General features: G+C 72.9%; 103 protein-coding genes and 2 pseudogenes (2 of these 105 only partly in view). 62 read left to right on the top strand and 43 right to left on the bottom strand.

Features of this window, described 5'->3' with window-relative positions:
- Positions 1–1,005, top strand: the 3' portion of a protein-coding gene (locus tag ACN9MM_RS24990) for an N-acyl-D-amino-acid deacylase family protein (RefSeq protein ID WP_426365843.1). Its footprint begins 603 nt before the window's first position; the window shows 1,005 of its 1,608 coding nt (coding positions 604–1,608); its start codon lies off the left edge, out of view; it ends in the stop codon at positions 1,003–1,005.
- Here the strand turns inward: ACN9MM_RS24990 and mptB are convergent.
- Positions 979–2,472, bottom strand: coding sequence for a polyprenol phosphomannose-dependent alpha 1,6 mannosyltransferase MptB (mptB, locus tag ACN9MM_RS24985; protein WP_426365842.1), 1,494 nt, complete (start codon positions 2,470–2,472; stop codon positions 979–981). The two genes, ACN9MM_RS24990 and mptB, sit on opposite strands and share 27 nt — an antisense overlap.
- 150 nt (positions 2,473–2,622) lie before the next feature.
- Entirely contained in the window at positions 2,623–3,105 is a 483-nt protein-coding gene (locus ACN9MM_RS24980) for a hypothetical protein (protein ID WP_426365841.1), read from the bottom strand.
- A gap of 126 nt (positions 3,106–3,231) precedes the next feature.
- Here ACN9MM_RS24980 and ACN9MM_RS24975 point away from each other — a divergent pair, with 126 nt between their 5' ends.
- From ACN9MM_RS24975 to ACN9MM_RS24945, 7 genes are all read left to right on the top strand, one after another.
- Positions 3,232–4,443: a pyridoxal phosphate-dependent aminotransferase gene (locus ACN9MM_RS24975; protein WP_426365840.1), complete on the top strand. Its 1,212-nt coding sequence runs from the start codon at positions 3,232–3,234 to the stop codon at positions 4,441–4,443.
- Between the two features lie 79 nt (positions 4,444–4,522).
- Entirely contained in the window at positions 4,523–4,924 is a 402-nt protein-coding gene (locus tag ACN9MM_RS24970; protein WP_426365839.1) for a hypothetical protein, read from the top strand.
- 152 nt (positions 4,925–5,076) lie between these two features.
- On the top strand, positions 5,077–6,213 hold the full coding sequence (locus ACN9MM_RS24965; RefSeq protein ID WP_426365838.1) for a hypothetical protein: 1,137 nt from the start codon (positions 5,077–5,079) through the stop codon (positions 6,211–6,213).
- Positions 6,210–7,424 carry a toxic anion resistance protein gene (locus tag ACN9MM_RS24960; protein WP_426365837.1) on the top strand — a complete coding sequence of 405 codons (1,215 nt, stop codon included), beginning with the start codon at positions 6,210–6,212 and terminating at the stop codon, positions 7,422–7,424. The genes ACN9MM_RS24965 and ACN9MM_RS24960 overlap by 4 nt, the downstream gene beginning before the upstream one ends.
- 116 nt (positions 7,425–7,540) lie before the next feature.
- The gene (locus ACN9MM_RS24955; protein ID WP_426365835.1) at positions 7,541–9,109 is read left to right on the top strand and encodes a substrate-binding and vWA domain-containing protein; all 1,569 of its coding nucleotides are present in this window, start codon (positions 7,541–7,543) and stop codon (positions 9,107–9,109) included.
- Entirely contained in the window at positions 9,096–9,680 is a 585-nt protein-coding gene (locus ACN9MM_RS24950; RefSeq protein WP_426365834.1) for a hypothetical protein, read from the top strand. Before ACN9MM_RS24955 ends, ACN9MM_RS24950 begins: the two co-directional genes overlap by 14 nt.
- 40 nt (positions 9,681–9,720) lie before the next feature.
- A complete protein-coding gene (locus tag ACN9MM_RS24945; protein ID WP_426365833.1) occupies positions 9,721–10,638 on the top strand; it encodes a poly-gamma-glutamate hydrolase family protein in 918 nt (305 codons plus the stop codon).
- Positions 10,639–10,762: 124 nt separating this feature from the next.
- Here ACN9MM_RS24945 and ACN9MM_RS24940 read toward each other — a convergent pair whose 3' ends face one another.
- On the bottom strand, positions 10,763–12,580 hold the full coding sequence (locus ACN9MM_RS24940) for a phosphoenolpyruvate carboxykinase (GTP) (protein ID WP_426365832.1): 1,818 nt from the start codon (positions 12,578–12,580) through the stop codon (positions 10,763–10,765).
- 196 nt (positions 12,581–12,776) lie between these two features.
- Here ACN9MM_RS24940 and trhA point away from each other — a divergent pair, with 196 nt between their 5' ends.
- Together trhA and ACN9MM_RS24930 are read left to right on the top strand one after the other, a co-directional pair.
- Positions 12,777–13,463: a PAQR family membrane homeostasis protein TrhA gene (trhA, locus tag ACN9MM_RS24935; RefSeq protein ID WP_426365831.1), complete on the top strand. Its 687-nt coding sequence runs from the start codon at positions 12,777–12,779 to the stop codon at positions 13,461–13,463.
- A 9-nt stretch (positions 13,464–13,472) separates the two neighbouring features.
- The gene (locus ACN9MM_RS24930; RefSeq protein ID WP_426365830.1) at positions 13,473–14,084 is read left to right on the top strand and encodes a TetR family transcriptional regulator; all 612 of its coding nucleotides are present in this window, start codon (positions 13,473–13,475) and stop codon (positions 14,082–14,084) included.
- Positions 14,085–14,127: 43 nt separating this feature from the next.
- Here the strand turns inward: ACN9MM_RS24930 and ACN9MM_RS24925 are convergent, their stop codons facing one another.
- The 3 genes from ACN9MM_RS24925 to ACN9MM_RS24915 are packed head-to-tail and all read right to left on the bottom strand — an operon-like array spanning position 14,128 to position 16,339.
- Positions 14,128–15,168, bottom strand: coding sequence for a glycoside hydrolase family 26 protein (locus ACN9MM_RS24925; RefSeq protein ID WP_426365829.1), 1,041 nt, complete (start codon positions 15,166–15,168; stop codon positions 14,128–14,130).
- 1 nt (position 15,169) lies between these two features.
- On the bottom strand, positions 15,170–15,817 hold the full coding sequence (locus ACN9MM_RS24920) for a vitamin K epoxide reductase family protein (protein WP_426365828.1): 648 nt from the start codon (positions 15,815–15,817) through the stop codon (positions 15,170–15,172).
- Between the two features lie 18 nt (positions 15,818–15,835).
- Positions 15,836–16,339 carry a DUF5949 family protein gene (locus tag ACN9MM_RS24915; RefSeq protein ID WP_426365827.1) on the bottom strand — a complete coding sequence of 168 codons (504 nt, stop codon included), beginning with the start codon at positions 16,337–16,339 and terminating at the stop codon, positions 15,836–15,838.
- A gap of 150 nt (positions 16,340–16,489) precedes the next feature.
- On the opposite strand from ACN9MM_RS24915, the gene ACN9MM_RS24910 reads away from it, so the two are divergent.
- Positions 16,490–16,906, top strand: a complete 417-nt coding sequence (locus ACN9MM_RS24910; RefSeq protein ID WP_426365826.1) for a tyrosinase family oxidase copper chaperone — start codon at positions 16,490–16,492, stop codon at positions 16,904–16,906.
- A complete protein-coding gene (locus ACN9MM_RS24905) occupies positions 16,890–17,756 on the top strand; it encodes a tyrosinase family protein (protein WP_426365825.1) in 867 nt (288 codons plus the stop codon). The genes ACN9MM_RS24910 and ACN9MM_RS24905 overlap by 17 nt, the downstream gene beginning before the upstream one ends.
- A gap of 63 nt (positions 17,757–17,819) precedes the next feature.
- Here ACN9MM_RS24905 and ACN9MM_RS24900 read toward each other — a convergent pair whose 3' ends face one another.
- The 6 genes from ACN9MM_RS24900 to ACN9MM_RS24875 form a co-directional block, all read right to left on the bottom strand.
- Positions 17,820–18,098: a chaplin gene (locus ACN9MM_RS24900; protein ID WP_041130985.1), complete on the bottom strand. Its 279-nt coding sequence runs from the start codon at positions 18,096–18,098 to the stop codon at positions 17,820–17,822.
- 297 nt (positions 18,099–18,395) lie between these two features.
- Positions 18,396–18,908, bottom strand: coding sequence for a hypothetical protein (locus ACN9MM_RS24895; RefSeq protein WP_426365824.1), 513 nt, complete (start codon positions 18,906–18,908; stop codon positions 18,396–18,398).
- Between the two features lie 117 nt (positions 18,909–19,025).
- Positions 19,026–19,904, bottom strand: a complete 879-nt coding sequence (locus tag ACN9MM_RS24890; protein ID WP_426365823.1) for a chaplin family protein — start codon at positions 19,902–19,904, stop codon at positions 19,026–19,028.
- A 233-nt stretch (positions 19,905–20,137) separates the two neighbouring features.
- The gene (locus ACN9MM_RS24885) at positions 20,138–20,419 is read right to left on the bottom strand and encodes a hypothetical protein (protein ID WP_382864910.1); all 282 of its coding nucleotides are present in this window, start codon (positions 20,417–20,419) and stop codon (positions 20,138–20,140) included.
- 223 nt (positions 20,420–20,642) lie between these two features.
- The gene (locus tag ACN9MM_RS24880; protein WP_426365822.1) at positions 20,643–21,608 is read right to left on the bottom strand and encodes a hypothetical protein; all 966 of its coding nucleotides are present in this window, start codon (positions 21,606–21,608) and stop codon (positions 20,643–20,645) included.
- A gap of 275 nt (positions 21,609–21,883) precedes the next feature.
- On the bottom strand, positions 21,884–22,123 hold the full coding sequence (locus ACN9MM_RS24875) for a chaplin (protein ID WP_364281513.1): 240 nt from the start codon (positions 22,121–22,123) through the stop codon (positions 21,884–21,886).
- A 382-nt stretch (positions 22,124–22,505) separates the two neighbouring features.
- Between ACN9MM_RS24875 and ACN9MM_RS24870 the strand changes: the two genes are divergently transcribed.
- From ACN9MM_RS24870 to ACN9MM_RS24830, 9 genes are all read left to right on the top strand, one after another.
- Positions 22,506–23,564, top strand: coding sequence for a DUF3344 domain-containing protein (locus ACN9MM_RS24870; RefSeq protein WP_426365820.1), 1,059 nt, complete (start codon positions 22,506–22,508; stop codon positions 23,562–23,564).
- Position 23,565: 1 nt separating this feature from the next.
- Positions 23,566–24,702, top strand: a complete 1,137-nt coding sequence (locus tag ACN9MM_RS24865; protein ID WP_426365819.1) for a glycosyltransferase — start codon at positions 23,566–23,568, stop codon at positions 24,700–24,702.
- A complete protein-coding gene (locus tag ACN9MM_RS24860) occupies positions 24,699–26,150 on the top strand; it encodes an exopolysaccharide biosynthesis polyprenyl glycosylphosphotransferase (RefSeq protein WP_426365818.1) in 1,452 nt (483 codons plus the stop codon). The genes ACN9MM_RS24865 and ACN9MM_RS24860 overlap by 4 nt, the downstream gene beginning before the upstream one ends.
- A gap of 2 nt (positions 26,151–26,152) precedes the next feature.
- Positions 26,153–27,469 carry an O-antigen ligase family protein gene (locus ACN9MM_RS24855; RefSeq protein WP_426365817.1) on the top strand — a complete coding sequence of 439 codons (1,317 nt, stop codon included), beginning with the start codon at positions 26,153–26,155 and terminating at the stop codon, positions 27,467–27,469.
- A 478-nt stretch (positions 27,470–27,947) separates the two neighbouring features.
- On the top strand, positions 27,948–29,618 hold the full coding sequence (locus ACN9MM_RS24850) for a lipid II flippase MurJ (RefSeq protein WP_426368821.1): 1,671 nt from the start codon (positions 27,948–27,950) through the stop codon (positions 29,616–29,618).
- Positions 29,518–30,318 (top strand): polysaccharide deacetylase family protein, encoded by an 801-nt coding sequence (locus ACN9MM_RS24845; RefSeq protein ID WP_426365816.1) that lies wholly within the window; start codon positions 29,518–29,520, stop codon positions 30,316–30,318. The genes ACN9MM_RS24850 and ACN9MM_RS24845 overlap by 101 nt, the downstream gene beginning before the upstream one ends.
- Positions 30,315–31,448 (top strand): glycosyltransferase, encoded by a 1,134-nt coding sequence (locus ACN9MM_RS24840; protein WP_426365814.1) that lies wholly within the window; start codon positions 30,315–30,317, stop codon positions 31,446–31,448. The genes ACN9MM_RS24845 and ACN9MM_RS24840 overlap by 4 nt, the downstream gene beginning before the upstream one ends.
- Before the next feature lie 13 nt (positions 31,449–31,461).
- Complete coding sequence (locus ACN9MM_RS24835) at positions 31,462–32,139, top strand: lipopolysaccharide biosynthesis protein (protein ID WP_426365813.1); 678 nt, start codon at positions 31,462–31,464, stop codon at positions 32,137–32,139.
- Positions 32,136–33,260 (top strand): GNAT family N-acetyltransferase, encoded by a 1,125-nt coding sequence (locus tag ACN9MM_RS24830; RefSeq protein WP_426365812.1) that lies wholly within the window; start codon positions 32,136–32,138, stop codon positions 33,258–33,260. The genes ACN9MM_RS24835 and ACN9MM_RS24830 overlap by 4 nt, the downstream gene beginning before the upstream one ends.
- A gap of 558 nt (positions 33,261–33,818) precedes the next feature.
- Here ACN9MM_RS24830 and ACN9MM_RS24825 read toward each other — a convergent pair.
- Positions 33,819–34,967 (bottom strand): annotated as a pseudogene (locus tag ACN9MM_RS24825) (glycoside hydrolase family 26 protein); the annotation flags it as partial.
- 157 nt (positions 34,968–35,124) lie between these two features.
- On the opposite strand from ACN9MM_RS24825, the gene ACN9MM_RS24820 reads away from it, so the two are divergent.
- Together ACN9MM_RS24820 and ACN9MM_RS24815 are read left to right on the top strand one after the other, a co-directional pair.
- Entirely contained in the window at positions 35,125–36,435 is a 1,311-nt protein-coding gene (locus tag ACN9MM_RS24820) for an ATP-grasp domain-containing protein (protein WP_426365811.1), read from the top strand.
- Between the two features lie 26 nt (positions 36,436–36,461).
- Positions 36,462–37,718, top strand: a complete 1,257-nt coding sequence (locus ACN9MM_RS24815) for an FAD-dependent oxidoreductase (protein WP_426368820.1) — start codon at positions 36,462–36,464, stop codon at positions 37,716–37,718.
- A 67-nt stretch (positions 37,719–37,785) separates the two neighbouring features.
- Here ACN9MM_RS24815 and ACN9MM_RS24810 read toward each other — a convergent pair whose 3' ends face one another.
- Together ACN9MM_RS24810 and ACN9MM_RS24805 are read right to left on the bottom strand one after the other, a co-directional pair.
- Positions 37,786–38,019: a chaplin gene (locus ACN9MM_RS24810; RefSeq protein ID WP_426365810.1), complete on the bottom strand. Its 234-nt coding sequence runs from the start codon at positions 38,017–38,019 to the stop codon at positions 37,786–37,788.
- Positions 38,020–38,195: 176 nt separating this feature from the next.
- On the bottom strand, positions 38,196–38,606 hold the full coding sequence (locus tag ACN9MM_RS24805; RefSeq protein WP_426365809.1) for a rodlin: 411 nt from the start codon (positions 38,604–38,606) through the stop codon (positions 38,196–38,198).
- 219 nt (positions 38,607–38,825) lie between these two features.
- On the opposite strand from ACN9MM_RS24805, the gene ACN9MM_RS24800 reads away from it, so the two are divergent.
- The 3 genes from ACN9MM_RS24800 to ACN9MM_RS24790 all read left to right on the top strand — a co-directional run bounded on the left by ACN9MM_RS24800 (position 38,826) and on the right by ACN9MM_RS24790 (position 41,185).
- Positions 38,826–39,236 carry a rodlin gene (locus tag ACN9MM_RS24800; RefSeq protein WP_426365808.1) on the top strand — a complete coding sequence of 137 codons (411 nt, stop codon included), beginning with the start codon at positions 38,826–38,828 and terminating at the stop codon, positions 39,234–39,236.
- Positions 39,237–39,642: 406 nt separating this feature from the next.
- Entirely contained in the window at positions 39,643–40,683 is a 1,041-nt protein-coding gene (locus tag ACN9MM_RS24795) for an LCP family protein (protein WP_426365807.1), read from the top strand.
- Positions 40,684–40,777: 94 nt separating this feature from the next.
- A complete protein-coding gene (locus ACN9MM_RS24790; protein WP_426365805.1) occupies positions 40,778–41,185 on the top strand; it encodes a rodlin in 408 nt (135 codons plus the stop codon).
- A gap of 79 nt (positions 41,186–41,264) precedes the next feature.
- On the opposite strand, the gene ACN9MM_RS24785 is transcribed toward ACN9MM_RS24790, so the two are convergent.
- Positions 41,265–43,283: a thioredoxin domain-containing protein gene (locus ACN9MM_RS24785; RefSeq protein ID WP_426365804.1), complete on the bottom strand. Its 2,019-nt coding sequence runs from the start codon at positions 43,281–43,283 to the stop codon at positions 41,265–41,267.
- Positions 43,284–43,469: 186 nt separating this feature from the next.
- On the opposite strand from ACN9MM_RS24785, the gene ACN9MM_RS24780 reads away from it, so the two are divergent.
- The 5 genes from ACN9MM_RS24780 (at position 43,470) to ACN9MM_RS24760 (ending at position 48,918) form a co-directional block, all read left to right on the top strand.
- Positions 43,470–44,036 (top strand): Uma2 family endonuclease, encoded by a 567-nt coding sequence (locus tag ACN9MM_RS24780; RefSeq protein ID WP_426365803.1) that lies wholly within the window; start codon positions 43,470–43,472, stop codon positions 44,034–44,036.
- Between the two features lie 435 nt (positions 44,037–44,471).
- Positions 44,472–45,215: an NUDIX hydrolase gene (locus ACN9MM_RS24775; RefSeq protein WP_426365802.1), complete on the top strand. Its 744-nt coding sequence runs from the start codon at positions 44,472–44,474 to the stop codon at positions 45,213–45,215.
- Positions 45,216–46,379, top strand: coding sequence for a purine phosphorylase (locus ACN9MM_RS24770; protein ID WP_426365800.1), 1,164 nt, complete (start codon positions 45,216–45,218; stop codon positions 46,377–46,379).
- Positions 46,376–48,358, top strand: a complete 1,983-nt coding sequence (locus ACN9MM_RS24765) for a hypothetical protein (RefSeq protein ID WP_426365798.1) — start codon at positions 46,376–46,378, stop codon at positions 48,356–48,358. Before ACN9MM_RS24770 ends, ACN9MM_RS24765 begins: the two co-directional genes overlap by 4 nt.
- Positions 48,359–48,384: 26 nt before the next feature.
- Positions 48,385–48,918 (top strand): hypothetical protein, encoded by a 534-nt coding sequence (locus ACN9MM_RS24760; protein ID WP_426365797.1) that lies wholly within the window; start codon positions 48,385–48,387, stop codon positions 48,916–48,918.
- 223 nt (positions 48,919–49,141) lie between these two features.
- Here the strand turns inward: ACN9MM_RS24760 and ACN9MM_RS24755 are convergent.
- Positions 49,142–49,294, bottom strand: a pseudogene (locus ACN9MM_RS24755) (DUF255 domain-containing protein); the annotation flags it as partial.
- Between the two features lie 110 nt (positions 49,295–49,404).
- Here ACN9MM_RS24755 and ACN9MM_RS24750 point away from each other — a divergent pair.
- Complete coding sequence (locus tag ACN9MM_RS24750; RefSeq protein WP_426365795.1) at positions 49,405–52,944, top strand: tetratricopeptide repeat protein; 3,540 nt, start codon at positions 49,405–49,407, stop codon at positions 52,942–52,944.
- Positions 52,945–53,039: 95 nt separating this feature from the next.
- Here the strand turns inward: ACN9MM_RS24750 and ACN9MM_RS24745 are convergent, their stop codons facing one another.
- Both ACN9MM_RS24745 and mca read right to left on the bottom strand, forming a co-directional pair.
- Positions 53,040–53,279 (bottom strand): hypothetical protein, encoded by a 240-nt coding sequence (locus ACN9MM_RS24745; RefSeq protein WP_426365794.1) that lies wholly within the window; start codon positions 53,277–53,279, stop codon positions 53,040–53,042.
- Between the two features lies 1 nt (position 53,280).
- Positions 53,281–54,162 carry a mycothiol conjugate amidase Mca gene (gene mca / locus ACN9MM_RS24740; RefSeq protein ID WP_426365792.1) on the bottom strand — a complete coding sequence of 294 codons (882 nt, stop codon included), beginning with the start codon at positions 54,160–54,162 and terminating at the stop codon, positions 53,281–53,283.
- 98 nt (positions 54,163–54,260) lie between these two features.
- On the opposite strand from mca, the gene ACN9MM_RS24735 reads away from it, so the two are divergent.
- The 4 genes from ACN9MM_RS24735 (at position 54,261) to ACN9MM_RS24720 (ending at position 60,204) form a co-directional block, all read left to right on the top strand.
- A complete protein-coding gene (locus ACN9MM_RS24735; protein ID WP_426365791.1) occupies positions 54,261–54,662 on the top strand; it encodes a DUF4307 domain-containing protein in 402 nt (133 codons plus the stop codon).
- A 190-nt stretch (positions 54,663–54,852) separates the two neighbouring features.
- Positions 54,853–55,350, top strand: coding sequence for a transcription elongation factor GreA (greA, locus tag ACN9MM_RS24730; protein ID WP_383791974.1), 498 nt, complete (start codon positions 54,853–54,855; stop codon positions 55,348–55,350).
- A gap of 107 nt (positions 55,351–55,457) precedes the next feature.
- Entirely contained in the window at positions 55,458–57,911 is a 2,454-nt protein-coding gene (locus tag ACN9MM_RS24725) for a protein kinase domain-containing protein (RefSeq protein WP_426365790.1), read from the top strand.
- A 4-nt stretch (positions 57,912–57,915) separates the two neighbouring features.
- Positions 57,916–60,204, top strand: a complete 2,289-nt coding sequence (locus ACN9MM_RS24720) for a protein kinase domain-containing protein (RefSeq protein WP_426365788.1) — start codon at positions 57,916–57,918, stop codon at positions 60,202–60,204.
- Between the two features lie 25 nt (positions 60,205–60,229).
- Here the strand turns inward: ACN9MM_RS24720 and ACN9MM_RS24715 are convergent, their stop codons facing one another.
- The 3 genes from ACN9MM_RS24715 to ACN9MM_RS24705 form a co-directional block, all read right to left on the bottom strand.
- Entirely contained in the window at positions 60,230–61,084 is an 855-nt protein-coding gene (locus ACN9MM_RS24715; protein WP_426365787.1) for an ABC transporter permease, read from the bottom strand.
- Positions 61,081–62,103 (bottom strand): ATP-binding cassette domain-containing protein, encoded by a 1,023-nt coding sequence (locus ACN9MM_RS24710; RefSeq protein ID WP_426365785.1) that lies wholly within the window; start codon positions 62,101–62,103, stop codon positions 61,081–61,083. Before ACN9MM_RS24710 ends, ACN9MM_RS24715 begins: the two co-directional genes overlap by 4 nt.
- Before the next feature lie 93 nt (positions 62,104–62,196).
- Positions 62,197–65,070: an AfsR/SARP family transcriptional regulator gene (locus ACN9MM_RS24705; protein WP_426365784.1), complete on the bottom strand. Its 2,874-nt coding sequence runs from the start codon at positions 65,068–65,070 to the stop codon at positions 62,197–62,199.
- A gap of 260 nt (positions 65,071–65,330) precedes the next feature.
- Between ACN9MM_RS24705 and ACN9MM_RS24700 the strand changes: the two genes are divergently transcribed.
- Positions 65,331–65,936, top strand: a complete 606-nt coding sequence (locus tag ACN9MM_RS24700) for a helix-turn-helix domain-containing protein (protein WP_426365783.1) — start codon at positions 65,331–65,333, stop codon at positions 65,934–65,936.
- 100 nt (positions 65,937–66,036) lie between these two features.
- On the opposite strand, the gene ilvA is transcribed toward ACN9MM_RS24700, so the two are convergent.
- On the bottom strand, positions 66,037–67,266 hold the full coding sequence (gene ilvA / locus ACN9MM_RS24695) for a threonine ammonia-lyase (protein ID WP_426365781.1): 1,230 nt from the start codon (positions 67,264–67,266) through the stop codon (positions 66,037–66,039).
- Between the two features lie 149 nt (positions 67,267–67,415).
- On the opposite strand from ilvA, the gene ACN9MM_RS24690 reads away from it, so the two are divergent.
- The 3 genes from ACN9MM_RS24690 (at position 67,416) to ACN9MM_RS24680 (ending at position 68,895) form a co-directional block, all read left to right on the top strand.
- On the top strand, positions 67,416–67,955 hold the full coding sequence (locus tag ACN9MM_RS24690; protein WP_426365780.1) for a MarR family winged helix-turn-helix transcriptional regulator: 540 nt from the start codon (positions 67,416–67,418) through the stop codon (positions 67,953–67,955).
- 78 nt (positions 67,956–68,033) lie between these two features.
- Positions 68,034–68,504, top strand: coding sequence for a sigma factor-like helix-turn-helix DNA-binding protein (locus ACN9MM_RS24685; protein ID WP_426365779.1), 471 nt, complete (start codon positions 68,034–68,036; stop codon positions 68,502–68,504).
- A 139-nt stretch (positions 68,505–68,643) separates the two neighbouring features.
- A complete protein-coding gene (locus ACN9MM_RS24680; RefSeq protein ID WP_426365778.1) occupies positions 68,644–68,895 on the top strand; it encodes a hypothetical protein in 252 nt (83 codons plus the stop codon).
- A gap of 34 nt (positions 68,896–68,929) precedes the next feature.
- On the opposite strand, the gene ACN9MM_RS24675 is transcribed toward ACN9MM_RS24680, so the two are convergent.
- Positions 68,930–70,084: a cystathionine gamma-synthase gene (locus tag ACN9MM_RS24675; protein WP_426365777.1), complete on the bottom strand. Its 1,155-nt coding sequence runs from the start codon at positions 70,082–70,084 to the stop codon at positions 68,930–68,932.
- Between the two features lie 72 nt (positions 70,085–70,156).
- On the opposite strand from ACN9MM_RS24675, the gene ACN9MM_RS24670 reads away from it, so the two are divergent.
- Together ACN9MM_RS24670 and msrA are read left to right on the top strand one after the other, a co-directional pair.
- Positions 70,157–71,266, top strand: a complete 1,110-nt coding sequence (locus ACN9MM_RS24670) for a hypothetical protein (RefSeq protein ID WP_426365776.1) — start codon at positions 70,157–70,159, stop codon at positions 71,264–71,266.
- A 171-nt stretch (positions 71,267–71,437) separates the two neighbouring features.
- Entirely contained in the window at positions 71,438–72,103 is a 666-nt protein-coding gene (gene msrA, locus ACN9MM_RS24665; protein ID WP_426365775.1) for a peptide-methionine (S)-S-oxide reductase MsrA, read from the top strand.
- A gap of 15 nt (positions 72,104–72,118) precedes the next feature.
- On the opposite strand, the gene ACN9MM_RS24660 is transcribed toward msrA, so the two are convergent.
- A complete protein-coding gene (locus tag ACN9MM_RS24660) occupies positions 72,119–72,466 on the bottom strand; it encodes a DUF1330 domain-containing protein (RefSeq protein WP_426365774.1) in 348 nt (115 codons plus the stop codon).
- Positions 72,467–72,538: 72 nt separating this feature from the next.
- A complete protein-coding gene (locus ACN9MM_RS24655) occupies positions 72,539–73,591 on the bottom strand; it encodes an NAD(P)-dependent alcohol dehydrogenase (protein WP_426365773.1) in 1,053 nt (350 codons plus the stop codon).
- A gap of 128 nt (positions 73,592–73,719) precedes the next feature.
- Here ACN9MM_RS24655 and ACN9MM_RS24650 point away from each other — a divergent pair, with 128 nt between their 5' ends.
- Positions 73,720–74,586: a helix-turn-helix domain-containing protein gene (locus ACN9MM_RS24650; RefSeq protein ID WP_426365772.1), complete on the top strand. Its 867-nt coding sequence runs from the start codon at positions 73,720–73,722 to the stop codon at positions 74,584–74,586.
- Between the two features lie 56 nt (positions 74,587–74,642).
- Here the strand turns inward: ACN9MM_RS24650 and ACN9MM_RS24645 are convergent, their stop codons facing one another.
- Both ACN9MM_RS24645 and ACN9MM_RS24640 read right to left on the bottom strand, forming a co-directional pair.
- A complete protein-coding gene (locus tag ACN9MM_RS24645) occupies positions 74,643–75,911 on the bottom strand; it encodes a L,D-transpeptidase (RefSeq protein WP_426365771.1) in 1,269 nt (422 codons plus the stop codon).
- Positions 75,912–76,105: 194 nt separating this feature from the next.
- Positions 76,106–76,444: a hypothetical protein gene (locus ACN9MM_RS24640; protein ID WP_426365770.1), complete on the bottom strand. Its 339-nt coding sequence runs from the start codon at positions 76,442–76,444 to the stop codon at positions 76,106–76,108.
- Positions 76,445–76,555: 111 nt separating this feature from the next.
- Between ACN9MM_RS24640 and ACN9MM_RS24635 the strand changes: the two genes are divergently transcribed.
- A complete protein-coding gene (locus tag ACN9MM_RS24635; protein ID WP_426365769.1) occupies positions 76,556–76,825 on the top strand; it encodes a hypothetical protein in 270 nt (89 codons plus the stop codon).
- Between the two features lie 109 nt (positions 76,826–76,934).
- On the opposite strand, the gene hutH is transcribed toward ACN9MM_RS24635, so the two are convergent.
- From hutH to ACN9MM_RS24610, 5 genes are all read right to left on the bottom strand, one after another.
- Positions 76,935–78,476, bottom strand: a complete 1,542-nt coding sequence (gene hutH / locus ACN9MM_RS24630; protein ID WP_426368819.1) for a histidine ammonia-lyase — start codon at positions 78,474–78,476, stop codon at positions 76,935–76,937.
- 228 nt (positions 78,477–78,704) lie between these two features.
- Positions 78,705–80,003 (bottom strand): diguanylate cyclase domain-containing protein, encoded by a 1,299-nt coding sequence (locus tag ACN9MM_RS24625; RefSeq protein ID WP_426365767.1) that lies wholly within the window; start codon positions 80,001–80,003, stop codon positions 78,705–78,707.
- An 80-nt stretch (positions 80,004–80,083) separates the two neighbouring features.
- Positions 80,084–80,872 carry an enoyl-CoA hydratase/isomerase family protein gene (locus ACN9MM_RS24620; RefSeq protein WP_383674943.1) on the bottom strand — a complete coding sequence of 263 codons (789 nt, stop codon included), beginning with the start codon at positions 80,870–80,872 and terminating at the stop codon, positions 80,084–80,086.
- 98 nt (positions 80,873–80,970) lie between these two features.
- A complete protein-coding gene (locus tag ACN9MM_RS24615; RefSeq protein WP_426365765.1) occupies positions 80,971–82,122 on the bottom strand; it encodes an adenylate/guanylate cyclase domain-containing protein in 1,152 nt (383 codons plus the stop codon).
- Between the two features lie 172 nt (positions 82,123–82,294).
- On the bottom strand, positions 82,295–83,140 hold the full coding sequence (locus tag ACN9MM_RS24610) for a biotin--[acetyl-CoA-carboxylase] ligase (RefSeq protein WP_426365764.1): 846 nt from the start codon (positions 83,138–83,140) through the stop codon (positions 82,295–82,297).
- Between the two features lie 134 nt (positions 83,141–83,274).
- Between ACN9MM_RS24610 and ACN9MM_RS24605 the strand changes: the two genes are divergently transcribed.
- Together ACN9MM_RS24605 and ACN9MM_RS24600 are read left to right on the top strand one after the other, a co-directional pair.
- Entirely contained in the window at positions 83,275–84,876 is a 1,602-nt protein-coding gene (locus tag ACN9MM_RS24605; RefSeq protein WP_426365763.1) for an acyl-CoA carboxylase subunit beta, read from the top strand.
- A 25-nt stretch (positions 84,877–84,901) separates the two neighbouring features.
- The gene (locus ACN9MM_RS24600; RefSeq protein ID WP_190101587.1) at positions 84,902–85,114 is read left to right on the top strand and encodes an acyl-CoA carboxylase epsilon subunit; all 213 of its coding nucleotides are present in this window, start codon (positions 84,902–84,904) and stop codon (positions 85,112–85,114) included.
- A 70-nt stretch (positions 85,115–85,184) separates the two neighbouring features.
- On the opposite strand, the gene ACN9MM_RS24595 is transcribed toward ACN9MM_RS24600, so the two are convergent.
- Positions 85,185–86,627: an MFS transporter gene (locus ACN9MM_RS24595; protein WP_426365761.1), complete on the bottom strand. Its 1,443-nt coding sequence runs from the start codon at positions 86,625–86,627 to the stop codon at positions 85,185–85,187.
- Between the two features lie 70 nt (positions 86,628–86,697).
- Between ACN9MM_RS24595 and ACN9MM_RS24590 the strand changes: the two genes are divergently transcribed.
- The 3 genes from ACN9MM_RS24590 to ACN9MM_RS24580 all read left to right on the top strand — a co-directional run bounded on the left by ACN9MM_RS24590 (position 86,698) and on the right by ACN9MM_RS24580 (position 88,306).
- Positions 86,698–87,333 (top strand): TetR/AcrR family transcriptional regulator, encoded by a 636-nt coding sequence (locus tag ACN9MM_RS24590; RefSeq protein WP_426365760.1) that lies wholly within the window; start codon positions 86,698–86,700, stop codon positions 87,331–87,333.
- A gap of 95 nt (positions 87,334–87,428) precedes the next feature.
- Positions 87,429–87,557: a morphogenic membrane protein MmpB gene (mmpB, locus tag ACN9MM_RS24585; protein ID WP_267258901.1), complete on the top strand. Its 129-nt coding sequence runs from the start codon at positions 87,429–87,431 to the stop codon at positions 87,555–87,557.
- Between the two features lie 143 nt (positions 87,558–87,700).
- The gene (locus ACN9MM_RS24580) at positions 87,701–88,306 is read left to right on the top strand and encodes a Maf family protein (protein WP_426365758.1); all 606 of its coding nucleotides are present in this window, start codon (positions 87,701–87,703) and stop codon (positions 88,304–88,306) included.
- A gap of 2 nt (positions 88,307–88,308) precedes the next feature.
- Here the strand turns inward: ACN9MM_RS24580 and ACN9MM_RS24575 are convergent, their stop codons facing one another.
- Positions 88,309–88,737, bottom strand: coding sequence for a hypothetical protein (locus tag ACN9MM_RS24575; RefSeq protein ID WP_382862926.1), 429 nt, complete (start codon positions 88,735–88,737; stop codon positions 88,309–88,311).
- Between the two features lie 373 nt (positions 88,738–89,110).
- Here ACN9MM_RS24575 and ACN9MM_RS24570 point away from each other — a divergent pair, with 373 nt between their 5' ends.
- A complete protein-coding gene (locus ACN9MM_RS24570) occupies positions 89,111–90,865 on the top strand; it encodes an acetyl/propionyl/methylcrotonyl-CoA carboxylase subunit alpha (protein WP_426365757.1) in 1,755 nt (584 codons plus the stop codon).
- 77 nt (positions 90,866–90,942) lie between these two features.
- Positions 90,943–91,488, top strand: coding sequence for a TetR/AcrR family transcriptional regulator (locus tag ACN9MM_RS24565; protein ID WP_426365756.1), 546 nt, complete (start codon positions 90,943–90,945; stop codon positions 91,486–91,488).
- Positions 91,489–91,599: 111 nt separating this feature from the next.
- Here the strand turns inward: ACN9MM_RS24565 and ACN9MM_RS24560 are convergent, their stop codons facing one another.
- Together ACN9MM_RS24560 and ACN9MM_RS24555 are read right to left on the bottom strand one after the other, a co-directional pair.
- Positions 91,600–92,526, bottom strand: coding sequence for a DeoR/GlpR family DNA-binding transcription regulator (locus tag ACN9MM_RS24560; protein ID WP_426368818.1), 927 nt, complete (start codon positions 92,524–92,526; stop codon positions 91,600–91,602).
- 225 nt (positions 92,527–92,751) lie between these two features.
- Positions 92,752–94,191 carry an NAD(P)H-quinone dehydrogenase gene (locus ACN9MM_RS24555; protein ID WP_426365755.1) on the bottom strand — a complete coding sequence of 480 codons (1,440 nt, stop codon included), beginning with the start codon at positions 94,189–94,191 and terminating at the stop codon, positions 92,752–92,754.
- A gap of 260 nt (positions 94,192–94,451) precedes the next feature.
- On the opposite strand from ACN9MM_RS24555, the gene ACN9MM_RS24550 reads away from it, so the two are divergent.
- The 3 genes from ACN9MM_RS24550 (at position 94,452) to ACN9MM_RS24540 (ending at position 97,812) form a co-directional block, all read left to right on the top strand.
- Entirely contained in the window at positions 94,452–94,889 is a 438-nt protein-coding gene (locus tag ACN9MM_RS24550; protein WP_352016873.1) for a gamma-glutamylcyclotransferase, read from the top strand.
- 182 nt (positions 94,890–95,071) lie between these two features.
- Positions 95,072–95,875, top strand: a complete 804-nt coding sequence (locus ACN9MM_RS24545; protein ID WP_426365753.1) for a purine-nucleoside phosphorylase — start codon at positions 95,072–95,074, stop codon at positions 95,873–95,875.
- A gap of 284 nt (positions 95,876–96,159) precedes the next feature.
- Complete coding sequence (locus ACN9MM_RS24540) at positions 96,160–97,812, top strand: phospho-sugar mutase (RefSeq protein WP_426365752.1); 1,653 nt, start codon at positions 96,160–96,162, stop codon at positions 97,810–97,812.
- Between the two features lie 88 nt (positions 97,813–97,900).
- Here ACN9MM_RS24540 and ACN9MM_RS24535 read toward each other — a convergent pair whose 3' ends face one another.
- The 3 genes from ACN9MM_RS24535 to ACN9MM_RS24525 form a co-directional block, all read right to left on the bottom strand.
- Positions 97,901–98,602: a PH domain-containing protein gene (locus ACN9MM_RS24535; protein WP_426365751.1), complete on the bottom strand. Its 702-nt coding sequence runs from the start codon at positions 98,600–98,602 to the stop codon at positions 97,901–97,903.
- A 34-nt stretch (positions 98,603–98,636) separates the two neighbouring features.
- Positions 98,637–99,278: a class F sortase gene (locus tag ACN9MM_RS24530; protein ID WP_426365750.1), complete on the bottom strand. Its 642-nt coding sequence runs from the start codon at positions 99,276–99,278 to the stop codon at positions 98,637–98,639.
- Positions 99,279–99,482: 204 nt separating this feature from the next.
- On the bottom strand, positions 99,483–100,895 hold the full coding sequence (locus ACN9MM_RS24525) for a hypothetical protein (RefSeq protein WP_426365749.1): 1,413 nt from the start codon (positions 100,893–100,895) through the stop codon (positions 99,483–99,485).
- Between the two features lie 251 nt (positions 100,896–101,146).
- Between ACN9MM_RS24525 and deoC the strand changes: the two genes are divergently transcribed.
- Genes deoC through ACN9MM_RS24510 form a run of 3 tightly spaced genes read left to right on the top strand, consistent with a single transcriptional unit; the run spans position 101,147 to position 104,437 of the window.
- The gene (gene deoC / locus ACN9MM_RS24520) at positions 101,147–102,106 is read left to right on the top strand and encodes a deoxyribose-phosphate aldolase (RefSeq protein ID WP_426365748.1); all 960 of its coding nucleotides are present in this window, start codon (positions 101,147–101,149) and stop codon (positions 102,104–102,106) included.
- 5 nt (positions 102,107–102,111) lie between these two features.
- Positions 102,112–103,548, top strand: a complete 1,437-nt coding sequence (locus ACN9MM_RS24515) for an aldehyde dehydrogenase family protein (protein WP_382862872.1) — start codon at positions 102,112–102,114, stop codon at positions 103,546–103,548.
- Positions 103,541–104,437 carry an aldehyde dehydrogenase family protein gene (locus ACN9MM_RS24510; protein ID WP_426365747.1) on the top strand — a complete coding sequence of 299 codons (897 nt, stop codon included), beginning with the start codon at positions 103,541–103,543 and terminating at the stop codon, positions 104,435–104,437. The genes ACN9MM_RS24515 and ACN9MM_RS24510 overlap by 8 nt, the downstream gene beginning before the upstream one ends.
- 45 nt (positions 104,438–104,482) lie before the next feature.
- On the opposite strand, the gene ACN9MM_RS24505 is transcribed toward ACN9MM_RS24510, so the two are convergent.
- Positions 104,483–105,217 (bottom strand): TetR/AcrR family transcriptional regulator, encoded by a 735-nt coding sequence (locus tag ACN9MM_RS24505; RefSeq protein WP_426365746.1) that lies wholly within the window; start codon positions 105,215–105,217, stop codon positions 104,483–104,485.
- Positions 105,218–105,331: 114 nt separating this feature from the next.
- Between ACN9MM_RS24505 and ACN9MM_RS24500 the strand changes: the two genes are divergently transcribed.
- Positions 105,332–105,922 (top strand): NADPH-dependent FMN reductase, encoded by a 591-nt coding sequence (locus ACN9MM_RS24500; RefSeq protein WP_426365744.1) that lies wholly within the window; start codon positions 105,332–105,334, stop codon positions 105,920–105,922.
- 50 nt (positions 105,923–105,972) lie between these two features.
- Positions 105,973–107,430: an MDR family MFS transporter gene (locus ACN9MM_RS24495; protein WP_426368817.1), complete on the top strand. Its 1,458-nt coding sequence runs from the start codon at positions 105,973–105,975 to the stop codon at positions 107,428–107,430.
- On the opposite strand, the gene ACN9MM_RS24490 is transcribed toward ACN9MM_RS24495, so the two are convergent.
- Positions 107,363–107,761, bottom strand: a complete 399-nt coding sequence (locus tag ACN9MM_RS24490) for a hypothetical protein (RefSeq protein ID WP_426365742.1) — start codon at positions 107,759–107,761, stop codon at positions 107,363–107,365. The two genes, ACN9MM_RS24495 and ACN9MM_RS24490, sit on opposite strands and share 68 nt — an antisense overlap.
- A 52-nt stretch (positions 107,762–107,813) precedes the next feature.
- Between ACN9MM_RS24490 and ACN9MM_RS24485 the strand changes: the two genes are divergently transcribed.
- Positions 107,814–108,509 (top strand): uridine kinase family protein, encoded by a 696-nt coding sequence (locus tag ACN9MM_RS24485; protein WP_426365741.1) that lies wholly within the window; start codon positions 107,814–107,816, stop codon positions 108,507–108,509.
- A gap of 175 nt (positions 108,510–108,684) precedes the next feature.
- On the opposite strand, the gene ACN9MM_RS24480 is transcribed toward ACN9MM_RS24485, so the two are convergent.
- Positions 108,685–109,404 carry a SigE family RNA polymerase sigma factor gene (locus ACN9MM_RS24480; RefSeq protein WP_329854227.1) on the bottom strand — a complete coding sequence of 240 codons (720 nt, stop codon included), beginning with the start codon at positions 109,402–109,404 and terminating at the stop codon, positions 108,685–108,687.
- 169 nt (positions 109,405–109,573) lie between these two features.
- On the opposite strand from ACN9MM_RS24480, the gene afsQ1 reads away from it, so the two are divergent.
- Positions 109,574–110,251 carry a two-component system response regulator AfsQ1 gene (afsQ1, locus tag ACN9MM_RS24475; protein WP_267045480.1) on the top strand — a complete coding sequence of 226 codons (678 nt, stop codon included), beginning with the start codon at positions 109,574–109,576 and terminating at the stop codon, positions 110,249–110,251.
- Positions 110,248–111,517: the 5' portion of an ATP-binding protein gene (locus ACN9MM_RS24470; RefSeq protein ID WP_426365738.1), read on the top strand. It continues 263 nt past the right edge of the window; 1,270 of the gene's 1,533 nt are visible here — the first part of the coding sequence; the start codon lies at positions 110,248–110,250; the stop codon falls past the right edge of the window. Before afsQ1 ends, ACN9MM_RS24470 begins: the two co-directional genes overlap by 4 nt.

Here is a 111,517-nt window from a genome sequence, read left to right as displayed (position 1 = left end):
CTGACCTACACCCCCGGGATGTACGCGCCGGACTCCGAGCTCACCGAGCTGTGCCGGGTGGTCGCGCGGTACGGCGGCTACTACTGCCCGCACCACCGCTCGTACGGGGCGGGGGCGCTCGGCGCGTACGAGGAGATGGTGGCGCTCACCCGGGAGGCGGGCTGCGCCCTGCACCTGGCCCACGCCACCATGAACTTCGGCGTGAACGAGGGCAGGGCCCCCGAGCTCCTGGCCCTCCTCGACGAGGCCCTCGACGCGGGCGCCGACATCACCCTCGACACCTACCCGTACACCCCGGGCAGTACGACGCTGCTCGCGCTGCTGCCGAGCTGGGCGAGCGAGGGCGGCCCGGAGGCCGCCCTGGCGCGGCTGCGCGACGGCACGACGGCGGAACGGATCCGGCACCACCTGGAGGAGCTCGGCTCGGACGGCTGCCACGGGGTGCCGGTCGACTGGGCGACGATCGAGATCTCGGGCGTGACCGACCCGGCCCTGGCGGACCACGTGGGCCGCCGGGTGGACGGCTGGGCGACGGCCCTCCGGCTCCTGGTCGAGGACCGGCTCGGCACGACGATCCTCCAGCACGTGGGCCACGAGGAGAACGTCCGGACGATCATGCGCCACCGGGTGCACACGGGAGGCTCGGACGGCATCCTCCAGGGGCTGAAGCCGCACCCGCGCGCGTACGGCACGTTCCCGGAGTACCTGGGGCGGTACGTGCGCGAGCTCGGCGTGCTGTCCCTGGAGGAGTGCGTCGCCCACCTCACCTCCCGGCCCGCGGCCCGCCTCCGCCTCCCGGACCGGGGCCTGGTGCGGGAGGGCTTCGTGGCGGACCTGGTCCTCTTCGACCCGGCGACGGTCGCGTCGGCGGCGACGTACGAGAACCCCCGCACCCTCCCGGTGGGCATCCCGCACGTGCTGGTCGACGGCAGGTTCGTCATGGAGGACGGCCGGAGGACGGACGTCCTGGCGGGCCGGTCAGTGCGGAGGACGCATCTCCGCTGAGTCGCGCGGCGTCGCCGCCTCGCGCGCGTCGCGGGTGCGCTGGGGCGGAACGGGCGGGCTCGACCGCACCGCGTCCGCCGGGAACCCGGCGCCCCACGGCTCCCTCCGCACCCACACCAGGCCCACCACCAGGACGAGCCCCGCCAGCACGAATCCGAACCACGGGGTGTGCCCCGAGGGCTGGGTCTCGTGGACGAGCGCGGCCGAGAGCACGGCCAGCACCTGCCCCGCCCGGCCGCGCCAGGCGACCGCGGCGACGACGACCGTCCCCCACAGCAGGTACCAGGGCTGGACCATCGGCGAGAGCGCGACGAGCGCGACCAGCGAGAGCCCGAGGCCGAGGACGGGGTCGAGACGGCCCCGGTACGAGCGCCAGGCGAGCGCCGCGACGACCGCGAGGGCCGCGACGAGCCCCAGCTTCTGGACGACGCCCTTCACGGGCTCCGCCTCGCCCCCGAAGAGCAGCCCGAGGCCGAGCCCGAGGTCGCTCGTGAGGGACAGCGGCGTGTGGATGGCCGCGGCGACGCTCTGCGTCCGCAGCCACCCGAACCCGGTCCCGGCCAGGAGCGAGGCCCCCGCCGCCACGGCGCCCGCGACGGCCCCCGGCAGGACGAGTCCCTTCACCAAGCCCCGTACGCCGCCACCGCGCGCGAGGAGCACGCCGATGAAGAGCAGGGCGACCGCCGCCGGGGACTTGATCATCATCGCGAGGCCGACGAGGACGGAGCCGAGCACCCACCGCCCGCGGGTGGCGAGCAGGACGCCGCCGAGCATGAGACCGATCATCAGCCCGTCGTTGTGCATGCCGCCGACGACGTGGATCAGCAGCAGCGGGTTGAGCGCGGCGAGCCAGAGCGCGCCGTCCCGGCCGCCGGGCCCGCCGCCGAGGCCCCGGACGGCCCAGACGATCAGGGCGAGGGCGCCGACGGCGATCAGGCGCATCCCGAGGACGGCGGGCACGACCGCCCCGCCGGTGACCTTCACGACGGCCGCGGCGAGGAGGAGGAAGGCGGGTCCGTACGGGGCGGGGGTGTCGGTCCAGTTCCCGCCGACGCTCGCCGCCGCGTCCCAGCCGAGGTCGCCGGGGCCGAGGACGGAGGGTCCGGAGCCGTACACGTCGTGGCCTTCGAGGACCATCGCGCCCTGGGCGATGTAGCTGTAGACGTCGGCGCTGTGCAGCGGCGGGGCGAGGAGCAGCGGCGCGGTCCAGCAGGCGAGGGTCGCGAGGACCCCGTCCCGCAGGCCCCGTGCGAGGAGCACGCCGTAGCGCCACCAGGCGGCGACGAGCAGGGCCAGACCGAGGTACGCGAGGACGGCGCCGGCGACGGTGAGCGCGGAGCCGCGCGGCTCCCAGAGCCCCCAGCCGCCGCGTACGGGCAGCGTTCCGGCGGCCCAGCCGCCCACGGCGACGCCGAGCGCCCCGGCCGCACCCAGCCACCGGCATCCGGAAGCACTGAAACCCCACATGACGGGCCAACCTATCCCGACCACCCGGGGTCCTCCGATTCGAGACCGGGACGAGGACCCGCGGATCGGACCGGGCCCTCGGCGGACGCTCCCACCGCCCCGGACGGGGCCGCCGGCGAAGGCCCCTTTTCCGGCCGCTTGCCCGCTCCCCTACTTCAGCCGCTTGGCCGCTCCGCGTCCCTTCCCCGGCTTCCCCGGCCGGCCGCCGTCCGCGGAAGGGGCCGTGGCCGCGGGCGAGGGCGTCCGCGAGGCGTCGATGGCCGGGGTCGTGGACCCGGAGGGGGCGGCGGTGGCCGTGGTCTTCACGGACGGCGTGCCCGTACCGCCGCCGGGCACGGACGTGGCACCGCCCGGGGCCGCGGGGGCGCCGGAGGCCCCCGCGCCCGAGGTGCCCGGCGTCCCGTCGGACGGGTCGGCCTGGATCATCGCGGGCGGCCCGTCCGCCCCGCCCTCGGCGGGGGACCGCGTACCGCCGCTCTTGCCGAGGCCGCCGGCGAGCAGCGCGGCCGCGAGGCCGAGGACGGTGACGCCGCCCCCGGCGAGCAGCCACACCGCTCCTGCGCCCCGGCGTGCGGGGGCGTGGCGGCGGCGGGCGCGCCGGGGTCCGGCGGCGCCGGCGTCGTGGTGGCTCATGGCCGGGATTGTAGGGAGCACGACACGGCCGATGCGATCCGGGTCACACCCCGTCCCACGTGCGGCGCTGTCCGACGTGTCCCAAAACACGGCGCGGCGTGGGCGCCCCCGCCGTAAGCTCTCGTCATGCAGGTGATCCAGTCCACGAAGCTCGCCAACGTCTGTTACGAAATCCGGGGTCCGGTGCTCGAAGAGGCAATGCGGCTTGAGGCCGCGGGTCATCGCATCCTCAAGCTGAACACGGGGAATCCGGCCGCCTTCGGCTTCGAGTGTCCGCCCGCCATCCTCGAGGACGTGCTCCGCAACCTCTCCGAGGCGCACGGTTACGGCGACGCGAAGGGGCTGCTCTCGGCCCGCCGGGCGGTGATGAGCCACTACGAGACGAAGGGCATCCCGCTCTCCGTCGAGGACATCTACCTGGGCAACGGCGTCTCGGAGCTGATCCAGATGTCGATGCAGGCGCTGCTCGACGACGGCGACGAGGTGCTGGTCCCGGCTCCGGACTATCCGCTGTGGACGGCGTCGGTGTCGCTCGCGGGCGGTACGGCCGTGCACTACCGCTGCGACGAGCAGTCCGACTGGATGCCGGACCTCGCGGACATCGAGCGGAAGATCACCGACCGCACCAAGGCGATCGTGATCATCAACCCGAACAATCCGACGGGCGCCGTCTACGACGACGAGATGCTCCGCTCGCTGACGGAGATCGCCCGCCGTCACGACCTGGTGGTCTGCTCGGACGAGATCTACGACAAGATCCTCTACGACGGCACCACGCACACCCCGACCGCCGCGATCGCCCCCGATCTCCTCGTCCTCACGTTCAACGGGATGAGCAAGAACTACCGGGTGGCCGGTTTCCGCTCCGGCTGGCTCGCGGTCTGCGGCCCGAAGCACCACGCCTCCTCGTACATCGAGGGCCTCACGATCCTCGCGAACATGCGCCTGTGCGCGAACATGCCGGCGCAGCACGCGGTGGCCGCCGCGCTCCAGGGGCGGCAGTCGATCGAGGACCTGGTGCTGCCGGGCGGGCGGCTCCTGGAGCAGCGGGACACGGCGTACGAGCTGCTGACGCAGATTCCGGGCGTGACGTGCGTGAAGCCGAAGGGCGCGCTGTACCTCTTCCCGCGCCTCGACCCGAACGTCTACAAGATCAAGGACGACCGGCAGATGGTCCTGGACCTGCTGCGGGCCGAGAAGATCATGGTGGTGCACGGGACGGGCTTCAACTGGCACGAGCCCGATCACTTCCGGATCGTGACGCTGCCGGCGGCCGCGGACCTGGCGGACGCGGTGACCCGGATCGGCCGGTTCCTGGACGGGTACAGCCAGCCCTGACCCCCGAATGAGACGACGCTCAACTTTAGACCGGATCTAAGCTAGGATGGCCGCAGCACAACCGAAGGAGGCCATCCCCATGTACGAACCGATCCGCACCAAGTCGGTCCACCGGATGGCCGACGACGCCCAGGACGCGTATCCGCACCGCTCCCGCGAGGAGGAGCTGGACATCCAGCTCGCCGGACACCTCGCCGCCCTGCTCGCCGTCACCGACGAGCTGGGCGACACGGAGGCCGGCGAGCTCATCGCCCGGCAGGTGGCGCGGCTGCGCGGCGCACCGCCCGCGCGGCACGCCGGACTGAGCGGCTCGCCCGCACAGGACCTGCACCGCAAGGCGCACGCCCTCGCGGGCCGCGCCCTGGTCGTCGCCGCCTCCCGGGCCGACACGGCCGCCGCGATCCTCGCCGCCGGGCGGATGGACGCGCACACCGCGGCGCTGACCGGGGAACCCACCCTGGCCGCAGTCGCCACCCCCTGACGGCCCCGGGCCGCGCGGCACGAACCGCGCGGCCCGGGCGCCCACCACCAGGGCGCCACGACCCCCCGGGGGCCGGGGATACGGCAGCCTCCGCTCCGGTTCGGTACCGGGATCGCCCCTTCACCTCCCGTACACCCGACTCCCCCTGGAATGTGGGTTTCCGCGAGCACGCTGCCCGCGTGAGACGCATCCTGGGAATCGTCCTGGCCGTCCTGCTCCTCGGCGGCGTGGCCGCCGTCCTCGTGACGGGCGGCGACAAGGACACAGGCACGGCAACGAAGACCGTGCGAGGAGTCATCGGATCGGAGAAGGCCGAGTTCTTCGCCGATCCCCTGGTCGTGAAGGCCCTGGCCGCCAAGGGCTTCACCGTGAACACCGAGACCTCCGGGTCCTGGGACATGGAGGAACTGCCCCTCGGCGGCTACGACTTCGCCTTCCCGTCCTCCAAGGGGCCGGCCGACGAACTGCGCGCCAAGGCGCAGGACGCGGCGAAGGACAAGGCGCTGTCGGCCCCGCTGCGGCCCTTCTACTCGCCGCTCGTCGTCGTCGCCCACAGCGCCGCCGCCCAGGTCCTCGCCGGCAACGGCCTGGCGACCCTCGGCCCGCGCGGCACGAGCGGCACCCTGAAGATGGACGCCTACCTGGCGGCGGCGCGCGCCGACCGGACCTGGCAGCAGCTCAAGGGCTCCGCGGGACACGCCGAGCTGAGCGGCACCCTCTTCATCACCTCCACCGACCCGATGGCCTCCAGCTCCGGCGCCCTCTACCTCGCCGCCGCGAGCTACGTCGCCGACGGCGGCCGGGTCGCGGGCGACAAGGCCGCCGTCACCCGCACCGCACCGCTGCTGCGGAAGCTGGTCCAGGTGCAGGGCGCGCAGCAGTCCGGCTCGGACGCGCCCTTCCGGGACTTCGTCAGCGGCGTCGGCAACCCGCTCGTCCTCGTGTACGAGTCGCAGGTCGCCTCCCAGCTGCTCGCCGGCCGGCCCATGGGCGACCTCGTCGTCCTCTACCCGGACACCACGGTCAACAGCGACCACACCCTCGTACCGCTCACCGAGAACGGCCGCGCCCTCGGTGAACTCCTCTCCACCGAACCCGAGTTGCGCAGACTCGCGGTCCGCCACGGCTTCCGCCCCCAGGGCGCGGCGAGCGAGTTCACCGCCGCGACCGACGGCCACACCGAGTACCTCAACCAGACGCTGACCGGAGTCCGCCAGGCGCCCGTGCCCACCAGCAAGGTGCTGCACGAGATGGCGCTGCGGGCCCGCGACCAGGGGGACACCGCATGACCACGCCCGAGGATCCGAGAAGGACGATGGCCCTGACACCGCCCGAGCACGACACCCCGCTCGTCCTGACCCCGCCCGAGCCCGTGCCGGCCGTCCGCGCCGAGCAGGCCTCCGGCCTGGTACCGCTGGACGAGTCGGTCCGTACGGAGATGACCCGCCGGGCCGACGAGTACGTCGGCTCGCTCTCCGGACTCGACCCGCGCTCCCCCGAGTTCGCCGGCCGCATCGGTGAGATCGCGGCGCTCGGCGCGGGCGAGATGCGCGCCGCCGCGCAGCAGTCGAACCGGATGCTGGAGCGCACGGTCCGCTCCCTCGGCCAGGGCGGCGGCGACGCGCAGACGCGGGTCGGCTCCTCCCTCGTCGAACTCCGGCGCACGGTCGAGGACCTGGACCCCCGGGACGCCCCCGCCAAGGGCCTCAAGGGCCTGCTCTCGAAGCTGCCCGGCGGCAACAGGCTGCGCGACCACGTCGCCAAGTACGCCTCCTCGCAGGCCACGTTGAACCGGATCGTCGGCGCGCTGCGCGGCGGCCAGGACGAACTGAGCCGCGACAACGCCGCGTTGCTGACGGAGCGGGCCCGGCTGTGGGAGACCATGGGCAAGCTCCAGGAGTACGCGGTGCTCACCGACGCCCTCGACGCGGCCGTGGAGGAGCGCATCGCGCTCACCCCGGACCCGGCGCAGGCGGACACGCTCCGCGCCGACCTCCTCTTCCCGGTCCGCCAGAAGCACCAGGACCTGCTGACCCAACTCGCGGTCTGCGCCCAGGGATACCTGGCGATGGACGTGGTCCGCCGGAACAACGACGAGCTGATCAAGGGCGTGGACCGGGCGGCGACGACGACCCTGTCGGCGCTGCGGATCGCGGTGACGCTCGCCTCCGCGCTGGAGAACCAGCGGAAGGTCACCGAGCAGGTGATCGCGCTGCGCGCGACGACCGAGGGCATCGTCCGGGGCAACGCGGAGATGCTGGAGCGGCAGGCGGAGGAGATCCAGGTCCTGGCGGCGAACCCGGCCGTGGGCGCGGAGACGCTCCGTACCGCCTTCCAGCAGATCTACCGGACCCTCGACACCATCGACACGTACAAGGCGCGGGCGACGGAGTCCATGGCGGCCACGGTCGCCTCGCTGACGTCCGAGCTCCAGGAGGCGAGCGCCCACCTGGAGCGCAGCCGCCGCACCGGCGCCCTGGAGGGTGGCGGCCCCGCATGAGAACCCACGCAACGCCCCGCATGAGAACCCCCGCAGGGACCCGCATGAGAACGCACGCACGGACCCGCATCAGAACCCACGCAGCGCCCCGCACCAGCACCCACGCAGGGACCCGCATGAGAAACCGCACCTGGACCCGCACGGCCTCCGCCCTCGCGCTCGCCCTCCTCGCCACCGCCTGCTCCGGCGGCGGCGACGACCGGCCCGAGGACCACAGCACCGAGTTCAGGACCGGCACCCTCCGGGTCCTCGCCTCCTCCGAGCTGGCCGACATGGGCCCGGTCCTCGACGAGGCCGCCAAGGCGACCGGGATCACCGTCCGCCCCACCTACGCCGGCACCCTGGACGCCGTCGAGCGCATCGCGTCCGGCGAGGCGGACAAGGCCTACGACGCGGTCTGGCTCTCCTCCAACGACTACCTCCGGCTCCGCCCGGACACGGCGAAGAAGATCACCAGCGAGACGCCGGTGATGACCTCGCCGGTGGCGCTCGGGGTGCGGCCCGCCGCCGTCGCCCGGCTCGGCTGGGACCCGGCGAAGGTGACCTGGTCGCAGCTGCACCGGGCGGTCGCCGACGGGAAGCTGACGTACGGCATGACGGACCCGAAGCGCTCCAACTCCGGTTTCTCCGCGCTCGTCTCGGTCGCCTCGGGGCTCTCCGGCGCACAGTCGGCCCTCACCCAGAAGGACGTCGCCGGGGCCACGCCGAAGCTCAAGGAGTTCTTCACGGGCCAGAAGCTGACCTCGGGCTCCTCCGGCTGGCTCGCCACGGCCTACGCCCGCCGCACCGACGTCGACGCGCTCGTGAACTACGAGTCCGTGCTGCTGTCGGCGCCCGGGAAGCTGACCGTGATCCGGCCGTCGGACGGCGTCGTGACCGCCGACTACCCGCTCACCCTGCTGACCTCCGCCCGCGCCGAGGCCAAGGAGGCGGCGGGCCGGCTCACCACGTGGCTGCGCACCCCGGACGCCCAGCGGCGGATCACCGAGACGACCCTGCGCCGCCCGGTGGTCGCCGGGGTGCGGCCGGCCTCCGCGCTCGCCCGCGACCAGCGCCGCGAGCTGCCGTTCCCGGGCAGCCGGGCCGTCGCCGACGGGCTGCTCGACGCGTACGACAACACCCTGCGCAGGCCCTCCCGCACGGTCTACGTGCTCGACACCTCGGGCTCCATGGGCGGCGAGCGGCTCGACCGCCTGAAGTCGGCGCTCGCCGAGCTGACCGGCGACTTCCGGGACCGCGAGGAGGTGACCCTGATGCCCTTCGGCTCCTCGGTGAAGCAGAGCGAGGTCCGTACGCACACGGTCGACCCGGCCTCGCCGAAGGCGGCGCTCGACGCGATCCGCGCCGACTCCCAGAAGCTGTCGGCGTCCGGCGGCACCGCGATCTACACCAGCGTCCAGGAGGCGTACCGCTTCCTCGGCAGGACCCCGGGGGACGACACGTTCACCTCGGTCGTCCTGATGACCGACGGGGAGAACACCGACGGCGACCCGGCGGCCGCCTTCGACACCTTCTACCGCTCGCTCCCGGCCGGGCAGCAGCGCACGCCGGTCTTCCCGATCCTCTTCGGGGACTCGGACCGGGGAGAGCTCGCCCACCTCGCGAGCCTGACGGGCGGCAAGCTCTTCGACGCCACCCGGGGTTCGCTCGACGGAGCCTTCGAGGAGATCCGTGGGTACCAGTAGACGTCTGCTCGGGTACGTCGAGTCCCGCAAGAACCTCACCGGCAGCGCCTGCGGCCTGGCCGGTGTCGGGATCGCGCTCACCGGCGCGGCGGGCGGGCTCTGGCCGCTGGTGGTCGCGGGCCTGTACGCGGCGGGGGCGCTGATCGCCCCGCCCGAGCGTCCCGACACCCCGCTTTTCCCGAGCGCGGACGAGCAGCTCGACGCCCTGCGGGCCGACTTCACGACCCTGCGCGACTATCTGGCCGAGGTGGACCTGCCGCCCGCCGTCGGTGACCGGCTCACCGGGCTCGCCACCCTCGTCGAGGCCCTGCTCGAACCGGGCTGGGTGAGCGACCCGGACCACCTGCACGTCCTCGCCCGCGCGGTCCGCCAGGACGTCCCGGAGGCCGTCGACGCCTTCGTGCGGACCCGGTGGTGGTCGCGGTTCACGCCGGGCGCCGAGGCGCCGGAGAGTCACCTCGAACGCCAGCTGGCCGCGCTCCACGAGGAGATGACGGCGATCGCGGCCGCGCTGCGGGACGCGGAGGCGATCCGGCAGGAGACCCACACCCGCTACGTGGAGGATCGATGACTCCGAGCGACGGCACCCGAAGATCAACTATGTTGCGAGCATGACACTTTCACCGCGTCCCGCGTCCCGCCGCACCGTTCTGACCGCCTTCGCTGCGGCCGCCACGGCGGGCGCCCCGCTCCTCGGCCAGCTCGCCTCCGCCGCCCCGGCCGCCGCCGCGGCGGACCCGGGCGAGTACGCCTCGAACACCGCGCTGTACAACGACCCGGCCCGCGTCGAGGGCACCGCGTACGGCCGCCGCTACAAGAGACACCAGGTGATCGACCCCGACCTGGACAAGAAGTCCGCGTTCCCGCGCACCGCGATCCTCGCCCTGCACGGCGGCGGCATCGAGATCGGCACGAGCGAACTCGCCCTGGGCATCGCCGGCTACGACCCGGGCAACATCACGTCGACCGCGCCGGCGCTCCTCCCGACCACGTACGACTACTTCCTCTTCGAGGGCCTGCTGTCCTCGGGCAACAAGGACCTGCACGTCACGTCGAGGAACTGCGACGACCACGTGGCACTGTCGCTCGCCGCGAGCCACCTCAACGTCCTGTCGCTGCACGGCTGCCAGTACGACCAGCTGGGCATGCCCGAGCCCATGATCTGGCCGCCGGCCAACGACCCGCGCCTCGCCGTCGTCGGCGGTCTCAACCCGGACTTCCGCGCGGCGCTGGTGTACGAGATCGACAAGGCGGGCTTCCCGGTGGTCGACGCCTTCGACGAGCGGTACCTCACCCGCCTCCAGGACTTCAACGGCAGCCACGTCACCAACCCGTGCAACCTCACGATGCTCCGCAAGGGCGCCCAGATCGAGATGACGACGGAGCTGCGCCAGAGCCTCTTCGGCGACTCCAGCTCCCGCTCGCGGCGCGCGTCGACCTGGAACAAGTCGAACGGTCAGTTCGAGGCATTCCGTGACGCCTGCCGCCGCGCGATCGCGACCGTCGAGGCGGCGCAGCCGATCCTGTAGCCGGACATGCGCCGGCCCCCGGGGCCTGAGGGGGCTCCGGGGGCCGGTTGCGTCGTGATGGACCGTCGTGACCCCACTGGTCAGGGCGGTGTTTCGGGGCAGCCCACCACGAGTCTCGGGGGATCTAGCCCAGGCGCTCCACGAGCGCGTGGTACTCGTCCCACAGCTCCTTCGGCGTGTGGTCGCCGAAGGTGTTCAGGTGGTCCGGGACGAGGGCGGCCTCTTCGCGCCACACGTCACGGTCGACCTTGAGGAGGAACTCCAGGTCCTCGGCCGGCAGGTCGAGGCCTTCGGTGTCGAGGGACTCCGCGGTCGGCAGGACTCCGATCGGGGTCTCGACGCCCTCGGCCTTGCCGTCGAGGCGCTCGACGATCCACTTCAGGACGCGGCTGTTCTCGCCGAAGCCGGGCCAGACGAACTTGCCGGCGTCGTTCTTGCGGAACCAGTTCACGTAGTAGATCTTCGGCAGCTTCGCCTGGTCGGCTTCGGCGCCCACCTTGACCCAGTGGGCCATGTAGTCGCCCATGTTGTAGCCGCAGAACGGCAGCATGGCGAAGGGGTCGCGGCGCAGCTCGCCGACCTTGCCCTCGGCGGCGGCGGTCTTCTCGGAGGCGACGTTCGCGCCGAGGAAGACACCGTGGTTCCAGTCGAACGACTCGGTGACCAGCGGGACCGCGGAGGCGCGGCGGCCGCCGAAGAGGATCGCGGAGATCGGGACGCCCTTGGTGTCCTCCCACTCCGGGGCGATCGTCGGGCACTGCCCGGCCGGGACGGTGAAGCGGGCGTTCGGGTGGGCGGCCGGGGTCTCGGACTCCGGCGTCCAGTCGTTGCCCTTCCAGTCCGTGAGGTGCGCGGGGGCCGTCTCGGTCATCCCCTCCCACCACACGTCGCCGTCGTCGGTGAGCGCGACGTTCGTGAAGACGGAGTTGCCCCAGAGGGTCTTCATGGCGTTGGCGTTGGTGTGCTCGCCGGTGCCGGGCGCGACGCCGAAGAAACCGGCCTCGGGGTTGATCGCGTACAGGCGACCGTCCTCGCCGAAGCGCATCCAGGCGATGTCGTCGCCGATGGTCTCGACGGTCCAGCCGGAGATCGTGGGCTCCAGCATGGCCAGGTTGGTCTTGCCGCAGGCCGACGGGAAGGCGGCGGCGACGTACTTGGCCTCGCCCTGCGGCGGGGTGAGCTTGAGGATCAGCATGTGCTCGGCGAGCCAGCCCTCGTCACGCGCCATGACGGAGGCGATGCGGAGCGCGTAGCACTTCTTGCCGAGCAGGGCGTTGCCGCCGTAGCCCGAGCCGTACGACCAGATCTCGCGGCTCTCGGGGAAGTGCGAGATGTACTTGGTGGTGTTGCAGGGCCACGGCACGTCCTCCTGGCCCTCCGCCAGGGGGGCGCCGAGGGTGTGGACGGCCTTCACGAAGAAGCCGTCGGTGCCGAGCTCGTCGAGGACGGCCTGTCCCATGCGGGTCATGGTGCGCATGGAGACGGCGACGTACGCGGAGTCGGTGATCTCGACGCCGATGGCGGAGAGCGGGGAGCCGACCGGGCCCATGCAGAAGGGCACGACGTACATGGTGCGACCGCGCATGGAGCCGCGGAAGATGCCCTTCTCGCCCGCGAAGATCTCCTTCATCTCCGCCGGGGCCTTCCAGTGGTTGGTCGGGCCCGCGTCCTCCTCCTTCTCGGAGCAGATGAAGGTCCGGTCCTCGACGCGCGCGACGTCGGACGGGTCGGAGGCGGCGTAGTACGAGTTCGGGCGCTTCACCGGGTCGAGCTTCTTGAAGGTCCCCTTGGCGACGAGCTCCTCGCACAGGCGCTCGTACTCGGCCTCGGATCCGTCGCACCAGACGATGTTGTCCGGCTGGGTGATCTCGGCGATCTCGTTCACCCAGGAGACGAGCTCCTGGTGCTGGGTGGGAAGGGGAGCCGCGTTGTCGCGCGCCACGATTGCTCCTTGTTGAGGGGTGTATTCGCTGTATGCCCCGTGGGGGCTGCGACCCGGATGCGTCGTAGCTGCTCATCCGGTGCCGACCGCACTCATTTGATCATCCGACGGATTCGCCCATATGTCCAGGGGGGTGCACACGTGAGCATCGCCACTCATGTCCGGTACCTACGGGGGCGTAGCTAGGATCGTTTCCATGACTGCAGCCACGCCGGAAGTGACCCCGACCGAGCGCTCCCTGTCGCTCCCGACGAAGCCCCGGCTCCGAGGATGGCTGCACGCGGGCATGTTCCCCGCCGTGATCGTCGCGGGCCTCGTGCTCGTCGCGTTCTCCGACTCGCCCCGCGCCCGCGTCGCCTGCGGGATCTACGTCCTCACCGCCTGCCTGCTCTTCGGCGTCAGCGCGCTCTACCACCGCGGCGACTGGGGCCCGCGCGGCGAGGCCGTGCTCCGGCGCCTCGACCACGCCAACATCTTCCTGATCATCGCGGGCACCTACACCCCGCTCAGCCTGCTGCTGCTCCCCGACTCCACCGCGAAGCCGCTCATGTGGGCGGTCTGGGCCGCGGCCGCCGCCGGCATCGCCTTCCGCGTCTTCTGGGTCGGCGCCCCTCGCTGGCTGTACACGCCCTGCTACATCGCGATGGGCTGGGCCGCCGTCTTCTTCCTGCCCGACTTCATGCGCACCGGCGGCATCGCCGTCCTCGTGCTCGTGATCGTCGGCGGACTGCTCTACAGCGTGGGCGGCGTCATCTACGGCATGAAGCGCCCGAACCCCTCCCCGCGCTGGTTCGGCTTCCACGAGGTCTTCCACTCGCTGACCCTCGCGGCCTTCATCGTCCACTACGTCGGCATCTCCCTGGTGGCGTACCAGCACGCCTGACCTGGGACCATGAAGGTCATGACCGACCGCCCCGGCCTGCGCGAACGCAAGAAGGCGAAGACCCGCGCGGCGATCCGGAAGGCCACCTACCGGCTCGCCGCCGAGCACGGCTGGGACGCCGCCACCACCGACCGGATCGCCGATGCCGCCGAGGTCTCCCCCTCCACCGTCGCGCGCTACTTCCCGGTGCGGGAGGACATCCTCCTCACCGACGAGAACGACGAGCTCCTCGAAGCCCGGCTGCGCGCCCGCCCCGCCGCCGAGGAACCGCTCGAATCGCTCCGGGCGGTCGTCGTCGAGGCCGTCCGCACGGCCCTCGCCGAGGAGCCCGCGGAGACCCGGCTGCGCGCCCGGCTCATGGTGGAGATCCCCGCCGTGCGCGCCCGGCTCACCGAGACCACCGCCGCGACCGGCCGCCGCCTCGCCCGCGCGATCGCCGACCGCACCGGACGGGACGCGGACGACCTGGAGGTACGGATCTTCACGGCGGCGGTCCTGGGCGCGCTGCGCGAGGCGACCGTCCACTGGGCCGAGCACGGCCGCACCGACGACCTCGTCGCCCTCCTGGACCGCACGGTGGACACCCTCAAGACGGGTCTGACCCCCTCAGGACCGGCCTGACCTCCTCACGGCCCGCCTGCCCCCCCCTCACGGACCGGCATCCTCACGGACGCCCCGGAGCCCCCAGCGCACCCCTGACGATCCGCGCCGACTCCGGGTTGTCGGCGCACCCCCACACCCCGTGCGGGCAGTAGTCGGTGACGGTCTGGTAGACGGGCCGGTGCGCCGCGAACCAGTCGAGCATCCCCCGCACGTACGCCGGGTTGTCCCCGTTCCTGAACAGCCCCCACTCCGGGTACGAGACGGGCTTCCCGTGCTCCGCCGCGAAGCGCACCTGGTGCGCGAGCCCGTACTCCTCGTCCACCTGCTCCTCGAAGGAGAGCCCCGCGGGCTGGTCGTAGGCGTCCATCCCGATGATGTCGACGACGTCGTCGCCCGGGTAGCAGAGCGGCCAGGCGATCGCGTCGAGCCCCCGGCTCGGCGTGAAGTCGAAGCGGAACCGCTGCCCGGGCACCCCCCGCAGCACCTCCACGACCCGCCGCCAGTACGCCTTCCAGGCCGTCGGGTCCGGACCGCAGCGATGGCTGTACGTGGTGCCGTTCATCTCCCAGCCGAGCACCAGGACCGCGTCGCCGAGCCCGTGCGCCACGAGCCGCTCCCCCAGGGTCCTGAAGTGCCCGTCGTATCCGCCGCCGGCGCCCCGCCGCAGCCCCGCGCGCACCTCGGCGTCCGGCAGTCCGGCCTCGTTGCGGTCGAGCAGCGGCACGTTCAGCACGAAGAGGCGCCCGGGACGCCCGGTCTTCCAGCGCGCCCAGGGCCCGAAGAGCACCGGATGCCCCTCGATGTTGGACCAGCGGTCGCCCGGCAGATAGGTGTGACCGACCGTCAGGGAGTCCCCGCCGAGCCAGTCCTGCGCCTGCGCGATCCGCCGCACCCCGGCCTCGTCGGAGCCGGTGAAGAACCCCGACGGCACGCCCGTCAGCGGCTTCGGCGCCACCTCCGGCGCGGTCCGCTCCCCGGTGTGCCGGCCGCCGGGCGCGATCCGGTCGGGCACGAGGAGGAACACGGCGACGGCCGCGAGCAGCACGGTCAGTGCGGCCCGCGGCCGGGTGAGCCGGGAGGTCCAGGAGGGTGTCCGGCTCACGTCAGCTCGTCCAGAAGTCCCACCAGCGGGTCAGGATCAGCATCCCGATGATCCCGATGTGCAGGACGGGGAGGGCGAAGGTGAACTCGCCGAGGAAGGTCCGCAGCCCGGCCGGAGCGGGCAGGACGCGCTCCCGGACGTTGTGCGCGGTGACGTACCAGAACATGAGGATGGTCGCGACCCAGGCGAGGCAGCACCACAGGCAGAGCGCGTTGATCTCGTACAGCGACTGGTACATCAGCCAGGTGCAGAAGCCGACCCCGAAGAGCATCCCGGCGTTGAGGCCGAGCCAGAACCAGGCCCGGTACCGGGCCCCGGCGAGCAGCCCGGCCCCGACGGCGACGACGACGGCGTACGTGACGAGCCCGAGCATCGGGTTCGGGAAGCCGAACACCGCCGCCTGCTCGCTCTTCATGATGTTGCCGCAGGACACGACCGGGTTCAGGCTGCACCCGGGCTGGAAGGCGGGGTCCTCCAGGAGCAGGAACTTGTCGATCGTGATCACCCAGCCGGCGAGCACGCCCGCCGCCCCGGTGACGAGCAGCAGCCGGGCGAGGGCCCGGCTCGCGCCGATCGGCCCGCCGGTCTCCCGTGCGGTCTCGTCCTGCCGCTGCCCCGGCACCCCGCCCCGTACGTTCGCCGTCGCCATGACGCCGCCCCTTCCCGCTCAGCCCTGGATGCGGCGGACCGGCAGCAGGACGTGGGCGCTGTCGGCGAGCATCTCCTCGTCCGACACGAAGGCCCGCAGCAGCGCCTCGTCGACGGGCTGTCCGGGCACGCCCTCGGACCAGGGCCGCACGGAGCAGATGAAGTAGACCTTGCCCTGCTCGCGGGCGGCCGCCTGCCACTCGGCGGGCACCGGGCACTGCACCTTCAGGAACGGCAGCGTGAGGACGGCCGATCCGCCCTCGACGAGCAGCGTGGCCTTGATGCCGGCGTCCTGGTCCAGGTCGAAGAGGCGGTCGCCGACCGAGAGGCCCATCGACTCCAGGGCCGCGCGCATCGCCTGCTGACCGGCCTCCGGCCCGTCCCGGCCGTCGCCGAGCGAATACGCCATCAGGAAGGGCGTCCCCGCCGATTCGGCGGAGGGCTCGCTGGACCACGGAATCACCGTGAGAGTTCCCAGCGGAGAGGCGCTGCGCGCCGAGGAGACGACGTTGGAAGTGGTCATGAATCCGGATGCTAGACCTCCAACCATCCTTTCCCCGCGCCGAATTCACTCGAACGGCCGACATTCACGCCGCTGGCATGTCGGGCGCAACGAACCCGGGTTTTCATCGTTGTGCCCTGAGGGCATAAGCCGACCACCAGGAGATCACTGATGATCGTCCCGCGCCGCGTCGCACTGCGGTCCCTGTTCGCCCTGGCCGTCACCGCCTTCACGGGCGGTGCGCTCGGCCGTGTCGCGACCCGACCGGAACCGGACCTGTCCGCATCGGGGGGTACGCGCGACCCGCACGCCTTCGACGAGATGTACCGGGGCCGTCGCCTCCTGGGCTTCTCCGGCCCCGGCGGCGAGCCGACGGCCCTCGTCGACGGCCGTCAGCTGCACCTGATGCGCTGCGCCGACGGCGGCTGGGTCAGCCCGATCGACCACTACGAGTCCTGCCCGACGCCCCTGGCGGCCACCCGCGCGGCCGTGGACGAGCTGGGCACGGCCCGGCTCTCCGCGCTCGCGGCCGCCCACGGCGTCCCCACCGGCCCTACGGGAGGGAGCCCGCGTGGTGTACACGCGTAAGAACCAGCGCGATCTGACCGGCGCCGAGCGCCGCAGGTTCGTCGCCGCCGTCCTGGAGCTCAAGCGGACCGGCGCGTACGACCGCTTCGTCCGCACTCACATCGACCACTACACGGCCGACGGGGAGGGCCGGCTCCGGATCGCCCACATGACGCCGAGCTTCCTGCCCTGGCACCGGAAGTTCCTGCTGGAGTTCGAGACGGCCCTGCGCCGGATCGACCCGGCGGTCTCCGTCCCGTACTGGGACTGGACCCGGGACAACTCCCCGGCCTCCTCGATCTGGCGCGAGGACTTCATGGGCGGCAACGGCCGCCGGGCCGACCTCCAGGTGATGACGGGGCCCTTCGCCGCTGCCACGGGGCGGTGGACGATCACCCAGTCGATGACCGACACCCGGTACCTGACCAGGGACTTCGGCCGTCCCCACGACCCGATCGCGCTCCCCACCCCGGCCCAGCTCGACGCCGTGATGCGCGAGCGGGTGTACGACGCGGCTCCCTGGAACTCGACGAGCGCCACCGGCTTCCGCAACGCCCTGGAGGGCTGGGCACCGGGCCGGGGCAACGAACGGTTCCGGATCCACAACCGGGTGCACCGCTGGGTCGGCGGCCTGATGCTCGGCGGCGGCTCCGTGAACGACCCGGTCTTCTGGCTGCACCACTCCTTCGTCGACCTGGTCTGGTCGCGCTGGCAGCAGCGCAACCCCGGGGCCGCCTACCTGCCGGCGGAGCCGCCGCCGCTGGGTGACGCGCAGTACCGCAAGGTCGCCGCCCGGCACGAGCCGATGGCGCCCTGGGGGGTGACCCCGGCGTCGATGTTCGACCACAGCCGGATCTACCGCTACGCCTGAGCCCCGCACACGGATGTCCCCCCGGCCGTCGGCCGGGGGGACATCCGTGGGGAACGAGGGGGATCAGCCGCCGTAGCCGCCGTCGCCGTGCCCGTGGCCGCCGTCGGCGTTGATGCAGGTGTTGCCGAACGCCGGGTTCAGCAGACCGATGACGTTGACGGTGTTGCCGCAGAGGTTGACCGGGACGTGGACCGGGACCTGGACGACGTTGCCGGAGGCGACACCGGGCGAGTGGGCGGCGACGGCCTCGGCGCCCGAGTCGGCGACGGCCAGGCCGGCTCCGCTGAGGGCAACGGCACCCGTGCCGGCGAGAACAGCGGCAGCCTTCGCGATGCGAGACATCAAGAACTCCTTGGACGTGGAAAGCGACCGCAGGAATCACGGCCGTCACTTCCGTTCAACGCCGATACCCGGTGCGGGTCACGGCCTTTGGGCCGAACGGGAAGAAGGAAAACCTAAAAAATGGCCCGCGGCCCGAACGCGTCCGCCGCCGGATACGACGGAACGCCTTCGGCCCGCGGGCCGTGGCCATGCGACAAGCCTTCTCTTGCAACGACCGGGAGCCCTTGGGGTGGCGGGGAAGAATCGTGTCTTCACCCGCCCGGTCAATGGTCGTACGAATGAGCGGACCCGGACGGGTCAGCCCGCGTCCGGCGCCAGACCCAGCTGGGGGTCGAGGGCTCCGCTGAGCACCGGTGTGAGGAGACCGACCTCGGGCTTCGCGAGGCCCGGCAGACCGGCGAGCCCGTTGCCGCGCGGGGCCTCCACCGGGTTGCCGACGACGGCGCCGGGGGTGGCCGCCTTCATCTCGGAGTGCGGGCTGCTGAACAGGGCGCGGCCGGGCTCGCTGCCCTTGAGGAGCTCGGGCAGCGGCGCGTCGACGACGGTCTCCGGCAGGGTTCCGGTGAGCGGGACGCTGGGCAGGGCCACGTCCGGGAGGGCGCCGAGGCCCTTCTGGAAGCCGGTGGGCGCGCCGGGCATCGGCACGGGAACGCCGGTCGCCACGGTCGGCGCGTCCATCGGCAGGACCGGCTCCAGGCCCTGGAGCGGAACGATCACCGGGGCCTCGACGGCGGCGGCGGGAGAGGCCAGGGCGGCGGAGGCGAGTGCGGTCATGAGGAGGCCCATGCCCGCGTGAGAACGCAGATTCATGTGAGGAGAACGAGCCCCTCGGCCCAAACGTCGCGGGACTAACCCATGTGCAGCAACGCGCAGGGCCCTCACCGGTGAAGGCGAGGGCCCCGGTTGACGCGGATCCGGCGGGCGGGGTCAGTGCCGGCGGGCGATCCGTCCGCCGCGGAGGTACACGACGGTGCCGCCGATGATCAGGGCGGCGCTGATCGCGGCCGCACCCATGAGGACGGGCTCGCTGCCGGTGTCGGGGAGCTGCGGGTGGCCGGGGTGACCGGGGTGACCGGGCGTCGTCGGCGGGTGCGACGGCTGCTCGCAGTCCTCGCTGTAGCCGGAGTCCTCGCAGTCACCGGGCCCGCCCGGGTGGCCCGGCGGGGTGGTGTGGGTGGGAGGCGTCGTGGTCGGCGGCTGCTCGCAGTCCTCCCCGTACCCGGAGTCCTCGCAGTCACCGGGCCCGCCCGGGTGGCCCGGCGGGGTGGTGTGGGTGGGAGGCGTGGTGTGCGTGGGAGGGGTCGTGGTGGGAGGCGACGTCGGCGGGTGCGTCGTCGGCGGGTGGGTCGGCGGGTGCGTCGTCGGCGGGTGGGTCGGCGGGTGCGTCGTCGGCGGGTGCGTCGGCGGGTGCGTCGTCGGCGGGTGCGTGGGCGGGTGCGTCGGGGGATGCGTCGGCGGGTGCGTCGGCGGCTGGGTGGGGGGATGCGTCGGCGGGTGGGTCGGAGGGTGGGTCGGAGGATGCGTGGGAGGCTCCGACGGCCCACCCGGCTCCTCGCCGTAGCCGCCGGAATCCTCCTCGTGGGCGCAGAGGTCACCGACGGCCTCCGCGACCAAGCCGCCGAGCTCCATGCTCTTGCCGCAGACGTCCGCGGGAAGGGGGGCCTGGACATGACCGGCCGCGCCGGAGCCGGGCCCGTCGCCCGCACCGGCGTGGGCGCTCGCGGCCAGGGCGAGACCGCCGCTCAGCGACAGGATGCCCGTCGCTGCCGCCGCGGTGAGTACTTTCCTGCTGATGATGGACCGCATACCGCTCTTCCTCTGGAGAAAGGGAGAGACCGGCGAGGATCCCCCCTCGCTCCGACCGGCCTGATCCGCACCGACGTTCCTATGGGATCGGCCAGAGGCTATGGGTCGGCACCCGGTGGAGATCCGGGGCCACACGGCAGCTGATCAGAAAATCATTCGATCAGCCGACCGTGAGGAACGGTGGCACCGAGGCCTCCGTAAATGCCCGTGGGAAGGGTGGTACTGAGGGGGCGTCAGCCGCCCAGCGGGAGGCCACCGGGGACCGGGAGGCCACCGAGCAGCGGGGCGCCCTTGGTGGCGGTGTTCAGCTGGTCCGCCGCCTTGGTGACGGTCTGGACCGGGGAGCCGTCCGTGGTGCTGCTCAGCATGTCGCTCTTCAGCCCGTTGGCGGCGATCGCCTCGAGGCCACCGTTGAGGCTGGTGGGGGTCATCGCCTCGGCGGCCATGGCGGGCGCGGCAGCACCCAGGGCCATCAGCGAACCTGCGACGACCGCGGCGACCTTGGTGGGCTTCATGGAGTGAATCCTTCCTCTGTACTTTCAAGTCACGTTCTGTACAGGGTTCTTGGCCGAATCCTGTACATCGTTCTGCTTCTGTAACGAGAGGTGAGCGCCCCGGAAACTCCGGGAGGAAGGATTTCTCGGTACTGCACCCGATCGATGCGGGCCGGTGCTATTTGCCGATCGCACGCGCCCGCACCGGCCCGGGGGACACCGGGCCGGTGCGGGCGGCGGGGCGCTACCGGACGGGCAGCGGGGGCTTGGCCGGCAGGTCGGGCGCGGCGGCCGGCGGGTCGACGGGCAGCTCGGGCGCGGTGACCGGGAGCGTCGGGAGCGCGGGCAGTCCGGCCAGGTCCGGCGCGGGCAGCCCGCTGCCGAGCACGGTGGCGACGGCCAGGTTGACCAGCGAGGTCAGCGTGGAGGTGGCCTGCGGGACGACTCCGCCGGCGTCGCCGGAGGTGACGGCGGCGAGCAGGGCGGCGACCGCCTTCTCGACGCTCGCGAGGGCGTCGTCCACGACGTCCGCCGGGGCGGCCTCCGCGCCGGCCACGACGGGCAGGACGACGGGGGGCTTCACCGGCAGGCCGGCGGCGGGGGGCGCGACCGGGAGGCCGGCGGCGGGCGGCGCGACCGGGAGGTCCGCGGCCGGAGGTGTCACGGGGAGGTCGGCGGCGGGAGGCGTCACCGGCAGGTCGGCGGCCGGGGGCGTCACCGGCAGGTCGGCGGCCGGGGGCGTCACCGGCAGGTCGGCGGCCGGGGGCGTCACCGGGGTGTCCGGTGCGGGGGTGTCCGGTCTCGGGGTGTCCGGGAGCGGTGCCGGTGCGGGGGTGTCCGGTGCCGGGGTGTCCGGGAGCGGGGTGTCCGGGAGCGGGGTGTCCGGGAACGGGGCCGTGGCCTTCGCCTCGGCGACCGCCGCGGCGATCTCGGCCTTGAGGGCCTCGGCGTCGGCCGCGGACAGTCGGCCGGAGTCGGCCTCGAGCGCGGCCGTGACGAGTTCGGTCACGGGGGTGGTCACCGAGCCGAGCGCGCCGAGCGCGTCGGCCTGGGCCAGCAGGGCGGCCGCGTCGGGGAGGGGCGCGTGCGCGGCCCGGTCGGCCGCGGTGGACGGGTGGTTTTCGCCGGCGAAGGCGGGACCCGCCGTGCCGAGGGTGATGGCGGCGGATATCGCCAGGGCGGTGAGACGGCGTGTAGCCAGGGGACGCATATGTGTTCCTTTTCCTTATGCGTCGGACAACTGCTCTCTCACGGTGCCTGCGGGTATAGCCCTCCGCAACCGCGAAACTACCGAGCGCCACGACCCCGTTCGAGTGAATCCGCCCCTCGACCTGCCCCCCGGAGGGGCGTACGCCGTTGCACCGAACGGCGCACGAGGGTGCGCCCGAACGAGTACCGAACCAGTGCCGACAAGGAAAAAGCCGGTGCGCCCACCCCGGCGGGGCGGGCGCACCGGCTTCGGAAGGACCGATCAGGCGTGCGCGATCAGGCGTTGACGCAGGTGTTGCCGAAGGCCGGGTTCAGCGCGCCGATGACGCTGACGGTGTTGCCGCAGAGGTTGACCGGGATGTGCACCGGGACCTGGACGACGTTGCCGGAGGCGACACCGGGGGACTTCACGGCCGCAGCCTCGGCGCCGGCGTCGGCGGCGGCGGCGCCGGCGGCACCGGCGACGGCAGCGGCGGCACCCACGGTCAGGACAACGGCCTTGGCGATACGGGACATGGGGAGGTGCTCCTCGATCGAATTCATCCAACTCGGACTGCGCGGGCTGTTCGGCCCGACTCCCTCAACAACGCCCCCGGTTTTCATCGGTTGCTCTCCCGAACGGGTGACGTTCAACCGATCTTTGGGCCATAAGAGGGCCATTGGAGGGACTGGGCGCGGAATGGCGCAACACGCTCAACGAGGAACCAGCCTCACAGATACGGGAGTTAGCGTTTCCGGGCATCTAATGCTTACTATCGCCCCGCATCGGGGTTATAACGTTCCCGAACGTTGCTTCCGGGCCCGCCGCGCGTTCACCCATTTCGTGCGGACGACACCTTCTTCTCCCCCGGCCTACTCGGGTCTTCCCTCCCTTCTCTCATCAAAGCGGAGAACCTGTATGCGGAATTCAGCGCTTCTTGCTGTGCGTCGCAGCGTGTTGTGTGCCTTGTCGTGCGCGGCCCTGTCCGCCGCGCTCCCGGGTGCCTCCGCAGCCGCGCCCTCGCCCCGCGAGGCGGCCCGCGTCCCCTTCGCCGCGCGCCACCTGGCCGTGCAGCACGGGGGGATCGTGCGCGCCGCCAACACCTCGGCGAAGGGCGCGAAGGGCACCGAGTCCGTCAACGACGGCGCCAGGATCGCCTACGTCGACGTGGACTCCGACCCCAACACGTACAACTCCAGCCGCGCCGCGCTCGCGGTGCCCGCGGGCGCCCGGGTCACCTGGGCCCGTCTCTACTGGGGCGGGAACCTGCGGGTGGGTGAGCAGAAGCCGCCGAAGGACAACGGGCGCGTCCTGATCGCCGAGCCCGGCGGACAGTACAAGGCTCTGCTCGCCGACTCCCTGATCGGCCACCGCACGGCCGACGGCGCCGACGCCTTCCAGGCCTCCGCCGATGTCACCGATCTGGTCCGCCGGTCGAGGCCCGGGCAGTGGACCGTCGCCCAGGTCAACGTGGCCATGGGCCGCTCCGCGGTGGGCGGATGGGGCGGCTGGACGCTGGTCGCCGCGTACGAGAAGGCCTCGGAACCGCTGCGCAGGATCAGCGTCTGGGACGGTTTCGAAACGGTCGGGCCGCGCGCCGGCGAGCTGCGCGTCCCGCTCGACGGAAACCGTTTCCCCAAGGGCGTCTCCGGGCGCCTCGGACTGATCGCCTATGACGGCGACCGGGGCACTTCCGGGGATTACCTGACGGTGGAAACGAGCCGTTCGAAGAGCACCCGTCTCTCCGATTCCGCCAATTCCGCGGACGACGTACTGAACTCCAGCATCACCGAATTCGGCACCGGTGGGACCGTACGGTCTCCCGATCGTACGAACACCCTCGGATACGACTCCGACGTTTTCGACCTGCGGGGGGCGCTGCGCTCGGGGGGCGACCGGGTCCGCGTCCGGGTCGGCAGCCGGAAGGACACCGTCTGGCTCGGCGCGGTGTTCCTCCAGGCCGACGTCCGGCGCTGACGTGCTGTCACCACTCGATACGGACCCGGGGTCCGTCGCCGTCCTGCACGCGGTCCAGCCCGGCGACGGCGGGGTCGCACGTGTCGTCGTCGACCTGGTCCGCGCCCAGCGCGCCGCCGGGCTCGGGGTCGCGGTCGCCTGCCCGCCCGGCACCGGGCTCTCCGCCGCCGTCCGCGCCGAGGGCGCCGAGACCCACGACTGGCGGGCCGGCCGCGACCCCGGCCCCGCCGTTCTCCGCGAGACACGCGAACTGGCCCGGCTGATCGGTACGGTCCGGCCCGGGCTCGTCCACGCGCACAGTGCCAAGGCCGGTCTGTGCGCCCGGCTCGCCGTGCGGGGACGCATCCCGACGGTGTACCAGCCGCACGCCTGGTCCTTCGAGGCCGTCGAGGGGCGGACCGCCGCGCTCGCCCGGCGCTGGGAGCGCTTCGGCGCCCGCTGGACGGACCGGATCCTCTGCGTGAGCGAGGCCGAGCGGCGTACCGGCGAGGAGGCCGGGGTCGCGGCGGCCTTCTCGGTCGTCCACAACGGCGTGGACACGGCCCGGTTCGCGACCGACGGTCCGCCCGGCAACCCGGCGCCCACCGTCGTCTGCGTGGGCCGGCTCTGCCGCCAGAAGGGGCAGGACGTCCTGCTCGCCGCCTGGCCGGCCGTCCTCGCCGAGGTGCCCACGGCCCGGCTCGTCCTGGTCGGCGACGGCCCCGACGCGGCGGCGCTGCGGTCCGCCGCCGGCCCTTCGGTGCGGTTCACCGGGGCCGTCGACGACACCGTGCCCTGGTACCGGGCCGCCGACGTGGTCGTCCTGCCGTCCCGCTGGGAGGGCATGGCGCTCGCGCCCCTGGAGGCCATGGCCGCCGGCCGTCCGGTCGTCGTCAGCGACGTGGACGGGGCGCGCGAGAGCCTGCCGCCCGCCCATGAACCCCTGTGCCTGGTCCCGTCCGAGGACCCGGCCGCGCTCGCCACCGCTCTGGGCCGCCTCCTCGGCAGGCCTGAGCTGCGGCACCGCCTGGGCCGCGAGGCCCACGAACACGTCCTCAGCAGATTCGATGTCCGGCGCACCGGCGCGGCCGTCGCGGACGTCTACCGCGAACTGGCCGGAGTGCGGGGGGCCGAGCACAGAGAGCCGATTGCGCAGTGACCACGGAAAGTACCAGCGTTCCCTCCTCGCCGGGCCCCTGGCCCACGGCGGGTCAGGCCTTCGGCCTCGCCTCCCTCGCGCCGCGCCGCGGCACGCCCGGCCGGCTCGTGCTGCCGCGCCACCGCCGCGTGCGGCCACGGTCCGGGGTGGCGTCGCTCGTGACGGCCGACGCCGTGGCCGTCCTCGCGGCCGCGTCGGTGCTGAGCACGGCGCACCAGGACCTCCGGTTCGTGCTGCCGGTCATGGCGGTCGTCCTCGTCCTCGACGGACACGCGGGCCTCTACCGGCCGCCCGTGCACACCCGGGCCCTCGACGAGCTGCCTGCGCTCGGCTCCCGCGCCGGTTTCGCCTGGTGCCTGGCGGCGGCCGCTGTCTCCGCGTACTCCCCCGCCCTGGCGATGGGGCCGCTGCGGCTCTGCGCCGCCTACGCCACGCACCTCGCCCTGGTCTGCCTGGTCCGCGCGCTGCTGCTCGCGCGCCGGCGCCGGGTCGCCCGGGAGCGTCCGCGCTCGGCGCTCGTCATCGGCGGGCCGGGCGCGGCGCGCCGGTTCGCCGCGGCGGCCGCGCAGCACCCCGAGTACGGGGTGCGGCCGGTCGGGATCGTGGGCGTGCCCGAGCAGGGCGGCGCGCCCCGGACGGCCGGGGAGGCCGGGCTCCCGGTGCTCACCACGACCGAGGAGATCCACCGGGCGGTCATCCAGAACACGGTGCGCGACGCGGTGTTCCTCGACGACGACCCGGGTCTGGTGACGCTCTTCCAGCAGTACGGCTGCGCCACCTGGCGGGTCGGCGGCCGGCACCAGGACGGGCCGATGGGCGCGCACATGTGGGGGTACGCCTGGCAGCCGGTCGTCCCGCTCCGCGACCGGCGCGGACGGGCCTCGAAGCGGGCCCTGGACATCGCGCTCGCGGCGCCCGCGCTCGCGGTCGCGCTGCCGGTGCTGCTGCTGTGCGCGCTGGCCGTACGGCTCTCGGACGGTCCCGGGGTGCTGTTCCGGCAGGAGCGGGTGGGCCAGCACGGCCGCCACTTCACGCTGCTCAAGTTCCGTACGCTGCGCCCCTCCGACGACACCGAGTCGGCGACCCGCTGGAACGTGGCGGGCGACCTGCGGATGAGCGCGGCCGGGAACTTCCTGCGGAAGACCTCGCTGGATGAGCTGCCGCAACTGTGGAACGTGCTGCGCGGCGACATGAGCCTGGTCGGGCCCCGGCCCGAACGTCCGTACTTCGTGGCCCAGTTCAGCAAGATCCACGCGGGGTACGCGGCCCGGCACCGGATGCCGGTGGGGCTCACGGGTCTCGCGCAGGTGCACGGGCTGCGCGGCGACACCTCGATCGAGGACCGCTGCCGCTTCGACAACCACTACATCGACCACTGGTCGCTCTGGCAGGACGTCTGCATCCTGCTGCGCACGGCGGCCGGACTCGTCCGACCCACGGGGAGCTGAGGATGGCCACGGCCGTGACGCTGACGGTGCCGGATCCCGGTGCCGGGGTACGGGACTGGTTCCGCCGGGCCGGGGCGCTGTCCCCGGTGCTGGCTGTGATCGCGCTGCTGCTCGTCCCGGGCGGCGGCGGCGCGCAGGGCGGCACCGGCGGCACGGGAACGGTCGCGGACGCGGCTTCAGGGCTCCTGGTCCTGATCTGTCTGGTGCGGGTGCTGCGCGGCGGGACCCGGCCGCTGACCCGGGGGGCGGCCGTCGTCCTCGGGCTGCCGGTGCTCGGGATCTGTCTGTCCGCGATCACCTCGCACGACCCGGCGGCGAGCCTGCCGGGCGTCGCCCGTTACGTGCAGGTCTTCGTCCTCGTGCCGGCGGCCGTGCTCCTGACGATCCGCGACCGGCGGGACTTCGCCGTGGTCGCCTGGGGCCTGATCGCCTTCGCGCTGCTCCAGGGCGCGGTGGGCGTCGCCCAGTACCTGACCGGGACGGGCGCCTCGTACCAGGGCGAGGACATCCGGGCCGTCGGCACCTTCGGGGCGACCGACGTGATGGGCATGGCGACGGTCGTGGCGTTCGGGCTCGTCGTCGCCACGGGGCTCGCGCTGGGCAGCGGCCCCGGCCGCGTCCGCACGGCCGCCATGGTCTGCGCGGGGCTGCTCTTCGTACCGCTGGTGCTGTCGTTCAGCCGGGGCGCGTGGATCGCGACCGTGGTCGCCTGCGCGATCCAGCTGCTCTTCGCCGGGGTGCGGCGGGCGGCGCGGGTGGCACTCGCGGCGGGCGCGCTCGGGGTGGTCCTCGTCGGGGGCCTCGGGATCGGTTCGGAGATGGTGAAGGAGCGGGTCACCAGCATCACGCAGGTGGCGGCGGCCCCGGACCAGTCGGTGACGGACCGGTACACGATGTGGGCGGCCGCCGGGCGGATGTGGCGCGCGGAGCCGGTCACGGGTGTCGGGCTCAAGGGCTTCCCCCAGTACCGCGACTCGAACGCCTCGCTCGCGCTCTCCTCGGGCAGCGACACGGCCGGCGCGGGCGCCGCGTTCGCGCGTCAGCCGCTGCTGTCGCCGCACAACATGTACCTGCTCGTACTGAGCGAGCAGGGCCTGGTGGGGCTCCTGGCCCTGGCGGGCAGCTGGGTGGCGCTGCTGGTCGGCGCGCTGCGGCGGCAGCGGTTCGGCGCGGACTGCGCGCTGGTCGCGACGGGCCTGCTGGCCTGGCAGCTCATCGACTTCTTCTACGCGGACATCGGCGGGCCCTCCACGGTCCTGATGTCCGTCGTGTTCGGTCTGGCGGCCTGGTGGTCGCTGGCGGAGGTGAGGCGTGCGTGACCCGTGGGCCGGGGAACCGGAGCCCACGGACGCGGCCTGGGCCGACGGGCCGCGCCCGTCGCCCCGGCCGCCCTGCGGCGCGCCGCTGACCGACCCCTGGCCGGCCTCGCCTCCGGGCCCCACGGACTCCCCGTGGGCCCCGGGGGCGGTCGTGCTGCCGGGGACGGGTCCGTCCGGGACGGGCGCTGGGCCTGGGCCGGGGCCGGGCGCGGGACCGGCCGCCGCGGTGGCGGGCGCCCGCGCGGCCCGCGCCGTACGGACCGCGACGGCCCCCGGGCCGGGCGCGGGACCCGGGCCGGGCGCGGGACCCGCCCCTTCCTCCGTCGCCGTCTCCGCGCGGGCCGGCGGGGCCGGGCCCGTCGGTGTCGGGGGGCCTCCGGACGCCCGGCTCGTCGCCGGGGCCCGGTGGGTCCCGCGCCGCCCCGCCGGGGCTCCGGCCGCACCCGCCCCGTCCTCCGGGCGCCGGGCGCACGCCCGGGTGCGCGGCGGCGGTGCGCCGGGGGGCGGCGGGTTCCTGGCGAGGGCCGCGGCCGTGACCGCCGGGCTCACCGCGGCCGGGGCGGTCCTCGGGCTCGTGCGGGACCAGATCTTGGCCGGGTACTTCGGCGCGGGGGCCGGGACCGACGCGTTCCTGGTGGCGTGGACGGTGCCCGAGTTCGCCTCGACGCTGCTCATCGAGGACGCGATGGCGCTGATCATGGTGCCCGCCTTCTCCCGCGCCCTGGCCCGCCGTCCGTCCGTCCTCTCCGGTGACCCGGTGCGCGCCCTGGTGCGCGGGACGCTCCCCCGGATCGTCCTCGCCCTCGGGGTCGCCGCCGTCGTCCTGATCGTCGCCGCGCCGCTGCTCGTCGGAGCGCTCGCGCCGGGGCTTCCCGACCCGGCGCTCGCCGTCGACTGCACGCGGCTGACCGGCACCTGTGTGCTGACGTTCGCGCTGGTGGGCTACTGCTCGGCGGCGCTGCGCGCGCACGGCCGGTTCCTGCCACCGGCCGCGATCTACGTGGCGTACAACGTGGGGATCATCGGCACGATCCTGGTGCTGCGCGAGCCCTGGGGGGTGCGGTCCGCCGCCGCCGGGGTGGCCGTCGGCGGGGTCCTCATGGTCCTCGTCCAGGCCCCCACGCTGCTGCGGGAACTGCGCGCCCCCCGGCGGCAGGAGCCGGCGGCGCCCGCGCCCGCCTCCACCGGCGAGGGACGCATCCTGGCCCTCGGGCTCATCGCGCCCGTCGTCGCGTTCTCGCTGTGCCGCCAGTCCCAGACCCTGATCGAGCGGTTCCTCGCCTCTCCGCTGCCCGCCGGCGCCATCTCGCATCTGAACTACGCGCAGAAGGTCGCGCAGATGCCGATGATCCTCTCCCTGATGCTGTGCACGGTCAGCTTCCCGGTGGTCGCCCGCGCGCTCGCCGCGGGCGACCCCGAGGCGGCCCGCCGCCGGGTCGAGCGGGACCTGCTGCTCGCCGCCGTCGTCGTCCTGGTCGGCTCCTCGACGGTGATCGCCGCCGCCCCTCGTATCGTCGAACTGCTCTTCGAGCGCGGTGAGTTCACGAGCGCCGACACCACCGCCACCGCCGCCGTCATGCGGGTGTACGCACTGGGCCTGCTCGGCCAGACGATGGTCGGCGCCCTGGTCCGCTGCTACTTCTCCGCCGCCCGCCCGCTCTGGTACCCGGCCGCCGCCATGGCCACAGGCCTCGCCACGACCGCCGCCGCCGGAGTCCCCGGCGCCCACTACTGGGGCGCGGTCGGCATCGCCGCCGCCAACGCCCTCGGCATCACCCTCAGCGCCGTCCTGCTGCTGCGCGGCGCTCACCGCCAGGCCGTCCCCGTCCGGGTCGACCACCTCGGCGAGGGACTGCTCCGGCTCGCCACGGCCGCCGCCTGGGCGACCGGCGCCGGCTGGCTGTGCCAGCTGGCGATCGGCTCCGCCGCCCTCGCCGTCGCCGTCGCCGCCCTGGTCGTCGTCGGCGTCTTCGTGCTCTTCATCGCCTGCGCCGCCAAGGCGCCCGAGATCCCGCCCCTGCCCCGCTCCGCCTTCCGGAGGACCCCCCATGCCCGCCGCCACCGCGCTGCGCCGTCTGCTGCCGCAGCCGCCCCTGTGGAAGCCGCCCCTGTGGGTGGCGATGTACCACTCGATCACGGACACCGCTGACGATCCGTACCGGGTGACCGTCTCCCCCGTGCGCTTCGCCCGGCAGCTGCACTGGCTCGGTGACCGGGGGCTGCGCGGGGTCTCGGTGCGGGAGCTGCTCGACGCCACCGCCGCGGGGCGCGCCAAGGGGCTCGTGGGCCTGACGTTCGACGACGGGTACGCGGACTTCCTCGACTCGGCGCTGCCGCTGCTGCGCCGGCACGGCTTCACGGCGACGGTGTACGTCCTGCCGGGCCGCCTCGGCGGCGAGAACGGCTGGGACGCGGCCGGGCCGCGCAAGCCGCTGCTCGACGAGGACGGCATCCGGCGGATCGCCGGGGCCGGCATGGAGATCGGCTCGCACGGCCTCCGGCACGTACCGCTCACCGAGGCCGACGACGCGGAGCTCGCCGCCGAGACCCGGCACAGCCGTGAACTCCTGGAGGAGATGACCGGCCGCCCGGTGGACGGCTTCTGCTACCCGTACGGGCAGGTCGACCCGCGCGCCATCCGCGCCGTCCGCAGGGCGGGCTACCGCTACGCCTGCGCGATCGACCCGGGCGGGCACACCGGCACGTACGCCCTGCCCCGGGTCCACATCGGCGAGAACGACACCCCCGCGCGGCTCGCCGCCAAGCGCGTCCTGCACCCGCTGCGCCGCCGCCGGCCTGCAGACCTGTTCTCCGTCCCGTACGGCGCGGCCCCGGTCGGTGCGCCGTGAAGGTCCTGCACGTCATCACCGGACTCGGCATCGGCGGCGCCGAACAGCAGCTGCGGCTCCTGCTGCGCCACCTGCCGGTGGGCGGCGGAGTCGTCACGCTCACCAACCCCGGCGCGGTCGCCGCGGGCATCGTGGCCGACGGCACGCCCGTCACCCACCTCGGCATGACCGGGAACCGGGACCTCGGGGCGCTGCCCCGGCTCGCCCGGATCGTCCGCCAGGGCCGCTACGACCTCGTCCACACGCACCTCTACCGGGCGTGCGTGTACGGCAGGACGGCGGCCCGGCTCGCCGGGGTCCGCCGGGTCATCGCCACCGAGCACTCCCTCGGAGAGACCCAGATCGAGGGCCGGCCGCTGTCCGCGGGCACCCGCGCCCTCTACCTGGCGTCGGAGCGCCTCGGCACGTCCACGGTCGCCGTCTCGCCCAGCGTCGCCCGCCGGCTCGCGGACTGGGGCGTGCCCCCGGACCGCATCCGGGTGGTGCCGAACGGCATCGAGACCGGCCGGTTCGCCTTCGACGCGCGCGCCCGGCGCCTCACCCGGGGCGTCCTCGGCATCCCGGAGGACGCGTACGTCGTCGGCGGCGTCGGGCGGCTCACGCCCGGGAAGCGGTTCGACCGGCTGGTCCGGGCGGTGGCCTCGGTACCGGAGGCCCGGCTGCTCCTCGTCGGCGAGGGCGAGCACCGCGAGGAGCTGCTGCGGGTCGCCCGGGACTGCGGGGCCGCGGGCCGGATCCTGCTCTTCGGGGCCTGCGAGGACCCGCCTGCCGGCGCCCCGCACGGGCCCACGATGCCCGAACTCCTCTCCGCCATGGACGTCTTCGTGTCCACCTCCCCCGACGAGACCTTCGGGCTCGCGGTCGTCGAGGCGCTCGCCGCGGGCCTTCCCGTGCTGTACGTGGCCTGCCCCGCGATCGACGACCTGCCACCGGACGCGGCACCGGGCGCGCGCCGGATCGGCGAGTCCGTGCCCGAGCTGATCTCCGCGCTGCGCGGCATCGGGGACGCCCGGCTCGTCCGGCTCCCGCCGCCGGCGGCCGCCCGCCGCTACGACATCGCGCACAGCGCACGGCAGTTGATGTCCCTCTACGACCAGGCCGTCCACGGCACCCCCTCCCCCGCGAAGTGAGAGAGCCCGTCCCATGAACACCACCCCATCCCGCGCCCTCCTCCCCGCCGGTCTGCGCTCCCCGGGCCGCTGGGCGGTCCTCCCCGCGGCCGTCCTCGCCGGCGCGGTCCTCGGCGGCGGCTACGGCGCCCTGAAGGCCCCGGAGTACGCGGCGACCAGCTACGTCATCGTCGTACCGGCCGAGAAGTCCGACCCTGCGGCGGCGCTCGGCTTCGCCCAGGCGTACGGGCGGGTCGCCACGGACATCGCGGTGACCGGCGACGCCCAGGTGTGGGCGGGGGTCACCGCCGACACCCTGCGCAGGAGCGTGCAGGCCGCGACCTCCCCGGACGCCCCGATGATCTCGATCACCGCCCGGTCGGCGAAGCCCGCCCAGGCGGTTTCGATGGCCGACGGGGTGGCCCGCTCCCTCGTCCTGAACAGCACGCACGTCGCTGGCAGCACCGGGGTGAAGGTCGTCCAGTTCTCCCGCGCCACCAAGCCCGTCGCCCCCGTCTCCCCCTCCGCGCCGCTCTCCGCGCTGGTCGGCGGCTGCGCGGGCGGCCTCCTCGGCGGCCTGGTCCTCCTGGTCCGCCCGAAGCGCCCCGCCACGCGCGACGGCGCCCGGCACTCCCGGCAGACGGCCGTCCCCGCCGGGTCCGCCGCGGTGCCCGCCCCGGCGGTCGCCGCGCACCAGCCGGAGGCGGTGTGAGCCCGAGAGCCCTGCGGACCGAGGTCTGCCGTGACGAGGAGCAGTTCGGGCGGCTTTCGGCCGAGTGGACGGCGCTGTACGGGCGCTGCTCCTCCGCCACCCCCTTCCAGTCCCACTCCTGGCTGCACTCCTGGTGGCTCTCGTACGGCCGTCCGGGTGCGCTGCGGGTGGTGCTCGTACGACGGGAGGACGGCGAGCTGGTCGCCGCCGCGCCCCTGATGCGGTCCGGCGGGCCGCTGCCCGTCCTCACCCAGCTCGGCGGCAGCATCACCGACTTCACGGACGTCCTGCTCGACGACGGCTGCCCGGAGGCCGCACCCGCCCTGGCCGGGGCCCTCGCGCGGGCCGCCCGGGGCGCGGTCGTCGACCTGCGGGAGGTCCGGCCCGGGGCGGCCGTCGAGCGGGTCTTCGTGCACTGGCGCGGCCCGCGCCGCCGGCTGCCCGACTCGCTCTGCCTGGAGCTGCCGGCCGTCCCCATGGAGGGGCTCCTCGAACGGATCCCGTCCGGGAAGGCCCAGCGGGTCCGCGCCAAGCTGCGGAAGCTGGACGCGCTCGGCATCGACGCGCACGTGGTGTCGGGCGAGGAGGTCCCGGCGGCCCTCGACCGGCTCCTGAGCCTGCATCAGCTCCAGTGGCAGGGGCGGGGCGTGACCGCCGAGCACACCAGCGAGCGGTTCGCCCAGCACCTCACCCGGGCCGTACGGCCGATGGTCGAGCGGGGCGACGCGATGGTCACCGAGTTCCGGCTCGCCGGGGACGTGGTCGCCGCCGACCTGACCCTGATGTCCCCTCGCCTCGCGGGCGGCTACCTGTACGGCGCCGACCCGGCGCTGCGCGCCCGCAAGGTCGACGTGGCAACGATGCTGCTGCGGCACGGGGCCCGCGAGACCAGCGCGGGCGGGCGCGCGACGCTGAGCATGCTGCGGGGCAGCGAGTCGTACAAGCAGCACTGGCGGCCCGAACCGGTCCGCAACCGCCGTCTGCTCCTCACGGGCCGCGGTACGGCCCCGCTCCTCTGGCTGCGCGCGGGCGCGGCCGACGCCCGGCGCTGGGTGGCCCGGCAGGCGCGGGAACGGGCCTGGGTGGGGCGGGCGCTGGGGCGCGGCGGCGGTGCCGGGTGAGCTCCGCCGCCGCCGTGAGGGACGTCAGAAGGGCCAGACCTCCTTCAGGGTGTCCTTCCAGTCGAGGTCGACCTCGTCCTTCCAGTTGTCCTTCGGGACGCAGACGGGCCCGCCGATCCAGCTCTCCACCCACGAACCGAGCTCGACGGTCCAGCAGTCGGGCTTCGGCTCGGGCTTCGGTTCCGGCTGCGGCTCGGGCTTCGGCTCGGGCTTCGGTTCCGGCTTCGGCTCGGGCTTCGGCTCGGGCTTCGGTTCCGGCTTCGGCTCGGGCTTCGGTTCCGGCTTCGGTTCCGGCTTCGGCTCCGGCTTCGGCTCCGGCTTCGGCTCCGGCTTCGGCTCCGGCTTCGGTTCCGGCTTCGGCTCCGGCTTCGGTTCCGGCTTCGGCTCGGGCTTCGGTTCCGGCTTCGGCTCGGGCTTCGGCTCGGGCTTCGGCTCCGGCTTCGGTTCCGGCTTCGGCTCCGGCTTCGGCTTCGGCTCCGGCTTCGGTTCCGGCTTCGGCTCCGGCTTGGGCTCCGGCTTCGGTTCCGGCTTGGGCACAGGGATCGTCGGGTCTGTGGGATCGACCGGATCCGTCGGGTCGGTCGGGTCCACCGGGTCGGTCGGATCCGTCGGGCCCGTCGGGTCCACCGGATCCGTGGGATCCGTGGGATCCGTGGGATCGACCGGGTCCGTCGGGTTCGTCGGCTCCGTCGGGAGTTCCGGTTCCGTGCCGTACAGCATCTGCCGGAACACCAGCGACGACTGCGGATTGTCGTCGCACTGCCAGACACCGTGCGGGCAGTAGTCGGTGATGGTGTGGTACAGCGGTTTGTGCTGCTTCATCCACTCCAGCATGCGCCGCATGTATTCCGGGTTGTCGCCGTTCCGGAAGAGCCCCCATTCGGGATAGGAGATCTGCTTTCCGTGCTCGGCGGCGAAGTCGACCTGCTTCTGGAGCCCGTACGGCTCGGTGACGTGCTGGTCGAAACTGCTCCCCGGCGGCTGGTCGTACGAATCCATGCCGATGATGTCGACGACGTCGTCGCCCGGGTAGCACTCGGTCCACGGAATCGCGTCGCGGCCGCGGCTCGGGTTGAAGTCGAAGCGGAACTTCTGGCCGGGTACGGAACGCATCGCGGTGACGATCCGGTTCCAGTACTTCTTCCACGCGGTGGGGTCGGGGGCGCACCGGTGGGTGTAGGTGGTGCCGTTCATCTCCCAGCCGAGGACGATGACGGTGTCCTTGGCGTCCAGCTCGACGAGCCGCTGGGCGAGGGTCGTGAAGTGGTGGTCGTAGTACCCGGCGGCGCCGAGCTGGAGCTGGCGGCGGACCTCACGGTCGGGGACGCCGGCCTCGTTGCGCTCCAGCATGGGCACGTTGAGGACGAGGAGCCGGTCGGTGCGTGCGTTGCGCCAGTCGGCCCAGGCGTCGAGGAAGCCGGGGGGTCCCTCGATGTTCTTCCAGCGGTCGCCCGGCAGGTAGGTGTGGCCGACGCGGAGTTCGTGGCCGCCGAGCCACCGTTCGAGCTGCCCGATGCGGGCGACCCCGAGAGCGCCCGAGTCGAGGAAGGCTCCCATGGCGGTGGCGAGAGACGGTCCGGGGTCTTTCGTCGTTACGGATTCGGCGGCGTGCGCGGGGGACGAGAGCACGACTGAGCCCGAGGCGAGGAGACCGGCGGTGAACACCCCCAACCATGTTCTCGGAGTTCTCCGGTGTGCAGCTGCCATGGCCGCTCCTTCGCGTCGTACGCCTTTTGATGGTCCGTCAATCCGATACTCCGAAAGTATTCCTAATGAGCCGACCGTGAACTCGGCTTCCCTCTGATCAGTAGTCCATTAGAGGATTTCATCGCCCAGTTGGGGCACCCGAGATGAAGGGCATGCCGTGCTGAGCCATCAGCGTTTCGACACCAGCGTCCCCGCCGTCCTTGTGCGGCTCGACCGGAATCCCTTCCATCACGGCACGCTCGGCGCCGCGCGCTCGCTGGGAAGGGCCGGAATTCCGGTCCACGCCGTCATCGAATCGAGCACCAGTCCGGTCACCCGTTCCCGCTACGTCCGTTCGGCCCGGGTCCGCCCCGGGACGGACTCCTCCGCCGAGCTCTCCGCCCTGTTGACCCGCGTCGCGGACGAGATCACCGACGACCCGTCACATCCCGTGCTCGCCGTGCCGCTGGACGACGTCAGCGCCTTCGCGCTGGCCCGCCGCCGCTCCGGTCTCGTCCCGCGCTTCCTGCTGCCCGTGCAGACCGAGGAGCAGTTGCTGCGGGTCGCGGACAAGGCGGCGCTCGCCGAGACCTGTGCGGACCTGGGCCTCCCCCACCCCCGTACCGAGCTCCCCGAGGGCGCCGACGAGGCCGCCGCCATGGCGTGGTCGCTCGGGCTCCCGGTGGTCGCCAAGTGGAGCCGTCCCTGGCTGCTCCCGGCCGGCGGCGGGCTGCGGAGCACCGCGATCGTGCGCTCCCTGGCCGAGGTGCGGGAGCTGTACGCGCGCACCCCGGAGGCCGGCAGCCGGCTGCTGCTCCAGGAGATGCTCCCGGCGGGCCGGGACCTCGACTGGTTCTTCCACGGGTACGTGGACGCGGCGGGCGGCTGCGCGACGGGGGCGACCGGGCGCAAGGAGCGCTCCTGGCCGGACGGGGCCGGGCTCACCGCCTCGGGCCGCTGGACGGTGAACCCGACCGTCGAGCGGACGGCCCGCGACCTGCTCGACGCGCTGGGCTACCGGGGCGTGTGCGACCTGGACTTCCGGCTGAACAGGGCGACCGGCGCGTACCACCTGCTCGACTTCAACCCGCGGCCCGGCGCGCAGTTCCGGCTCTTCACCGACCCGGACGGCCTGGACGTGGTCCGGGCGCTGCACCTGGACCTCACCGGCCGCCCCGTACCGCCGCGCTCCCCCGTGTACGGCCGCCGGTTCGTGGTCGAGAACTACGCGGCGCTCTCGCTGCTCGCCTCCCCGCGCCGCCGGTACGCGCCCGAGCCGGGCGGCACCCGGGGGCGGACCGAGTGCGCCTGGTTCGCGGCCGACGATCCGGCGCCCGCGCTCGCCATGGGCCGCGCCTGGCTCGCGCACCTGCTCCGCAAGGCCCTCGGCGCGCTGCGCCGGGCGCTCGGGGCCCACCGCCCGGACCTGGCCGTCACCCCCGCGGCACCCCCGGCCCGCACCTCCACCGGCCAGCTCACCCGACGATGAACGCGGAAGGCACGATGTCGAAGTCGATGTACGACCTGGTGGTCGTCGGGGCCGGACCCTACGGCCTGTCCGTGGCCGCCCACGCCGCGGCCCACGGCCTGGACCTCCGGACCTTCGGGCGCCCGATGGAGTCCTGGCACGCCATGCCGTCCGGCATGTTCCTGAAGTCGGAACCCTGGGCCTCGCACCTCTCCGACCCGGAGGGGAGGTACGGCCTCGACGCCTACGCGGCGACCCGGGGCGTCCGCGCCGAGCACGGTGTCCCCCTGCCGGTGGAGTTCTTCGCCGCGTACGGGGACTGGTTCGCCCGCCAGGCCGTGCCCGCGGTCGACGAGCGGCTCGTCGGTTCGGTCGCGCCCGCCGCCGGGGGCTTCGAGCTGCGTACCGAGGACGGCGAGACGCTGCGCGCCCGGACGGTGGCGCTGGCCGTCGGCGTCCTGCCCTTCCTGGAGATCCCGGGACCCCTGCGGGGTCTGCCCCGCGGGTTCGTGACCCACTCCAGCCACCACGGCGAGCTCGACGCCCTCGCGGGCCGGGACGTCACGGTCGTGGGGGCCGGCCAGGCGGCCCTGGAGACCGCCGCGCTCCTCACCGAGCGGGGCGCCGCCGCCGTACGGATCATCGCCCGGGCCGGCCGGCTGGACTGGAACACCCTGCCGCCGGCCCTCGACCGCGGTCTCCGGGCCTCGCTGCGCGCCCCGCACACGGGCCTCGGCTGCGGCTGGCAGAACAGGCTGTACGCCGACACCCCCGGGATCTTCCGGCGGCTGCCGGCCGCCGCCCGCGAGCGGATCTTCGACCGGGCGCTCGGCCCGGCGGGCGCCTGGTGGCTCCGCGAGCGGTTCGCGGCGGTCGGCGACGTCCGTCTGGGGCGGCGGATCACCTCTGCGGCCGTCACCGGGGACGAGCGGCTCCGGCTCGACGTGGCGGGGCCGGACGGGACGACGGTCCTGGAGACGGACCACGTGATCGCGGCCACCGGCTTCACCCCGAACCTGGACCGGGCCGGGGTGCTCTCGCCCGTGCTGCGCGGGGCGCTGCGCAGGGTCGGTGCGGGCGGCGCCCCCGAGGTCGGCGGTCTCTTCGAGTCCTCCTGGCCGGGCCTCTTCCTCTCCGGTCTGCTCACGGCCCCTTCGTACGGGCCGTCCATGCGGTTCGTCTTCGGTGCCGAGTACACGGCGGGGCGGCTGGTGAAGGGGGTGCGGCAGCGGCTGCGCGCGGGCGCCGGGCGCGGGCTGCCGGGCCGTCCGCGTACGGCCGGGAAGGCGCGGGTCGCGGCATGACGGAGGGCCGGTCCCGGGGAGCGGACGCTCTCCGGGACCGGCCCTCCGCGCCTGCGGGCGCCGGGACTCAGGCGTTGATGCAGGTGTTGAAGGCGGCCGGGTTCAGGGCGCCGATGATGTTCACGCTGTTGCCGCAGACGTTGATCGGGACGTGGATCGGGACCTGCACGACGTTCCCGGAGAGGACGCCCGGCGAACCGACGGCGAGACCGTGGGCGTCCGCGTCCGCGAAGGCGGGCGACGCCACACCCATGGCCAGGACGATGCCGGCGACGACGGCCGCAGCCTTCTTACAGTTCATTTCGTCTGGATCCTTTCCTCGGCGGAATGCGTTTCCGCTGCACACAACACAACGAACATCCCGCACAAAGGAAACCGGAATAACACCGGCACCTTCTCTTTCACCCCAATGCCCGCACGGAACAGGGCCGGAGGGAACGCGTTCGTTCCCTCCGGCCCTGTCGTGCCCGGAACGGATCAGCCGTTGTAGGCGCCGTTCCCGGAGAGCACCGGGATGTCCTCGACGAGGTGCGACAGCGGCTCGTCACCCTTGGCCTGGGTGGAGTTCTCCGCGCACTGCTGGTTCTGCGGGGACGACAGGACGTTGACGTCCTGGACCGCGATCGGGACGGCACCGAGGATGGAACCGAGGTTCGCCTTGACCGGAGCGCCGAGGCAGAGCTTGTTCAGGGAGCCCTGGACGGCCGAGAACTGGGGGCTCGAGTCGCCGTGGGTCTTGGAGTTGCCGAACGACTGGTGCGCGCCGTTGCCCGAGAGCGAGGTCGTGCCGCCGTCGTCGGAGATGGCGAGCGCCGGGGAGACCGCCGCAGCGGAGACGCCCACGACGGAGGCCGTGACAGCCGCAGCCGCCATAATCTTCTTGATCACGGTGATTCCGTTCCTGTTCCCACCAATCGACCTGACTGATGCGTCGGGATCAACTGCGGCCACGGGGTTTGGTTCCGGCGCTTCACTCGTTCGACTGGGCTCCCGATTCGCGCTGCCGCGCGCGCTCCGCCAAGGGGGTGACACAGCGGAACCCCGGGATCCGAAAGCCTGTTGATCAGGGCGCTCCCTGCACGGAGCCGGTTCTAGAAGGGAACTCCCGTGATCAAGAAGGTTATGGCCACCGCGGCCGCGGCCGCGGCCATCGTCGGCGCCTCCGCCGCCGTGGCCACTCCGGCGCTCGCCATCGCCAACGACGGCGGCACCACGTCGCTCTCGGGCAACGGCGCGCACCAGGAGTTCGGCAACTCCGCCACCTACGGCAACATGAGCCCGCAGTTCGCGCTCGTCCAGGGCTCCCTGAACAAGCCCTGCATCGGCCTGCCGGCCAAGCTCAACGCCGGTTCGATCGCCGGCGCCGTCCCGATCGCCGTCCAGGACATCAACGTCCTGTCGTCCCCGCAGAACCAGCAGTGCACCGAGAACTCCACCCAGGCCAAGGGTGACGAGGCGCTGTCGCACATCCTGGACGACATCCCGGTCCTGTCGGGCAACGGCGTCGGCAACAACTGACGTTCCGCCTGAGCACGACGACGTTCACACGTCAGGGGCCGCCCTCCGGGGCGGCCCCTCTCGTCTTCCCCGCGTCCCTCGCTACCAGGTGGGCCAGATCGGTGTCGCCATCAGGCGCTCCCACTCGCGGTCGGGCATCCCCGGCACCGTCCGCCCCGCCTGCGCCCACTGGGCGACCAGTGCGGAATAGAGGGGGAACGGGGTACTGTCGGGCGGGGGCGGGTCACTCACATATCGGCTCTTCGGAATGAAGGCCATCCGTTCCCATTTTCCGGGATCCGGCGCCATTTTCGCTCCTTCCGCTGCGATTCCCGCATCATTCCACAGGCGCCGCAGGAGAGTGATTCGTCCTGTTCATGTCGCGTCGTGTATCTGTGTGCGAGCGATTCGAAAATACGGTGCGGGCATGGAATTCCCACGCCTACGGCCCGCCCGGCGTCCGCTGTTCGCGGCGGCGGCTCTCGCCGCCCTCGCCGCCCTCGCTCCCGGCGCCCTCGCCGCCGCCCCGACCGGTCTTCCCGCCCCCGAGAGGGGGCTGAACCTGCTGGTCGTCGGCGTCGACAGCCGCAAGGGGGTCACCGAGGCGGAGAAGGAACGTTTCCACCTCGGCGGGAAGGAGTGCGACTGCACGGACGTGATGATGCTCGTGCACGTCTCCGCGGCACGAGACCGGGTCGAGGTCGTGAGCCTGCCCCGCGACTCCCTCACGTCCTTCCCGGAGGGGCACGTGGACCGGCGTACCGGAAAGAAGCACCCCGCTCACCAGGCGAAGATCAACGGCGCCTGGGCGGAGGGCGGCTCCGCCTTCGCGGTGAAGACCGTCGAGTCGATGACCGGCCTGCCCGTCCACCGCTACCTGGAGATCGACTTCCGGCGCTTCATGGACACCGTGGACCGCGTCGACGGCGGAGTCCCCGTCTGTACGGAGGAGCCGCTCAAGGACCCGTCCACGGGCATCGACCTGCGGCCCGGCACCAAGCGGGTCACGGGCGGCGAGGCACTCCAGTACGTGCGCTCCCGGAAGGCCGACGGGCAGATGGACTTCGGCCGCATCCGCAAGCAGCAGCAGTTCGTGGTCAACACCCTGGTCCGGCTCCACGACGGGATCCTCGGCGACCCGGAGCGGCTGAAGGCCTTCGCGGCCGGTCTGCGCGGGACGGCGGCGGCCGAGCGGGGGATCTCCACGCCGGAGCTGCTGACGCTCGCCGCGCGCCTGAGGGACCTGCCGCCGGAGCGCATGGAGTTCGCGACCGTGCCCGTACGGGGCTTCCACCCGGAGATCGAGGGCGTCGGGTCCACGCTCGTCTGGGACGAGGAGGGCGCCGCCGAGGTCTTCGGACGCCTCGCCGAGGACCGTCCGCTGCCCGCGCGCGAGGCCGTCGCGCCGAGCGGGATCCCGGCGGCCGCGTACCGGCCCGCCCAAGGGGCCTCGCTCATCTGCCCGTAGTCCGTCCGGTGGACTTGCCGGAACCTCCGGGCCTCCGGCCAGTTGATCAGCACGGCTCGGCACTCAGCGGGCCAGTATCCGAAAGGCCTGAACAATGAAGAAGCTCTTGGCGGCGGCTGCTGTGGCCGCGTCCGTTCTCGGCGCGACGGCGGCGGGTGCCGGTCAGGCGCTCGCGATCGCCGACGACGGTGGCACCACCTCGCTGTCCGGCAACGGCGCGCACCAGGAGTTCGGCAACTCCTCGACCCACGGCGACATGAGCCCGCAGTTCGCGCTCGTCCAGGGCTCCCTGAACAAGCCCTGCATCGGCCTGCCGGCCAAGGTCAACGCCGGTTCGGTCCTCGGTGCGGTCCCGATCGCGGTCCAGGACGTCAACGTCCTGTCCTCCCCGCAGAACCAGCAGTGCACCGAGAACTCCACCCAGGCCAAGGGTGACGAGCCGCTGTCGCACATCCTCAGCGACATTCCGGTGCTCTCGGGCAACGGCGCCGGCAACAGCTGAGCGACGGCACCCCACCACGGCGCGGCCCCGCCGCCCCTCCGAGGAGGGGTGGCGGGGCCGTCCCCGTCCGGGGCCGCGCTCAGAGCCTCCGGCGCAGCTCGGCCGGGTCGGTGACGGGGGCGTCGCAGGTGAAGTGACGGCACACGTACGCGGCGGGCGCCCCGGCCACCAGGGGCCGGTCCTTCAGGAGCGGGAACTCGTCGCCGCCGGGGGCTCCGGCGGCCACGACCGCACCGGGGGTGGTCGCCGCCAGGGCCGTACGCCGCAGCTCGCGGAACGCCGGGTCGGCGGGGTCGCCGACGACGGCGATCTCACGGGGCCCGTCGAGGAGGGCCTCGGCGACGGCCAGGCCCCAGCCGATGAAGCGGGGCGCGCGCGGGCCGAGGGCCTTGACCACGCCGAGGGCGCCCTCGGCGGCGGCGCGGTGGGCCTCGGAGCCGGTGTGCGCCGCGTACGAGAGGAGCGCTCCGGCGGCGGCGGTCCAGCCGGACGGGGTGGCGTTGTCGGTGGGGTCCTGGGGGCGCCGGATGAGGGTCTCGGCGTCGTGCGCCGTGTCGTACAGGGCGCCGCCCTCGGCGGTGAAGCGGTCGAGGACGAGGTCCAGGAGGAAGCCGGCGAACTCCAGCCAGGCACCCTCGCCGGTGACGGCGGCGAGGGCGAGGAACCCCTCCGCGACGTCGGCGTAGTCCTCCAGCACGCCCGCGTTGGTGCCGGCCCGGCCGTCCTTGGACGTCCGGGTCAGCCGGGCCGACTCGTCCATGTGCACGCGGACGAGGAGGTCGGCGGCCTCGGTCGCGCGCTCGACCAGGTCGGGGCGGTCGAAGAGAGCGCCGGTCTCGGCGAGGGCGGCGATCGCGAGGCCGTTCCAGGCGGCGACGACCTTGTCGTCCCGCCCGGGCCGCTCGCGCTCCTCGCGGGCGGCGAGGAGCCGGGCCGCGATCGAGGCGATCCGGCCGGCGTCGGCCGGGCCCGCCTCCTGCGGCAGCTGGAGCACGGAGCTGCCGTGCTCGAAGGTGCCGTCCTCGGTGACGCCGTAGTGGGCGGCGGCGAGGGCGGCGTCCTCCGCGCCGAGGACCTCGGTGAGCTGCTCGGGGGTCCACACGTAGTAGGCGCCCTCGACGTGCCGGCCGGTGCCGTCGTCGGAGTCGGCGTCGAGCGCGGAGGCGAAGCCGCCCTCGGGCGTGCGGAGTTCACGGACCAGGAAGTCGGCGGTCTCCAGGGCGACCCTGCGTGCCAGGTCGCTGCCGGTGGCCCTCCACAGGTGGGCGTACACCCGGCACAGCAGGGCGTTGTCGTAGAGCATCTTCTCGAAGTGCGGGACGACCCAGGCGCGGTCGACGGCGTAGCGGGCGAAGCCGCCGCCGAGCTGGTCGTAGATGCCGCCGCGGGCCATCGCCTCGCAGGTGTCGGCGGCCATCTGCAGGGCGCCCTCGGAACCCGTACGGGCGTGGTGGCGGAGCAGGAACTCCAGGGCCATCGACGGCGGGAACTTGGGGGCGCCGCCGAAGCCGCCGCGGGTCGCGTCGTACTCGCGGGTGAGGGCGAGGAGGGCCTGCGCGAGCTCCTCCTCGCCGGGGACGCCGTCGCCGCCGTAGGCGAGGGAGCGGCCCGCGAGGTCCTTCACGATGCGGTCCGCGACCTCGGCGACCTCCTCGCGGCGGCCGGCCCAGGCGTCCTTGACGCCCTCCAGGACCTCCGGGAAGGACGGCATGCCGTGGCGGGGCTCGGGCGGGAAGTACGTGCCGAAGTAGAAGGGGGCGGCGTCCGGGGTGAGGAAGACGGTCATCGGCCAGCCGCCCTGACCGGTCGCCGCCTGCACGGCCTCCATGTACACGGCGTCGACGTCCGGGCGCTCCTCGCGGTCCACCTTGACGGCCACGAAGTTGTCGTTGACCAGGGCGGCGGTGGAGTCGTCCTCGAAGGACTCGTGCGCCATGACGTGACACCAGTGACACGCGGAGTATCCGACCGATAGCAGAACGGGTACATCACGCCGTTTCGCTTCCTCGAATGCCTCGGGTCCCCACGGCCACCAGTCGACCGGATTGTCGGCGTGCTGAAGTAGATAAGGCGAGGTCGTACCAGCCAACCGGTTCATACGCCCCAGCCTCTCACAGGGCCTCCCGCTACCGACGAAACCCTCACGTGCCCACCTCGCTTGGCCGGATGACACTTGTGCGCCATCACGTGGCGGGCGGCTCATGCCTGCTTCGAGCCGAGCGGTCCGACCCCTCAGAACAGTAGGCTGGGCGCAGCATCGCCGGACCCGCCGAGGAGGTACGCCATGACCGCCGAGATGGTGGCGCCCGCGTGGATGCATTCACAGATCAGCGCGGAGCAGTACGACTCCTGGTCCGAGGAGCAGTGCGCCGGAATCGAGATCGTGGACGGGATGGTCGTCGTGAGCCCGAGCGCCTCGAAGCGGCACAACCGGCTGGCTCGGGTCCTGGCCAATGCCCTGGACGCCGCCGCAGGCCCGGACTGGAACGCGGACACGGACTTCGACGTCCGCCTACAGGACGTCTCGCTCACCAACCGCCGTCCGGACGTCATCGTCTACAGGGCGGAGACTATCGACCTCACGCCCACCCGCCCGGAGCACGTCCTCTTGGTCGTCGAGGTCGTGTCGCCCGGCTCGGAGACCACGGACCGGATCGTGAAGGTCGACCAGTACGCCAAGGCCGGCATCCCCTTCTACTGGCGGGTCGAGCAGGCCGCCACCGGCGTCCCGATCGTCTACACCTACGTTCTCGATCCCGCCACCAGGGCTTATAGGGACGGCGAGGTGTTCACTGGCGCAGTGAAGGCCACCGCACCTTTCTCCATCACGGTCGATCTCGGGGTCTTGTAAGGACGGAGAAGTCTCGCTTTCGGCATCTAACCGATAGCGCTCGGTCGATCGCTGTTCGGCCGATCGGAACACTTCCCTGCTCCGGGCCGGATGCACCACTCTGCGGATGCCATGCCAGCGCGCAGGCGATCATCAAGGCCGCATTGACGGAAGATCACACCAAGCGGGGCAGATACCTACGAAAATGCCCCCCAGGTCTCGGCATCCGGTTGCGGTTCATCGACGCGAACGACCAACGGCTGACCCGGTTCGTCATCGCTTCCACTAGCGCGCCAGTCGCCGGCTGGAACCGTGGCACTGCAGACAGGCGCTAGCTGACATCTCCGACCACCAGCTGACCATACGTGCATGCCACGACCATGAGATCGAGCGGTGTACCGACCCCAGCGCCGCACTTCTTGTGCAAGTGACAGTAACTGAAGTACCTTGCAGGGCATGCAAGATGACGCATGGTCACCACCTCCTGTTCTACTGACGGTCGATCTCGTGATCCTGACGCTGCGGGAGAGTCGTCTGCACGTTCTCCTGGTGGAGCGAGGCGAAGATCCCTTCCGGGGCATGCTCGCGCTGCCTGGAGGATTCCTGAGCCACGATGGCGAGGAGATCCTGGACGCCGCCCACCGCGAACTGAGTGAGGAAACGGCCCTGACCTCCGGCTGGGTGCACCTTGAGCAGCTGGCCGTGTACGGAAGATCGGGCCGCGACCCGCGGGGCCGAGTCGTCTCTGTCGCCCACCTGGCGATCGCACCGGGGCTGCCCGACCCTGTCGCGGGGACGGATGCCACCGCTGCCGCGTGGGTTCCCGCAGAAGCCGTGCTCTCCGGCGAGGCACCCCTCGCCTTCGACCACGATCGAATCGCCGCGGACGGGATCGAACGCGCGCGCACCAAGATCGAATTCTCGGCACTGGCCACCGCGTTCTGCGGGGAGCGTTTCACCATCGCAGAGCTGCAGCAGGTGTACGAGGCCGTCTGGGGCACCACACTCGACACCCGCAATTTCTACCGGAAGGTCCAAGCCGCGAAGGGGTTCATCGTTCCCGTCGGCACGGACCGCAGAGCCACAGGGGGACGGCCCGCACGGCTGTACCGGGCCGGTCCGAACACCGTGCTGTTCCCGCCGCTGATCCGACCCGCGCCATCTACGACGGAAGAGAACACGAGAGGGGAAGAGGAGTAGATGCCGAAGAGCCCAGTGGTGATTCTCACCGCTCTCAACCTCGAATATCAGTCCGTGCGCCAGAGGCTGGCGGATCTTCAGGTGCATCGCCATGAGCGCGGTACCCGGTTCGAGGTGGGAACCGTACGGGGCACATCGTGCCGCGTCGCACTCGGCCTGACGAACAAAGGGAACCATTCCGCCGCCGTGATCGCCGAACGTGCGATCCAGGAGTTCTCGCCGGTAGCCGTGCTGTTCGTCGGGGTCGCCGGCGCCCTGTGGGACGCCACCAGGCTGGGTGACGTGGTGATGGCCTCACACGTGTACGCCTATCACGGCGGGACCAGCGAAGACGACGGGCTCAAAGCCCGTCCCCGGGTATGGGAAGCGCCGCACGGCATCAGCCAGCTCGCCTCGCACCTGGCCCGTGTGAACGACTGGGCGGACCCCACACCCGGTCACGAGGACGGACCGCAGGTGCGTTTCGGGGCGATCGCCGCCGGCGAGATCGTCCAGAACTCGAGGATCTCGGCTGAGGCGAAGTGGATCCGACAACACTACAACGACGCGCTCGCCATCGAGATGGAGGCGGCCGGTGTGGCCCAGGCCGGCCATCTCAGCGGAGCGCCGGTGGCCATCGTCCGGGGGATCAGCGACCGGGCGGACGGCACGAAGAACAGTTCGGAGGACCGCAACTGGCAGCCGCGGGCCGCGGCGAACGCGGCGGCGTTCGCCATCCGGTTGGCAGTGGAACTGGTGGGCGAGCAGGAGGAGACCCCGGTGCCCCAGGACGACAGGGCCCGTTCGGCCCACCGGTTCGACCGGCCCGTCAGTAACACCGTCCACAACAGCACCGTCGGCATCATGGCGGGCACCGTCACGGGCAGCAGTGTCCACATGAGCACGGTCTCAAGGACGCCCAGCCCGACTGACCTGATCACGGAACTGAACGGTTTCCGCGATCAGCTTGGGTGGCACCGCGCCGAGGGTGTTCTCGACGAGGACACCCACCGCGAGGCACTGACCGATCTGGACTCCGCCCTCCGGTCGGCCCGGGAGCACACCCCTGAATCGTCGAAGCGGACGGTCATGACGCTCAAGAGGCTGCGCGGGCTGGTCGCAGACTGCCCCGCGCTGGTGGCCGCGTTAACTTCGCTGGTTGCGGCGGCCGGTGATCTGGCATGAACCACGACGACAGTGCCCCGTACAGCTCGGCAGCGTACAACTCGACCATCGGGATCCAAGCCGGGGTCGTACACGACTCCAACGTCTACTTCGTCCACCCAGACGCCTCGCCGCAGGAGAAGTACCGGGTCGGCGTACAGCTCCTGGAAGACGGCGTTCCCAGCCGGGCCCGCGAAATGATCACCGACGCGATCGCCCACCGGTACGACGGCACGGAGGTGCGTTTCCACTGGGTGCTCGCCATGCTCAGCGCACGCACCCACCACGACCTGACCGCCGAAGAGGTCGGGCAGCTGCGTTACGCCTACGGGCTCGTGCGGGACTTCGCCGAGGACAAGTGGAAGGAGGCCCTGCGCGTCACTTTCGACCTGTTGGCGGTACTCAGCACCGCCGGCAGCGAGACCGGTCCCGTGCTGAAGCAACTGCAGGACCTACCGCTCCGCCAGCACGACGCGATCCTCCGCCACCTTGATGTCATGCTCACCGGAGGGTTGAAGGACGACCTGTGGGCGGAGACCCTCGGACGGGCCAGGGCGGAGCGCTTCGACAACGACCGGGTCCTGCGGGCATGGGCCTACTTTGCACCCGACCCCATCGGGGCGCGGGCCGTTCAGCCCCGCCCGAGCACCGCTGCCGCCGCCAAGGCGGCCCTCCCGGTCCGGGCGGTCCTGTTCGTCATCAGCAGTGCGCTCCTCTGGGGCCTGGCACTGATCGCGGATCCGGCTCAGGCGACCGTCGAGTTACCGGTGGCACTCGGCGCAGGCCTGACCGCGGCCCGCTTCGGCATCCGGTGGTGGGGCCGGGAGCCCAAGCCGAGCTTCACGGCCGAGGCCCACGTCCCGCATCCCCGCGACCCCGCCTTCGCCGAGGACGGGTTCACCAAGCGCGTCCGTCATTCGTTCGATCACTATTTCAGCGTTCGCAGGCCCCAGGGGTTCACCTCGGATGCTTGGCTCGCCCACACGGTTCAGATCCGCAGCAGCCTAGCCGCCGAGATCGCGGACCTCTACCGGGAGAAACGAACCGGTGTGGAGCAGGTCGACTGGCTGATCCGGTACCTAGCCGAGGACGCCCGAGATCGCCACAACAGCGGCACCCTGTTCGATCGGCGCCGCCAGGACCGGACTTCGGTCAGGACGAAGGTCCTGGCCGTAGCGGCCCTCGCTGTTCTCGGCGTTGCGGCTCTGGCCGCATTTGGCACGGCGGTCACCGGTGCCGCCCAACCGCGGCCTCTGTGGGCATTCCTGGCCGTGCTCGGTGCGGCCTGGTCCGGGCACGCGACCGCATCACGATGGCTGGAGGTCCGGCGTGAAGAACGCCGACTGGACCGGGAGAATCAGGAGTACCTCGAACAGCTGACCGCACGACAGATCGCCTACCAGCGTTGGAAGTCGTTCCTGGACGAGAAGCGCCCCAGTGAACTGGAAATGGAGACCTGGCTCACCTGCGACAAGACTTCGTTCGTCGATGAGGCACTCCGGCACCACCGGCTCACCTGGCGCGACCTGATCACCCACACCATCCTGATGACCCCGAGTCCCTCCAGCAAGCGTGGCCGAGTCCGACGCGGCCCATGGAGGTACTCACGCTACGTGTTCCGCCTCTTCCTGTTCACCCAGGACGGTATCCGCGAGATCAGCTCCGAGTTCGACTTCTTCGACGGAACGCGCAAGAACGAGCAGCGGATCAGTTACCGGTTTGACGCTCTCACCTCCGTGCAAGTGACGGAGAACGCCGACGTCGGTTACGACCTGGAACTCGTCCTCGCCAACGGACCGGCCAGGAAGATCCGCGTCAAGGACGCCGACGCCCACCAACTGGCGCCGACCGAGAATTCCCAGGAAATCTCCGGGATCAACCTCAGCGCGGCCGGCTCCACCCACACCTTCCGGCTTCTGGAAGGGATAGCGGCGGACGGGAAGAGCTGGATCGAACGGCACGGCCCCGACAGTCTGGCTCCCTTCCAGATCGCCGGCTGATCCCGAACTCGAGCATAGGGGTGCCTGTGACCTCCACGGATGACGTCACCGAGAGCAAGATCCTGCTGGCCGAGTACGGCTGCCTCAAGGAGGAGCAGAAGACCCGCATTGGGTTTCGCGACAACCTGCTGTACTTCACCCTTGCGGCAGCCACTGCGGTCGTGGCGATCACCGCGCAAAGCGGACAGTCCCAGCTGCTGCTCTCCGTCCCCGCGATCTGTCTGATCCTGGGCTGGACCTACCTGGTCAACGACGAGAAGATCTCGGCGATCGGCTATTACGTCCGCGACCGGCTGGGCCCGCGCCTGGAGGAACTCACCTCCGCTCACGGCGCAGTGTTCGACTGGGAGAGCTACCACCGCAGCGTTGCGGGCCGCACCGTGCGCAAGCGGCTTCAGACCGCGGTGGACCTGTTCACGTACCTGGTCCTGCCCTTGGTCTGCACGACCGCGTTCTGGTGCTCTGCAGTCGTTCAGCCCGTGCTCATGCTCGCTTCTCTCGGGCAGACGCTCGCCCTGGCCGTACTGGGCTGGCAGTTCCTGCGTCGTACGGAGCGGTAGCACCAGGCCCCCGCCGGGCACGCGGACGACACCTCCCGGCCGCAGGGTGAGGGAAGCGCACACCGCTATCGAACGCTCCCTGAGCAGTGGGCTGACCAGGACTCTGGCTAAACGTCGACGTACTTGTCGGGTACCCACTCGATTGAATCGGCCTGTTGATCTCCAAACCGGGCGGCCGTGCTCAGGTTCCGGACTACCGCCTTGTGCGAGTTCACTGTCACCCGTGGCAGGAGCTGTACCCGACGCTGAGCAGGACGGGGACGTCGCGGCGCCGGGCCTCCTCGAAGGCCTCGGCCGACCACGGCCACCAGTCGACCGGGTTGTCGGCGTGCTGCAGGAGGTAAGGGGAGGTCTCATGGGCCAGTCGGTTCGGCATGTCCCCATCCTGCCGCAGCGGTCTCCTCCTTTCTCCGCTCCCTCGCGCCGACGCGCACGAGGCAGGACACTGGGCCGGATTCGTCGGGCACGCGCGGAGGGGGAACGCAGATGCGGGAGAGTCACCGGGCCGAGGCCGAGCGGCTGTTGGAGCGGGCCGTGGCGGAGGAGGTACGGGCCTGCGGAGGCGTCCCGGCCGACGCGGAGGTGCTGCTCGCGCGGGGCCGGGCGGGCCTCGACGCGATGGCGGCGGGTGCGGCCGAGGAGTACGCGGCCTATCTGCGGGCGGAGGCCGGGCGGCCGCGTCCGGGCCGGTTCACGGGACCGGCGATCGGGGGTCCCGCGCTGGTCACGGGCGTCGCCGCGGCGGCGGCCTTCGGAGCGGACCTGGCGCTCGGCACGGCGGCGGGGACGGCGTTCGGCGCGGGCGCGGCGGTCGCGGTGGCCGGGGCGGCGGCGACCGTGCTCCGCGCGACGACCGGCCACCGCGAGCCGGACGGCCCCGGAGAGACCGAACGGCTCCGGCGGGACTGGCTGACGGCCCTGGAGACCCGGTGCGTACGACCGTTCCTGGAACGCGAGCGGGCACGGGCGGACGCGGTGGGGGGCGGGGGGTCCGGGGCGGCCGGGGCCGGAGGGTCGCCGGTGGCCCGGACCGAGTGGCCCGAGGACGGAGCGACCTCGGCCGAGTCCTCGCGGACGGACCTGGCCGGGGGCATGGACCGGGCCGGACGCGGGGCGGCCGGTGCGGCCGGGGCCGGAGCGGCCGGGGCCGGAGCGGCCGGGGCGGCCGGCGCCGGGGCGTCAGGGGGTGTCGCCCGGCAGGGAGGAGGTGCCGGGCCGGCGGCAGCCCTCGGGGACGGGGTCGCGCCGGGCGGCCCCGGAGGGACCGTGGGCCGGCCCGCCGGCTTGGGACCGGGGGCGGACGGGGTCGGCGGGGCCCGGGGTGCGGGTGACGCGGGCCCGGCGCGGGAGGCCGGGGCCGGGGGCCGGTGGGTGCGCGGGGCGGACCGGAGCGCCGCCGCCCGCAGCCGGACCGTCCTGGCACGGTCCTTCGGGCATCTGCCCGATCCCGGCGGGGTGTTCGCCGGGCGGCGGGAGGAGCTGGGCCGGATCTCCGGCTGGGTGCGGGCCGGGCGGGCCGCGACCGCCACCCGGCCGACCCTCGTGCTGCTGCACGGCGCACCCGGGTCCGGCCGCACCGCCCTCGCCGTGCGGGCCGCGCACGCGCTGCGCGACCACTTCCGCGGGGCCTGTGTCGTGGACCTGCGGGGCGGCGGGACGGGCGAGCGGCCGGTGACGACCCGGGAGGCGCTGCTGCATCTGCTGAACCGGCTCGGCGCCCCGCGCGACCGGCTCCTGTTCCGCGAGGGCGCCTCGGAGGACGAACAGGTGCGGAGGCTCTCGGAGTTGTACCGGAGCCGGCTGACCGGGGTGCCCGTGGTGCTGGTCCTCGACGACGCCGTCGACCCCGTCCAGGTGCGGGCCCTGCTGCCCGAGCGTTCGGACAGCCTGGTCCTCGTGACCTGCCGGGAGCCGCTGGACCTCGGCGGGGACGTACCGGCCGACGTGCACGCGCTGCCGGTCGCCGCGCTCGACGCGGCCGGCGCCGAGGAGCTGCTGCGCGCGACGGCCGGCGCGCCCGACCCCGGCCCGTACGACGCCGAGGCGTTCGAGCGGATACGGGAGCTGTGCGGCGGCCTGCCGCTGGCGCTGCGGGTGGCGGGCTCCCTGCTCGGGAGCCGCTCGATGGACGACCTGGCACATCTGCTCGCCCGCCCCGGCTGGGGCGCCGATCCCGTCGAACGCGCCCTGTCCGTACGCTACTTCCTCGACTTCGACGAGGACTCCCGGCGGCTTCTCCGGCGGCTCGCGCTGGCCGGGCGGGCCTCCCTCGGCGCGGCGGCGGCCGCCGCCCTGCTCGGCGGGGGCGGCGGGGCGGAGGCGGCCGGCCGGCTGCGGGAGCTCTCCGGCGCGGGGCTGCTCGACCATGTGCGCGGGGAGCGCTACCGGCTGCACGACGCGGTGCGCGGTTTCGCGGCCGTCCGGCTCCTGGACGAGGAGGACGCGGCCGAGATCGCGGCGGCGCAGGAGCGGCTCGTACGGAACCACGCGGAGCTCGCCGACGCGGTGATCCGGATGGTCGACGGCAAGATGTCGACCCGCGCGGACCGGTTCGACGGGCACGGCTTCGGTTCTCTGGAGGCGGCGCTCGGCTGGCTCGACGAGGAGTCCAGCTTCCTGACGGCGGCCCTGCGGCACGCGGAGGGCGTCGACCAGGAGACCGTGCTCGGCCTGCTCAGCGCGCTCTGCGACTACTGCCTGCTGCGGGGCGACCTCTACCGGCTCGGGGAGATCAACGAGCTGGCCGAGTCCGTGGGGCAGGGGCTGCTGACGCGCTCGGTGCGGTGGCGGACCGGCATCGCGGCCCGGCAGCTCGGCGAGCTCGACAAGGCCCACAAGACGCTGACCTCGGTCGTCTCCCTCTACCAGGAGGCCCACCAGGACGCGGGCGCCGCGCTCGCGCTCTGCTCGCTCGGGATCACCCTGCACCACCAGGGGCGGCTGACGGAGGCCGCGGCGCGCCTGCGGGAGGCGCTGGCGCTCCAGGAGCCGGAGTCGCTGGCCGCCGACCGGGGCTGGACGCTGCACGCGCTGGCCGCCGTGGAGCGGGACCGGGGCGATCTGGCCGAGGCGACGGTGCTGCTCGACCGGTCGCTCGCGCTGCATCGGGAGCACGAGTCGCTGCACGGTGAGGCGTGGGCGCACTTCCAGCGCGGTCAGGTGCTGCTGCTCCGGGGCGAGGTGCCGGGTGCGGAGGACGAGCTGCGGCGCGCCCTGGAGACGTACGGGCGCGTGCACGACGGGCGCGGCGAGGCCTGGGCGCTGACCCAGCTGGCGCGGGCGCGGCTGGCCGCCGGGGAGGCGGAGGCGGCGGTGGAGGAGCTGCGCGGGGCGCTCGCCCGGCACCGGGAGCAGGAGGACGCGCGCGGCGAGGCGTGGACGCTGTACCACCTGGGGCAGGCGCTGGAGGAGCGGGGCGACCGGGACGAGGCGGTGCGGGAGCTGGGGCGGGCGCGGTCGATGTTCTCGCGGATGCGGGACCTGTACGGGCTGGCGTGCGCCCGGCACCAGCTGGGGCGGGTGACCCGGGACCAGCAGGGGGCGCGGGCCGGCAACCTGCGCAACTCGGGGTTCGCCCGGCAGCTGCTCGTGGACGCGCGGGCGGACTTCCGCAGGATCGGGGTCGCGCACGGGGAGGCCTGGGCGTGTCTGGAGCTGGCGATCGTGGACGCCGGGAACGGGCGGGTCCCGCAGGCGCTCGCGCTGTGCGAGGAGGCGCGGACGCTCTTCGACGCGTACGGGGACCGGCGGGGCGCGGACTGGGCCAGGCTGCTGCGCTGCGGGCTGCTCCCGCACGCGGCCCCGGGCAGCCCGGAGCCGGGGACGGCGTCGGCGCGCGAGGAGCTGGCGGCGCTGGCGGCGGACCGGCATCCGGCGCGTGACCCGAGGGTCGACGACTGCGCGGAGGCGCACGGCCTGCTCCTGAGGCGTGGCATCGCCGCCACGACCCCGTGGCAGGCCTGGGATCTGGGCCTGGTCCCGTCCCGCCAGGCGCGGGAGGTCCTGGGGGTGCCGGGAGCGCGCTGACGTCCGGGGAGCCCGGACGTACCCCCCGGGGGCTCCGGGGGAACGGGAGCCGCCCCCGTCCCGCACCTCTGGGGTGCGGGACGGGGGCGGTCGGGTCACTTGCCCTTGGTGCCGGCCTGCTTCGCCGGGGTGTCCGGGGCCGTCGCCGACGGGTCCGGGGCCTCTTCGAAGGAGACCTTGCCCATGTGGCGGTTCATCGACTTCATCAGCATCCAGACCGCGAGGGCCAGGGCCGCGAAGACGACGAAGCCGAGGACGCCGGGGGTCACCTTGTTCTTGTCCAGCTCTTCGGCGGCGAAGGGGACAAGCTGGGTCAGTGCCAGGTGTGCGCTCATGTCAGGCATTGTCGCGGATGCCCGCGAAGAGATCTTCCTCGGGGAGGGAGGTCGGGACCAGCGCCTTGCTGAGCTCGTACTCCTCCGTCGGCCAGACCTCCTTCTGGATGTCCATCGGGACCCGGAACCAGCCGCCGTCGGGGTCGATCTGGGTGCGGTGGGCGATCAGGGCCTTGTCGCGGGTCTCGAAGAAGTCGGCGCAGGGCACGTGGGTGGTGAGGGTGCGCGCCTTGCCGCCGAACTCGTCCCAGCGCTTCAGCCAGTCCCCGTACGGCGACTCCAGGCCGCGGTCCAGGAGGGCGTTGTGCAGGGCCTCGGTGCGGGGGCGGTTGAAGCCCTGGTTGTAGTAGAGCTTCAGCGGCTGCCAGACCGGGCCGAACTCGGCCTCCGGGAACTTCTCGGCGTCGGCCGCGCCGTCGAAGGCCACCATCGTGATCTTGTGGGTCATGATGTGGTCGGGGTGCGGGTACCCGCCGTTCTCGTCGTAGGTCGTGACGACCTGCGGGCGGAAGGAGCGGATCTTGCGGACCAGCGCACCGGCCGCGCCGTCCACGTCCTCCAGGGCGAAGCAGCCCTCGGGAAGCGGGGGCAGCGGGTCGCCCTCGGGCAGGCCCGAGTCGACGAATCCGAGCCATTCCTGCGAGACGCCGAGGATCTCGCGGGCCTCGTCCATCTCCTTGCGGCGCACCTCGTGGATGTTCGCCTCGATGTAGGGGTCGCCCTGAAGCTGGGGGTTCAGGACCGAGCCGCGCTCGCCGCCCGTGCACGTCACCACCATGACGTCCACCCCCTCGGACACGTACTTGGCCATCGTGGCCGCACCCTTGCTCGACTCGTCGTCGGGGTGGGCGTGAACGGCCATCAATCGCAGCTGCTCAGTCAAGACTCGATCCTCAGTGATTCGACGCGGAGGGTGGTCTCTATAGTGACGGAATCGGGGGAGTGAAAATTCCGCCACCCCCGGCTTCGAGAGGATCCCCCATGAGCGCGGTGCGAGAGCAGCTGCCCGAGGGACGCTACGGGCGCTCCGCGGACGAGCGGGCCGACCGCAAGCTCAAGATCGTCGGAGCCGTGCTCGGGGTCGTCTTCCTCGGCGTGATGGGCTGGTTCGGCTGGCACTACGTCGTCGACAACAAGATCAGCGCCGAGATGATCAAGTTCGACGTGGTGAGCGACGACGAGGTCCAGGTGCACCTGGAGATCCGCAAGGACGAGGGCGTCAAGGGCGTCTGCACGCTGCGCGCGCGCTCCGAGGACGGGGCCGAGGTGGCCCGCAAGGACGTCCGCGTCGACGACACCGCGACCCGGGTCGACCGCGTCTTCTCGCTCCGCACGACCGCCCGCGCGACGAGCCCCGAGCTCATCGGGTGTACGGCCCGGTAGCGGTGGGTAGGGACGGGGTGTCGAGTCCCGGCGAGTCACTGCGGTGACCTGGGGTGACGCCATCTTGATGGTTTATGTCCTCCCGCTTTCCGCCACTCATTGTTAGGCTCGTGGTTTCGCCCACCCGGGACAGCAAGGCCTTCCCGTGTAGGGCGATGCTTTGTATTCCCAGTACCTACGAGGAGCACCTGTGACCCAGACCAGCGACAACGTCACCTGGCTCACCCAGGAGGCGTACAACAAGCTCAAGGACGAGCTTGAGTACCTGTCTGGTCCCGCGCGCACGGAGATCACCGTCAAGATCGCCGCCGCCCGCGAAGAGGGGGACCTGCGCGAGAACGGCGGGTACCACGCGGCCAAGGAGGAGCAGGGCAAGCAGGAGCTCCGCATCCGCCAGCTCACCCAGCTGCTCCAGCACGCCAAGGTCGGTGAGGCGCCGGCGGACGACGGCGTCGTCGAGCCCGGCATGGTCGTGACGATCGCCTTCGACGGCGACGAGGACGACACGATGACCTTCCTGCTCGCCTCCCGCGAGTACGCGAGCGACGACATCGAGACCTACTCGCCGCAGTCGCCGCTCGGCGTCGGCGTCAACGGCAAGAAGGCCGGTGACGACGCGGACTACGAGCTGCCGAACGGCAAGAAGGCCACGGTGAAGATCCTCAGCGCGAAGCCGTACACCGGCTGAGCCGCACTCCTTGAGCGAAGGGCCGGCCCCCGTGGGGGCCGGCCCTTCGTCCTGCATGCACATGTAATGATGCGCACCTGACGTCACGTCACCAGGGGGAGGACGAGGTGCTGGGACCGCTGCGCGGGGATGCGCCACGCCGGATCGGACCGTACGAGGTGCTCGCCCGGCTCGGCGCCGGCGGCATGGGCGAGGTGTTCCTCGCGCGGGACACCGGGGGCGCCGGCAGCGGGGTCTTCGTCGCCGTGAAGACGGTGCGGCGGGACGTCGCCGGCGACCCGGCCTTCCGGGACCGCTTCCGGCGCGAGATCAGGGTCGCCGGGCTCGTCGACAGCGCGTACGCCGCCGCGCCGGTCGGAGGTGACGCCGACGCCGAGGTGCCCTGGCTGGCCACCGCGTACGTCCCCGGGCCCAGCCTCCCGCAGGCCGTGCGGCGCGGCGGCCCGCTGCCCGTCGCGACCGTGCGGGCGCTCGGCGCGGACGTCGCCCGGGCCCTCGCCGACCTGCACGGGGCCGGGGTCCTGCACCGGGACCTCAAGCCCGGCAACGTCATGCTCTCCGTCGACGGCCCCCGGCTCATCGACTTCGGCATCGCCCGCAGCAGCACCGCGACCACCATGACCGCGACCGGTCTGATGGTCGGGACCCCCTCCTTCATGTCCCCCGAGCACGTGGCCGGCGCCCGCCGGGTCACGGCCGCCTCCGACGTCTTCTGCCTCGGCTCGCTGCTCTGTTACGCGGCGACCGGCGAGGACCCCTTCGGCGACGGGCCCCTCGCGGCCGTCCTGTACCGGGTCTCCCGGGCCGAGGCCGACCTCACCCGCGTCCCGGAGGAGCTGCGCGGGCCCATCGCCGCCTGCCTGGCCGTGGACCCGGAGGAGCGGCCCGCGCCGCGGGAGCTCGCCGGACTCCTCGGCGCCGGGACGGGGAAGGTCTTCCCGTGGACGGAGGGCGTACGGGACCACATCGGCGAGTACGGCAGGGAGCTCGCCCAGCTCGTCGCCTCGGGCGGGCCGCTCCTGGAGGCGCCGGCCGGCCCCGTCGTCGCCCCGGCCGTCCCCGGTCTGCACTCCGTGCCGACGCTCCCGCCGGTGTCCCCGCCCACCGTGCCCGCCGCCGAGGCGCCCCGGAAGCCGCGGAAGCGGCTGCTCGCCGCCGTCCTCGCGCTCGCGGTCGTGGCCGGTGGGCTCGGCACGTATCTGCTGTGGCCCGACCCGGCGCCGCCGAAGGCGCCCGTCACGGCGGGCCCGCCGCCCGGGCCCCGCGTCCCCGGCGTGAGCGACCGCGGCCCCGCCGACGCCTCCGGCGTCGTCGCACAGAACGCCGCCCAGCGCCCGGTCGGCTGGAAGCCCTGGCGGGCGAAGCTGACCGCGCCCGCGTTCGGCTGCTCGTCCGGGGAGAAGGCGCTGGTCTGCCGGACGACGGACGGACGGTACGAGGCGCTGGACCCGGCGAACGGGAAGCGGCTGTGGACCGCGGACCTGGTGGCGGACCCCCGCGACGACATGAGCTTCATCGGGCCCACCGGCGGGATCTTCATCGCGGGCGGCACCGCCGCGCCCGCCGTCCACGACGGTTCCGTCGTCCTGTTCTCCGGTGGGCGCGTCCAGGTCCGGGAGGCCCGCAGCGGCGCGGTGCGCTGGGAGGAGAAGAGCACCTCCGGCTCCAAGATGCGCACGCAGCCGGTCGTGGGCGACGGCGCGGTCTTCGTCCCGACCGGTGACGACGACAGCGGCCGGATGACGGCCTTCGCGCTGGCGGACGGCCGGGAGCTGTGGACCAAGGCGCTCACCAACGCCGAGCTCGCGCGCGTGGAATTCCGCGACTTCGAGCCGGTCGCCTACGCGAACGGGCTCGTGTACGCGCTCAGCGACGCCGGTTTCGTGGCGTTCGACGCGAAGACCGGCCAGCAGCGCGGCCAGGTGCCCCCGGCGGCCAAGGAGTGCGACAGCCTCCTCGTCCAGGGCCGGTACGCCTACTGCGCACCGCTCGACTCGACGAACCAGGCCCCGCTCGTGCTGCACCGCCTGGACGCCACGACGCTCGCCCCGGTGGGCGGTGGCCCGCTCGCCGTCCCGGCCGGGGTGGCGAAGTCGGGCGCCTGGCCGACCGCCGTGTCCGCCCGGGCCGCCGTCGTCCTCGACCGGGGGCCCATGCGCTGGGCCGACTGGCACAACACCAGCGCGCCCGAGGGCGCGTTCGTCCTCGACCCGGCCACCGGCGGGCTCCTCGGCCACTACCCGCTTCCGCGGGCCGGGGCCGACGGGAAGCGGCAGCTCGTCTCCGACCCGCTGATCGCCGGGAGCTCCCTGCTGTGGGCGGACTTCTCGTCCCTGCACCTGGTGCCCCTGGCCGACGGCGGCAAGCCCGGCACGGAGCGGGTCGTGCCCGTGCCCGGCGCTCCCGGGCCGCGCGCCGAGGACTCCTACGACCGCGTGAACGGCACCTACCTGGACCGGGAGATCCGCCCGCCGGTGGTCCTCCCGCTCGGCGGCGTGGCCCACGTCGTGTACGACACCGGGGTCGTCGCCTCCGTCGCGCTCCCCGGCGAGAAGGAGTAGTCCCGTGCTGGAAGCCCTGCCACCGGGGCCCCCGCGGCTCCTCGGCCCCTACCGGCTGCTCGCCCGCCTCGGCGCCGGCGGCATGGGCGAGGTGCACCTCGCCTGCCGGGCGGACGCGCCGACGGCCGATCCGTACCGGATGGTCGCGGTGAAGACCGTGCGGGAGGACCTGGAGGTCGACGGGGACTTCCGGACCCGCTTCCGGCGGGAGATCGCGGCGGCGCGCACCGTGGACGGGCCGGGCGTCGCGCGGCTCGTGGACGCGGACGCCGACGCGCCGTCGCCGTGGCTGGCGACCGAGTACGTGCCGGGGCCCTCGCTCGCGGAGGCGGTCGTACGGTCCGGGGCGCTGCCGGTCCCGGCCGTCCGGGCCCTCGGGGTCGCCCTGGCGCGGGCGCTCGCGGACGTGCACGCCGTGAAGGTGCTGCACCGGGACCTCAAGCCGGCGAACGTGCTGCTCGCCTCGGCCGGGCCGAAGCTGATCGACTTCGGCATCGCGCAGGCCTTCGAGGCGACCGCGCTGACCTCGACCGGACTGGTGGTGGGCTCCCCGGGGTTCATGTCGCCGGAGCACCTGGTGGGGAGCCGGGCGGTGGTGCCCGCCTCGGACGTGTTCTGCCTGGGCGCGGTGCTGGCGTTCGCGGCGAGCGGCCGGGGGCCGTTCCACGACGACGAGCTGGCGGCCGTGATCTACCGGATCAGCCGGGCCGAGGCCGAGCTCGACGGGGTTCCCCAGGAGCTGCGGCCGGCCGTGGAGCGTTGCCTGCGGCTCGACCCGGCGCAGCGGCCGTCGGCGGCGGAGCTGGCGGAGCTCCTCGGCGGCGGGGACGCGCCCGAGGTGTTCCCGTGGCCCGGCGCGGTGCTCTCGCTGCTCGCCGGGTACGGGACGGCGGCCCGGAGCGCGGGGGAGGCGGCGGCCTCCGGCACGGGCGTGGCCGACCTGCCGACGCTCGGCCCGGTCGTGCCCTACTCCCCCACGGCGCTGACGGACCGGCCGGTGCTCCCCCCGGCGCCCGTGGAGCGGCGTCGCCGCCCGTGGGGCGCGGTGGTCGCGGGCGCGGTGGCGGTCGCGCTGGTGGCGACGGTGGGCGTGGTGCTCCTGAAACGGGACGACGGGCAGGGCGGTACGGGCACGGGCGGGACCGCGGGACCGTCGGCGACCGGCCTCGGGGCGGGCACCACCACGCCGCCGGTCGTCGCGCTGAGCCGGGTGGTCCAGCCGTACGGCGCGGCCGGCCGGTCCCATGACTTCGGCACGGCGGCGACGGACCCGGCCTACCGTCCGGCGGGCTGGTCGCCCTGGACGGCCCGGACCGACTGGCCGATCGGTGCCTGCGCGCTCTCCCCGAAGGTCCTCGTGTGCACGGGCTCGGGCGGCTCGGCCGTCGGGTTGAGCGCCTCGGACGGCCGGAAGCTGTGGACGGTGCCGGGGAAGCGCGAGACCTCGCCGGTCGGCCCGCTGTATCCGGCGGTGGTCGACGACACGGTGTACCTGTCGGACGCCGACGGGATCACCGCGCACGGACTCGCGGACGGGGCGGCGCGGGGCGTGATCCCGGTGCCGGACGGCGGCTGGGCGGTGAAGAGCACGGACCTGCTGGACGGTGTCCTGTACTCCTCGTACTTCGGGCTCCGGGAGGACGGCACGGGACTCGTCACGGCCGTGCGGCTCAAGGACCGCAAGCTGCTGTGGCGCTCGGCCGTCCCGGGTGTCCCCGAGCAGGTGGTGGCGGTGGACGGCCGGGTCCTTGTGCCGCTCGGCGACCGGCCGCCGGTCGCGCTGGACGCGGCGACGGGCGGGCAGGCGGCGCGGGCCACGGAGCCGTGCGGCTCCCTCACCGCGCACGAGAGGAGCGGGAGCGTGCTGTGCTGGGGCCGCGCCGACCGCTCGGTCGCCGTCCTCGACGCCCGGACCCTGAAGCTGCGGCACACGCTGGGCGCGAGGACGACCGTCGCGCCCGCGGTGAGCGCGGACGGGCTCGTGGCCGTCCTCGACACCACGGAGACGCTGGTCACGTACGACGTGGCCGACGGCCGGGAACGGTGGCGGACCGATCCCCTGTCCGGGGAGCGTGTGTACGTCGCGGGCGACCGTGTGATCACGGCGAGCAGCGGACGCGTCACGTCGTACCCGGCCGCCGGTCCGTCCGACGCCAACGGCTCCGAGGGCTACTCGCCGAAGATCCCGGAGGGCGTCGAGTCCCCGGAGTTCCCCCCGGAGCTACTGGCCGCCGGAGGGTCGGCGTTCCTCGCCTTCCCCGAGGGCCTGGTGGTCTCCGCGTACCTGCCCTGAGGGCTCCGTCGACCGCCGAGCGGTCTCACGCCGTCGCCGAGCGGTACTTGCGGACCGAGAGCGTCCGGAAGACCACGATGATCAGGATCGACCAGAGGAGCGAGGCCCACACCGGGTGCTGCATCGGCCAGGCGTCGGAGGTCGAGACACCGGGGTTCCCGAAGAGCACGCGGCAGGCCTGGACGGTCGCGCTGAACGGGTTCCACTCGGCGATGGGCTGGAGCCAGGAGGCCAGATTGCTGGAGTCCACGAACGCGATCGAGATGAACGTGACCGGGAAGAGCCAGATCAGCCCGCCGGAGGTCGCCGCCTCGGGGGTGCGGACCGAGAGGCCGATCAGCGCCCCGATCCAGGAGAAGGCATAGCCGAGGAGGAGGAGCAGGGCGAAGCCGCCGAGCGCCTTGGGGACGCCCTCGTGGATGCGCCAGCCGACGAGCAGGGCGACGATCGCCAGGACGAACAGGGTGAGCGTCGTCTGGACCAGGTCGGCGAGCGTACGGCCGGTGAGGACCGCGCCACGGGCCATCGGCAGCGAGCGGAAGCGGTCGATGAGGCCCTTGTGCATGTCGTCGGCGATGCCCGCGCCCGCTCCGGCGGTGGCGAAGGTGACGGTCTGGGCGAAGATGCCGGCCATCAGGAACTCGCGGTAGACGGCCGGCGATGTGGTGTCGCCGATCTGCATCGAGCCGCCGAAGACGTAGCTGAACAGCACCACGAACATGATCGGCTGAATGAGCCCGAAAATGATCATCTCGGGGATCCGGGACATCCTGATCAGGTTGCGGCGGGCGATCACGAGCGAGTCGCCGACGGACTGGACGACGGCCCCGCGCCGGCGCGGGACGGCCAGGTCCTCCGTCGACCCGATGACGGTGGTCATTTCACGGCCTCCTTCCGGCTCTTCCCGGCGACGGCCGCCGCCCCCTCGGCCTCCCCCTCGTCCCGCTCGGCCGCGTGGCCTGTGAGGGAGATGAAGACGTCGTCGAGGGTCGGGCGGCGCAGGCCGATGTCGTCGATCTCGACGTCGACGGCGTCCAGGTCGCGGATGACCTCGGCGAGCAGCTTGGCACCGCCGGTGACGGGGACGGTGAGCCTGCGGGTGTGCTCCTCGACGGAGACCTCGCCGTGGCCGATCCCCTCGGCGCCGTACCGGGCGAGGACCCCCCGGGCCTCGGTGATCATCTCCGGCGCGTGCACGACGACCTCGACGCGCTCGCCGCCCGTCTGGGCCTTGAGCTGGTCGGAGGTGCCGCGGGCGATGACCCTGCCCCGGTCGACGACGCAGATGTCGTGGGCGAGGTGGTCGGCCTCCTCCAGGTACTGGGTGGTGAGGAGCAGGGTCGTACCGCCGGCGACGAGCTCCTTGATGACCTCCCAGAGCTCCTGCCGGTTGCGCGGGTCGAGGCCGGTGGTCGGCTCGTCCATGAACATGACCGGCGGGGAGACGACGAGGGCCGCCGCGAGGTCGAGGCGGCGGCGCATGCCGCCGGAGTACGTCTTGGCGGGCCGGTCGGCGGCGTCGGTGAGGTGGAACCGGTCGAGCAGGTCGCCGGCCCGCACCTTCGCCGCCTTGGACCGCATCTGGTAGAGCTCGCCGACCATCTGGAGGTTCTCGCGGCCGGTGAGGTACTCGTCGACGGCCGCGAACTGGCCGGAGAGGCCGATCGAGCGGCGGACCTCGTCGGGGTGCCTGAGGACGTCGATCCCGGCGACGACGGCACGTCCGCTGTCGGGCTTGATGAGGGTCGTCAGGACACGCACGGCGGTCGTCTTCCCCGCGCCGTTCGGGCCGAGCAGCCCCAGGACGGTGCCCTCCGGCACGTCCAGGTCGACGCCGTCCAGAGCTCGTACGTCGCCGAAGGTCTTCACCAGACCCTCGGCGTAGATCGCGCCTGGCATGTGGATTCTCCCAGGGAGATTCGGGCGTTTCCTATCGATCCTAGGATTTCCCGGCGCCTCCCGCCCGGTGAATTCGTGACCCGGGTCACAGGATCATGCGGGGATGTCCACCTGCTCCCGCGGCCCTCCGGCGGCCCTGGGCGCGGCGAGGCGCTTGCGCAGCTCGCCGGTCCGGCCGACGTAGCCCCGGCGTTCCAGCGAGACGAGGGCCCTGCCCCAGCAGGCCTCGGCGCCGGCCCGGTCGCCCAGGTCGTCTAGGGCGTCCCCGAGGCCCGTCAGGGAGAGGGCCTCGCCGTGCAGGTCACCGCCCTGCCGCTGCAGGGCGAGCGCCTTCCGGTACGCCTCGACCGCCTCGGCCGGGCGCCGGGCACCGCGCAGGACGTCGCCCCTGATCCGCAGCCCGATGGCGAGGCTGACCCGGTCGCCCGCCGCCCGCTGGGCCCGTTCGGCCTCGTCGAGGACGCCGAGGGCCTCGTCGAGCCGCCCCAGGTTCGCCAGGGTGTCCGCCAGGTTGTTCATCGTCGCCGTGCTCGGGCTCTCCCAGACCAGGGACTCCCGGTAGTACCCCAGCGCGGACCGGTGGTCGCCCAGCTCGGTGCAGCAGGTACCGATGTTGTTGAGGACCGCGGCCATCTCCAGGTCCCGTCCCTCGGTGCCCTCGTGGATGCGCAGGACCTGCCGGTAGTACGCGATCGCCTCGTCGGGCCGGCCGGCCTGCATGACCTGGTTCCCGATGCCGTTCAGCATCCACGCCTCGGCCCGCTCGTCGCCCTCCGCCCTGGCCGCCGCGAGACCGACCGTGTGCGTGCCGAACCAGTCGTCGCCCCGGCCCAGCCGGACGTACGCCCACAGGGAGGCCGCCGTCTTCCACGCGAGGGCGTGCAGCCCCGACTCGTGGGCCAGGCGCACACAGGCGACCAGCAGCTCCCGCTCCCGCTCGCACCAGGCGTACGCCGCGTCGTAGCCGTCGAAGGCGACGGCCCCCTCCCCCGGCTCCCCCGGCTCCAGCGGCACCCGGCGGCCGGCGGGCGCGAGGCGGGCGGTGGCCGCGTCGGCCCCGCGCAGCGACCAGGTGACGAGGCGCTCGACCGCCCGCAGCCGCTCCTCCCCGGTGTCCGTCTCCTTGGCGAGCTCCCGCGCCAGCGCCTGGACCAGGCAGTGGAACTGGTAGCGGCCCGGCGCGGGCGACTCCAGGAGGTGGGCGTCGACGAGCGCTTCGAGCCAGTCCTCGACGGTCACCCCGTCGCGGCCGAGGAGGGCCGCGGCGGCGGCCGTGCCGAACGCCACGCCCGGCATCAGCCCGAGCAGCCGGAACGCCCGCGCCGGACCGGCCGGACCCTCCGGGTCCTGGAGGAGGAGTTCGTAGCTCATCTGGAGCGCCGTACGGACGTGGAGGTCGTCGGCGTACAGCTCGCGCAGCACGCGGCCGTGGTTGTTCAGGCGGTGCGCCAGGTCCTGGACCGACCAGGCGGGACGGGCGGCGAGGCGCGAGCCCGCGAGGCGCAGCGCCAGCGGCATCCCGCCGCACGCCCTCAGCACCTCCGCCGTCGCCTCCGGCTGCGCCGCGACCCGCTCCTCCCCGACGATCGAGACGAGCAGCCGGTGGGCCGCGTCGTCCGGGAGGGCCCCGAGGTCGATCCGTACGCCCGGGAAGCTCACCAGCCGGCGGCGGCTGGTGACCAGGACGGCGCTGCCCGCCGCGCCCGGCAGCAGGGGCCGTACCTGGGCCGCGTCGCCCGCGTCGTCCAGGAGGATCAGCATCCGCCGGGCGGCGATCAGGCTGCGGAAGAGCGCGCTGCGGGCCTGCACCCCGCACGGCACCTCGTCCGGGGCCACGCCGAGGGTCCGGAGCAGCTGCCCCAGCGCGTTCTCGGGGGTCATGGGCATCGTGGTCATGCCGCCCAGGTCGAGGAAGACCTGCCCGTCGGGGAACCGGTCGCGTATCTGGTGCGCCGCCTGCACCATCAGGGTCGTCTTGCCCATGCCGCCCCCGCCGGAGACCCGGTGCACGAGGACCGTCGCGCCGTCGGGGCGGTCGGTCGCGGCGAGCTCGCCGACGATCAGCCCGAGCTCCTCCTCCCGGCCGGTGAAGTCCGCGATCGCCGAGGGCAGCTGGTGCGGTACGCCCGCGGTGGCGCCGCCGCCCGTCACGGCGGCGGGCGGCTCCCCGGGCGCCGGCACGGCGAGCGTCGGGTCGAGCCGGAGGATGCGCCGGTGCAGCTCGACGAGCCCCGGCTCCGGGTCGACGCCCAGCTCGCTCCGGATCGTCCGGCGCGCGGTGTCGTAGGCGAGGAGGGCGTCGGCCTGGCGCCCGCTGCGGTGCAGCGCCAGCATCAGCTGGCCGTGGAAGGTCTCCCGCAGCGGATGGGCGGCGACGAGTGCGGCGAGTTCGGCCGCGATGCCCTGGTGGCGGCCCAGGTGCAGATCGGCCTCGTAGCGCCACTCCAGGACCTGGAGCCTGGCCTCCTCCAGGCGCCGGACGAACGGTCCGCGCTCGGTGTCGGGCAGCGCCACGTCGGAGAGCGGCTCGCCGCGCCACAGGGCGAGCGCCGAGCCCGTCAGGGCCTCGACCGCCGCCCAGTCCTTGGCCAGTCGCGCCGCGCGCGCCCGGCAGAGGAGCCCGTCGAAGCGCGTGACGTCCAGCTCGTCCTCCGCGACCCGCAGCCGGAAGCCGACGGGGGCGACCAGGATGCGGGACTCCGGCCCGCAGTCGGTGTCCAGGTCGCGGCGGAGGCGGGCGACGTGGTTGTGGAGGGAGGCGCGGGCGGTGGCGGGAATCGAGTCGCCCCACATCGCGGTCTTCACGGTGTCCCAGGACACCAGCGTGTCGGGCCGCATCAGGAGCACCGCGAGGAGCGCCCGCGCCTTCGGCGTCCCGACCGGCCGGGGCGTGCCCCCGGCGTCCTCCACGACGAACGAACCCAGCAGCCCGAATCGCACGGCGACCATCCCCCCCAAGCCGTTCACCAGCCACGAGGGTAGTGATCCGACGGTCGCATCGTAGGCGTGGGACGGCCGGAACGTGAGGGGGTTTCCGGATGGTGGGCGCGGTGGATGGCCGGGGCGTCCGGGGTGTCCCGGCGCGTGTCCCGGGCCGCGTCCCGGGGTGTCCCGGGCCGTGTCCCGGACGGTGGCCCGGGAACCCGTTGGCGTGCTGTTGGCGGGCCGTTGGTCACGGGGGCGAAGCTGGGGTCCTGGCACGGAGCACGACGAACGGGGAGCACGAAATGGCTGTCGGCGCACACGGCACGGGCAGGGTCGGCGGGACGAGCGGGACGGGCAGGACCGGGGGGACGGGCAGGACCGGAGGGGCGGGTTCTACGGGCGGGGCGGGAGCGGCGGGTGAGACGGGCGACCGGGGGTGCTCCGGCTGCGCCGGGTGCGACACGGCGACTCCCTGGGCCGAGCTGGCCGCCGAGATGCGCCGCATCAAGTGCGCCACCGAGCTGAGCTACGGCAAGCTCGCGCAGCGCACCCACTACAGCCGCTCCTCGTGGGAACGCTTCCTGAACCAGAAGCAGTTGCCGACCCGGGTCGCGGTCGAGGAGTTCGCCGCGGCCGCCGGGACGGACCCGGGTCCGCTGCTGCTCCGCCTGGAGCGGTCCCTCGCCCACGAGACGGCCGCGCGCGCGGCGACCGCCGCCCATGAGGGAGCACGGGGAGGCGTACGGGGCGGGGACCCGGCGCTCGTGCCCGCGCTCCCCGCCCCCCGGCGGGAGTCCGGACTGCCGGGCCTCGGCCGGCCCCTGGGCCTGCTCGCGGCGGGGGCCCTGGTCGGCGGCGGCCTGGTGACCGTCCTGAACCGGGCGGCCCGGCTCCGCAGGAGCCTCTGACACGGCCCGGGCGGAGGAGGCGTACGCGCGGACGTCGGGTGTACGCGGGGACGTCGGGCGTACGCGGGGACGTCGGGCGCGTACCGCGTGCGCGGGCTCGTCAGCCGAGTACCGCGTACCCGGCGTCCCGCAGCGCCTCCTCCACCTCCCGGCAGTGCTCCGGGCCCTTCGTCTCCAGGTGCAGCTCGACCTCCGCCTCCGTCAGGCCGAGGCGCGGATCGGTCCGTACGTGGCCCACGTCCAGGACGTTCGCGTCGACCACCGTCAGGACCGCGAGCAGCGTCGCGAGCGCCCCCGGCCGGTCCGTGACGCGCAGCCGCAGGCTCAGGTAGCGGCCCCCGGCGGCCATGCCGTGGCGCAGGATCCGCTGGAGCAGCAGCGGGTCGACGTTCCCGCCCGAGAGGACCGCCACCACCGGCCCGCGGAAGGACTCCGGGTCGGTGAGGAGGGCGGCCACCGGGCTCGCGCCGGCCGGTTCGACGACCAGCTTGGCCCGCTCCAGGCAGAGCAGCAGCGCCGAGGAGAGGGCGTCCTCGGAGACCGTACGGACCTCGTCGACGTACTCCTTGACCAGGGCGAACGGCACGTCGCCCGGTCGCCCGACCTTGATCCCGTCCGCCATCGTCACCGGCGTGTCGATCACGACGGGGTGCCCGGCGGCCAGCGAGGGCGGGTAGGCGGCGGCGCCCTCCGCCTGGACGCCGATGACCTTCACGTCCGGGCGCAGCGACTTCACCGCGAGCCCGATGCCGGCCGCGAGGCCACCGCCGCCGACGCCGACGAGGATCGTCCGGACCTCGGGGCACTGCTCCAGGATCTCCAGCCCGACGGTGCCCTGCCCGGCGATGACGTCGGGGTGGTCGAAGGGGTGGATGAAGACCGCGCCGGTCTCGTGGGCGTACTCCTCCGCCGCCGCGAGCGTCTCGTCGACGACGTGGCCGTGCAGCCTGACGTCGGCGCCGTAGTCGCGGGTCGCCGCGACCTTCGGCAGCGGGGCGCCGACGGGCATGAAGACGGTCACGTGCACGCCGAGCAGTTTCGAGGCGAGCGCGACACCCTGCGCGTGGTTGCCGGCGGAGGCCGCGACCACCCCTGCCGCCCGCTCCTCGGGCCGCAGCCCGGAGATCCGTACGTACGCCCCGCGGAGCTTGAAGGAACCGGTCCGCTGGAGGTTCTCGCACTTGAGGTGGACCGGGGCTCCCACCAGCGAGGACAGATGGCGGCTGCCCTCCATCGCCGTCACCCTGGCCACCCCGGCCAGCATCTTCTGCGCCCCCCGCACGTCGTCGAGCATCAACTGGTGCAAGGGGTGTGGCGTACGGAAGCTCATGACAGCAAGTCTCGCAGCTCACGGCCCCCGTGGCCGCCCGGAGGGCGGGCGGCCGGACGGGTTTGCGCAGCGCCGGTACGGACCCCGGCGGGGCCGCGTACTCTGTCCCCCACCGACCGACCACCCCCGCACGAGAGAGACCCACAGCCATGCCCAATTCTCAGGACATGACGACTGCGCTCGACCCCGGTCTCCTCGATGCCCTCCAGCACCAGGTGGCCGTCTTCGCCCGCCGCGCCGAGCAGACGCGCCTCGGCGGCACCGGCCAGCTCCGCAACTCCATGGACCGCGCGGCGTACCTCCTCCTCAACCGCCTGGACCAGGAGGGGCCGATGGGCGTGAAGGCGCTCGCGGCGGGCATGGGGATCGACTCGTCCACGGTGACCCGCCAGGTCGCACCGCTCGTCGACACCGGCCTGGTGAAGCGGACCTCGCACCCGGAGGACGGGCGGGCGGTCGTGCTCCAGCTGTCGCCGCGCGGGCTCGCGCGCCTGGAGGAGGTCCGCTCCTCGCGCCGCCAGCTGATGGTCGAGGTCACGGAGGGCTGGACGCCGGACGAGCGGGAGTCCTTCTGCACGCTGCTCACACGCTTCAACACCGCCCTGTCCGCGCGGCAGTCGGCGCACACGGGCCACGCTCCGGCCGATTCGGCCGGGGGCGCCGCGGCGGAGTCCGGGGCCACGGCCTGACGGACCGCCGCCGCGTGCCGGGGAGGGAGTCCGCGCAGACCCCTTGACCCCGCACCCGCACTGTCCTCAGATGAGGAGGTGCGAGAGCAGCAGCGCGGGCGGAGTGCCGAACACGCCCACCGCACCCGGGAGTTCGAGTCGTTCGTGGCCGGGGCGGCGGGGCGGCTGCTGCACGCCGCGACGCTGCTCACAGGCGAGACCCGCACCCGCAACCCGTACGCCCGGGCCCTGCTGACGGCCGCCCTCGCGCACACGTACGCGGTGTGGGGCCGGCTGCGTGACGAGGATCCGTACGATCTCGCGCGGCGCGACCTCGCCGCCCGCTTCGCGCGCACCGCCTGGAGGCACCACGGAGGCGACGGCGGGGTGCTCGCCGCGCTCTCTCCGCAGGAGCGACTCGTCGTCGTCCTGCGGCTGTACGAGGGGGTCGCGGAGGAGCAGGTCGCGGCGCTCCTCGGCCTGCCCGAGGCCCGCGTCCGCGCGGTGTGCGCCCGCTCGGTCGCCACACTGCGGGCGGCGGCCCGGGGCACGAGGGGGGCGGCGGCATGAGCCGGGCCCGCGAGGGGCACGTACCCCGAGGGCGCGGCGGCCGCGTGGACCGCGTCCGTGAGGCGCGCGTACCCCGGGGGCGAGGCGGCCGCGTGAACCACGCACGCGAGGCGCGCGGACCCCGACGGGAGGCGGTCGCGTGAGCCGGTACGAGGACAAGGAGGCGGCGGTCCGGCGGCTGCTCGACACGCCGCACCCGCCCGTCCCCCGCGATCTCGCGCTGCGCGCCGCCGAGCGCGGGAACCGGCGGCTCCACCAGGCCCGGCGGGTGCGGCGCGTGCTGTGGGCCCTGGGCGCGATCGCCGTGGTCGCGTTCGTCGTGTGGGCGTCGATGACCCACCCGTGGGAGGTCCCGCCGGCGGAGACGACGCCGCCGTTGGAGGGCTGGTGACGGCCGGGAGGCCCGGCCGTCACCCCGCGCGGGACTAGCCCAGCGCCTGACGGAGGTCGGCGAGCAGGTCGTCGACGTTCTCGATGCCCACCGAGATGCGGACCAGGTCGGCCGGGACCTCCAGGGCGGAGCCCGCGACGGAGGCGTGGGTCATCCGGCCCGGGTGCTCGATGAGGGACTCGACGCCGCCGAGGGACTCCCCGAGGGTGAAGAGCCGGGCGCGGTTGCAGACCTCGACGGCCGCGTCCTCGCCGCCCTGCACGCGGAAGGAGATCATGCCGCCGAAGGAGCGCATCTGCTTGGCCGCGATCTCGTGCCCGGGGTGCTCCGGGAGGCCCGGGTAGAGGACCTGGGTGACCTTCGGGTGCTGGGTCAGCATCTCGGCGATCTTCGTGGCGTTCTCGCTGTGGCGGTCCATGCGCACGGCGAGGGTCTTGATGCCGCGCAGCACGATCCACGAGTCGAAGGGACCGGCGACGGCGCCCATCGCGTTCTGGTGGTAGGCGAGTTCCTCGCCGAGCGCCTCGTCCGCGGTCACCAGGGCGCCGCCGACGACGTCGGAGTGGCCGCCCATGTACTTGGTGAGCGAGTGCACGACGACGTCCGCGCCGAGCGCCAGCGGCTGCTGGAGGTAGGGCGAGGCGAAGGTGTTGTCGACGACGAGCTTCACGCCGGCCTGGCGGGCGACGCCGGCGACGGCCTCGATGTCGGTGATGCCGAGGAGCGGGTTCGACGGGGTCTCGACCCAGATCAGCTTCGTACGGTCGTTGACCGCGCCGCGCACCGACTCGATGTCGGAGGTGTTCGCGACGGAGAAGTCCACGCCCCAGCGCTGCACGACCTTGGCGAACAGCCGGAAGGTGCCGCCGTAGGCGTCGTTCGGGATGACCACGTGGTCGCCGGGCGAGAGGAGCGTGCGGAGCAGGCAGTCCTCGGCGGCGAGGCCCGAGGCGAAGGCGAGCCCGCGACGGCCGCCCTCCAGGGCCGCGAGGTTCTCCTCAAGGGCGGTACGGGTCGGGTTGGCGCTGCGGCTGTACTCGTAACCGCCGCGCAGCCCACCCACGCCGTCCTGCTTGTAGGTGGACACCTGGTAGATGGGCGGGACGACCGCGCCGGTCAGCGGGTCGGCCGTGTTGCCCGCGTGGATCGCGCGGGTCTCGAAGCTCTGATGGGAGTGCTGGTCGCTCATGTGTCAGGAGCGTAGTGCCGCGCGGCTCCCGCCGCTGAGTTCGTCTCACCGGGTGTCCTGGACAATGGACACATGGACATTCTCTGGTTCCTGATCGCGCTCGGCCTGCTGTTCGGCGTCCTCGGTCCCTACGTGCTGCGCCGCAGGGGCGGCGGCGGGATCCGTCAGGTCGCGCCGGGGGCGCCGGACGCGGCGGACCCGGAGGCGTACGGCTTCGTGCGGCAGGAGGAGCAGGACGTGCGGCTGCCGGGCGCCGACGAGGAGCTGCTGCACGTCCTCGACGTCGTGCAGGCCACCCAGGACTGGCGGCCGGCGTCGCGGCTGCTCGCCGCCACCGGCAAGGAGGGCGAGGTGCGCTGGCAGCGCGTCCAGGCCTTCGCGGGCGCGGCGTCCCTCGAACTGCAGGAGCGGCCCGGTGTCGGCGGGGCGTGGCTGCGGACCTGGCGGGCGGAGGAGCCGAAGGACGCGGGCGGCGCGGCCGTGCACGCCGAGTTCCTGGTGCAGCAGGCGTGGCGGTCCTCGTCGGCCGGGACCGACGACTTCCGGATCATCCTGGAGGAGGCGCTGAAGGTCGGCGAGGAGGCGGCGCTGCTCGCCCCGGGCGACCCGGTCCCGTACATCACGCGGCTCGCGGTGGCGCGCGGACTCGGCTACGACCACGAGCAGTTCGACCAGGTGTGGGCGAAGGTGATCGACCGCGCGCCGGAGCACATGGGGGCGCATCTGGCGGCGCTGCACTACTGGTGCGAGAAGTGGCACGGTTCGCGCGAGGAGGCCGACCACTTCGCGACGACGGCCGCGGCGCGCGCCCCGCGGGGTTCGCTGCTGGCGGCGCTGCCGCTGTTCGCGGTGTTCGAGCACGTGCCGGACGTGGTGCTGGTCCAGGACTTCTTCCGTACGGCGGTGGTGTCGAAGGCGATGGACGGCGCGCTGTACGCGGTCCACTCGGCCCGCCCGGACGACCCGATGCTGGCGCACGTCCGCCATCTGCTCGTCTGGTTCCTGGTGCGCTCGCAGCGCTGGGCGGAGGCCATGCACCAGCTGGTCCGGGTCGACGGCCACGTGGGCGCGGTCCCGTGGACGCTGAACGGCGACCCGGCGGCGGAGTACACGGTCTACCGGAACCTGGCGGTGGCGGGCTACGAAGCGAACGGCGGCAACCCGGCGACCCTGCCGCACTGACCTCGTGGTCCTCGCGCCGGCCGACGGACGGGCGGCCGTCGGGCGGGCGGCCGTCGGGCGGGCGGCCGTCGGGCGGGCGGCCGTCGGGCGGGCGGCCGTCGGGCGGGGCCGGGAATCCCTCCCGGTCCCGCCGCGTTGTGTCTGTCGCCGACCGTCGAGGAGAGATGCAGCATGTTCCTGTCCCGCACCCCCGTCCTCCCCACTCCCGATCAGGCCCTGCGCGGCCGGCCCGAGCCGGAGTTCTCCGTGCCCGAGCGCCACACCGTCCTCGGCAACCCGCTCCTCGGCCCCTACCCGGAGGGCCTGGAGGTCGCCGACTTCGCGCTGGGCTGTTTCTGGGGCGCCGAGCGCAAGTTCTGGCAGACCGAGGGCGTCTGGACGACGCTCGTCGGCTACCAGGGCGGCTTCACGCCGAACCCGGCGTACGAGGAGGTCTGCTCGGGCCTCACCGGGCACACCGAGGTCGTCCGCGTCGTCTTCGACCCGTCGAAGGTCTCGTACGAGTCGCTCCTGAAGCTCTTCTGGGAGTCCCACGACCCCACCCAGGGCTTCCGTCAGGGCAATGACGTGGGCACCCAGTACCGCTCGGCCGTCTACACCCACTCCCCCGCCCAGGCCGAGCAGGCGGAGGCGTCCCGCGAGGCCTACCAGAAGGTCCTGACGGGCTCCGGCTACGGAGAGATCACCACCCACGTCCTCCCGGCCGACGAGACCCGCCCGTTCTACCCGGCGGAGCCGTACCACCAGCAGTACCTGGACAAGAACCCGGCCGGCTACTGCGGCATCGGCGGCACGGGCCTGTCCTGCCCGATCGGCGTCGCGAAGGCCGACGGCTGAGGCCCTGCGCCGAGGTCAGCCGCCGGGCGAACGGAGCCGGGCCGCCGTCGCCGCCGCCTCGTAGCCGTCCGGGGTGCCCTCGATCAGGAGGACGTCGCCGGGCATGTGGCGGGTGCGGAGGGGGATCAGGGACTGGTAGGCCTCGGAGTCGTACCAGGACCCGGCGTCCTCGTACGTCGGGAAGCCGATGATCACGACGGCGCCGGGCCAGGTGCCCTCGCGGACCTCGCGGGCGGGGGCGCCGTGGACGAGGAAGCGGCCACCGAAGGGGTCCAGGGTGGCCTGGATGCGCTCCATGTAGACGAAGACCTCCTCGTCGAGGACGGGCTTCGGGTGCAGGTTTCCGATGGCGTATGCGGTCATGGGACCAGCGTGCCGGGGCATGCCGTACCGGGTCGATTACCCCGGACGTCATGCCCCGGTCGCCGTGACGGGTCAGATGGTCGACGTGTCGATCACGAAGCGGTAGCGGACGTCGCTCTTGACGACCCGCTCGTACGCCTCGTTGATCTGGTCCGCGCGGATCAGTTCGATCTCGGCGCCCAGGCCGTGCTCGGCGCAGAAGTCGAGCATCTCCTGGGTCTCCGCGATGCCGCCGATCATCGAGCCCGCGAGGGTCTTGCGGCCGCCGATGAGGGAGAAGAGGCCGACCTTGACGGGCTCCTCGGGCGCGCCGACGTTCACGAGCGCGCCGTCCGTCTTCACCAGGCTCAGGTAGGCGTCGAAGTCGAGCGGCGCCGAGACCGTGGAGACCACCAGGTCGAAGGTGCCGGCGAGCTTCGTGAAGGTCTCCGGGTCGGAGGTCGCGTGGAAGTGGTCGGCGCCCAGCGCGAGGCCGTCCTCCTGCTTCTTCAGCGACTGGCTGAGGACGGTCACCTCGGCGCCCAGCGCGTGGGCGATCTTGACGCCCATGTGCCCGAGACCGCCGAGGCCGACGATCGCGACCTTCTTGCCGGGTCCCGCCTCCCAGTGGGCGAGCGGCGAGTAGAGGGTGATGCCCGCGCAGAGCAGCGGGGCCGCCTCGTCGAGACCGATGCCCTCGGGGATGCGCAGGGTGTAGTTCTCGTCGACCACGATGTGGGTGGAGTAGCCGCCGTAGGTCGGCTCGCCGTTCTTGTCGAGCGCGTTGTACGTGCCGGTCATGCCGTTCACGCAGTACTGCTCCAGGCCGCGCAGGCAGTACGCGCACTCCCGGCAGGAGTCGACGAAGCAGCCGACGCCCACCCGGTCGCCGACCTGGAACCTCGTGACTCCGGGACCGGTCTCGGCGACGATTCCGGCGATCTCGTGGCCGGGGACCATCGGGAAGATGCCCTCGCCCCAGCCGTCGGTGGCCTGGTGGATGTCGGAGTGGCAGATTCCGGCGTACTTGATCTCGATGAGGACGTCGTGCTCGCCGACGGCCCGTCGCGGCACGGTGGTGCGCTCCAGCGGGGCGTCGGCGGCGGGTGCGGCGTATGCGGGGACGGTGGTCACGTTCGTGGTCATGCGTCCAGCCTGCGGGAGGGCGGCGGCTCCACCCAGCCCCCTGTTCTGCCTACGACCGGCGTGCCTACCACTGGCAGGGTCAGGAACGTACGTCCGTCCGCGCGGCCCGGCGGCGATAATGGGGCGGTATGGACCTCAGTGCCGAACTCAGTGAATTCCTGCGCTCCCGGAGGGCCCGGCTGAAGCCCCAGGACGTGGGCCTGCCGGAGTTCGGGCGGCACCGGCGTGTGCCGGGCCTGCGCCGCGAGGAGCTGGCGCAGCTGGCCGGGGTGTCCGTGGCGTACTACACCCGGCTCGAACAGGGCAACGGGCGCAACGTGTCCATGGAGGTCCTCGACTCGATCGCGCGGGCGCTGCGACTGAGCGACACCGAGCGGGCGCATCTGACGCATCTGGCGAAGCCGACGGTGAAGAAGCGGCAGCGGGCGGCGATCGCGCGCCCGCAGCGGGTCCGGCCGGGGCTCCGGCACCTCCTTGACGCGATGGACGGGCTGCCCGCCTTCGTGCTCGGCCGCCGGGGCGACATCCTGGCCTGGAACCGGATGGCGCGGGCGCTGATGGGCGACTTCGCCGCCTGGGAGCCGGGCGACCGGAACATGGCCCGGATGGTCTTCCTCGATCCGAACGCGCGCGATCTCTACGTCGACTGGGAGTGCAAGGCGACCGAGGTCGTGAGCGTGCTGCGGCTGTACGCGGGCTGCTACCCGGACGATCCGCAGCTGCTCGCGCTCGTGGGCGAGCTGTCGGTGCGGAGCGAGGAGTTCCGCTCGCTGTGGGCGGCGCACACGGTGACCGACAAGGGGCACGGGACGAAGCGGCTGCGGCATCCGCTGGTGGGCGAGATGACGCTGGCGTACGAGTCTCTGAAGGTGGCCGGCGACGATCCGGACCTGGTGCTCGTGACGTACCACGCCGAGCCGGGGACGCCCTCGGCGGACGCGCTGCGGCTGCTCGCGCAGTGGGGCGTGGACGAGCCCGTGGACGTACGGGAATGACGGAAGGCCCCCTCCCGGCGCGGGAGGGGGCCTTCGTCGGATGCGGAAGGGCCGGATCAGACGGCCGAGCCGGCCTTCCACTCCGACCAGCTCATGTTCCAGCCGTTGAGGCCGTTGTCCGGCTTGATCGTCTTGTCGTTGGAGTTCTTGACGATCACGACGTCACCGACGATCGAGTTGTCGAAGAGCCAGGCGGCCGTCTGGTTCGGGTCGCCGGCGCCCTTGACGTCGGCGAGGCCGACGCAGCCGTGGCTGGTGTTCACGCTGCCGAAGATCGACCGCGCGCCCCAGTAGTTGCCGTGGATGAAGGTGCCGGAGGTGGACAGGCGCATGGCGTGCGGCACGTCCTTGATGTCGTACTCGCCCTTGCCGTCGTCGTCGGTGAAGCCGACGGTGGCGCCGTTCATCCGGGTCTCCTTGAACTTCTCGGAGATCACCATCTGACCGTTGTAGGTGGTGTTCTCCGGGGAGCCGGCGGAGATCGGGATGGTCTTGATCGTCTTGCCGTCCTGCTTGACCGTCATGGTCTTGGTGGCGACGTCGACGGTCGAGACCTGGTTGCGGCCGATCTTGAAGGTGACGGTCTTCTGCTGGACGCCGAAGACGCCGTCGGCGCCCTCGACGCCGTCGAGGTCCAGCTTCAGCGTGACGGTCGAGCCCTCGGTCCAGTACGCGTCGGGGCGGAAGTCCAGACGCGTCGAGTTGAACCAGTGGCCGACGACCTCCTGGCCGGAGCTGGAGGAGACCGTGATGCCGCCCTGGACGGCCTTCTTGTCGCTGATCGCCTTGTTGAAGTTGATCGAGACCGGCATGCCGACGCCGACGGTCGAGCCGTCCTCGGGCGTGAAGTTGCCGATGAAGCTGTTGGCCTGCGAGACGGTGGTGAACGAGGAGTTCTCGTGGGCCTCCAGGCCCTCCGCGTCGGTGGCGGTGGCGGCGATCTTGTAGACCGTGGAGCGCTTGAGCTGCTCGCTCGGCTTCCAGCTGAGCCCGTCGGCCGCTATCTCGCCCTTGACCGCGGCACCCTCGGCCGAGGTCATGGTGACCTGGCTGAGCTTGCCCTCGGTCACGGTGACCTTGGCGTCGTTGTTGATGGAGGCGTTCTGGGCGCCGTTCTTCGGCGAGATGGTGATCTGCGCCTTGGAGGTCTTCTGCGCGGCCGCCTCGTCGACCTGGGCCTGTGACTGCGGCGTCGCGGAACCGGAGGCGCTGCCGCCCTTGTCCCCGTCGTTGCACGCCGAGAGCACGAGTACGCCACCGAGCACCGCGGCCGCGGCCGCCAGGCTCCTGCGGCGCTTGCCGACCGTCATCACACGCTTCTCCATCGTCGCCGGTTCCCTGCCAACTTCTTCTATGAACGCCCATGACACCCCGTGCGGTTCCGTGACCGGACGGTATGTGGGGAACGCCACTGATCCACACGCACCCGCGGGGCTTCCGGTTCCCGGGATCCGCCCCGCGAAACCGGAAGGCCCCGGGACGGCGTCCCGGGGCCCGCGAACAGGGCGGATACCGAGCCCTACGGCTGGTCGTCGTCTTCCTCGGCACCATCTTCCTCGCCGAGGTCCCACTCCAGTGCGTCGGGGTCGTAATCGATCTCCTCGCTGCTCCAGGAGGCCTGGACCATCTCGATCCCGGGGACGTCCCGGATCAGGTCGAAGGGCTCGACGAGGTGGGCGAGCGCCTCGGCGCTGTCCTCGCGGGCGGCGGCGCGCGCCTGTACACGCTCCTCCTCGGGCATGAACTCGTCGCCGTCGATCCGGGCCTCGGCGGCCTCGGCCAGTTCGGCGGGTCCGTCGATCTCCAGGACGACATCGACGCGAAGGCGGATATAGCGGGCGGTCTCAGAAGTACTCATGGGTCGGAGCGTAGGCGGCCGGGGGCCCTCGGGTTTCCCGCGACCCGCTGTGTTCCGTAGCATCGGCGCACCGACCAATTCGCGGTTTCCGCAAGGGGGATCGAAATTTCCGTGTCCGTCGCCCGACGCCCACTGCTGACCGCCGCCGCCGCGGGGACGCTGCTGTGCGCCCTGTGGTTCGTGCCGTCCGCGAACGCCACCGACCAGCAGGGCGGAGCGAGGATCGGGGTGACCCAGGACGGGACCCTGACGGACGACGGGCGTCTCGCCGAGACCGGGGGCCTGGGCACCACGCCGTACCTGCTCGGCGGGACCGGCTTCCTGGGGGTCGGGGCGGGTTTCGTGGCCCTGGCGATGCGCCGCCGGGGCCGCGCCTTCTGACGCCGTACGCGCGAGAAGCCGTACGCGCGAAAGACTTGCACGCGAAAGGCTTACGCGCGAAGGGGCCGCCTCCGATCTCCGGAGGCGGCCCCTTCGTACGGTGCCGTCGTTACGCCAGCGGGCCGGTGACCGGCTCCACCGCGGCGACCAGCTTCCCTTCGCGTACGAAGGCGTCGGCGGCCGCCAGGTCCGGGGCGAGGAACCGGTCCGGGCCCGGACCCTCCACACCGGCCGCGCGCAGGGCGTCGATGGCGGCCTGCGAGGCCGGCGCCGGGGTCAGGCCCACACGGAGCTCGACGCCGCGGGTGGCGGCGTACAGCTCGACCGCGATGATCCGGTTGAGGTTGCCGATCGCGGTGCGCAGCTTGCGGGCGGCGGACCAGCCCATGGAGACGTGGTCCTCCTGCATGGCGGAGGACGGGATGGAGTCGGCGGAGGCCGGGACGGCGAGCCGCTTCATCTCGCTGACCAGGGCGGCCTGCGTGTACTGGGCGATCATCAGGCCCGAGTCGACGCCGGCGTCGTCCGCGAGGAACGGCGGGAGGCCGTGCGAGCGGTTCTTGTCGAGGAGCCGGTCGGTGCGGCGCTCGGCGATGGAGCCGAGGTCGGCGGCGGCGATCGCGAGGAAGTCGAGGACGTACGCGACGGGGGCGCCGTGGAAGTTGCCGTTGGAGGCGACGCGGCCGTCGGGCAGGACGACGGGGTTGTCGACGGCGGCGGCGAGCTCACGCTCGGCGACGAGCAGGGCGTGGGCCATGGTGTCGCGGCCCGCGCCGGCGACCTGCGGGGCGCAGCGCACCGAGTAGGCGTCCTGGACGCGGGGGGCCTCGCCGGCCTGGGCGTGGCCCGTGAGGCCGGAGCCCTTGAGCACGGCCAGCATGTTGGCGGCGGAGGCGGCCTGGCCGGGGTGCGGGCGGATGGCGTGCAGCTCGGGTTCGAGGACCTTCTCGGTGCCGAGGAGGGCTTCGAGGGAGAGCGCGGCGGTGATGTCGGCCGACTTGTAGAGCATGTCGAGGTCGGCGAGGGCCATGACCAGCATGCCGAGCATGCCGTCGGTGCCGTTGAGGAGGGCGAGGCCCTCCTTCTCCTTGAGCTCGACGGGCGCGATGCCGGCGGCGGCGAGGAGCTCACCGGCGGGCTTGAGCACGCCGTCGGGGCCCTCGGCGTCACCCTCGCCCATGAGCGCGAGCGCGCAGTGGGAGAGCGGGGCGAGGTCGCCGGAGCAGCCGAGGGAGCCGTACTCGTGGACGACCGGGGTGATGCCGGCGTTGAGGACGTCGGCCATGGTCTGGGCGACCTCGGGGCGGACGCCGGTGTGCCCGGAGGCGACGGTCTTCAGCCGGAGGAACATCAGGGCGCGCACGACCTCGCGCTCGACGCGCGGGCCCATGCCGGCGGCGTGCGAGCGGACGATGTTGCGCTGGAGCTGGGCGCGGAGCTCATGGCTGATGTGCCGGGTGGCGAGCGCGCCGAATCCGGTGGAGACCCCGTAGACGGGCTCGGGCTTGGCGGCGAGCGCGTCGACGATGTCCCGGGCGGCGGCCAGGGCGCGCACGGCCTCGTTCGACAGCTCGACGCGGGCGCCGTGGCGGGCGACGTCGATGACGTCCTGCGGGGTCGTGCCGGACGTGCCGAGGACGACTGTCTGCATATCCATATTCAGCACCCTACGGATTGAAGACCGACATGTCACTAGTCGACTTCGTCACCGTCCCTCCAGGGGACGGACCCTTACGGAGCCGATCCCCGCCGATGGACTCCCCGTCCGCGCCCCGACGACCACGAAGGGCGCCGCCGGAACAGCCCCGGAGACCCGACCCTCAGGGCCGCGGACGACCCGGGGCCCGCAGTCGCCGGAGCACCACGCATCCTCCAGGGCCTACGAGCCCTCCGAGGCCGACCCGCCAGGAGCCCGCGGGTCGCGGGGGACCGGCCCGCCAGGGGCCTGCGACTCGGGGGCCTGCGGGCCACCCGGTCCACCCGGGCCCCCCGGAGCCATCCGAGCATCCGGCCCCCTTTCCGCGTCCGGCCCCCTCCCCGCGTCCGGCTCCGTCGCCGGCGGGCCCGTCGGTGGGGCGTCGCGGAAGCGGCGGCGGTCGCGGGCTCCCGGAGGCGCGTCGGCGAGCCGGATGACCGTGCCGTCGCGCCCCGCGACGACGGGCTTCGAGGAGCGGTCGGCCTTGGCCTGGTACTGGGCGGCGTCGGCGAGCCGGAAGAGGCGCCGGGCCGACCTGAGCGGGCCGATGGGGTCACCGGTGGACGCGACCCCGCAGGCCACGCCCTCGCCGAGCTCCAGCTCCGCCGCCCGTACGCACAGCTCCTCCGCCGCCGCGACGACCTCGTCCGCCGTCGGGCCGACGGTGAGGAGGCAGAACTCGTCGCCGCCCAGCCGGGCCGCGAGCGCGCCGGGGAGCATCGCGCCGCAGCGGGACAGGACGGAGCCGAAGCGTTCGAGGAGGCGGTCGCCGACGGCGTGGCCGTGGGTGTCGTTGACCCTCTTGAGGCCGTTGAGGTCGCAGACCACGAGGCTCACCACGGAGCCGTCCACCCGGTAGCGCTCGATGGCCTCGTCGAGGCGGGTGTCGACGGCCCGGCGGTTGGCCAGGCCGGTCAGGGGGTCGGTGAAGGCCAGCTTGCGGACCTCCTCCAGGCGCTCGGCCTGGGCGATGCCGGCGGCGACGACCGCCGCCAGGACGGTCGCGAAATCGGCGTCCCCTCGGGTGAAAGGTTTCTGCTCCGGTGGGCGGGCCACGTACAGCTCACCCCACGCGCGCCCGTGCAGCACGATCGGGGCGACCACACAGCAGCCCCGCCCCCGCCGCCGCAGGCCGGTCACCCGGCCGGTCGCGACGGGGTCGGCGGCCGTCTCCACCCAGGCGTCCGGCTCACCGCCGCCCGCCCACTGCTCGTGCAGGAACTCGGTGATCTCGGGGAACTGGTGCACCGGATAGGTCTCCGAGTCCGGGAACTCCTCCTCGCCCACGGCCCGGTCCCCGGCGTTCACCAGGACCTTCAGGCGGCCGAGGTCCCGCTGCCAGACCGACAGGGCGGCGAAGCTCCCGTCGAGCCCCTCGCAGGCCCCGAGCGCCGCCGCCCGCCAGAACTCACGCGGAGTGTGCGCCGCCGCCATCCCCTGCGCCAGCGCCACCACGGCCCGCAGCCGCACGTCCTCACCCATTCCTCCAGCTTAGGGAGGTTTGATCCGTTTTCCCTACCGAGACGTCACCGATAGTCACATTTGGTACGAAACGGTAAAAATCACTCGCCCGGCCAGTTCGGCTTCCGCTTCTCGTTGAAGGCCGCGACACCCTCCGCCCGGTCACCCGAGAAGGCCACCGAACGCCAGGCCGCGTCCTCCACCTCCAGGCCGGCGCGCAGGTCGAGGCCCTGGCCGAGCCGCATCGCCTTCTTCGCGGCGCGCAGGCCGACCGGCGAGTTCGCGGCGATCCGGCCGGCGAGCTCCAGGGCGGCGGTCCGCGCGTCCTCCTCCAGGAGGTCGACGAGGCCGAGCTCACGGGCCTCGGCCGCCTCCACCCGGCGGGCCGTGAAGACCAGCTCGGCGGCGCGCGCCGCACCCACCCGGCGCGGCAGCAGCTGCGTACCGCCGCCACCGGGGATGACGCCCACGGAGACCTCGGGGAGGCCGACGACGGCGGTCGCGTCGGCGACGATGACGTCACAGGCGAGTGCCAGCTCGAAGCCGCCGCCGAGGGCGAAGCCGTGCACGGCGGCGACGGTCGGCATCGGCAGCTCCAGGACGCCGGTGTAGGCGGCGCGGGCGGTCGGGCGCTGGCGGACGAGCTCGGCGTCGGTGAAGGAGTTGCGCTCCTTCAGGTCGGCGCCGACGCAGAAGGCGCGGTCGTTGGAGGAGGTCAGGACGGTGACGCGGACCTCGGGGTCGGCGGCGAGGGCGTCGCAGGCGGTCCCGATGGAGCGGGCCATCTCGGAGGAGACGGCGTTCATGGCCTTGGGCCGGTCGAGGACCAGCTCCGCGACGTGACCGTCCTTCCGGATCACCACGAACTCACCAAAGCGCTGCTCGGACATGACCGCACTCCCTCCCGGTTCAGACCTGTTAACGGCTGTTAACAGGCGTTCACCGGGAGATCCTAGGGCCTGGCCCGCCGCATCCGGCAGGCCAGGCCCTAAGTCGGGCGGCGGCTCAGGAGCCAGGGTTCGACGACGCCGAGGCCTCGGACCGGGCGCTGCCACATCGGCTGGAGTGCGAAGCGGTACGTCTCGGCCGGGCGGCCCTCCTTCTCCGCGCGGGCCGACTCCTCGGTCGCCGCCGCCTCCGAGGCGGGCGCCTCCCGGGTCCTGGTCAGCTCCTCCGCGAGGGCGCCGTCGACGAGGACGGCGTCCTTCGGGGCTATCGAGGTGAGACGGCTGGCCAGGTTCACGGTGGTGCCGAAGACATCGCCCATCCGGGTCGTCACGGTGCCGAACGCGATGCCGACGCGCAGCGCGGGCATCGTCTCGTCGTGGCTCAGGGTCTCGATGAGCCGGAGCGCGATCTCGGCGGCCGTGCCCGCGTCGTCGGCGCAGTACAGCACCTCGTCGCCGAGGGTCTTGATGAGCCGGCCGCCGTGCGCGGCGACCAGGTCGGCGCAGGTGGTCTCGAAGGCCTCGACGAGCTCGCCGAGCTCCTCCTCCTCCAGGCGGCGGGTCAGCCGGGTGAAGCCGACGAGGTCCGCGAAGCCGACGGCGAGCCGGCGGTCGACCATCTCCTCGTCGTCGGCGGCCTGGACGAGCACCCGGCCGGTCGCGGCGGCGAGCTGCCGCCGCCAGACGTAGATGAGGAACTCCTCCAGCTCGGGCAGGAGCAGCTCGACCAGCGGGTACGTGACCTCGGTGCGGGTCATGCCGGGCTCGGGCGGCTCGGTGAGGCCCTCCAGGAAGGAGTCGATCTGCCACTCGGCGAGGCGCGCGGTGGTCTGTCCGGTGGACCGGGCGACCTGCACGGCCATGGGCTCGCTGAGCAGCCCGGCCTCGACGAGGCCGGCGAGCCGCCGCAGGGCGAGGACGTCGGCCTCGGTGAGCGCCTTGGCCTGGCCGATGTCGGCGAAGCCCATGGCGCGCCAGAAGCGGGAGGCGAGCTCCATGGAGACGCCGGCGGTGCGGGCGGCCTGGAAGGGGGTGTAGCGGCGGTCGGCCCCGAGGATGAGCTGTTCGAGGCGGATGGCGAGGGGGTCGTGGCTGGGCTCGGCCGTGTGGTCGACCTCGTGGTGGGGGGTGGGGTAGGTCGGCGGTCCGGCCGGCTCGGCGCCGCCGCCCGCGTTCGCGTCGTCGACGGTCACCGGCCGCCTCCTGCCCGTTCCCTGCCGCTGCCCACTTGTCCTGCCGATCTGTCGCCGTGGATCGCGCTCCACGATACGGCAGGTGTGTGCTGGCTCACGCGCGATCGTCGCCGCCCGGCGGCTGCGCGCGGGCCCTCCGGGCGTACCGGCGGGAGGGCGCCGCACACAGGGGTCATGTCCGCAGGTGGACGATGTCGCCCGCTCCCACGGCTTCCGTGCCGCCGCCCTCCGTGGCGACGACCAGGCGGCCGTCCCCGTCCAGGGCGACGGCCTCTCCCTCCAGCATGCGCTCGCCGGGCAGCTCGGCGCGGACGCGGCGGCCGAGGGTGGCGCAGCCGGCCGCGTAGGCCGTCTGGAGGCCGGAGGCGACCGGGTCGCCGTCGGCCCGCGTCCAGTCGCCGTACCACTGGGCGAGGGAGCGCAGGACGGCCCGCAGGAGGGTGTCGCGGTCGGTGGAGACCGCACCGGCGAGGAGGAGGGAGCCGGCCGCGGGGACGGGCAGCTCGTCCTCACGGAGGGTGACGTTGATGCCGAGGCCGACGACGATCGCGTCCTCGCCGGCGCGCTCGGCGAGGATGCCGCCGGCCTTGCGTTCCTCGCCCGCGACGGAAACCAGTACGTCGTTGGGCCACTTGAGGGAGGTGTCGACGCCGGCGGCCTTCGCGAGGCCGGTGGCGGCGGCCACTCCGGTGAGCAGGGGGAGCCAGCCCCAGCGGTGGACGGGCACGTCCGGCTTGAGGAGGACGGAGAGGAAGAGACCGGAGCGGGCGGGCGCGGTCCAGGTGCGGTCGAGGCGACCGCGGCCGGTGGTCTGTTCCTCGGCGACGAGAACGGCGCCTTCGGGCAGTTCGTCGGCCCGGGCGGCGAGGTCGCTGTTGGTGGAGCCGGTGGTGGTGACCACGTCGAGCGAGGTCCACAGTCCGTCGGGGAGAACGAGCGCGCGGCGCAGCGCGGGTGCGTTCAGCGGGGGCCGGTCGAGGTCGGACCAGCGTCCGCCGGAGCCTTGTGAGGACGTCATGCAAGCCAGACTAGGTGTGGCAAAGACCGCAGTGCCGAACCGTATCGGCGTCGATACGCTACGGGTCAGTAGGCCAGCAGTAGCCCATTCGTAGTCAACGAACCCCCCGTGACCAGGCAGGGAGCCGCATCCCGATGTCCGAGCCGGCAGAGCAGTACGAGATCGACATTCACACGACCGCGGGCAAGATCGCGGACCTCAAGCGCCGTATCGACGAGGCCACGCACGCCGGCTCGGAGCGCGCGGTGGAGAAGCAGCATGCCAAGGGCAAGCTGACCGCGCGCGAGCGGATCGCCCTCCTCCTGGACGAGGGTTCGTTCGTGGAGCTGGACGAGCTGGCCCGCCACCGCTCGACCAACTTCGGTCTGGAGAAGAACCGGCCGTACGGCGACGGCGTCGTCACCGGTTACGGCACGGTGGACGGCCGCCCGGTCGCCGTGTTCTCGCAGGACTTCACGGTCTTCGGCGGTGCGCTGGGCGAGACGTACGGCCAGAAGATCATCAAGGTGATGGACTTCGCGCTGAAGACGGGCTGCCCCGTCATCGGCATCAACGACTCCGGCGGCGCCCGCATCCAGGAGGGTGTGAGCGCGCTGGGCATGTACGGCGAGATCTTCCGCCGCAACACGCACGCGTCCGGGGTGATCCCGCAGATCTCCCTGGTCGTGGGGCCGTGCGCGGGCGGGGCGGTGTACTCCCCCGCCATCACCGACTTCACGGTGATGGTCGATCAGACCTCGCACATGTTCATCACCGGTCCGGACGTCATCAAGACGGTGACCGGCGAGGACGTGGGCTTCGAGGAGCTGGGCGGCGCCCGGACGCACAACGCGACCTCGGGCGTGGCGCACCACATGGCGGGGGACGAGAAGGACGCGATCGAGTACGTCAAGTCCCTGCTCTCGTACCTTCCTTCGAACAACCTGTCGGAGCCGCCGGCCTTCCCGGAGGTCGCGGACACCGAGGTGACGGACGAGGACCGCGAGCTCGACACGCTGATCCCGGACTCGGCGAACCAGCCGTACGACATGCACAGGGTCATCGAGCACGTCCTCGACGACGGCGAGTTCCTGGAGACGCAGTCGCTGTTCGCGCCGAACATCCTGACCGGTTTCGGCCGCGTGGAGGGCTTCCCGGTGGGTGTGGTCGCGAACCAGCCGATGCAGTTCGCGGGCTGCCTGGACATCGACGCGTCCGAGAAGGCCGCGCGGTTCGTCCGGACCTGTGACGCCTTCAACATCCCGGTGCTCACCTTCGTGGACGTGCCCGGCTTCCTGCCGGGTGTCGACCAGGAGTACGGCGGCATCATCCGGCGCGGCGCGAAGCTGATCTACGCGTACGCGGAGGCGACGGTCCCGCTGATCACGGTGATCACGCGCAAGGCCTTCGGCGGCGCGTACGACGTCATGGGCTCCAAGCACCTGGGCGCGGACCTGAACCTGGCGTGGCCGACGGCGCAGATCGCGGTCATGGGCGCGCAGGGCGCGGTGAACATCCTGCACCGGCGGACGATCGAAGCGGCGGGGGACGCAGACCAGGCAGCGGGCGAGCGGGCGCGGCTCATGCAGGAGTACGAGGACGCCCTGCTCAACCCGTACATCGCGGCCGAGCGCGGCTACATCGACGGGGTGGTCCTGCCGTCGGACACCCGCCCGCAGATCGTGAAGGGCCTGCGTCAGCTGCGTACGAAGCGGGAATCCCTGCCTCCGAAGAAGCACGGCAACATCCCGCTCTAACCCTCCGGACCCTCAAGGAGCCGACATGATCAAGGTCGTACGAGGCAACCCGACTCCGGAGGAGTTGGCCGCCGCACTGGCGGTGGTCCAGGCCCGGGCCGCGGCGACGGCGGCGGCGTCCGCCGGGGCGGGCGGCCCGGCGGTGCCGGAGGGCTGGTCGGATCCGTCGCGGATCGCGCGGACGGTGCGGCAGCGGCCGGGCCCGCGGGCCTGGGCGCGGTCGTACTGGCCCGTGTAGTCGTCACGGCATGAGGAAAGGCCGGATCCCGTGTGCGGGGGGTCCGGCCTTTCGCATGTCCTGGCGCCGGTCACGTACGGCGGAGGAAGACGCCGGAGAGTACGGCTCCGGCGGCGACGATCGCGGCGTTGACGAGGACCGCCAGGCCGATGCCGTCGAGGAGCGCGGGCGCGGTCACGACGACGGCGCTCATGATCGGGGTGCCCATGGTGATTCCGATCTGCTGGGTCATGGTCGCGAGCCCGGTCGCCATGCCCTGCTCGCCGTCGGGGATGCCCGAGGTGGCGGTGACCATGAAGCCGACGATCGCGAGCATGTTGCCGACGCCGCCGGCGAAGGTCGCGGCGAGCAGCAGCGCGAGGCTGCCCCGGTCGTCGCCGAGTCCGTACAGGGCGAGGGTCGCGAGGGCCTGGAGGAGTCCGCCCGAGACGAGGGCGGCGCGGGCGCCGAAGCGGCCGATGAAGCGGGAGGCGGTCACTCCGCCGAGGATCGTTCCGGCGCCGAGGACGCCGAAGGAGAGTCCGGCGGCCAGTGGGGAGAAGCCCAGGACGTCCTGGAGGTAGAGGGTCATCAGGAAGACCAGCGAGGTCTCGGTGACGAAGGCGACGAGCCCGGCGATGTTGCCCCAGACGACCGTGCGGCGCTTCAGGACGTGGACCGGGACGAGCGGTGAGGCGGCCCGCCGTTCGACGAGGACGAAGGCGACGAGGAGTGCGGCGCCGACGGCGAGGGCGGTGAGCGCGGTGGGGTCGGTCCAGCCGTGCTCGCCGGTGACGGTGAGGCCGTAGACGAGGGCGAGGAGTCCGCCGGTGACGGTGATCGCGCCGGGCACGTCGAGGCGGGGCCGGACGGCCGGGCGGCTCTCCTTGAGGACGGCGGGGGCGACGAGGAGGACGGCGAGGGCGACCGGCACGTTGACGAGGAAGGCCCAGCGCCAGGAGAGCAGCTCGGTGAGGACGCCGCCGAGGATCGCGCCGGTCGTGAAGCCCGCGGACATGAGCGCGCCGTTGAGGCCGAGCGCCTTGGCCCGCAGCGGGCCCTCGGGGAAGGACGAGGTGAGCAGGGAGAGCCCGGCGGGGGTGACGGCGGCGGTGGCCAGGCCCTGGGCGACCCGGGCGGCCATGAGGACCTCGGGGCCGGTGGCGAGTCCGCCGGCGAGGGAGGAGACGCCGAGGAGGGCCATGCCGCCGAGGAAGAGGCGGCGGCGTCCGACCAGGTCGGCGACGCGCCCGAAGAGGAGGGTGAATCCGGCGGCGGCGAGGGCGAAGGCGGTGGCGATCCACTGGAGGCCGCCGAGGGTGAAGCCGAGTCCTTGGCCGATGACGGGCAGCGCGACGTTCAGGATCGAGAAGTCGACGGCCAGCATGAACTGGGCGAGGAGGAGGACGACGAGGACGAGCCGCATCCTGCCGGTCATCCGGGCTTCGGGACGGTCCGTGGGACTGTCCGCGGGACGGTCCGTGGGACTGTCCGCGGGCGTGGACGGGGGCGCGGGGTGATCGAGGGCAACCATGCGTGGGACCCCTTAATGGGAGGCTGGTTCCGTTAAGATGTCCCGTACCGTAGCAGAGTCGAAGGCGTTAATGGAACAGGAGACCCGTTTGACTGAGAGCCTGCCGGCCACGCCCGGCACAGTGCGCCCCGGCGGCCGCACCGCGAAGGTCCGCAGGGCGGTCCTCGACGCCACCCTGGACGCCCTCGCCGACACCGGCTTCCACGCCCTGAACATGGACCGGATCGCCGCGGGCGCGGGCGTCGGCAAGACCACGGTGTACCGCCGCTGGGGCTCCCCCGTCGGCCTGGTCACCGACCTCCTGCACGACATGGCGGAACAGTCGCTGCCCGCCTCCGACACCGGCAGCCTCGCGGGCGACCTGCGGGCCAACGCCGAACTCGTCCGGGCCACGCTCGTGGACCCCCGGATGGGCGCCGTCTTCCGCGCGGTCATCGCCGCCGCGGCCTGCGACGAGGAGTGCGCCCGCGCCCTCGCCGACTTCTACCGGACCCGGCTCGCCGAATGGGCCCCGGTCGTGAGCCGGGGCGCGGAGCGCGGCGAGGTCCCGGCGGGCACGGACCCCGTCGAGGTCCTCCGCGCCGTCTCCGCGCCGCTCTACTACCGCTTCGCGGTCACCCGCGAGGAGCTCGGCGGGGACGTCGCGGAACGGGCGGTGACGGCGGCCCTGGCGGCCGCGCGGGACGGGGTGTTCGTACGGCCCTGAGCCGGGGCCCGTGTCCCCGAATAGTCCTTCCGCACCGGGGCGGCTGAGTATCCGTACTCAGGCGCCCCGGCCGTCCCGCCCGCAGGATCGGAGGCATGCTGTGGTCCGACCCGAAGAACCAGCCGCCGAAGTTCCTGCGCGACATGCAGGCGATGCTCCGCCGCACCGGCGTGCTGCTGGCGCTCGCGATGGTGGTCGCGATGTTCGTGGCGACCGCACGCTGACCACGCACGGGCACGACGGACCACGCACGGATACGACGGACCACGCACACGCGTCACGCACGCGCGTGCGGCAGGCCACGCGCGGGCACGGCGACCGCGCACGCACGCGCGTGTGTGTGCCCGCCACTGGCTACGCTGCCCCCATGACTGCTGATCCGCGCCGTGTCGTGCTCGCCTCCGCCTCCCCCGCCCGGCTCGCCCTGCTCCGGCAGGCCGGACTCGCCCCCGAGGTGATCGTGAGCGGCGTCGACGAGGACAAGGTCCACGCCCCGACCCCGGCCGAGCTGGCGCTCACCCTCGCGGAGGCGAAGGCCGCCCATGTCGCCGCCCGCCCCGAGGTGTTCGGCGCGCTCGTCATCGGCTGCGACTCGGTCCTGGAGCTCGACAAGCAGGCCCTCGGCAAGCCGGCCGACGCCGCGGAGGCCACCGCCCGCTGGAAGGCGATGCGGGGCAGGGTCGGCATCCTCCAGACCGGCCACTGCGTCTACGACACGACCGCCAAGCGCTACGAGTCGGCGACGGCCTCCACCGTGGTCCGCTTCGGCGAGCCGACGGACGAGGAGATCGCCGCGTACGTGGCGAGCGGCGAACCGCTCCACGTGGCGGGGGCGTTCACCCTGGACGGCCGCTCGGCCCCGTTCATCGACGGCATCGACGGCGACCCGGGCAATGTGATCGGCCTGTCGCTGCCGCTGCTGCGCAGGCTCCTGCGCAAGCTGGACGTCGAGATCACCGACCTCTGGTCCTGAGGTCATCCGGCGGTCACCGCCTCCCCCTCGGGGGCGGCGACCTCCTTCCCGTACGCCACGAGGGTGAGGACGACGAGTCCGAGCACGGCCACCAGGAAGGCGAACGCGGTCCAGCCGAGCAGGGCGACGGCGACGGCGCCGAGGACGCCGTGGACGACCGCGCAGCCGATCAGGAGGCCGCGGCCGATCCGGCCGGGGCGGCGGTCGCGGAGGCCCGCGACGAGGGCGACGAGGGCGCAGACGACGAGGGCGGCGCCGGAGGCGATGCCGAGCCCCCAGGTGCCGGCGACCATCGCGTCGGGGTCCATGCCGTCGAGGGACATCGACTGGGCCTCCAGGAAGCCCGCCATGACGGCGTTGATCGCGACGATGCCGGGCGCTTCGAGGAAGAGCACCGCGGCCGTCACGAGGGCTATCGGTCTGCGGGCCACCTCGGCCACCCCCTGGATTCGCCTGTTACCGCCAGTACGTTCGACAGCGCGAAGGCTACTGGCCGGTAAACCCTCGGACAAGAGTTCGCGCACGGCGGGACACGACGGACGCGGGGGCAAAGAATCATCGAGCCATTCGTAGGGACCCGACAAAGAAACCCGAACGGCCCCTGGCCCCACGAACAGAGACCTGCGCCACACCTCGGAGCTACTGTGCCGTAAAGGAACCCTGCGTACCGTGGTGCGACAAGGGAATTCACGACCCGAGCGGGCCCGGGGTCACGCTCCGTGTGGGCAAGCTCACCACTGGGGACGGGTCGAAAGGCCGTGTCGGCAGTCCCTAAACTCAGCTTGTTTCAAGGAGGGAGCCATCGTGCGCAAGGTGCTCATCGCCAACCGTGGCGAAATCGCTGTCCGTGTGGCCCGGGCGTGCCGGGACGCCGGCATCGGCAGCGTGGCCGTGTACGCCGATCCGGATCGGGATGCCCTGCATGTCCGGGCGGCTGACGAGGCGTTCGCTCTGGGCGGTGACACCCCGGCCACCAGTTACCTGGACATGGCCAAGGTGCTTCAGGCCGCGAAGGACTCGGGGGCGGACGCCGTCCACCCCGGCTACGGGTTCCTTTCCGAGAACGCGGAGTTCGCCCAGGCCGTCCTGGACGCGGGCCTGACGTGGATCGGCCCGCCGCCGCAGGCCATCCGGGACCTCGGTGACAAGGTCGCCGCGCGCCACATCGCGCAGCGCGCCGGCGCCCCGCTGGTCGCCGGTACGCCGGACCCGGTCTCGGGCGCCGACGAGGTCGTGGCCTTCGCCCGGGAGCACGGGCTGCCGATCGCGATCAAGGCCGCCTTCGGCGGTGGTGGTCGCGGCCTGAAGGTCGCCCGCACCCTCGAAGAGGTCCCCGAGCTGTACGACTCGGCCGTCCGTGAGGCCGTCGCGGCCTTCGGCCGGGGCGAGTGCTTCGTCGAGCGCTACCTCGACAAGCCCCGTCACGTCGAGACCCAGTGCCTCGCCGACACCCACGGCAACGTGGTCGTCGTCTCCACGCGTGACTGCTCGCTCCAGCGCCGGCACCAGAAGCTCGTCGAGGAGGCCCCCGCGCCGTTCCTGACGGACGCGCAGAACGCCGAGCTGTACGCGGCGTCGAAGGCGATCCTGAAGGAGGCCGGCTACGTCGGCGCCGGCACGGTCGAGTTCCTCGTCGGCACGGACGGCACGATCTCCTTCCTGGAGGTCAACACGCGTCTGCAGGTCGAGCACCCGGTGACCGAGGAGGTCGCGGGCATCGACCTGGTCCGGGAGATGTTCCGGATCGCCGACGGCGAGGAGCTCGGCTACGACGACCCGGCCATAAGGGGTCACTCCTTCGAGTTCCGCATCAACGGCGAGGACCCGGGCCGCAACTTCCTCCCGGCCCCCGGCACGGTCACCCTGTTCCAGCCGCCGACCGGCCCCGGTGTCCGCCTCGACGCGGGCGTCGAGTCCGGCTCCGTGATCGGCCCGGCCTGGGACTCGCTCCTGGCCAAGCTGATCGTCACCGGCGCCACCCGCGAGCAGGCCCTGCAGCGCGCGGCCCGCGCGCTCGCGGAGTTCAAGGTGGAGGGCATGGCCACGGCCATCCCGTTCCACCAGGCCGTCGTCGTCGACCCCGCCTTCACCGCCGACCCCTTCCGGGTCCACACGCGGTGGATCGAGACGGAGTTCGCCAACGAGATCAAGCCCTTCGCCCCGGCCGGCTCGGAGGCGGACGAGGACGAGTCGGGCCGCGAGACGATCGTCGTCGAGGTCGGCGGCAAGCGCCTCGAGGTCTCCCTGCCGTCCTCGCTCGGCATGACGCTGGCGCGCACGGGCCTGGCGGCCGGTGCGAAGCCGAAGCGGCGCGCGGCGAAGAAGTCCGGCCCGACCGCTTCGGGTGACACCCTCGCGTCCCCGATGCAGGGCACGATCGTGAAGGTCGCGGTCGAGGAGGGCCAGGAGGTCAAGGAGGGCGACCTGATCGTCGTCCTGGAGGCCATGAAGATGGAGCAGCCCCTGAACGCCCACCGCTCGGGCACCGTCAAGGGCCTGAGCGCCGAGGTCGGCGCCTCCGTCACCTCCGGTGCCACCATCTGCGACATCAAGGACTGACCGTCGCAACCAGTACGGTACGAAGGGCCCGCAGGCAGCCGCCTGCGGGCCCTTCGTCGAGGGGACCCGTTCCGCCCATGCGCGCCGACGCACGCCGCAACCACGAGCGACTGCTCATCGAAGCCCGCGCCGCCTTCGCGGCCCAGGGCGCGGACGCGCCCCTGGAGGAGGTCGCGCGGCGCGCGGGCGTGGGGATCGGCACGCTGTACCGCCACTTCCCCACCCGTGCCGACCTGTTGAACGCGGTCTTCCAGGAGGCGCTGGCCGAACTCCTCGACCGCTCGGGGGAACTGGCCGGGGCGGACGACTCGTGCCGGGCGCTCGTGGAGTGGCTGCGGGCCCTGATCGCCCACGCGGGCGAGTACCGGGGGCTCGCGCACGCGCTGATGTCCGCCTCGTACGACCGGAGTTCGGCCCTGGCGCGGTGCAGCGACCCGCTGCGCGCGGCGGGCGAGCGACTGCTCGAACGGGCCCGGAAGGCGGGGCAGGTACGCGCCGACGTGTCGATCGGCGACCTGATGCAGCTGACCAACGCGATCGCGCTGGCGGCCGAGCAGTGCCCGGAGGACGCGGAGCTGGCGGACCGCCTGCTCGCGCTGACGCTGCGGGGACTGAAGGACTGAGGTCTTCCGGGAAGCGGCGTGGGACCCCTGGGGGAGGGTCCCTCGGGCCTTCGGACGGCTTCGGCTGACCTCGGTCAGCGGAGGCCGCACGTCCGCGACCGCTGACTGCGGTCAGCGGCGGCGCATGTCCGCGACCCGGGCCGTGCGCTCCAGCGTCTCCGCGGCCATGGCGCCGCCCGGTCCCCGGAACTGGCCGGCCGCCATCCGCCCGCGCTGGACGGGGAGCGGCATGTCACGGCGGGGCCGGGCGCCCTGGGGGAGCTGCTCACCGCCGCCGGGGCCGGCGGCCGCGCCCATACCGGCGACGGCGATCTGCACGCCCTGGTCGGCGAGGGCCTGGAGCTCGGTGGCGGCCCGCTCGTCGTGGGCCGGGGGCTCGTCGGTCACCAGACGCGTGATGACGTCCGTGGGCACCGTCTGGAACATGGTGTCGGAGCCCAGCTTGGTGTGATCGGCGAGGACCACGACCTCGGCCGCCGCCTGCACGAGCGCCCGGTCCACGCTCGCGGAGAGCATGTTGGACGTGGACAGGCCGCGCTCGGCGGTCAGGCCGCTCCCGGAGAGGAAGGCCCGGGAGACCCGGAGCCCCTGGAGCGACTGCTCGGCCCCGCTGCCCACGAGCGCGTAGTTGGAGCCGCGCAGGGTGCCGCCGGTCATGACGACCTCGACCCGGTTGGCGTGGGCGAGGGCCTGGGCGACGAGCAGGGAGTTGGTGACGACGGTGAGGCCGGGCACGCGGGCGAGCCGGCGGGCCAGCTCCTGCGTGGTCGTCCCGGCGCCGACGACGATGGCCTCGCCCTCTTCGACGAGGCTCGCGGCGACGTCGGCGATGGCCGTCTTCTCCGCTGTGGCGAGATGGGATTTCTGCGGGAAGCCGGATTCTCGCGTGAATCCACCCGGCAACACCGCACCGCCGTGACGGCGGTCGAGGAGTCCTTCTGCCTCTAGGGCCCGTACGTCTCTCCGTACGGTCACTTCAGAGGTCTGGACGACGCGGGCGAGCTCGCGGAGCGACACGGCCCCATTGGCTCGCACCATTTCGAGGATCAACTGGCGACGTTCTGCAGCGAACACGAAACTGACAGTAACGTGACCGGCCGATACTTTTCAGCACTATGCGCCGAATTGCAGAAGATGCGCACGGACGGGGCCTCCAAGTGATATGGGAGGCCCCGCCGTTGATCGTTCTATGCCCCGCCTTGCCGGGGGTTGTCCGAGTCGGTGAACCGTTCCCGCAGGCGGGAGCCGGGCCGGGGAGGGGCGTTACGCCTCGCCCGTCACCTTTCGGGTGTGCAACTGCCGTGCCACTTCCGCGATCGAGCCCGACAGGGAGGGGTACACGGTGAAAGCATTTGCGATCTGTTCCACCGTCAGATTGTTGTCGACCGCGATCGAGATCGGATGGATCAGTTCGCTCGCCTTCGGCGCGACGACACAGCCGCCGACCACGATGCCGGTGCCCGGGCGGCAGAAGATCTTCACGAAGCCGTCCCGGATGCCCTGCATCTTCGCGCGGGGATTGCGCAGCAGCGGCAGCTTGACGACCTTGGCGTCGATCTTGCCCGCGTCCACGTCGGCCTGGGTGTAGCCGACGGTGGCGATCTCCGGGTCGGTGAAGACGTTGGAGGAGACCGTCTTCAGGTTGAGCGGGGCCACCGCGTCGCCGAGGAAGTGGTACATCGCGATGCGGCCCTGCATGGCGGCGACCGAGGCGAGCGCGAAGACGCCCGTGACGTCGCCGGCCGCGTAGACGCCGGGGGCGCTCGTACGGGAGACCCTGTCGGTCCAGATGTGACCGGAGTCCTTCACCCGGACGCCCGCCTCCTCCAGACCCATGCCGGCCGAGTTCGGGATCGCGCCGACCGCCATCAGGCAGTGGGTGCCGGAGATGACCCGGCCGTCCGCGAGGGTGACCTCGACCCGGTCGCCGACCCGCTTGGCCGACTCGGCGCGGGAGCGGGCCATGACGTTCATGCCGCGGCGCCGGAAGACGTCCTCCAGGACGGCGGCGGCGTCCGGGTCCTCACCCGGGAGGACCCGGTCGCGGGAGGAGACGAGGGTGACCCGGGAGCCGAGCGCCTGGTAGGCGCCGGCGAACTCGGCGCCGGTGACGCCGGAGCCGACCACGATGAGCTCCTCGGGGAGCTCCTTGAGGTCGTAGACCTGGGTCCAGTTCAGGATGCGCTCGCCGTCCGGCTTGGCGTCGGGCACCTCGCGCGGGTGGGCGCCGGTCGCGATCAGCACCGCGTCGGCGGTCAGCGTCTCCTCGCTGCCGTCGGCGGCGGTGACGACCACCTGGCGGGAGCCGTCCACGGCCTGCCGGCCGGAGAGCCGGCCGCGGCCGCGCAGGACCCGGGCGCCGGCCCGGGTCACGGAGGCGGTGATGTCGTGGGACTGGGCGAGCGCGAGGCGCTTCACCCGTCGGTTCACCTTGCCGAGGTCCACGCCGACGACACGCGCGGCCTGCTCGATGTGCGGAGTGTCGTCCGCGACGATGATGCCCAGCTCCTCGTAGGAGGAGTCGAAGGTGGTCATCACCTCGGCGGTGGCGATCAGGGTCTTCGAGGGGACGCAGTCGGTCAGGACGGACGCGCCGCCGAGGCCGTCGCAGTCCACGACGGTCACCTCCGCGCCGAGTTGGGCGCCCACCAGGGCCGCCTCGTATCCGCCGGGTCCGCCGCCGATGATCACGATCCGGGTCACTGGGATCTACGCCTCGCGCTCTCGTTCTGCCGGGGGGTCCCCCCGCTGGGATGCAGTGCGTACGCCATTGTCCCGCACGCTTCAAGTGCGTACCCCATTCTCCCGCACGCCCGGCGCGGCCTCGCGCCGGGGGCTCCGAAGGGGTGCGGAAGGGGTACGGACCGGGCCGTACGGCCCCCGCGCACCCCTCGTACGGCCCCGGAACAGCCGCCACCTCGGCGTTCGCCGGACACCCCGTCCCCTCCCGTACCCTCGGTCCCATGTCGCTCTACGCCGCTTTCGCCGGCAACCTCGACGCGCGGCTGATGAGCCGCCGCGCACCGCACTCCCCGCTGCGCGGCACCGGCTGGCTGAACGGCTGGCGGCTGACCTTCGGCGGAGAGCAGATGGGCTGGGAGGGAGCGCTGGCCACGATCGTGGAGGCCCCGCGGTCCCAGGTCTTCGTGGCGCTGTACGACATCGCGCCGATGGACGAGGACTCCATGGACCGCTGGGAGGGCGTGGGGCTCGACATCTACCGGCGGATGCGGGTGCGGGTGCACACCCTGGACGGCGAGGAGGCGGCCTGGGTCTACGTCCTCAACGCGTACGAGGGCGGTCTGCCGTCCGCGCGGTACCTGGGCGAGGTCGCCGACGCGGCGGAGTCGGCGGGCGCGCCGCACGACTACGTGATGGAGTTGCGGAAGCGCCCCTGCTGACCCGGTCGGGTTGATCCGACCGGGTGGCCGGAATCCCCCGTTCGTCGGAAACGACAAGACAACGATCGCATGTCCGTCAGCATCGTCATCTACGCGCGTAGGAATTCTCCGGCTACGCTGCTTCGCGTACCAAATCCGTCCGGGGCTCCCCTCGGACCCCCCTCCCCGAGGCGAGAGAGTCAGTGAACGCAACTGCCACCCCGTACGAGGCCGCCGAGGCCGCTGCCGCACGTCTTCGCGAGCTGACCGGCGTCGACAACCACGACGTCGCCCTGGTCATGGGCTCCGGCTGGGCCCCCGCCGTCGACGCCCTCGGCGCCCCCGAGGCCGAGTTCCCGGTGACCGAGCTCCCCGGCTTCCCGCCGCCGGTCGTCGAGGGCCACGGCGGCAAGGTCCGCTCGTACAAGATCGGTGAGAAGCGCGCGCTGGTCTTCCTCGGCCGCACCCACTTCTACGAGGGCCGGGGCGTCGCCTCCGTCGCCCACGGCGTCCGCACCGCCGTCGCCGCCGGCTGCAAGACCGTCGTCCTGACCAACGGCTGCGGCGGCCTCCGCGAGGGCATGCGCCCCGGCCAGCCGGTCCTGATCAGCGACCACATCAACCTGACGGCCGCCTCCCCGATCGTCGGCGCGAACTTCGTCGACCTCACCGACCTGTACTCGCCGCGTCTGCGCGCGCTGTGCAAGGAGGTCGACGAGACGCTGGAGGAGGGCGTCTACGTCCAGTTCCCCGGCCCGCACTACGAGACCCCGGCCGAGATCAACATGGTCCGCGTCCTGGGCGGCGACCTGGTCGGCATGTCCACCGTCCTCGAGGCCATCGCGGCCCGCGAGGCCGGCGCCGAGGTCCTCGGCATCTCGCTCGTCACCAACCTGGCGGCGGGGCTCTCGGGCGAGCCGCTGAACCACGAGGAGGTGCTCCAGGCGGGGCGCGACTCGGCGGCGCGGATGGGTGAGCTGCTGACGCGGGTGCTGGACCGGATCTGACGTCCGTCGGGGCCCCCACCCCCACCCCTCCCCCTACGCCCGGAGGCGTGGGGGGACCGCGCCTCCCGCAACCGGGGCTCCGCCCCGGACCCGCGTCTCGAACGCCGGCGAGGCCGAGTCTCAGCCCGCCCGGCGTTCGAGGGCACGGCCGCAGGCCGTACGGGGTCCGGGGGCCTGCCCCCGGTTTCGGGAAGGGGCGGGGTGGGGGAAGGCTCCGCGCAGCGGGCCCACGCTCCCGCACCCACCCACGGCCCCTCCCGCCCGAACACCCCGAAAGGCACACCGTGACGCAGGACGACCTCCTCACCCGGGCCCAGGCCTGGCTCGCCGAGGACCCCGACGCCGAGACCCGCGAGGAGCTCGCGCGGCTCATCGAGGCCGGCGCGACCGACGAGCTCGCCGCCCGTTTCAGCGGCACACTGCAGTTCGGCACGGCCGGTCTGCGCGGTGAGCTCGGCGCCGGGCCGATGCGGATGAACCGCTCGGTGGTCATCCGCGCGGCCGCAGGACTGGCCGCGTACCTCAAGGCCAAGGGGCAGACCGGCGGCCTCGTCGTCGTCGGCTACGACGCCCGCTACAAGTCCGCCGACTTCGCCCGGGACACCGCCGCCGTGATGACCGGCGCCGGGCTGCGCGCCGCGCTGCTCCCCCGGCCGCTGCCGACGCCCGTCCTCGCGTACGCCATAAGGCATCTGGGCGCCGTCGCCGGTGTCGAGGTGACCGCGAGCCACAACCCGCCGCGCGACAACGGCTACAAGGTCTACCTGGGCGACGGCTCGCAGATCGTGCCCCCGGCCGACGCGGAGATCGCCGCCGAGATCGACGCCATCCGGTCGCTGCACGACGTACCCCGGCCCGAGACCGGCTGGGAGACCCTCGGGGACGAGGTCCTGGCGGCCTACCTGGAGCGCACGGACGCCGTCCTGACCCCCGGCTCCCCCCGCACCGCGCGGACCGTCTACACGGCCATGCACGGCGTCGGCAAGGACGTCCTGACGGCCGCGTTCGCCCGGGCCGGCTTCCCGCCGCCCGCGCTCGTCGCCGCGCAGGCCGAACCGGACCCGGCCTTCCCGACGGTCGCCTTCCCGAACCCGGAGGAGCCGGGCGCCATGGACCTGGCCTTCGAGGCCGCCCGGGCCGTGGACCCCGACCTCGTCATCGCGAACGACCCGGACGCCGACCGCTGCGCCGTCGCCGTGCCGGACGCGGACGCCGAGGGCGGCTGGCGGATGCTCCGCGGCGACGAGGTGGGCGCGCTGCTCGCCGCGCACCTGGTGCACAAGGGCGCGACGGGCGTGTTCGCCGAGTCGATCGTGTCGTCCTCGCTGCTCGGCCGCATCGCCGAAGCGGCGGGCGTCGGCTACGAGGAGACCCTGACCGGCTTCAAGTGGATCGCCCGCGTCGACGGCCTGCGGTACGGCTACGAGGAGGCGCTCGGCTACTGCGTCGACCCGGAGGGCGTCCGCGACAAGGACGGCATCACGGCCGCGCTGCTCGTCACCGAGCTGGCCTCGGTGCTCAAGGAGCAGGGCCGGACGCTCACCGACCTGCTCGACGACCTCGCCGTGGCCCACGGTCTGCACGCCACGGACCAGCTGTCGGTGCGGGTCGAGGACCTGGGGATCATCGCGAACGCGATGGCCGCGCTGCGCGAGCGCCCGCCGGTCTCCCTCGCCGGTCTGACGGTCGTCTCGGCCGAGGACCTGACGAAGGGCACGGAGTCGCTGCCGCCGACGGACGGGCTGCGCTACCACCTGGAGGGCGCCTACCGGGCCCGGGTGATCGTCCGCCCCTCCGGCACCGAGCCGAAGCTCAAGTGCTACCTGGAGGTCGTGGTCCCGGTCGGGGACGGCAGCGAGCTGACGACGGCCCGCGCGAAGGGCGCCGAGGTGCTGGCCGCGATCAAGCGGGACCTCTCCGAGGCCGCCGGACTGTAGGACACGGCACGAGGGTCCGTACGGAAGCGATTAAGTACGGGCCCTCGCCCGTACGGACCCTCGCCGGGCATCCGGCGACCCGTACGGCTCAGCGGGTGGCGATCAGGATCACGAGCAGCAGCAGACCGGCCACGGCGGGTCCGACGATCTCGTACGCCCAGCGCACCTGCGGCTCGCCCTGCGCCCCCGGGTTCTTGGCCCGCAGCTCGGCGAACTCGCGCAGGTCGGCGACGGTCTTGTCGCCGGGCGCGATCCGGGAGGCGCTGTCCCGTACGTCGGCGGTGACGGAGGTACGGCCGTGCGGATCGTCCTGGGAGGCGCGGGCCGCGGTGCGGGCGGCCTTCTTCCGCTGGCGCAGCGAGACGGGGACCGCCCACAGCTGGTACTTGGCGCCGTCCTGCGTGAAGACCTCGCTGGAGTAGCCGGCGCGGACGTCGGCGACCGTGGCCCAGGGCAGCGTGATCGACCGGAACGGGTTGCGGATCCGGAGCCGCTCGTCGTTGGCGTACACGGCGGGCCGGATCGTGAAGGCGACGATCAGCGGGACGGCGAGGACGAGGCCCGCGAGTGCGAGCCAGGGCGCGCGGCCCTCGCCCCGGACCATCGCGTCCACGGCGAACAGGCCCGTGAGGAGCAGCAGGAAGACGCCGCCCGCGATCCCGAGGGGCGACCGGTAGACCTTGTCGTCGGAGGCGGGCGCCGCGGGGGTCTCTCCCGTGGACGGCTGCTCGGGGGTCGACTCGCGGCTCGGCTCGTGGCTGGGCTCGGGGGTCGGCTCGGGGGTCGTCATGCCGCCGATTGTGCCTCAGCGGACGGGTGACGGCTCAGGCGGCCCGCGCGGCCACGAGATCCGCGTACACGATGATGTTGTCGGGGCGGTGGCCGTCGACCAGCTCCCCGCCGCAGGTGACGAGGCGCAGCTCGGGGCGGGTGGTGTTGCCGTACACCCGGGCCGTCGGGAAGGCGTCCTTGTCGACCTGCTCCAGCTCCCGGACCCGGAAGACGGCGGTCGTGCCGTCGGCGCGGGTCACGGTGATCTCGTCGCCGACCCGGACCCGGGAGACGTTCTTGAGGACGGCCGGGCCGCGGACGGTGTCGAAGTGGCCGACGAGGACGGCGGGGCCGGTCTCGCCCGGCGTGACGCCCTTGTCGTACCAGCCGACCCGGTCGGCGTCGGCGACCGGGGGGACCTCGACGGTCCCGTCGGCGTTCAGGCCGAGGTCCAGGACCGGACCGGTGTCGACCCCGGCGGAGGGCACGCGGACCCGCACGGGCAGGGAGCGCCCGAGCGGTTTCACCGCCGCCGCGCTCGCCGTCGGCACCGGGGCGGTCGCGCGAGAGATGTGGGCGGGCGGGGTGGCGGGAGCGGACCCGCCTCCGGCGGAGCAGCCCGTGAGCGCGACGAGCGCGGCCATCAGCAGGACGGATGCGGTACGGGTACGGGTACGGGCGGGGCGACGGCTCACGTAAGGCTCCGGACGGGACAGGGCGGGCCCGCGCACGCGCGGGCTCCGGACGCGACAGGGCAGGGCGGCGCGCGGGGCTCCGGACGGGACGGGCGCGGCCGGCCGCCGCGTGGGGCGCGGCGACCGGCCTGGGTGGGGTGTGCTCCCGCTCGGGTCAAGGGGCGGGGAGGTGCGGTGCGGGCCCGGGAGGGGCGTCGGGCGGGGTCAGACGCGGTCGGCGCCGGCCCGGCGGCGCAGGACGACGAAGCCGAGGCCCGCGGCGGCGAGCGAGGCCGCTCCGGCGCCGGCGGCGACCAGCGCGGTGGAGTCGCCCTCGGCGGCGAACTCGGCACCGGCCGCGACACCGCCCTGCGGGATGACGGAGGTCTGCCCGGTGTTCGTGGTGAGACCGGTCCCGGCGCCGGTCGCGGCCTTCGTGCCGGTCGCGCTCTTCGCGCCGGTCGCGCCCTTCGTGCCGTTCTCGATCGGCACCTCGAACGTGCAGCCCTTCGGCAGCTTCGGGAAGGCGTGCGTACCGCCCTTGGCGGTGCCGCCCTCGACCTTGGTGTAGAGCGACGGCGTCGCGCTCTTCGGGTCGACGATCCGGGCGGTGAAGCCGACGCTCTTCGGCAGCGAGGGGTGCGTCCGGTCGACCATCGCGAAGACCCTGTCCTCACCGGCGGTGCTGAACTCGGCCACCGGGCCCTGCCGGGTCATGAACAGCTCGGCCGCGGTGCCCGCCCCGATGGAGACGGTCGTGCTGACCGTGCAGGGGCCGAGCTTGTCCTTGCCGGCCGTGGCGCCCGTACCGCCCGGGGCCGAGGCGCCCTGCGCGCCCGTGCCGGGGGCCGCGGTCGCGGTCACCTCGCCCTCGAAGGTCAGCGTCACCGCGTACCCGGCGAAGACCTGCGTGTCCTCCGGCGGGTAACCGGCGCCCGCCTTCAGCTCGCCCAGGACGGTACCGCCCTCGACGACGTCGGCGGTGAAGTAGCGGTGCTGGTCGCCCCGGGCGTACACCTTCGCCGACAGCCCGCCGGCCAGCTGCACGGTGCGCACGAGGGTCCCGTTCGCGGCGAAGGAGGTCACCTCGCCCTCGGAGGTCAGCGTCACCGCGTACCCGGCGAAGACCTGGGTGTCCTGCGACGGGTAACCGGCGCCGGCCTTCAGCTCGCCGAGCACCGTGCCGTCCTTGACGACGGTGGCCGTGTAGTACGGGTGCTGGTCGCCCCGGGCGTACACCTTCGCCGACAGCCCTTCGGCCACCTGCACCGTCCGCACGAGGGTCCCGTCCTGGGCGACGGAGGTCACCTCGCCCTCGGAGGTCAGCGTCACCGCGTACCCGGCGAAGACCTGGGTGTCCTGCGACGGGTAACCGGCACCGGCCTTCAGCTCGCCGAGGACCGTGCCGCCCGAGATGACGTCGGCCGTGTAGTACGGGTGCTGGTCGCCGCGGGCGTACACCGCGGCCGACAGCCCGCCGCCCAGCTGGACGGTGCGGACCGGGGTGTCCTGCGCGGCGGCGGCCTTCGGCGCCGGGTTCGTACCCGCGGCGAAGGCGCTGCCGGCCGCGAGGACCGGGGTGGCGGCGACGCCCGCGACGAGGGCGGCGGCGAGGGCGGTGCGAAGGGCGGTGCGCATAACGACTCCTGTGATTCGTGAAGGTGGCTGGTGCGAGTCGCATGCCGCTTTTTCTCGGTCCGACTGTGTCCGGTGAGGTCTGGCTGGCTGCTGATATGAATGTATTGATCTTGTATGGGGGAGCCGTCCACTCCATGTCACGGCCGTGTGACAGGGACCACCACGCCGTCGGACCCCCTGTGACCTCGGGCTCGATGAAGGGGCGGCCCTGTACAGGTCGCTACGCGCGTAGATATGCTCGACTGGTGACCATGCCCACCACTGCATCCGCAGCATCCGCATTCGCCGACGTGACCGCGTCCGACAGTGCGCTGCGCCGCTTCCTCCACGGGCTGCCCGGCGTCGACGCCGTCGGCCTGGAGGCGCGCGCCGCGTCCCTCGGCACCCGCTCGATCAAGACCACGGCCAAGGCGTACGCCATCGACCTGGCCATTTCCATGATCGACCTGACGACGCTCGAAGGCGCGGACACCCCGGGCAAGGTCCGGGCGCTCGCCGCCAAGGCCGTCAACCCCGATCCGACCGACCGCACGACCCCGAAGACCGCCGCCGTCTGCGTCTACCCCGACATGGTGGCCACCGCCAAGGCCGCCGTCGCGGACTCGGGCGTCAAGGTCGCCTCGGTCGCCACCGCCTTCCCGGCCGGGCGCGCCGCGCTCCCCGTGAAGCTGGCCGACACCGCCGACGCGATCGCCGCCGGCGCCGACGAGATCGACATGGTCATCGACCGTGGCGCCTTCCTCGCCGGCCGGTACCTGGAGGTCTTCGAGCAGATCGCCGCGATCAAGGCGGAGTGCGGCGACCGCGCCCGCCTCAAGGTGATCTTCGAGACCGGTGAGCTGTCCACGTACGACAACATCCGTCGCGCCTCCTGGCTCGGCATGATGGCCGGCGCGGACTTCATCAAGACCTCGACCGGCAAGGTCGCGGTCAACGCCACCCCGGCGAACACCCTCCTCATGCTGGAGGCCGTGCGCGACTACCGCGCGCAGACCGGCGTGCAGATCGGCGTGAAGCCGGCCGGCGGCATCCGCAACACCAAGGAAGCGATCAAGTTCCTGGTTCTCGTCAACGAGACCGTGGGTGAGGACTGGCTGGACAACCACTGGTTCCGCTTCGGCGCTTCCAGCCTGCTCAACGACCTGCTGATGCAGCGCCAGAAGCTGGCGACCGGCCGTTACTCCGGCCCCGATTACGTGACGGTGGACTGATCAACATGGCATCTGCATTCGAGTACGCCCCGGCGCCGGAGTCGCGCTCGGTCGTCGACATCGCGCCGAGCTACGGCCTGTTCATCGACGGCGAGTTCACCGACGCCGCCGACGGCAAGGTCTTCAAGACCGTCTCGCCCTCCTCCGAGGAGGTCCTCGCCGAGGTCGCCCAGGCGGGCACCGAGGACGTCGACCGCGCGGTGAAGGCGGCACGGAAGGCGTTCGAGAAGTGGTCGGCGCTGCCCGGGTCCGAGCGCGCCAAGTACCTCTTCCGCATCGCCCGGATCATCCAGGAGCGCAGCCGCGAGCTGGCCGTCCTGGAGACCCTGGACAACGGCAAGCCGATCAAGGAGACCCGCGACGCGGACCTCCCCCTGGTCGCCGCGCACTTCTTCTACTACGCGGGCTGGGCCGACAAGCTCGACCACGCGGGCTACGGCGCGAACCCGCGCCCGCTGGGCGTGGCCGGCCAGGTCATCCCGTGGAACTTCCCGCTGCTCATGCTGGCGTGGAAGATCGCCCCGGCGCTCGCGACCGGCAACACGGTCGTCCTGAAGCCGGCCGAGACGACCCCGCTGACCGCCCTGTTCTTCGCGGACATCTGCCGCCAGGCCGGGCTGCCGAAGGGCGTCGTCAACATCCTTCCCGGCTACGGGGAGACGGGCGCCGCGCTGGTCGCGCACCCCGACGTGAACAAGGTCGCCTTCACCGGTTCGACCGCAGTCGGCAAGGCCATCGCGCGTTCGATCGCGGGCACCGACAAGAAGGTCACGCTGGAGCTGGGCGGCAAGGGCGCCAACATCGTCTTCGACGACGCCCCCATCGACCAGGCCGTCGAGGGCATCGTCAACGGCATCTTCTTCAACCAGGGCCAGGTCTGCTGCGCGGGCTCGCGCCTCCTCGTCCAGGAGTCGATCCAGGACGAGCTGCTCGACAGCCTGAAGCGCCGCCTGTCGACGCTCCGCCTGGGCGACCCGCTCGACAAGAACACCGACATCGGCGCCATCAACTCCTCGGAGCAGCTGGCCCGCATCACGTCCCTCGTCGAGCAGGGCGAGGCGGAGGGCGCCGAGCGCTGGACCGCCGCGTGCGACATCCCGTCGGCCGGTTACTGGTTCGCCCCGACGCTCTTCACGGGCGTGACCCAGGCGCACCGCATCGCCCGCGACGAGATCTTCGGCCCGGTCCTTTCGGTGCTGTCCTTCCGTACCCCCGACGAGGCGGTCGCGAAGGCCAACAACAGCCAGTACGGCCTGTCGGCCGGCATCTGGACGGAGAAGGGCTCCCGCATCCTCGCGGTCGCCAACAAGCTCCGGGCCGGTGTCGTCTGGGCCAACACGTTCAACAAGTTCGACCCGACCTCGCCCTTCGGCGGCTACAAGGAGTCGGGCTTCGGCCGCGAAGGCGGCCGCCACGGTCTGGAGGCCTACCTCGATGTCTGAGTCGGCGACGCGGCTGAGCGTCTTCAAGACCTACAAGCTGTACGTCGGGGGCAAGTTCCCCCGCTCCGAGAGCGGCCGGGTGTACGAGGTGACGGACTCGAAGGGCAAGTGGCTGGCGAACGTCCCGCTCTCCTCCCGCAAGGACGCGCGTGACGCGGTCGTCGCCGCCCGCAAGGCCTTCGGCGGCTGGGCGGGCGCGACCGCGTACAACCGCGGCCAGATCCTCTACCGCGTCGCCGAGATGCTGGAGGGCCGCCGGGACCAGTTCGTCCGCGAGGTCGCCGACGCGGAGGGCCTGTCGAAGTCGAAGGCCGCCGCGGTCGTCGACGCGGCGATCGACCGCTGGGTCTGGTACGCGGGCTGGACCGACAAGATCGCCCAGATCGTGGGCGGCGCCAACCCGGTCGCGGGCCCGTACTTCAACCTGTCGACCCCGGAGCCGACGGGTGTCGTCACGGTCGTGGCCCCGCAGGACTCGTCCTTCCTGGGCCTGGTGTCGGTGATCGCCCCGGTGATCGCGACGGGCAACACGGCCGTCGTCATCGCGAGCGAGAAGTCCCCGCTGCCGGCCCTGTCCCTGAGCGAGGTCCTGGCCACCTCCGACCTCCCGGGCGGTGTGGTCAACATCCTCTCCGGCAAGGCCTCGGAGATGGGCCCGCACCTCGCGGCCCACCAGGACGTCAACGCGATCGACCTGACGGGCGCGGCCGGGGGCGACCTCGCCCGCGACCTGGAGATCGCGGCGGCGGACAACCTGAAGCGCGTCCTGCGCCCCCGTGACGAGGACTTCACCGAGTCCCCGGGCACGGACCGCATGACCGCGTTCCTGGAGACGAAGACCGTCTGGCACCCCACGGGTTCGCTGGGCGCGAGCGGTTCCTCGTACTAGGACCCCCATGACGAACGGCCCCCGGGTGCTCCCGGGGGCCGTTCGTCATGCTCCGCCGCGTTCGATCAGGCCCACGACCCCGTCGAGGACACACTCGAGCCCCGTCTCGAACAGCCACGCCGCGTCGTCCTTGCGGGCCGCGCCCAGCGCGTACGTCCGGTAGGTCGGGTAGCGGCCGGTTCCGAGCAGGTACGTCATCTCCGGGGCGAGCCCCCGGCGGGTCTCGTCGGCGTTCTCCCAGCCCTGCTCCTTCATGTACAGGGCGATGGCCACCTCCGCCTGTACGGCCCCGTGCACGTACGCGCCGACCGCGCGGAACGCGGCCATCATCGTGTCGACGTCGAGGCCCAGGCCGTCGAGCGAGGCCAGCTGCCGCTCGGCCGCCGCCATCCGGTTCGGGGTGAGCGCGAAGAGCGGGGTCGGCAGCTGGGCGAGCCAAGGGTGGCGCAGGATCCCGTCGCGGGTGCGGTGCGCGTGGGTCCGCAGCGTGTCCCGCCAGCCCTCGCCGGGCTCCGGGGGCTCCATCTCGGTCGAGACCTGGTCGACCATGAGGGCCCACAGCTCGTCCTTGCCGTCGACGTGCCGGTACGCGGCCATGGGCGCGACGCCCAGTTCGGCGGCGACCTTCCGCATGGTGACGGCGGCGAACCCCTCCCGGTCCGCGATGCCGATCGCGACCTCGGCGATCCGGCCCGGGGTGAGGGACGCCCTGGGCGCCGCCGCGGGCCGGTCGAGACGCTCCCACAGCGAGACGCGGTCCGTCTCGTCCTTCTTCGCCACTTCGGCCTCCTTGTGTCGCGTACAGCGTATGCCTTGTAGACGTCGTACACATCGACGTGTACGTTGTACACCACGCGGCGTACGCCGTACACATCACCGTTCCAGGGGGAAACCGTGAGCACTCCGCTCCGCCTCGCCGTCATCCAGGGCTCGACCCGCGAAGGCCGCCTCGGCCCCACCGTCGCGCACTGGCTCGCCGGCCACGCCACCGACCGCCCCGACCTGAGCGTCGACGTGATCGACCTCGCCGAGACCCCGCTGCCCACGGTCTTCCCGCACCTCGGCCAGGCCCCCTCCGGCGAGGCCGACCTGGCCCTCCTGCGGGCCGTGTCCCCCCGCCTGGCCGCCGCCGACGCCTTCGTCGTCGTCACGCCCGAGTACAACCACAGCTACCCGGCATCCCTGAAGAACGCGATCGACTGGCACAACAAGGAGTGGCACGCCAAGCCCGTCGCCTTCGTCTCCTACGGTGGCTTCTCCGCCGGCCTGCGCGCCGTCGAGCACCTGCGCGGGGTCTTCGCCGAGCTGCACGCCGTCACCCTCCGCGAGTCGGTCGGACTCGCGGGCGTCTGGGGCCAGTTCGACGCCGAGGGCAAGGCCGTCGCCCCCGAAGCCGACACCGCCGCGAAGGCGATGCTCGAACGGCTCGTCTGGTGGGCCGACGCCCTCCGCGAGGCCCGCGCCAAGAAGCCGTACGGTGCCTGACCGTGACCGACCAGCGAAAGGCGCTCCCCTACCCGGGCCTCGTCGGGCTCATGCTCGGCATCGTCCTCGGCACCCTCGACGGCACCATCGTCGGCACCGCACTTCCGACCGTCGCCGGCGAACTCGGCGGCCTCGACCGGCTGTCCTGGGTGGTCACCGCCTACCTCCTCACCGCCGCCGTCACCACCCCCCTCTGGGGCAAGGCCGGCGACCTGTACGGGCGCAAGGGCGCCTACCTCTCCGCCGTCGCGGTCTTCCTCACCGGCTCCGTCCTCTCGGGCCTCGCCCAGAACATGGACCAGCTCATCGCCTTCCGCGCCCTCCAGGGCGTCGGCGCCGGCGGCCTGATGGTCGGCGCCTTCGCCCTGATCGGCACGGTCGTCGCCCCAGAGGACGGCCCGAAGGTCCAGGCGATCACCGGCGCGATGCTCCCGGTCGCCTTCGCCGGCGGCCCGCTCCTCGGCGGGCTGCTGACCGACCACCTGAACTGGCGCTGGGCCTTCTACGTCAACCTGCCCGTCGGCATCGCCGCGCTGCTGCTCGTCGCCTTCGGGCTGCGCGTACGGACCCCGCGCGTCCGGGCCCGCGTGGACGCGGCCGGGGCCCTGCTCCTCACCACCGGCATCCTCGCCCTGACCCTGCTCGCGACCTGGGGCGGAACGCGGTACGCCTGGACCTCGCCGGGGATCCTCGCCCTGGCCGCCACCGCCGCCGTCGCGCTCGCCCTGTTCGTCAGGACCGAGCGGCGCGCCGCGGAGCCGGTGATCCCGCCCCGGCTGTTCCGTAACCGGAACTTCGCCGTCGCGCAGATCCTGAGCCTCCTGGTCGGCGCGGGCATGCTCGCCGCGATGAACTACGTGCCGCAGTACTTCCAGTTCGTCCGCGGCCGGTCGTCCACGGCGAGCGGACTGCTCCTGCTGCCGCTGATGCTCGGCATGGTCGCCGTCCAGCTCGTCACGGGCCGGCTGATCGCACGCGACGGCCGCTACCGGATCTACCCGATCCTGGGCGGCGGGCTCATGACCGCCGGCGCGCTCGCCCTGCTCCTGCTCGACGTGGACACCCCGACGGCCCTCGCGTCCGCGCTCACCGCGGTCCTGGGCGCCGGCATGGGCTTCCTCATGCAGTCGACCCTGCTCATCACGATGTACAGCGCCCCGCCCCGGGACATGGGCGCGGCGAGCGGCACCGTCACGCTCGTCCGCACCCTCGGTGGTTCGCTCGGCGTCGCGACGCTCGGCGCCGTCTTCACCGCGCGCCTCGCGGGGACCGACCCGAACCTGACCCCGGCCCAGGCCGCACGACTGCCGGAGCCGGTACGGGAGGGCCTGCGGGCGGCGGTGACCGACGGGGTGCACGGGGTACTGCTCGGCACGGCCGTGCTCGCCGCCCTGGCTTTCGCGGTGGCCTGGCTCGTACGCGAGGTCCCGCTGCGGTCCTCTACGGAAGCAGCCCCCGCGTCAGCGGACCGGCCAGCGGCAGATCGGCCACTGCCCCGCCCTTCGTGACGTGGTCGGTGACCAGGTTCGTGCCGACCGGCTTGAAGTCGGCGACCTGGGTGCCGAGACCGTTGTCGAGCGGGTCGACTCCCGTGTTGGCCAGCGGGTCGAGCTGGAGGCGGGTCAGCGGGCCCAGGCCCTGGGTGACGCCGGCCAGCGCGCCCGCCCCGGCCGCACCGGCGTCCGTCCTGCTCAGCGAGTCGACCGGCAGCGGCACCGGAGCGGCGGCCTGGGCCGCGGCACCCGCGCCGAACACCGCGGCGCCCGCCGCCGTGACGGTGAGACCGGCCTTGAGCAGGGCACTGCGGCGGGGGGTCCGGGGCTCTGCGTGACGCGCCATGGAGATCCTTCCAGGGGGTGAACGGACGGGCACCGACAGTAGTCGAGGTGTGATGCTCGATACCAACGGCCTTCCTCGGTGGTCCCCTGGACGGGGGAATGCCTCACACTGGTGTTCCGTGAGTTCCCAATCGATCCCGACCCGGGTCGTCCTGCTCGCGGGCCCCTCCGGCTCCGGCAAGTCGTCCCTCGCCGCCGTCGCCGGCCTCCCGGTCCTGCGCCTCGACGATTTCTACAAGGAGGCAGGCGACCCGACGCTCCCGCTCGTCGACGGTTCCACGGACGTCGACTGGGACTCCCCACGGTCCTGGGACGCGGACACCGCCGTCGCCGCGATCGTCGAGCTGTGCCGTACGGGACGGACCGACGTCCCCGTGTACGACATCGCCACCAGCTCCCGCACGGGCCGTGAGCGGCTCGACATCGCGCGGACCCCGCTCTTCGTGGCCGAGGGCATCTTCGCGGCCGAGATCGTGACCCGCTGCCGCGACCTGGACGTCCTCGCGGACGCGCTCTGCCTGCGCGGCCGCCCGTCGACGACGTTCCGCCGCCGGCTCCTGAGGGACCTGCGCGAGGGCCGCAAGTCCGTGCCGTTCCTACTGCGCCGCGGCTGGCGCCTGATGCGCGCCGAACGCACGATCGTCGCCCGCCAGGCCGCCCTGGGCGCCCACCCGTGCGCGAAGCCGGAAGCCCTGGGTCGCCTGGCCGCAGCGGCGGCGGGCCGCCACCGCACCCCCGCGGCGAACTGACGCGCCTCCTGACGCCCCCGCGCGCGCAGCACGAAGCGGGTCGTACGAGACCCCCCGGACTCGTACGACCCGCTTCGCTCTACCCGTACCCCCGTACGGTTCCCCCGTGTTTCCCCCGTCCCCCGAGAGCCCCGTTTCCCCCGTGGGCCCCCGTGGGGTCGTCTCCCCCCGACCTTCAGGCCACCAGCTCGCCGAAGGACTCCTCCTCGTCACGGCCGAAGCTCAGCACCTCGTCCTCGCGCAGTCGCCGCAGCGAGCGCCAGATGCTCGACTTCACCGTGCCGACACTGATGTCCAGGATCTCCGCGATCTCCGGATCGGTACGGCCCTCGTAGTAGCGCAGCACCAGCATCGTCCGCTGGAGCTCGGGCAGGCGGGCCAGGGCCTGCCACAGGACCGCGCGCAGCTCCGTACCCCGCATCGCGTCCGTCTCGCCGACCGTCTCCGGCAGCTCCTCGGTCGGGTACTCGTTGAGCTTGCGCCGGCGCCAGGCGCTGATGTGCAGGTTGGTCATGGTGCGGCGGAGGTACCCGCCGACCGCGGCCTTGTCACTGATCCGGTCCCAGGCGCGGTACGTGGAGAACAGCGCGCTCTGGAGCAGGTCCTCGGCCTCGAAACGGTCACCTGTGAGGTGGTAGGCGGTGGCGTACAGGGAGGCACGACGCTCCTGGACGTAAGCCGTGAACTCGGCTTCCGAGCAGGTGCGCTCCCCCGTGACCTCCCCGTACGCCGCTCCCCCGTCAGCAACGGCCACCATGTACGGCGCCTTGCGCTGACGCCCGACGTTGCGAACGCACCCCCGCCCGTTCACACCGCCGGACTTCTCCGTGCTCCGCACGACGTCGTGGAGACGCGTGACAACTGCGCTTGAGGTGGTGCTGTGCAGTGCGTTCATCTCGCGCCCCCCGTCGGTTGGAGTGTGTTTCGGTCCGTGTGCCAAGAAGCTTGCCCGGCGGACTTCATGGCGGTGTCCGCCGACTGTCACAGCCGTGTCACAGGGAACGAGACAGAAGCGAGTCGGTGAGCGGTCGATCTCGGACGGCCGAATGGGCCAGAATGACGACGTGCCTTTTCTGCTGCTGATCGAGGACGACGACGCCATCCGCACGGCCCTCGAACTCTCCCTGTCCCGGCAGGGCCACCGGGTGGCCACCGCCGCGACGGGCGAGGACGGGCTCCTGCTGCTGCGCGAGCAGCGGCCGGACCTGGTCGTGCTCGACGTCATGCTGCCCGGCATCGACGGCTTCGAGGTCTGCCGGCGCATCCGCCGGACCGACCAGCTGCCGATCATCCTGCTGACCGCGCGCAGCGACGACATCGACGTGGTCGTCGGGCTGGAGTCCGGCGCCGACGACTACGTCGTGAAACCGGTGCAGGGCCGGGTCCTGGACGCCCGCATCCGGGCCGTGCTGCGGCGCGGGGAGCGCGAGTCGACGGACTCGGCGACGTACGGCTCCCTGGTGATCGACCGTTCGGCGATGACCGTCACCAAGAACGGCGAGGACCTCCAGCTCACCCCGACCGAGCTGCGGCTTCTCCTGGAGCTGAGCCGGCGGCCCGGACAGGCGCTGTCCCGGCAGCAGTTGCTGCGGCTCGTGTGGGAGCACGACTACCTGGGCGACTCGCGGCTCGTCGACGCCTGTGTGCAGCGGCTGCGCGCCAAGGTGGAGGACGTGCCGTCCTCGCCGACGCTGATCCGTACCGTCCGCGGGGTCGGCTACCGGCTGGACGTCCCTGCGTGAGCAGGGGGATCTACGCGCGGCTGCGGCTGTCGAGCCTGCGGCTCCGGCTCGTCGTCGTCTTCGCCCTCGTCGCGCTCACCGCGGCCGTCGCCGCCTCCGGCATCGCGTACTGGCTGAACCGCGAGGCGGTGCTGACGCGTACCCAGGACGGGGCGCTCAACGACTTCCGGCAGGTGATGCAGAACCGGGCGGCGACCCTGCCGCTCCGGCCCACCCAGGACGACCTGCGGCGGACCGCCGAGCAGATGGCGACCGGCAGCGCCGCCCAGTACCAGGTGCTGCTGCTCGGCGAGCGGGCCGCGGGCAAGCCGATCGTGGGCGCCTCGGACCCGGACGACTTCACGCTGGCCGACGTGCCGCGCTCGCTCCAGGACGCCGTGGACACGAAGCGGCCGGTGACGGAGGCCAATCCGTACGCGTACCACCTGTTCTGGCAGCGTGTGGAGCGGAACGGGACGCCGTACCTGGTCGGCGGGACGCGGATCGACGGCGGGGGCCCCGCCGGGTACATGTTCAAGTCACTCGCCGCCGAGAAGGCCGACCTGAACTCACTCGCCTGGTCGCTGGGGATCGCCACCGCGCTCGCGGTGGCCGGCTCGGTGCTGCTCGCGCAGGTCGCGGCGACGACCGTGCTGCGCCCGGTGCACCGGCTCGGCGAGGCGGCCCGGCAGCTCGGCGAGGGCAAGCTCGACACCCGGCTGCGGGTCACCGGAGCGGACGAACTGGCCGATCTCACCCGTACGTTCAACAGCGCGGCCGAGTCGCTGCAGAAGAAGGTCGCGGACATGAGCGCGCGGGAGGAGTCCTCCCGGCGGTTCGTGGCCGACATGTCGCACGAGCTGCGGACCCCGCTGACCGCGCTGACGGCCGTCACCGAGGTCCTGGAGGACGAACAGGACTCCCTGGACCCGATGATCGCCCCGGCGGTGGCGCTCGTGGTCAGCGAGACCCGGCGCCTCAACGACCTGGTGGAGAACCTGATGGAGGTGACCCGCTTCGACGCGGGCACCGCGCGGCTCGTCCTCGACGAGGTGGACATCGCGGACCAGATCACCGCGTGCATCGACGCGCGGGCCTGGCTGGACGCGGTCGACCTCGACGCGGAGCGCGGGATCATGCTGCCGCTCGACCCGCGCCGCCTCGACGTGATCCTGGCGAACCTGATCGGGAACGCGCTCAAGCACGGCGGCTCGCCGGTGCGGGTCTCGGTCCGTACGGACGACGACGAACTGGTCATCGCGGTGCGCGACCACGGGCCCGGCATCC

Source organism: Streptomyces sp. E-08 (assembly GCF_049913095.1).
In the GTDB taxonomy this organism is placed as follows: domain Bacteria; phylum Actinomycetota; class Actinomycetes; order Streptomycetales; family Streptomycetaceae; genus Streptomyces.
This window is presented reverse-complemented; position numbering and strand designations above follow the sequence as displayed.

Excerpts from the sequence above, each read along its gene's own strand:
- ACN9MM_RS24815 (WP_426368820.1), top strand. The coding sequence starts at position 36,462 with ATGTACGACCTGGTGGTCGTCGGGGCCGGACCCTACGGCCTGTCCGTG.
- ACN9MM_RS24525 (WP_426365749.1), bottom strand. The coding sequence starts at position 100,895 with ATGCGCACCGCCCTTCGCACCGCCCTCGCCGCCGCCCTCGTCGCGGGC.
- ACN9MM_RS24560 (WP_426368818.1), bottom strand. The coding sequence starts at position 92,526 with ATGGTGCGAGCCAATGGGGCCGTGTCGCTCCGCGAGCTCGCCCGCGTC.
- ACN9MM_RS24855 (WP_426365817.1), top strand. The coding sequence starts at position 26,153 with ATGGCCACGGCCGTGACGCTGACGGTGCCGGATCCCGGTGCCGGGGTA.
- deoC (WP_426365748.1), top strand. The coding sequence starts at position 101,147 with ATGCCCACCACTGCATCCGCAGCATCCGCATTCGCCGACGTGACCGCG.
- ACN9MM_RS24595 (WP_426365761.1), bottom strand. The coding sequence starts at position 86,627 with ATGGTTGCCCTCGATCACCCCGCGCCCCCGTCCACGCCCGCGGACAGT.
- ACN9MM_RS24835 (WP_426365813.1), top strand. The coding sequence starts at position 31,462 with ATGAACACCACCCCATCCCGCGCCCTCCTCCCCGCCGGTCTGCGCTCC.
- ACN9MM_RS24590 (WP_426365760.1), top strand. The coding sequence starts at position 86,698 with ATGGAACAGGAGACCCGTTTGACTGAGAGCCTGCCGGCCACGCCCGGC.
- ACN9MM_RS24875 (WP_364281513.1), bottom strand. The coding sequence starts at position 22,123 with ATGTCCCGTATCGCCAAGGCCGTTGTCCTGACCGTGGGTGCCGCCGCT.
- ACN9MM_RS24550 (WP_352016873.1), top strand. The coding sequence starts at position 94,452 with ATGTCGCTCTACGCCGCTTTCGCCGGCAACCTCGACGCGCGGCTGATG.
- ACN9MM_RS24655 (WP_426365773.1), bottom strand. The coding sequence starts at position 73,591 with ATGACCACGAACGTGACCACCGTCCCCGCATACGCCGCACCCGCCGCC.
- ACN9MM_RS24565 (WP_426365756.1), top strand. The coding sequence starts at position 90,943 with ATGCGCGCCGACGCACGCCGCAACCACGAGCGACTGCTCATCGAAGCC.
- ACN9MM_RS24795 (WP_426365807.1), top strand. The coding sequence starts at position 39,643 with ATGGAATTCCCACGCCTACGGCCCGCCCGGCGTCCGCTGTTCGCGGCG.
- ACN9MM_RS24510 (WP_426365747.1), top strand. The coding sequence starts at position 103,541 with ATGTCTGAGTCGGCGACGCGGCTGAGCGTCTTCAAGACCTACAAGCTG.
- trhA (WP_426365831.1), top strand. The coding sequence starts at position 12,777 with ATGACTGCAGCCACGCCGGAAGTGACCCCGACCGAGCGCTCCCTGTCG.
- ACN9MM_RS24745 (WP_426365794.1), bottom strand. The coding sequence starts at position 53,279 with ATGAGCGCACACCTGGCACTGACCCAGCTTGTCCCCTTCGCCGCCGAA.
- ACN9MM_RS24750 (WP_426365795.1), top strand. The coding sequence starts at position 49,405 with ATGCGGGAGAGTCACCGGGCCGAGGCCGAGCGGCTGTTGGAGCGGGCC.
- ACN9MM_RS24650 (WP_426365772.1), top strand. The coding sequence starts at position 73,720 with ATGGACCTCAGTGCCGAACTCAGTGAATTCCTGCGCTCCCGGAGGGCC.
- ACN9MM_RS24870 (WP_426365820.1), top strand. The coding sequence starts at position 22,506 with ATGCGGAATTCAGCGCTTCTTGCTGTGCGTCGCAGCGTGTTGTGTGCC.
- ACN9MM_RS24780 (WP_426365803.1), top strand. The coding sequence starts at position 43,470 with ATGACCGCCGAGATGGTGGCGCCCGCGTGGATGCATTCACAGATCAGC.
- ACN9MM_RS24975 (WP_426365840.1), top strand. The coding sequence starts at position 3,232 with ATGCAGGTGATCCAGTCCACGAAGCTCGCCAACGTCTGTTACGAAATC.
- ACN9MM_RS24670 (WP_426365776.1), top strand. The coding sequence starts at position 70,157 with ATGGACATTCTCTGGTTCCTGATCGCGCTCGGCCTGCTGTTCGGCGTC.
- ACN9MM_RS24970 (WP_426365839.1), top strand. The coding sequence starts at position 4,523 with ATGTACGAACCGATCCGCACCAAGTCGGTCCACCGGATGGCCGACGAC.
- ACN9MM_RS24485 (WP_426365741.1), top strand. The coding sequence starts at position 107,814 with ATGCTCGATACCAACGGCCTTCCTCGGTGGTCCCCTGGACGGGGGAAT.
- ACN9MM_RS24845 (WP_426365816.1), top strand. The coding sequence starts at position 29,518 with ATGCCCGCCGCCACCGCGCTGCGCCGTCTGCTGCCGCAGCCGCCCCTG.
- ACN9MM_RS24710 (WP_426365785.1), bottom strand. The coding sequence starts at position 62,103 with ATGCCAGGCGCGATCTACGCCGAGGGTCTGGTGAAGACCTTCGGCGAC.
- ACN9MM_RS24765 (WP_426365798.1), top strand. The coding sequence starts at position 46,376 with ATGAACCACGACGACAGTGCCCCGTACAGCTCGGCAGCGTACAACTCG.
- ACN9MM_RS24785 (WP_426365804.1), bottom strand. The coding sequence starts at position 43,283 with ATGAACCGGTTGGCTGGTACGACCTCGCCTTATCTACTTCAGCACGCC.
- ACN9MM_RS24610 (WP_426365764.1), bottom strand. The coding sequence starts at position 83,140 with ATGACGTCCTCACAAGGCTCCGGCGGACGCTGGTCCGACCTCGACCGG.
- ACN9MM_RS24790 (WP_426365805.1), top strand. The coding sequence starts at position 40,778 with ATGAAGAAGCTCTTGGCGGCGGCTGCTGTGGCCGCGTCCGTTCTCGGC.
- ACN9MM_RS24645 (WP_426365771.1), bottom strand. The coding sequence starts at position 75,911 with ATGGAGAAGCGTGTGATGACGGTCGGCAAGCGCCGCAGGAGCCTGGCG.
- mmpB (WP_267258901.1), top strand. The coding sequence starts at position 87,429 with ATGCTGTGGTCCGACCCGAAGAACCAGCCGCCGAAGTTCCTGCGCGAC.
- ACN9MM_RS24675 (WP_426365777.1), bottom strand. The coding sequence starts at position 70,084 with ATGAGCGACCAGCACTCCCATCAGAGCTTCGAGACCCGCGCGATCCAC.
- ACN9MM_RS24945 (WP_426365833.1), top strand. The coding sequence starts at position 9,721 with ATGACACTTTCACCGCGTCCCGCGTCCCGCCGCACCGTTCTGACCGCC.
- ilvA (WP_426365781.1), bottom strand. The coding sequence starts at position 67,266 with ATGAGCTTCCGTACGCCACACCCCTTGCACCAGTTGATGCTCGACGAC.
- ACN9MM_RS24955 (WP_426365835.1), top strand. The coding sequence starts at position 7,541 with ATGAGAAACCGCACCTGGACCCGCACGGCCTCCGCCCTCGCGCTCGCC.
- ACN9MM_RS24620 (WP_383674943.1), bottom strand. The coding sequence starts at position 80,872 with ATGTCCGAGCAGCGCTTTGGTGAGTTCGTGGTGATCCGGAAGGACGGT.
- ACN9MM_RS24605 (WP_426365763.1), top strand. The coding sequence starts at position 83,275 with ATGTCCGAGCCGGCAGAGCAGTACGAGATCGACATTCACACGACCGCG.
- ACN9MM_RS24515 (WP_382862872.1), top strand. The coding sequence starts at position 102,112 with ATGGCATCTGCATTCGAGTACGCCCCGGCGCCGGAGTCGCGCTCGGTC.
- ACN9MM_RS24580 (WP_426365758.1), top strand. The coding sequence starts at position 87,701 with ATGACTGCTGATCCGCGCCGTGTCGTGCTCGCCTCCGCCTCCCCCGCC.
- ACN9MM_RS24910 (WP_426365826.1), top strand. The coding sequence starts at position 16,490 with ATGATCGTCCCGCGCCGCGTCGCACTGCGGTCCCTGTTCGCCCTGGCC.
- ACN9MM_RS24480 (WP_329854227.1), bottom strand. The coding sequence starts at position 109,404 with ATGAACGCACTGCACAGCACCACCTCAAGCGCAGTTGTCACGCGTCTC.
- ACN9MM_RS24735 (WP_426365791.1), top strand. The coding sequence starts at position 54,261 with ATGAGCGCGGTGCGAGAGCAGCTGCCCGAGGGACGCTACGGGCGCTCC.
- ACN9MM_RS24600 (WP_190101587.1), top strand. The coding sequence starts at position 84,902 with ATGATCAAGGTCGTACGAGGCAACCCGACTCCGGAGGAGTTGGCCGCC.
- hutH (WP_426368819.1), bottom strand. The coding sequence starts at position 78,476 with ATGCAGACAGTCGTCCTCGGCACGTCCGGCACGACCCCGCAGGACGTC.
- ACN9MM_RS24775 (WP_426365802.1), top strand. The coding sequence starts at position 44,472 with ATGCAAGATGACGCATGGTCACCACCTCCTGTTCTACTGACGGTCGAT.
- ACN9MM_RS24895 (WP_426365824.1), bottom strand. The coding sequence starts at position 18,908 with ATGAATCTGCGTTCTCACGCGGGCATGGGCCTCCTCATGACCGCACTC.
- ACN9MM_RS24980 (WP_426365841.1), bottom strand. The coding sequence starts at position 3,105 with ATGAGCCACCACGACGCCGGCGCCGCCGGACCCCGGCGCGCCCGCCGC.
- ACN9MM_RS24810 (WP_426365810.1), bottom strand. The coding sequence starts at position 38,019 with ATGAACTGTAAGAAGGCTGCGGCCGTCGTCGCCGGCATCGTCCTGGCC.
- ACN9MM_RS24880 (WP_426365822.1), bottom strand. The coding sequence starts at position 21,608 with ATGCGTCCCCTGGCTACACGCCGTCTCACCGCCCTGGCGATATCCGCC.
- ACN9MM_RS24535 (WP_426365751.1), bottom strand. The coding sequence starts at position 98,602 with ATGACGACCCCCGAGCCGACCCCCGAGCCCAGCCACGAGCCGAGCCGC.
- ACN9MM_RS24690 (WP_426365780.1), top strand. The coding sequence starts at position 67,416 with ATGCCCAATTCTCAGGACATGACGACTGCGCTCGACCCCGGTCTCCTC.
- ACN9MM_RS24640 (WP_426365770.1), bottom strand. The coding sequence starts at position 76,444 with ATGAGTACTTCTGAGACCGCCCGCTATATCCGCCTTCGCGTCGATGTC.
- ACN9MM_RS24715 (WP_426365787.1), bottom strand. The coding sequence starts at position 61,084 with ATGACCACCGTCATCGGGTCGACGGAGGACCTGGCCGTCCCGCGCCGG.
- mptB (WP_426365842.1), bottom strand. The coding sequence starts at position 2,472 with ATGTGGGGTTTCAGTGCTTCCGGATGCCGGTGGCTGGGTGCGGCCGGG.
- ACN9MM_RS24930 (WP_426365830.1), top strand. The coding sequence starts at position 13,473 with ATGAAGGTCATGACCGACCGCCCCGGCCTGCGCGAACGCAAGAAGGCG.
- ACN9MM_RS24660 (WP_426365774.1), bottom strand. The coding sequence starts at position 72,466 with ATGACCGCATACGCCATCGGAAACCTGCACCCGAAGCCCGTCCTCGAC.
- ACN9MM_RS24770 (WP_426365800.1), top strand. The coding sequence starts at position 45,216 with ATGCCGAAGAGCCCAGTGGTGATTCTCACCGCTCTCAACCTCGAATAT.
- ACN9MM_RS24700 (WP_426365783.1), top strand. The coding sequence starts at position 65,331 with ATGGCTGTCGGCGCACACGGCACGGGCAGGGTCGGCGGGACGAGCGGG.
- ACN9MM_RS24920 (WP_426365828.1), bottom strand. The coding sequence starts at position 15,817 with ATGGCGACGGCGAACGTACGGGGCGGGGTGCCGGGGCAGCGGCAGGAC.
- ACN9MM_RS24960 (WP_426365837.1), top strand. The coding sequence starts at position 6,210 with ATGACCACGCCCGAGGATCCGAGAAGGACGATGGCCCTGACACCGCCC.
- ACN9MM_RS24625 (WP_426365767.1), bottom strand. The coding sequence starts at position 80,003 with ATGGGTGAGGACGTGCGGCTGCGGGCCGTGGTGGCGCTGGCGCAGGGG.
- ACN9MM_RS24495 (WP_426368817.1), top strand. The coding sequence starts at position 105,973 with ATGCTCGGCATCGTCCTCGGCACCCTCGACGGCACCATCGTCGGCACC.
- ACN9MM_RS24900 (WP_041130985.1), bottom strand. The coding sequence starts at position 18,098 with ATGTCTCGCATCGCGAAGGCTGCCGCTGTTCTCGCCGGCACGGGTGCC.
- ACN9MM_RS24490 (WP_426365742.1), bottom strand. The coding sequence starts at position 107,761 with ATGGCGCGTCACGCAGAGCCCCGGACCCCCCGCCGCAGTGCCCTGCTC.
- ACN9MM_RS24915 (WP_426365827.1), bottom strand. The coding sequence starts at position 16,339 with ATGACCACTTCCAACGTCGTCTCCTCGGCGCGCAGCGCCTCTCCGCTG.
- ACN9MM_RS24885 (WP_382864910.1), bottom strand. The coding sequence starts at position 20,419 with ATGAAGCCCACCAAGGTCGCCGCGGTCGTCGCAGGTTCGCTGATGGCC.
- ACN9MM_RS24890 (WP_426365823.1), bottom strand. The coding sequence starts at position 19,904 with ATGCGGTCCATCATCAGCAGGAAAGTACTCACCGCGGCGGCAGCGACG.
- msrA (WP_426365775.1), top strand. The coding sequence starts at position 71,438 with ATGTTCCTGTCCCGCACCCCCGTCCTCCCCACTCCCGATCAGGCCCTG.